General features: G+C 72.4%; 84 protein-coding genes, 3 tRNA genes, 4 pseudogenes and 1 riboswitch (1 of these 92 cut by a window edge). Of the genes and pseudogenes, 54 read left to right on the forward strand and 37 right to left on the reverse strand.

Annotated features, from left to right (window positions below):
* Positions 1-373 carry the 5' portion of a MarR family transcriptional regulator gene (locus P2424_RS14365; protein ID WP_276476139.1) on the reverse strand. It extends 164 nt beyond the left edge of the window, so the window shows 373 of its 537 coding nt (coding positions 1-373); the start codon lies at positions 371-373; its stop codon lies off the left edge, out of view.
* Positions 374-497: 124 nt separating this feature from the next.
* On the opposite strand from P2424_RS14365, the gene P2424_RS14370 reads away from it, so the two are divergent.
* Positions 498-1,832, forward strand: a complete 1,335-nt coding sequence (locus P2424_RS14370; RefSeq protein ID WP_276476140.1) for an MFS transporter — start codon at positions 498-500, stop codon at positions 1,830-1,832.
* 138 nt (positions 1,833-1,970) lie between these two features.
* Here the strand turns inward: P2424_RS14370 and P2424_RS14375 are convergent, their stop codons facing one another.
* On the reverse strand, positions 1,971-4,079 hold the full coding sequence (locus P2424_RS14375) for a SpoIIE family protein phosphatase (RefSeq protein WP_276476141.1): 2,109 nt from the start codon (positions 4,077-4,079) through the stop codon (positions 1,971-1,973).
* 129 nt (positions 4,080-4,208) lie between these two features.
* Positions 4,209-5,729 carry an NAD(P)/FAD-dependent oxidoreductase gene (locus tag P2424_RS14380; protein WP_276476142.1) on the reverse strand — a complete coding sequence of 507 codons (1,521 nt, stop codon included), beginning with the start codon at positions 5,727-5,729 and terminating at the stop codon, positions 4,209-4,211.
* A 341-nt stretch (positions 5,730-6,070) separates the two neighbouring features.
* Between P2424_RS14380 and P2424_RS14385 the strand changes: the two genes are divergently transcribed.
* Both P2424_RS14385 and P2424_RS14390 read left to right on the forward strand, forming a co-directional pair.
* Entirely contained in the window at positions 6,071-6,910 is an 840-nt protein-coding gene (locus P2424_RS14385) for a TetR/AcrR family transcriptional regulator (protein ID WP_276476143.1), read from the forward strand.
* 353 nt (positions 6,911-7,263) lie between these two features.
* Positions 7,264-8,808: pseudogene (locus tag P2424_RS14390) on the forward strand (sigma-70 family RNA polymerase sigma factor); the annotation flags it as partial.
* 89 nt (positions 8,809-8,897) lie between these two features.
* On the opposite strand, the gene P2424_RS14395 reads toward P2424_RS14390, so the two are convergent.
* Together P2424_RS14395 and P2424_RS14400 are read right to left on the reverse strand one after the other, a co-directional pair.
* Positions 8,898-12,755 (reverse strand): BTAD domain-containing putative transcriptional regulator, encoded by a 3,858-nt coding sequence (locus P2424_RS14395; protein ID WP_276476144.1) that lies wholly within the window; start codon positions 12,753-12,755, stop codon positions 8,898-8,900.
* A gap of 277 nt (positions 12,756-13,032) precedes the next feature.
* Positions 13,033-15,321 carry an asparagine synthase-related protein gene (locus P2424_RS14400; protein ID WP_276476145.1) on the reverse strand — a complete coding sequence of 763 codons (2,289 nt, stop codon included), beginning with the start codon at positions 15,319-15,321 and terminating at the stop codon, positions 13,033-13,035.
* Between the two features lie 1,329 nt (positions 15,322-16,650).
* Here P2424_RS14400 and P2424_RS14405 point away from each other — a divergent pair.
* The 7 genes from P2424_RS14405 (at position 16,651) to P2424_RS14435 (ending at position 25,688) form a co-directional block, all read left to right on the forward strand.
* Entirely contained in the window at positions 16,651-18,195 is a 1,545-nt protein-coding gene (locus tag P2424_RS14405) for a sporulation protein (protein ID WP_276476146.1), read from the forward strand.
* Between the two features lie 68 nt (positions 18,196-18,263).
* The gene (lhgO, locus tag P2424_RS14410; protein WP_276476147.1) at positions 18,264-19,511 is read left to right on the forward strand and encodes an L-2-hydroxyglutarate oxidase; all 1,248 of its coding nucleotides are present in this window, start codon (positions 18,264-18,266) and stop codon (positions 19,509-19,511) included.
* Between the two features lie 399 nt (positions 19,512-19,910).
* A complete protein-coding gene (trmB, locus tag P2424_RS14415; protein WP_276478972.1) occupies positions 19,911-20,645 on the forward strand; it encodes a tRNA (guanosine(46)-N7)-methyltransferase TrmB in 735 nt (244 codons plus the stop codon).
* An 892-nt stretch (positions 20,646-21,537) separates the two neighbouring features.
* Positions 21,538-22,764 carry a PrsW family intramembrane metalloprotease gene (locus P2424_RS14420; RefSeq protein WP_276476148.1) on the forward strand — a complete coding sequence of 409 codons (1,227 nt, stop codon included), beginning with the start codon at positions 21,538-21,540 and terminating at the stop codon, positions 22,762-22,764.
* 154 nt (positions 22,765-22,918) lie between these two features.
* Positions 22,919-23,356, forward strand: a complete 438-nt coding sequence (locus P2424_RS14425; protein ID WP_276476149.1) for a very short patch repair endonuclease — start codon at positions 22,919-22,921, stop codon at positions 23,354-23,356.
* A gap of 14 nt (positions 23,357-23,370) precedes the next feature.
* Positions 23,371-24,375, forward strand: coding sequence for a DNA cytosine methyltransferase (locus tag P2424_RS14430; RefSeq protein WP_276476150.1), 1,005 nt, complete (start codon positions 23,371-23,373; stop codon positions 24,373-24,375).
* Positions 24,372-25,688 (forward strand): DNA cytosine methyltransferase, encoded by a 1,317-nt coding sequence (locus P2424_RS14435; protein WP_276476151.1) that lies wholly within the window; start codon positions 24,372-24,374, stop codon positions 25,686-25,688. Before P2424_RS14430 ends, P2424_RS14435 begins: the two co-directional genes overlap by 4 nt.
* Here the strand turns inward: P2424_RS14435 and P2424_RS14440 are convergent.
* From P2424_RS14440 to P2424_RS14450, 3 genes are read right to left on the reverse strand one after another with little or no spacing between them, the layout of a single operon-like run.
* Positions 25,657-26,544 (reverse strand): DUF6339 family protein, encoded by an 888-nt coding sequence (locus P2424_RS14440; RefSeq protein ID WP_276476152.1) that lies wholly within the window; start codon positions 26,542-26,544, stop codon positions 25,657-25,659. The two genes, P2424_RS14435 and P2424_RS14440, sit on opposite strands and share 32 nt — an antisense overlap.
* Complete coding sequence (locus P2424_RS14445) at positions 26,541-27,533, reverse strand: hypothetical protein (protein ID WP_276476153.1); 993 nt, start codon at positions 27,531-27,533, stop codon at positions 26,541-26,543. Before P2424_RS14445 ends, P2424_RS14440 begins: the two co-directional genes overlap by 4 nt.
* Entirely contained in the window at positions 27,530-30,568 is a 3,039-nt protein-coding gene (locus P2424_RS14450; protein ID WP_346660084.1) for a sigma-70 family RNA polymerase sigma factor, read from the reverse strand. The genes P2424_RS14445 and P2424_RS14450 overlap by 4 nt, the downstream gene beginning before the upstream one ends.
* Before the next feature lie 707 nt (positions 30,569-31,275).
* Here P2424_RS14450 and P2424_RS14460 point away from each other — a divergent pair.
* From P2424_RS14460 to P2424_RS14480, 5 genes are all read left to right on the forward strand, one after another.
* On the forward strand, positions 31,276-32,892 hold the full coding sequence (locus P2424_RS14460; protein WP_276476154.1) for an NERD domain-containing protein/DEAD/DEAH box helicase: 1,617 nt from the start codon (positions 31,276-31,278) through the stop codon (positions 32,890-32,892).
* On the forward strand, positions 32,889-36,074 hold the full coding sequence (locus P2424_RS14465) for a helicase-related protein (RefSeq protein WP_276476155.1): 3,186 nt from the start codon (positions 32,889-32,891) through the stop codon (positions 36,072-36,074). Before P2424_RS14460 ends, P2424_RS14465 begins: the two co-directional genes overlap by 4 nt.
* 3 nt (positions 36,075-36,077) lie before the next feature.
* A complete protein-coding gene (locus P2424_RS14470) occupies positions 36,078-37,970 on the forward strand; it encodes a DUF1998 domain-containing protein (protein ID WP_276476156.1) in 1,893 nt (630 codons plus the stop codon).
* The gene (locus P2424_RS14475; RefSeq protein ID WP_276476157.1) at positions 37,967-39,070 is read left to right on the forward strand and encodes a DNA helicase; all 1,104 of its coding nucleotides are present in this window, start codon (positions 37,967-37,969) and stop codon (positions 39,068-39,070) included. Before P2424_RS14470 ends, P2424_RS14475 begins: the two co-directional genes overlap by 4 nt.
* Before the next feature lie 176 nt (positions 39,071-39,246).
* Positions 39,247-39,690, forward strand: coding sequence for a PPOX class F420-dependent oxidoreductase (locus P2424_RS14480; protein ID WP_276476158.1), 444 nt, complete (start codon positions 39,247-39,249; stop codon positions 39,688-39,690).
* A gap of 248 nt (positions 39,691-39,938) precedes the next feature.
* Here the strand turns inward: P2424_RS14480 and P2424_RS14485 are convergent, their stop codons facing one another.
* From P2424_RS14485 to P2424_RS30990, 5 genes are all read right to left on the reverse strand, one after another.
* On the reverse strand, positions 39,939-40,886 hold the full coding sequence (locus P2424_RS14485; RefSeq protein ID WP_276478974.1) for an aldo/keto reductase: 948 nt from the start codon (positions 40,884-40,886) through the stop codon (positions 39,939-39,941).
* Positions 40,887-41,077: 191 nt separating this feature from the next.
* Positions 41,078-42,328, reverse strand: coding sequence for a peptidoglycan DD-metalloendopeptidase family protein (locus P2424_RS14490; RefSeq protein ID WP_276476159.1), 1,251 nt, complete (start codon positions 42,326-42,328; stop codon positions 41,078-41,080).
* 11 nt (positions 42,329-42,339) lie between these two features.
* Positions 42,340-42,544, reverse strand: a riboswitch (cyclic di-AMP (ydaO/yuaA leader).
* A 187-nt stretch (positions 42,545-42,731) separates the two neighbouring features.
* The gene (locus tag P2424_RS14495; RefSeq protein WP_276476160.1) at positions 42,732-44,006 is read right to left on the reverse strand and encodes a PP2C family protein-serine/threonine phosphatase; all 1,275 of its coding nucleotides are present in this window, start codon (positions 44,004-44,006) and stop codon (positions 42,732-42,734) included.
* A 979-nt stretch (positions 44,007-44,985) separates the two neighbouring features.
* Entirely contained in the window at positions 44,986-45,804 is an 819-nt protein-coding gene (locus P2424_RS14500; protein ID WP_276476161.1) for a DUF4232 domain-containing protein, read from the reverse strand.
* Between the two features lie 323 nt (positions 45,805-46,127).
* On the reverse strand, positions 46,128-48,158 hold the full coding sequence (locus P2424_RS30990) for a protein kinase (RefSeq protein ID WP_346660085.1): 2,031 nt from the start codon (positions 48,156-48,158) through the stop codon (positions 46,128-46,130).
* A gap of 18 nt (positions 48,159-48,176) precedes the next feature.
* Between P2424_RS30990 and P2424_RS14510 the strand changes: the two genes are divergently transcribed.
* From P2424_RS14510 to P2424_RS14530, 5 genes are all read left to right on the forward strand, one after another.
* Positions 48,177-48,851: a sigma-70 family RNA polymerase sigma factor gene (locus P2424_RS14510; protein ID WP_276476162.1), complete on the forward strand. Its 675-nt coding sequence runs from the start codon at positions 48,177-48,179 to the stop codon at positions 48,849-48,851.
* A gap of 68 nt (positions 48,852-48,919) precedes the next feature.
* The gene (locus P2424_RS30995; RefSeq protein WP_346660086.1) at positions 48,920-49,318 is read left to right on the forward strand and encodes a sigma factor; all 399 of its coding nucleotides are present in this window, start codon (positions 48,920-48,922) and stop codon (positions 49,316-49,318) included.
* Entirely contained in the window at positions 49,270-49,539 is a 270-nt protein-coding gene (locus tag P2424_RS14520) for a hypothetical protein (protein WP_276476163.1), read from the forward strand. The genes P2424_RS30995 and P2424_RS14520 overlap by 49 nt, the downstream gene beginning before the upstream one ends.
* A gap of 264 nt (positions 49,540-49,803) precedes the next feature.
* Positions 49,804-50,484 (forward strand): TetR/AcrR family transcriptional regulator, encoded by a 681-nt coding sequence (locus P2424_RS14525; RefSeq protein WP_276476164.1) that lies wholly within the window; start codon positions 49,804-49,806, stop codon positions 50,482-50,484.
* Between the two features lie 118 nt (positions 50,485-50,602).
* Positions 50,603-51,688 (forward strand): NAD-dependent epimerase/dehydratase family protein, encoded by a 1,086-nt coding sequence (locus tag P2424_RS14530; RefSeq protein ID WP_276476165.1) that lies wholly within the window; start codon positions 50,603-50,605, stop codon positions 51,686-51,688.
* A gap of 142 nt (positions 51,689-51,830) precedes the next feature.
* Here P2424_RS14530 and P2424_RS14535 read toward each other — a convergent pair whose 3' ends face one another.
* Positions 51,831-52,952 (reverse strand): HAMP domain-containing sensor histidine kinase, encoded by a 1,122-nt coding sequence (locus tag P2424_RS14535; RefSeq protein ID WP_276476166.1) that lies wholly within the window; start codon positions 52,950-52,952, stop codon positions 51,831-51,833.
* A gap of 6 nt (positions 52,953-52,958) precedes the next feature.
* Positions 52,959-53,678 carry a response regulator transcription factor gene (locus P2424_RS14540; RefSeq protein ID WP_276476167.1) on the reverse strand — a complete coding sequence of 240 codons (720 nt, stop codon included), beginning with the start codon at positions 53,676-53,678 and terminating at the stop codon, positions 52,959-52,961.
* A gap of 125 nt (positions 53,679-53,803) precedes the next feature.
* On the opposite strand from P2424_RS14540, the gene P2424_RS14545 reads away from it, so the two are divergent.
* From P2424_RS14545 to P2424_RS14555, 3 genes are read left to right on the forward strand one after another with little or no spacing between them, the layout of a single operon-like run.
* A complete protein-coding gene (locus tag P2424_RS14545; protein ID WP_276476168.1) occupies positions 53,804-54,520 on the forward strand; it encodes a glycosyltransferase family 2 protein in 717 nt (238 codons plus the stop codon).
* The gene (locus P2424_RS14550; protein ID WP_276476169.1) at positions 54,517-55,290 is read left to right on the forward strand and encodes a DUF2064 domain-containing protein; all 774 of its coding nucleotides are present in this window, start codon (positions 54,517-54,519) and stop codon (positions 55,288-55,290) included. The genes P2424_RS14545 and P2424_RS14550 overlap by 4 nt, the downstream gene beginning before the upstream one ends.
* Positions 55,287-56,039 carry a class I SAM-dependent methyltransferase gene (locus P2424_RS14555; protein WP_346660087.1) on the forward strand — a complete coding sequence of 251 codons (753 nt, stop codon included), beginning with the start codon at positions 55,287-55,289 and terminating at the stop codon, positions 56,037-56,039. The genes P2424_RS14550 and P2424_RS14555 overlap by 4 nt, the downstream gene beginning before the upstream one ends.
* Here the strand turns inward: P2424_RS14555 and P2424_RS14560 are convergent.
* Positions 55,991-56,611, reverse strand: coding sequence for a hypothetical protein (locus P2424_RS14560; protein ID WP_346660088.1), 621 nt, complete (start codon positions 56,609-56,611; stop codon positions 55,991-55,993). The two genes, P2424_RS14555 and P2424_RS14560, sit on opposite strands and share 49 nt — an antisense overlap.
* Entirely contained in the window at positions 56,608-58,155 is a 1,548-nt protein-coding gene (locus P2424_RS14565) for a molybdopterin-dependent oxidoreductase (RefSeq protein WP_276476170.1), read from the reverse strand. The genes P2424_RS14560 and P2424_RS14565 overlap by 4 nt, the downstream gene beginning before the upstream one ends.
* 277 nt (positions 58,156-58,432) lie before the next feature.
* On the opposite strand from P2424_RS14565, the gene P2424_RS14570 reads away from it, so the two are divergent.
* Both P2424_RS14570 and P2424_RS14575 read left to right on the forward strand, forming a co-directional pair.
* Positions 58,433-59,815 carry a hypothetical protein gene (locus P2424_RS14570; RefSeq protein ID WP_276478976.1) on the forward strand — a complete coding sequence of 461 codons (1,383 nt, stop codon included), beginning with the start codon at positions 58,433-58,435 and terminating at the stop codon, positions 59,813-59,815.
* A gap of 100 nt (positions 59,816-59,915) precedes the next feature.
* Entirely contained in the window at positions 59,916-62,288 is a 2,373-nt protein-coding gene (locus P2424_RS14575) for an excinuclease ABC subunit UvrA (protein WP_276476171.1), read from the forward strand.
* Positions 62,289-62,368: 80 nt separating this feature from the next.
* Here P2424_RS14575 and P2424_RS14580 read toward each other — a convergent pair whose 3' ends face one another.
* Both P2424_RS14580 and P2424_RS14585 read right to left on the reverse strand, forming a co-directional pair.
* Positions 62,369-63,130, reverse strand: a complete 762-nt coding sequence (locus tag P2424_RS14580; protein WP_276476172.1) for an SDR family oxidoreductase — start codon at positions 63,128-63,130, stop codon at positions 62,369-62,371.
* Positions 63,127-63,678 carry a cupin domain-containing protein gene (locus P2424_RS14585; protein ID WP_276476173.1) on the reverse strand — a complete coding sequence of 184 codons (552 nt, stop codon included), beginning with the start codon at positions 63,676-63,678 and terminating at the stop codon, positions 63,127-63,129. The genes P2424_RS14580 and P2424_RS14585 overlap by 4 nt, the downstream gene beginning before the upstream one ends.
* Before the next feature lie 452 nt (positions 63,679-64,130).
* Here P2424_RS14585 and P2424_RS14590 point away from each other — a divergent pair, with 452 nt between their 5' ends.
* The 5 genes and pseudogenes from P2424_RS14590 to P2424_RS14610 all read left to right on the forward strand — a co-directional run bounded on the left by P2424_RS14590 (position 64,131) and on the right by P2424_RS14610 (position 69,073).
* Entirely contained in the window at positions 64,131-64,499 is a 369-nt protein-coding gene (locus P2424_RS14590; protein ID WP_276476174.1) for an anti-sigma factor antagonist, read from the forward strand.
* A gap of 269 nt (positions 64,500-64,768) precedes the next feature.
* Positions 64,769-65,752: a tripartite tricarboxylate transporter substrate binding protein gene (locus tag P2424_RS14595; protein ID WP_276476175.1), complete on the forward strand. Its 984-nt coding sequence runs from the start codon at positions 64,769-64,771 to the stop codon at positions 65,750-65,752.
* The gene (locus P2424_RS14600; protein WP_276476176.1) at positions 65,749-66,507 is read left to right on the forward strand and encodes a tripartite tricarboxylate transporter TctB family protein; all 759 of its coding nucleotides are present in this window, start codon (positions 65,749-65,751) and stop codon (positions 66,505-66,507) included. The genes P2424_RS14595 and P2424_RS14600 overlap by 4 nt, the downstream gene beginning before the upstream one ends.
* A 2-nt stretch (positions 66,508-66,509) precedes the next feature.
* Positions 66,510-67,982, forward strand: a pseudogene (locus P2424_RS14605) (tripartite tricarboxylate transporter permease); the annotation flags it as partial.
* Positions 67,983-68,380: 398 nt separating this feature from the next.
* Positions 68,381-69,073: a maleylpyruvate isomerase family mycothiol-dependent enzyme gene (locus tag P2424_RS14610; protein WP_276476177.1), complete on the forward strand. Its 693-nt coding sequence runs from the start codon at positions 68,381-68,383 to the stop codon at positions 69,071-69,073.
* A 91-nt stretch (positions 69,074-69,164) separates the two neighbouring features.
* Here the strand turns inward: P2424_RS14610 and P2424_RS14615 are convergent, their stop codons facing one another.
* Complete coding sequence (locus tag P2424_RS14615) at positions 69,165-70,367, reverse strand: VTT domain-containing protein (RefSeq protein ID WP_276476178.1); 1,203 nt, start codon at positions 70,365-70,367, stop codon at positions 69,165-69,167.
* Between the two features lie 371 nt (positions 70,368-70,738).
* Here P2424_RS14615 and P2424_RS14620 point away from each other — a divergent pair, with 371 nt between their 5' ends.
* The 3 genes from P2424_RS14620 (at position 70,739) to P2424_RS14630 (ending at position 73,878) form a co-directional block, all read left to right on the forward strand.
* A complete protein-coding gene (locus P2424_RS14620; protein ID WP_276476179.1) occupies positions 70,739-72,394 on the forward strand; it encodes a M28 family metallopeptidase in 1,656 nt (551 codons plus the stop codon).
* A 267-nt stretch (positions 72,395-72,661) separates the two neighbouring features.
* Positions 72,662-72,958, forward strand: coding sequence for a type II toxin-antitoxin system VapB family antitoxin (locus P2424_RS14625; protein WP_003999914.1), 297 nt, complete (start codon positions 72,662-72,664; stop codon positions 72,956-72,958).
* Positions 72,959-73,158: 200 nt separating this feature from the next.
* On the forward strand, positions 73,159-73,878 hold the full coding sequence (locus P2424_RS14630) for a LytR C-terminal domain-containing protein (RefSeq protein WP_276476180.1): 720 nt from the start codon (positions 73,159-73,161) through the stop codon (positions 73,876-73,878).
* Positions 73,879-73,965: 87 nt separating this feature from the next.
* On the opposite strand, the gene upp is transcribed toward P2424_RS14630, so the two are convergent.
* Positions 73,966-74,598 carry a uracil phosphoribosyltransferase gene (upp, locus tag P2424_RS14635; protein WP_276476181.1) on the reverse strand — a complete coding sequence of 211 codons (633 nt, stop codon included), beginning with the start codon at positions 74,596-74,598 and terminating at the stop codon, positions 73,966-73,968.
* An 837-nt stretch (positions 74,599-75,435) separates the two neighbouring features.
* Here upp and P2424_RS14640 point away from each other — a divergent pair.
* From P2424_RS14640 to P2424_RS14650, 3 genes are all read left to right on the forward strand, one after another.
* Positions 75,436-75,987 carry a hypothetical protein gene (locus P2424_RS14640; protein WP_276476182.1) on the forward strand — a complete coding sequence of 184 codons (552 nt, stop codon included), beginning with the start codon at positions 75,436-75,438 and terminating at the stop codon, positions 75,985-75,987.
* Positions 75,988-76,018: 31 nt separating this feature from the next.
* Positions 76,019-76,609 (forward strand): tRNA adenosine(34) deaminase TadA, encoded by a 591-nt coding sequence (tadA, locus tag P2424_RS14645; protein ID WP_276476183.1) that lies wholly within the window; start codon positions 76,019-76,021, stop codon positions 76,607-76,609.
* Positions 76,610-76,619: 10 nt separating this feature from the next.
* Positions 76,620-76,706: transfer RNA gene (locus P2424_RS14650), tRNA-Ser, on the forward strand.
* Positions 76,707-76,780: 74 nt separating this feature from the next.
* Here P2424_RS14650 and P2424_RS14655 read toward each other — a convergent pair.
* Positions 76,781-77,029: pseudogene (locus tag P2424_RS14655) on the reverse strand (tyrosine-type recombinase/integrase); the annotation flags it as partial.
* Between the two features lie 161 nt (positions 77,030-77,190).
* On the reverse strand, positions 77,191-77,952 hold the full coding sequence (locus tag P2424_RS14660) for a GntR family transcriptional regulator (RefSeq protein WP_276476184.1): 762 nt from the start codon (positions 77,950-77,952) through the stop codon (positions 77,191-77,193).
* Positions 77,953-78,769: 817 nt separating this feature from the next.
* On the opposite strand from P2424_RS14660, the gene P2424_RS14665 reads away from it, so the two are divergent.
* From P2424_RS14665 to P2424_RS14675, 3 genes are all read left to right on the forward strand, one after another.
* Positions 78,770-78,997 carry a hypothetical protein gene (locus P2424_RS14665; RefSeq protein WP_276476185.1) on the forward strand — a complete coding sequence of 76 codons (228 nt, stop codon included), beginning with the start codon at positions 78,770-78,772 and terminating at the stop codon, positions 78,995-78,997.
* The gene (locus P2424_RS14670) at positions 78,991-79,509 is read left to right on the forward strand and encodes a hypothetical protein (RefSeq protein ID WP_276476186.1); all 519 of its coding nucleotides are present in this window, start codon (positions 78,991-78,993) and stop codon (positions 79,507-79,509) included. The genes P2424_RS14665 and P2424_RS14670 overlap by 7 nt, the downstream gene beginning before the upstream one ends.
* 465 nt (positions 79,510-79,974) lie before the next feature.
* Entirely contained in the window at positions 79,975-80,973 is a 999-nt protein-coding gene (locus P2424_RS14675) for a winged helix-turn-helix domain-containing protein (protein ID WP_276476187.1), read from the forward strand.
* 144 nt (positions 80,974-81,117) lie between these two features.
* Here the strand turns inward: P2424_RS14675 and P2424_RS14680 are convergent, their stop codons facing one another.
* Together P2424_RS14680 and P2424_RS14685 are read right to left on the reverse strand one after the other, a co-directional pair.
* On the reverse strand, positions 81,118-82,392 hold the full coding sequence (locus P2424_RS14680; protein WP_276476188.1) for an FAD-dependent monooxygenase: 1,275 nt from the start codon (positions 82,390-82,392) through the stop codon (positions 81,118-81,120).
* Positions 82,389-83,789, reverse strand: a complete 1,401-nt coding sequence (locus tag P2424_RS14685; protein WP_276476189.1) for an MFS transporter — start codon at positions 83,787-83,789, stop codon at positions 82,389-82,391. The genes P2424_RS14680 and P2424_RS14685 overlap by 4 nt, the downstream gene beginning before the upstream one ends.
* A 214-nt stretch (positions 83,790-84,003) precedes the next feature.
* On the opposite strand from P2424_RS14685, the gene P2424_RS14690 reads away from it, so the two are divergent.
* Both P2424_RS14690 and putP read left to right on the forward strand, forming a co-directional pair.
* Complete coding sequence (locus tag P2424_RS14690) at positions 84,004-84,636, forward strand: TetR/AcrR family transcriptional regulator (RefSeq protein ID WP_276476190.1); 633 nt, start codon at positions 84,004-84,006, stop codon at positions 84,634-84,636.
* A 553-nt stretch (positions 84,637-85,189) separates the two neighbouring features.
* Complete coding sequence (putP, locus tag P2424_RS14695; RefSeq protein WP_276476191.1) at positions 85,190-86,974, forward strand: sodium/proline symporter PutP; 1,785 nt, start codon at positions 85,190-85,192, stop codon at positions 86,972-86,974.
* A gap of 98 nt (positions 86,975-87,072) precedes the next feature.
* Here putP and P2424_RS14700 read toward each other — a convergent pair whose 3' ends face one another.
* On the reverse strand, positions 87,073-88,467 hold the full coding sequence (locus P2424_RS14700; RefSeq protein ID WP_276476192.1) for an MFS transporter: 1,395 nt from the start codon (positions 88,465-88,467) through the stop codon (positions 87,073-87,075).
* Positions 88,468-88,748: 281 nt separating this feature from the next.
* On the opposite strand from P2424_RS14700, the gene P2424_RS14705 reads away from it, so the two are divergent.
* The 5 genes from P2424_RS14705 to P2424_RS14725 all read left to right on the forward strand — a co-directional run bounded on the left by P2424_RS14705 (position 88,749) and on the right by P2424_RS14725 (position 94,200).
* Positions 88,749-89,324 (forward strand): CGNR zinc finger domain-containing protein, encoded by a 576-nt coding sequence (locus P2424_RS14705; protein WP_276476193.1) that lies wholly within the window; start codon positions 88,749-88,751, stop codon positions 89,322-89,324.
* A gap of 961 nt (positions 89,325-90,285) precedes the next feature.
* Complete coding sequence (locus P2424_RS14710) at positions 90,286-91,233, forward strand: NADP-dependent oxidoreductase (protein ID WP_276476194.1); 948 nt, start codon at positions 90,286-90,288, stop codon at positions 91,231-91,233.
* A gap of 376 nt (positions 91,234-91,609) precedes the next feature.
* Entirely contained in the window at positions 91,610-91,825 is a 216-nt protein-coding gene (locus P2424_RS14715) for a hypothetical protein (RefSeq protein ID WP_276479184.1), read from the forward strand.
* 352 nt (positions 91,826-92,177) lie between these two features.
* Positions 92,178-93,023 (forward strand): RNA polymerase sigma factor SigF, encoded by an 846-nt coding sequence (locus tag P2424_RS14720; RefSeq protein ID WP_276476195.1) that lies wholly within the window; start codon positions 92,178-92,180, stop codon positions 93,021-93,023.
* Between the two features lie 199 nt (positions 93,024-93,222).
* Positions 93,223-94,200, forward strand: coding sequence for an RNA polymerase sigma factor SigF (locus P2424_RS14725; protein WP_276476196.1), 978 nt, complete (start codon positions 93,223-93,225; stop codon positions 94,198-94,200).
* A gap of 607 nt (positions 94,201-94,807) precedes the next feature.
* On the opposite strand, the gene P2424_RS14730 is transcribed toward P2424_RS14725, so the two are convergent.
* Complete coding sequence (locus tag P2424_RS14730) at positions 94,808-95,029, reverse strand: hypothetical protein (protein ID WP_276476197.1); 222 nt, start codon at positions 95,027-95,029, stop codon at positions 94,808-94,810.
* Between the two features lie 304 nt (positions 95,030-95,333).
* Here P2424_RS14730 and P2424_RS14735 point away from each other — a divergent pair, with 304 nt between their 5' ends.
* The 3 genes from P2424_RS14735 (at position 95,334) to P2424_RS14745 (ending at position 99,688) form a co-directional block, all read left to right on the forward strand.
* A complete protein-coding gene (locus tag P2424_RS14735) occupies positions 95,334-95,813 on the forward strand; it encodes a MarR family transcriptional regulator (protein ID WP_276476198.1) in 480 nt (159 codons plus the stop codon).
* A 185-nt stretch (positions 95,814-95,998) separates the two neighbouring features.
* The gene (locus P2424_RS14740; RefSeq protein WP_276478977.1) at positions 95,999-98,491 is read left to right on the forward strand and encodes an MFS transporter; all 2,493 of its coding nucleotides are present in this window, start codon (positions 95,999-96,001) and stop codon (positions 98,489-98,491) included.
* A gap of 288 nt (positions 98,492-98,779) precedes the next feature.
* Positions 98,780-99,688 (forward strand): YceI family protein, encoded by a 909-nt coding sequence (locus P2424_RS14745; RefSeq protein WP_276476199.1) that lies wholly within the window; start codon positions 98,780-98,782, stop codon positions 99,686-99,688.
* Positions 99,689-99,746: 58 nt separating this feature from the next.
* Here P2424_RS14745 and P2424_RS14750 read toward each other — a convergent pair whose 3' ends face one another.
* Positions 99,747-100,568: a TetR/AcrR family transcriptional regulator gene (locus P2424_RS14750; protein WP_276476200.1), complete on the reverse strand. Its 822-nt coding sequence runs from the start codon at positions 100,566-100,568 to the stop codon at positions 99,747-99,749.
* Positions 100,569-100,663: 95 nt separating this feature from the next.
* Positions 100,664-101,014, reverse strand: a pseudogene (locus P2424_RS14755) (winged helix-turn-helix domain-containing protein); the annotation flags it as partial.
* Positions 101,015-101,396: 382 nt separating this feature from the next.
* On the opposite strand from P2424_RS14755, the gene P2424_RS14760 reads away from it, so the two are divergent.
* The gene (locus P2424_RS14760; RefSeq protein WP_276476201.1) at positions 101,397-102,227 is read left to right on the forward strand and encodes a DUF1963 domain-containing protein; all 831 of its coding nucleotides are present in this window, start codon (positions 101,397-101,399) and stop codon (positions 102,225-102,227) included.
* 136 nt (positions 102,228-102,363) lie between these two features.
* Here P2424_RS14760 and P2424_RS14765 read toward each other — a convergent pair whose 3' ends face one another.
* On the reverse strand, positions 102,364-102,549 hold the full coding sequence (locus tag P2424_RS14765) for a hypothetical protein (protein WP_276476202.1): 186 nt from the start codon (positions 102,547-102,549) through the stop codon (positions 102,364-102,366).
* Between the two features lie 214 nt (positions 102,550-102,763).
* Between P2424_RS14765 and P2424_RS14770 the strand changes: the two genes are divergently transcribed.
* Both P2424_RS14770 and P2424_RS14775 read left to right on the forward strand, forming a co-directional pair.
* Entirely contained in the window at positions 102,764-103,018 is a 255-nt protein-coding gene (locus P2424_RS14770) for a type II toxin-antitoxin system Phd/YefM family antitoxin (protein WP_276476203.1), read from the forward strand.
* Positions 103,015-103,266, forward strand: a complete 252-nt coding sequence (locus tag P2424_RS14775) for a type II toxin-antitoxin system RelE/ParE family toxin (RefSeq protein ID WP_276476204.1) — start codon at positions 103,015-103,017, stop codon at positions 103,264-103,266. The genes P2424_RS14770 and P2424_RS14775 overlap by 4 nt, the downstream gene beginning before the upstream one ends.
* An 11-nt stretch (positions 103,267-103,277) precedes the next feature.
* Here the strand turns inward: P2424_RS14775 and P2424_RS14780 are convergent, their stop codons facing one another.
* The 3 genes from P2424_RS14780 to P2424_RS14790 form a co-directional block, all read right to left on the reverse strand.
* Positions 103,278-103,748, reverse strand: a complete 471-nt coding sequence (locus tag P2424_RS14780; protein ID WP_276476205.1) for a hypothetical protein — start codon at positions 103,746-103,748, stop codon at positions 103,278-103,280.
* Between the two features lie 218 nt (positions 103,749-103,966).
* Positions 103,967-104,039, reverse strand: a tRNA-Arg gene (locus P2424_RS14785).
* A gap of 285 nt (positions 104,040-104,324) precedes the next feature.
* A tRNA-Ser gene (locus P2424_RS14790) sits at positions 104,325-104,416 on the reverse strand.
* 418 nt (positions 104,417-104,834) lie between these two features.
* Here P2424_RS14790 and P2424_RS14795 point away from each other — a divergent pair.
* Complete coding sequence (locus P2424_RS14795; protein WP_276476206.1) at positions 104,835-105,356, forward strand: SSI family serine proteinase inhibitor; 522 nt, start codon at positions 104,835-104,837, stop codon at positions 105,354-105,356.
* A 631-nt stretch (positions 105,357-105,987) separates the two neighbouring features.
* Positions 105,988-110,694 (forward strand): PAS domain-containing protein, encoded by a 4,707-nt coding sequence (locus P2424_RS14800; RefSeq protein ID WP_276476207.1) that lies wholly within the window; start codon positions 105,988-105,990, stop codon positions 110,692-110,694.
* 131 nt (positions 110,695-110,825) lie between these two features.
* Here the strand turns inward: P2424_RS14800 and P2424_RS14805 are convergent, their stop codons facing one another.
* The 4 genes from P2424_RS14805 to P2424_RS14820 all read right to left on the reverse strand — a co-directional run bounded on the left by P2424_RS14805 (position 110,826) and on the right by P2424_RS14820 (position 115,230).
* Positions 110,826-112,484: a long-chain fatty acid--CoA ligase gene (locus P2424_RS14805; protein ID WP_276476208.1), complete on the reverse strand. Its 1,659-nt coding sequence runs from the start codon at positions 112,482-112,484 to the stop codon at positions 110,826-110,828.
* 331 nt (positions 112,485-112,815) lie between these two features.
* Entirely contained in the window at positions 112,816-113,394 is a 579-nt protein-coding gene (locus P2424_RS14810; protein WP_276476209.1) for a SigE family RNA polymerase sigma factor, read from the reverse strand.
* Between the two features lie 212 nt (positions 113,395-113,606).
* Positions 113,607-114,701 carry a glycoside hydrolase domain-containing protein gene (locus P2424_RS14815; protein WP_276476210.1) on the reverse strand — a complete coding sequence of 365 codons (1,095 nt, stop codon included), beginning with the start codon at positions 114,699-114,701 and terminating at the stop codon, positions 113,607-113,609.
* Between the two features lie 247 nt (positions 114,702-114,948).
* Positions 114,949-115,230, reverse strand: coding sequence for a hypothetical protein (locus tag P2424_RS14820; protein WP_019354473.1), 282 nt, complete (start codon positions 115,228-115,230; stop codon positions 114,949-114,951).
* Positions 115,231-115,343: the final 113 nt, after the last annotated feature.

A 115,343-nucleotide genomic window follows, 5' to 3' on the forward strand; every position in this document is an offset into this window, starting at 1 on the left:
TCTCCCGGCCGGTGTCGGTGAGGCCGATGATGACGCGGACCCGGTTGTCCGGGTCACGCTCTCGGGTGACGAGGTCCTGGGTGAGCATCCGGTCGATGCGGTGCGTCATCGCCGCCGGGGTGAGGCCGAGACGTCTGGCGATGGTGCCGGGCCAGAGCTGATACGGGCTGCCGGCCATGACGAGCTCCTTGAGGACCTCCCACTCCGGGCTGCTGAGACCGAGCGTCGCGAGCTGGCGGCCGTAGGCGACGCTCATCCTGCGGTCCAGCCTGCTCAGCGCGTTGACCACCTTCTCCACCTGGGGATCGAGCTCGCGGTACTCCCGCTGGTAGATGGCGATCTGCTCGTCGAGCGTCGGTTGTCGGTCCGGCATGTGCGCAGTATCGCACGGCAACTCATTCGCTCTAAACGCTTGCGCTGTGTATTCTTTAGGATCGAACTTTAGCTTCGAAGTCTTCGTAGCTGTACTCCTTGTCCCCCTCGACTCAGGTAGGTGAGTGTTGACCACGGCTGCGTCCTCGGCGTCCTCGGCGAAGGCCGCCGCGCTGCGGCGGATCCAGCTCGGAAACGCGCTGGCAGCTTTCGGAAACGGCTTCACGGTGCCGTTCCTCTTCGTCTATGTCGCGCGAGTGCGCGAGCTCGGCGACGGCACGGCGGGCGCGGTGCTCGCCGCGTTCGCCGCCGCCGCGCTGCTCGTGCTGCCGTTCACCGGGCGCGTCATCGACCGGAGCGGCCCCATGGTGATGGTCGTCGTCGGTGCCGTTTCGGCCGCGCTGGGCGCGCTGGGCTTCGGCCTGTCGACCGGTGCTGCTTCCGTGCTGGTGGCATCCGCCGTGATGGGCGCCGGGATCGCCGTGCTGCAGCCCGCGCTCGCGACGATGATCGTGCGGTGCTCGACGCCGGGGTCCCGTTCGCGAGCCTTCGCCACCCAGTTCTTCCTCAACAATCTCGGGCTCGGAGTCGGCGGCCTGCTGGGCGGGATGCTCGTCGACGAGCACGACCCGGCGAGCTTCACCCTGCTGTTCGTCATCGAGGCCTCGATGTTCCTGGTGCTGCTCGCGGTGCTGGTGACGGTGCGGATGAGCCGTCCGGCGGCCGCGACGGCCGAGGAAGTCGCCCAGGCAGCCGATGGAGCGCGGAGCTCCGGCTGGGGCGTACTGCTGCGGGACCGGTCGATGGTGCTGCTGTGTGTCCTGGGGTTCGTGATCTTCTTCGGGTGCTACGGGCAGTTCGAGTCGGGGCTGTCGGCGTACGCGGTGGAGGTCACCCGGATCTCGACGTCCACGCTGGGGATCGCGCTGGCTGCCAACACGGCGATGATCGTGCTGGCGCAGTTCGTCGTGCTGCGGCTGGTGGAGCGGCGGCGGCGCAGCCGGGTCGTGGCTCTGGTGGGACTGATCTGGACGGTCGCATGGTTGGCCGCGGGGGCTTCCGGGCTTGTGCACGGGGCGCAGGCCGTGGCCACCGCGCTGCTGATCGGCACCTATGCGCTGTTCGGGGTCGGCGAGACCATGCTGGCACCCACGGTGGCGCCGCTGGTCGCGGATCTGGCTCCGGCGCGCCTGGTGGGCCAGTACAACTCCGCTTTCGCGCTGGTGAAGCAGTTGGCGCTGGCCGTGGGCCCGGCCGTGGGCGGGGCGCTCGCCGCGGCGGGTGCCTGGTCGGCGTACATCGTGGTGCTGGTGCTGTGCTGCCTGGGCGTCGCCGGGCTGGCCCTGGTGCTGGGACGGCGGCTCACCGACCGCGAGGACCGGCCCGGTTCGGTCATCGTGGCGCGTGGAGAGTCCACCCGGCCGGTCGTCGAGGAGCAGCCTGTCGGGGCTGTCCACTGAGGTTCCGCGGGGCGAGCAGCTACCGGGTCCGGATCCGTCGGGACGGGGGCCCGGCGCGGCGAGAGCCGCCGGGCCCCCGGGTCAGACCTCCGGGCTCCGCCCGTCCGTCCGGGCGCAGGCCCCTGCCGCCGTATGCGCCTACGTGCCGGGCAGGGCGAACTCGCACCACACGGACTTGCCGCCGCCCGGGGTACGGCGGCTCCCCCACGCCGAGGCGATCGCCGCGATGATCGAGATGCCGCGCCCGGTCTCGTCGGCCGGTTCGGCGCGGCAGCGGCGCGGGAGGTGGTCGTCGCCGTCGGTGACCTCGATGATCAGGCGGCGGTCGGTACGGCGAAGCAGCAGCCGCATGGGCGGGGTGCCGTGCTGGAGTGAGTTGGCGACCAGTTCGCTGGCGGCCAGCACGCCCAGGTCGCGGAGTTCGGTGGGGAAGCGCCAGGATGCCAGGACGCCGGAGGCGAAGGCGCGGGCGCGAGGGGCCGCTTCGGTGCCGCCGAGCAGGTCGAGCGCCGCGTTGTGGAACAGTTCGGCGTCGGGGCCGGTCCGTGCGGGGTGCTGGAAGACGAGGAGAGCCACGTCGTCGTCGTGGTCCTCGGTGATGCCCAGGGCGCGCAGCAGCCGGTCGCAGACGATGTCGGGCGAGCCGGTGGCGCCTGCGAAGGCGTGTTCGAGCGCCGCCACGCCCTCGTCGATGTCGGCGTCCCGGCGTTCGATCAGGCCGTCGGTGTAGAGGACGGCGGTGGCGCCCTCCGGCAGCGGCAGACTGCCCGAGGTGTGCAACCAGCCGCCGGTGCCCAGCGGCGGGCCGGTGTGCTCGGTGGCCCGCAGGACGGTGCCGTCCGCGTCCCGCACCAGGATGGGCACGTGTCCGGCGGAGGCGTAGCTGAGGCAGCCCTCGTTGGGGTCGTGGACGGCGTAGACGCAGGTGGCGATCTGGGAGGCGTCGATCTCGGCGGCGAGCCCGTCGAGGAGTTGCAGAATCTCGTGCGGCGGCAGGTCGAGCCGCGCGTAGGCGCGGACCGCCGTGCGGAGCTGTCCCATGACGGCGGCGGCGCGTACTCCCCGGCCCATGACGTCGCCGATGACGAGCGCGGTGCGGCCGGCGCCGAGGGTGATGACGTCGTACCAGTCGCCCCCGACGGCGGCGTCGGTTCCGCCTGGCTGGTAGGTGGCGGCGACCCGCAGGTCGTCGGGCTGCTCCAACTCCTGGGGCAGCAGGCTGCGCTGGAGGGTGACGGCGGCCTCGCGCTGGCGGCGTTCGCTGGCGCGCAGCCGCTCCGCGGCCTCCACCTGGTCGGTGACGTCCGCGGCGAAGATGAGCACTCCGCTGTCGACCGAGGTGCTGATCGGGGTGCAGGTGAAGGTGTAGTAGCCGGGGCGCCGTCTGCCGCCGGGCACGCCTTGCTGCGGTGGGACGCGGCGGGATTTGACCGTACGTGGTCGACCGCTGCGCCGGACCTGGTCCATCAGCGGGAGCAGGCCGAGTTCCACCAGTTCGGGCAGGGCCTCGCGGGCCGCCGCACCGGTGGGGCGGGGTCCGAAGACACGGCTGTAGGCGTCGTTGACGAACGCGATGCGATGTTCGGGGCCGTGCACGACGGCGGCCAGCGCCGGGACCTCTCCGAGCAGGGCGCGGACCGGGAGCGCGTCGATGGCCCGTCTGCGCTGCCACCCTGCCTCGTCGGACTCCGTCCCGGGGCCTGCTTCGAGGTCCGCCACGGCTGGGCCGATGCCTGCTCCGGCGCCGGTTGGGGAAGCGGCTCCCCGCGTCGGGCGGGCTTCCCGCGTCGACGCGGCGTCCGGTCCCGGACCGGACGCGGGGCTCGACGCGGAGTCCGGTGCGGAGTCCGGTGCGGTCTCCCCGCCGGGGGCGGCGGGAGAGCCCCCGTCGGCCTCGGCGGGCGGGCGGCTGCGGGCCGCGGGGACGGTGGGGTTGTCGGAGTCGTCGTCGTGCGGGTGGGGTGCCCGGCCGGGCACCGGCCGGGCGGGCGTCGCCCGGCGGTCGGAGGTGGCGGGCGGGGCGGCGGGAGCGGCGGGCGGACCGGCGGGCGGTTCCCCGCCGGCCGCTTCCGTCTCCCCGCCCGCGGCGCCGCTGCCGTCGCTGCCGCGGCGGGTTGTCCCGTCGCCCTCGTCCGTGCCGCTTCCGGAGATCCCGGCCGACCGCGCTCGCGCCTTTATCGCGGCCTGTGCGGCTGCGGTGCGCCGCTGTGTGCCGGGCAGTCGGGCGCTCCAGCGCGTGAAGTTCACGTCGTCCGATTCCTTGTGTGGTTCGCGGTGTTCGCTCGGTCGCTCCGGACCGCTTCGGGGTCACGCTTCGCAGGCACGGGCCCACCCATGGTCACATGTCCAGTGTGGCCCACCGTGCCGGTGGAACCCTCAGTTCTCGTCGGGGCGCCGTACGGTGCCCGCCGCGGATTCGAACTCGGCACGGGGGTGCTCCAGCGAGCCGAGGGAGACGATCTCCCTCTTGAACAGGCCGGAGAGTACCCATTCCGCCAGCACCCGTGCCTTCCGGTTGAAGGTCGGCACCCGGCTGAGGTGGTAGGCGCGGTGCATGAACCAGGCAGGGTAGCCCTTGAGTTTCCGTCCGTACACGTGGGCGACGCCCTTGTGCAGCCCGAGGGAGGCGACGGATCCGGCGTAGGAGTGCCGGTAGGGGGTGGGTTCCCGTCCCTCGCTCACCGCGGCGAGGTTGTCGGCGAGGCAGCGCGCCTGCCGTACGGCGTGCTGCGCGTTGGGGGCGCACAGCGGAGGTTCCGCGCCGTCCGTCGGCTCCGTGTCGGCGGTGAGGTCGGGGACGGCCGCCGCGTCGCCGGCCGACCAGGCGTGCTCGGTTCCCTCGACGCGCAGGGTGGCCGCGCACTTGAGCTTGCCGCGCGCGGTGACCGGCAGTCCGGTGCGGGCCAGCAGAGGGTGGGGTTTGACACCGGCCGTCCACACCAGGGTGCGGGCGGGGTGGCGGGACCCGTCGCTGAGGACGGCGACCCTGTCCTCGCACGAGTCCAGACGAGTCTCCAGGCGCACGTCGATGTTGCGGGCACGCAGCTCGCGCAGCGCGTACCCGCCCATCTCGGCTCCGACCTCGGGCAGGATCCGGTCGCTGGCCTCCACCAGCAGGAAGCGCAGGTCGTCGGCGGAGATGTTGTGGTAGTAGCGGCAGGCGTAGCGGGCCATGTCCTCCAGTTCGGCCAGTGCTTCGACGCCCGCGTAGCCGCCGCCGACGAAGACGAAGGTGAGGGCGGCGTCCCGGAGGGCGGGGTCCCGGGTGGAGGAGGCGATGTCGAGCTGTTCGAGCACGTGGTTGCGGAGCCCGATGGCCTCCTCGACGGTCTTGAACCCGATGCCGTGCTCGGCCAGCCCCGGCACCGGGAGCGTCCGTGAGACGGATCCGGGTGCCAGCACGAGCTCGGTGTAGGGCAGTTCGAGGGTCCGCCGCTCGGGGTGTTCTCCCGGGGCCGCCGCTCGGGCGGCGTCCGCCTCCGCCGTGGCGAGTGTGCTGATGTGCGCGACGCGGCGTGCGGGGTCGATGGTGCGCGCCTCGCCGACGATGACCTGGCAGTCCGGCAGTACGCGGCGCAGGGGGACGACGACGTGCCGGGGGGAGATCGAACCGGCCGCTGCCTCGGGCAGGAACGGCTGGTACGTCATGTACGGGTCCGGGTCCAGGATCGTGATGACGACCCCGGCGGCGGACTCCAGTGACGAGGCGACCGGCGCGCCCGGGCTGCCCAGGGCGTCCGGCGCGTCCGGCGCGGCAGCCTCGTCCACGCCGGCGGCGCGCTTGAGGCGCTGCTTGAGTCTGCGCTGGAGGCGCAGAGCTGTGTACATGCCGACGTAGCCGCCGCCGACGACGAGGATGCGCGCGGGTTCCGCAGGTTCCTTCGTGGCCTTCGTCACCTGACCATGACGCACCCTCGGCCCCTCGTTTGTCCACAGGACACGTCAATCATGTGACCAGGGTGCGCCGGGCGTCCGTGGTACCGCTGATGTCGTAGTGAGGGCGGTCCGCGCAGGTCACGGCAGATATGAGGAGGGCGAGCAGGGGGTCGGGCCGCGGTACGACCGATACCGGGGTTCGGCTGTCGGAGGGCCGTGCCCGGACGCCCTCTTCTCTCTCGGGGTGGGCTCAACTATGTTCGTACCTCAATGGGTGCGGCCTCTGGACCAGTGCGCCGTATCCCGGCCCCGCGGACGCGGGGGTCTCCGGGGGGAGACATGGATTTACCGGGGGAACAACGATGCGCATTCAGGGTATTCACGGCTCTCGCGCGGGGGCGGCGCCGACCGCTGTCCCGACCGTCGCGGAGAGCCAGGCCACCGCACACGCCACCGCGACCGCGACCGCCAGGCGGACCGCTCCGCTGCGGGTGGACGCACAGCGGAATCTGGAGCATGTACTGCGCGCGGCGCGCGAGGTCTTCGGCGAGCTGGGCTACGGCGCGCCGATGGAGGACGTCGCACGCCGGGCACGGGTGGGGGTCGGGACGGTCTACCGCCGCTTCCCGAGCAAGGACGTGCTGGTCAGGCGGATTGCCGAGGAAGAGACAGCACGGTTGACCGAACAGGCGCGGGCCGCGCTGGGCCAGGAGGAGGAACCCTGGTCGGCGCTCTCCCGCTTCCTGCGCACTTCGGTCGCCTCCGGTGCCGGACGGCTGCTGCCGCCCCGGATACTCCGGGCCGAGGGCCGGCTCGAGAGCGCGCTGCGGGTGCCTCCGCAGCGCACGTCGGCGCCGGGCGAGTCCGCCGAGGCACCGGCCCGGGCCGAGGGCGGTCAGCCGGAGCTGCGGCTGGTGGAGCATGCTCCGGCCGCCGCGGCGTCCGCCGAGGGCGGACCTGGCGCGGCGTACGACGGGCTGGAGGACGATCCCGGGGCGATCGAGTTGTTGCAGGTCGTCGGGCAGTTGGTCGAGCGGGCGCGGGCGGCGGGCGAGCTGCGGCCGGACGTGACCGTCGGCGATGTGCTGCTGGTGATAGCGACCGCCGCGCCGTCGCTGCCCGACGCGGCGCAGCAGGCCGCTGCCTCGACCCGGCTGCTGGACATCCTGCTGGAGGGGCTGCGCTCCCGCGGCGGGCGCTGATCGGGCGCTGAGCAACCTGTCGTCCGGCGGCACCGCTCCCGTCGGTCGTCCCCTCGGGTCGCTCCCGCCGGATCGCTCCCGCCGGTCGCCGTCTGCCGCCCGGCGCTCCGCCCGGCTTCGTGGCCTGCCGCGGACGCCGGGCAGCGGGCGCCCGGCGCGCTGCCCGGGACTGCCACGCGAGCCGTGGACGCCTGACGCCCCGCCTCGGCGCTTGACGCCCCGCCTCGGCATGCGCAGAACCGTACGGAACAACCCGAACGAGTGGTTGGTCTGCTTGTCGGGTTCCGTCCCGCCGGGGCTGTGCCACTCTGACGCGATGGTCAGCACGCAGGGCGAGTACGGAAGTCGCGGCTATGGGTGGTGACAGGGAGCAGAAGCGCGGAGAGTCCGGCCCGGACTCCGCGCGGGGGCGGCCCGGCAAGGCCGCCGGACGCCAGGTGCCCGAGCAGCGGCGGCGGCCCGGCCGCTCGGAGGACCACGGGAGCCGCTGTGAGGCCGGCCGCCCTCCCCGCGGTACCGAGCGCGGGGTCCGCAGCGGGCGCGGCGGCCGCGGCGTCTCCGACGTGGAGTTGCTCGCCCGGATGCGGGAGGGCGACGACAGGGCGTACGAGGAGCTGTACCGGCGGCACGCCGAGTCGGTGCGCCGCTACGCCCGGACCTGCTGCCGGGACGCGGACACCGCGGAGGACCTCACGGGCGAGGTCTTCGCACGCACACTGCAGGCCGTGCGCGGCGGCAAGGGGCCCGAGGTGTCGGTCCGCGCCTATCTCCTCGCCTCCGTGCGGCGGGTGGCGGCGGACTGGGCACGGACCCGGCGCCGCGAGCGGCTGGTGGACGACTTCGCGGCATTCGCGCAGGCGGCAGCCGGCTCAGCGGGCGGCGAGGGTGAGACGCTGGCGCCCGGTGCCGAGGTGCGCGCGATGCGGGAGGCGGAGCAGAAGCTGATCGTCCGGGCGTTCCGGAGCCTGTCCGAGTACGACCGGATGCTGCTGTGGCACACCGCCGTCGAGGGCGTGCCGCCGCAGGAGGTGGCACCGCTGCTGGGCAAGTCCCGTGGGGCCACGGCGACGGCGGCCCACCGGGCGCGGGAGCACCTCAAGCAGGCGTATCTGCAGGCCCATGTGAGTCAGGCGCTGACGAGCGAGGGCGGTGAGTGCGCCCGGTACGCGGACCGGCTGGGCGCCTATGCGCGCGGTGGGCTGCGGATGCGGGCCGAGCGCGGACTGGCCCGGCACTTGGAGGAGTGCCCGGCGTGCCGTCAGGCGGCGTCGGAGGTCCGGGACCTGAACGAGCACATCAGGCTGCTGGTGCCGGTGGCCCTGGTGGGCTGGTTCGGAACGACCGGCGGCGCCCAGGCGTTCGGCGCGCTGCTCGGCACCGGTACCACGGCGGGCGGCGCAGCGGTCGGCGGAGCGGCGGCGGGCAGCGGCGCGGCAGCGACCAGCGGCGCGGCGGCAGGCAGCGGCGGTGCGAGCGGCACCGGCGGCGCGGCTTCCGAAGGGCTCGGCGCCCCGGCGAAGGCCGGTATCGGACTGGGAGTGGTGGCGGCGGCCGGTGCGGTGCTCGCGTACGCGCTGAGCGGCGGCGCCGACGAACCCGCGGGGAAGCCGGAGGCTCGGCGCCCCGCACCGACCGCCGCACCCGGCACGCCCGACGAGCCGCCGCGGCAGCCGGATCCGGCTCCGCAGCCCGGCCAGCCGGGACCCGCACCTGCCGCGCCCGATCCGGCGCCGCCCCCGAAGGAGGCGAAGGAGCCGCCCGCCGCGACGAGCCCGGCGCCGGCTGCGGCGGCCGAGCCCGGCGGGCAGCCGGAGCCGCCGCGCCGGACACCGCCCCCGGATCCCGGCCCGGCGCCGCCGCGCCCCGCCCCGCCCCGCCCGGCGCCACCGTCGGCGCCGCCCGGGCGCCACGTCGTCGAGATCACCCCGGACACCGTGACGCTCAGCTCCGGAACCGGGGACCGTACGGTGCGGCTGGTGGTGAAACGTCACCCCGCGACGGTGGGTGGCGCGGCTTCCGTCGAGCTGTCGGCGCCGAACTGGCCGCACAGCTCCTCCAACCGCTCGACGGCCCGGACACCGGTCAGCGGCGGGCGGCGGGCGGCTGTACCGCCGACCGGGGAGTAGCCGCGGACCGCGCGGTCGAGACGGAGTTCGGGAACACTCGCGGGCAGTTCCCCGCGCCGTCGGCGGGCCGCGTCGGCGAACTCGACCGCCGCCGCGTGCCGGCCCGCGAGGTGCAGGATGTAGCCGGCCGTCAGCAGGGCTTGGCCCACCAGATGTTCCGGGATGCCGACCTCCAGGCCGAGCCGCAGCGCAGTGGTGATCTTGCGAACGGCCATCCCCGGCGGTTCGACGCCCTCCGAGGCGGTGATCCGGGCATCCAGGATCCGCAGCATGACGTCGAACATCTCGGGCGGCGAACCGACCGTGGCGTGCTCCTCGGCCTGCCCGTGGAGCGCCCGGGCCGAGACGAGATCCCCGCCCTCGGCGGCGGCGACCGCGCGGAGGAAGACACCGAGCGTCAGCGCATCCCGGATGCCCAGGCGTTCGGCCTCCGCGACGGCGCGCTGTGCGAGCCGGTCGGCCTGCCCCGTGTCACCGCGCCGGAACCACACGTCGGCGATGCGGGCGAGCAGCAGCGGCACCTCGGTGAGGGCGCCGAGCTGCTCCGCGTATCGCAGGGCGTTCTCGAAGTCCGTCCTGGCGTCGTCGTAGCGCCCCTCCTGGAGGGCGGTCTCCGCGCGCAGTCCGCACAACTGACTCAGCAGCCAGCGGTCGCCGGTGCTCTCGGCGAGGGCTCCGATCTCGGGCAGGTCGTCGTGGGTGAGGGACAGCCCGCCGGGGCGGTCGATCCGCACGTGGGCGCGGAAGAGCAGTGCCACGGCCAGCCCCCACGGCTCGCTGTGGCGGCGGCAGTTGGCGACCGCGAGGTCCATCAGCGGGGCCACGGCCTTGTTGCCGTCGACGAGGTAGCCGGTGAAGGGCCAGAACATGCCGGGGAAGCGGGCGGCCGCAGGGCCCGGCTTTCTGAAGGTGGCGAGCAGTTCCTCGGCGACGGCGCGGTGGTGGGGGTCGGAGAGCAGCGTCTGGGTGTGGTGCTCGGACAGCAGGAAGTAGTCCAGCAGTTGCAGCTCCCGGCGGAGCATCTCCTCCTCCGGGCCGCGCTCCTCCGCGGCGGCGGGGAGCAGCGCCAGCACGGATTCGACCCAATGCGCGCCCTCGTCGCGGTAGTTGCGCAGCCACCAGAACCAGCCTGCGGCGCGGGCGAACGCAACGGCGGTCTCCCGGTCCCCGCGGCTGAGCGAGCGGCGCAGTGCGGCACGGATGTTGTCCAGGTCGGCCTCCACCCTGGGCAGCCAGGAGAGCTGTTCGGCGGAGCGGAGGCGGGGTTCGGCCGCCTCGGCGAAGCGGAGGAGCTGGGCCGTGTGCCGCGCCTCGGCCGCGCGGCGTTCGGCGGGATGCTCGGCGGCGCGCTCGCGGGCGTAGTCGTGGATCGTCTCCAGCATGCGGTAGCGCATACCGGTGCCGCACTGTTCGGGTGGCTGGTCGGCGACGAGGAGGGACTTGTCCACCAGGGCGGAGAGCAGGTCGAGTACCTCCTCCGGACAGATCCGCGGAGCAGCGGACCATCCGGTGTCCTCTTCCGGTACACGCGGGGCGGACGCCGGTACGCGCGGGGCGTCCTCGGCCGGCTCGACGCTGCACGCCGGCGGCTCGGCATCGCGCACCGGAGGTCCGGCCCCGTGCGAGGCGGGAGGAGCGCCTCCCGCCCCCGCCGGAGTCCGGCAGTCCGCAGCGGCCCCGGGGCGCCCCTCGGTGGCCCCGGGCGGCCCGTCGCCGGTCGCCGCTGCCGCTTGGGCGGGCCCGGATGCGCCGCCGTCGGCCGGCGGCGCCTCTGCCGCCGCCGCTGGTACGCCGTCCGCGGCCGGCGGCATACGCCCCGCGCAGACGTGTTCTGCGGCAGAGAGGGTGCAGCCGCCCGCGAAGACGGACAGCCGGCGTACGACGGCGCGCTCGCGCTCGTCCAGCAGGTCCCAGGACCAGTCGACCACCGCGCGAAGGGTCTGCTGCCGCGGCAGTACGGTGCGGCTTCCGTTGGTCAGCAGCCGGAAGCGGTCGTCGAGCCGGCCGGCGATCTGACGCGGGGTGAGCGACCGCAGCCGGGCCGCGGCGAGTTCGATCGCCAGCGGCAGCCCGTCGAGGCGTCGGCAGATCTCGGCAACCGCGTCCGGGTCCGCGCTCGGCCGGAAGCCCGGGCGGGCCGCGGCGGCGCGGTCGGCGAACAGCCGGTGGGCGGACGCCGGCGGCAGCGGCTCGACCGGACGTACCGTCTCGCCCTGCACGTCCAGGCGTTCGCGGCTGGTGCTCAGCACCGTCAGACCAGGGCAGTGGGCCAGCAGCGTCTCGGCGAGACCGGCGGCGGCGTGGACGACGTGCTCGCAGTTGTCGAGTACGACCAGCAGACGGCGCTGCTCCAGATGCTCGACCAGCAGGGCTGTCGGATCCTTCTCACCGGCCGGCGGTCGGGCGCTCTCGGTCGCTGCGCTGGACAGCGAGGTCACCCGGCGGCCGAGGGCGCTGAGTACGGCGCCGGGGACCGACGCGGGGTGGTCGAGCGAGGCGAGCTCCACCAGCCAGGCACCGTCGGGATATGTCGCCGGATCAGCGGCGGCCGCGGTCGCGGCGACCTGTTCGGCCAGCCGCGTCTTGCCCGCACCGCCCGGTCCGATCAGGGTGACGAGCCGGGCCGCGTCGAGGTCGGAGCGGATCGCGGCGATGTCGGCCCCGCGTCCCACGAAACTGGTCAGCCGGGACCGGAGATTGCCGGGCGGAGCCGTACCGGGAGCCGGAACCGAGCCGGGGGCCGGGGCCCGGCCGCGGGCCGCGGCCGGGCCGGTCCGTGGGCCGGTCCGTGGGCCGGTCCGCGGGCCGGCGGCCGGCTGCCGGGCGGAGTCCGGCCCCCTGCCGTCCCGCGCTGCCGCGACACCGTACGGAGCGTTCGGAGCCTCCGGAGGGGCAGCCCCCGAAGCCGGCCCCGGGCCCGTCCCCCGGGCACCCGGGGGACGCCGGATGCCCGGCCCGGGCGGCTCCTCGTCGGTACCGGCGGAGAGCAGTTCGAGGTGCAGCGCGCGCAGTTCGTGGCCCGGGTCGGCACCGAGGCGGGCGGCCATGTCCCGGCGTACGGACTCGTAGGCGGCCAGCGCCTCCGCCGGGCGGCCGCTCTCGTGCAGCGCCCGCAGGTAGAGCGTCTGCAACGGCTCGTCGAGCGGGCGTTCGGGGGCGAGTTCGCGCAGCTCGGGAAGGACCCGCTCGGCGCGGCCCAGGGCGAGGTCGGCCGTGAGGCGGCGCAGCAGCGCGGTGTGCCGCAGCGCCTCGGCGCGGGCTGCGGCGGAGGCCCCGTCCGGCAGGTCGGCCACGGCGGGGCCCCGCCACAGCGCGAGCCCCTCGCGGAGCACGGCGGCGGCCCGCTCGGGCTCGCCCGCCGCCAGGGCGCGCTCTCCTTCGGCGGCCAGCGCTTCGAAGCGCACCAGGTCGACGTCGTCCCGCTCCGGGTCGATCCGGAGCCGGTAGCCGCCCGGCAGCGACTCGACGGCGTCCTTGCCGAGGGACCGGCGCAGCCTGCTGACCAGTGCCTGCAGCGCGGCCGGAGCGTTCTCCGGCCGCGCTTCGGGCGACACGTCCGCCCACACCTCGTCGATCAGCGTGTCCTGGGAGGCGGGGGCGCGGTTGCCGGCGCGCAGTGCGAGAGCGGCGAGCAGCGCACGCAGTCGCTGCCCGCCCAGCGGAAGAGGCCGTCCGGCCTCGTCTCGCGCTTCGCTCGCCCCCAGGATCAGATACCGCACGGGCCCATTGTCCCTGTCGGGGCCGAACCGCCGGATGCATTTTCCGTGCGGAGCCCTGTTCCTTCGGCAGGACCGTCCGGGGCGGGTGTGCGGAGCGCCGAAGCGGACCGTGCGCCGATCGGAGCCGCTGCGGTCGGGGCCGCTGCGGTCGGGGCCGGTCGCTCACGGCAGTTGCCGGGCGGCCCCGCGGTCGCCGGGCGGCGCGTGGTCCCGCGGTGGGCGGGAGGCGGCACCCACCGGGTGGACGGGGGGCGAGCGCCGGTGGCCGGGAGGGGCGTCATGCTCCGGTGGGCGGGAGGATCCGTTCGTAGCGGCCGTCCGGGTGGACGCCCGCGGCGGCGGCGCGGTGGCGGGGCGCGGCCGAGCCCGTCCAGCAGGTGCCGCGCCGGGCCAGCAGCCGGCCCAGCCACAGCTCCATGGAGACCAGGTCGGCGACGCCTTCCACGGGCAACTGCTCGCCCCGCGCCACCCGCTGCACGGCCTGGCGTACGACCCGGGCCTCCACCAGTCCGGCCTCGGCCAGCAGCGGTGCCCGGAAGAGCTCCAGCAGGTGCTCGGCGGCCAGGCGTACCCCCGCGCGCAGGGCGGCGTGGTGCGTGCCGTGGGTGGGGGCGCCCCAGCCGGGCGGGAGTTCGTGCACGCCCGCGCCCGCGAGTGCGGCCCGCAGTATCGAACCGCGTGCCTCCGGGCGCACCCGGAGCGCTTCGGGAAGTTCCCGGGCCGCACGGACGACTTGGTTGTCGAAGAAGGGGGCGTGCAGTCGCTGGCCACGGATCTCCACCGCCTGTTCGAGGACCCGGTGGTCGGCGGCGGCGCGGGTGAGCGCGGCCCGGGCCCGCCGTTCGCCGGGGCGTTCGACGGAGGGGCGGGCCTGCGCCGCGCCCTCCAGCCGCAGTGACACCTCCGCCAGGGCCTCGCCGGTGAGCCAGCGCGCGGCCGGCCCGGGGCGGCACCAGGTGAGTGCGGCGACGGAGGCGTCCACGGCGCTCTCGCCGCCCTCGGGGTACGGCGCGAAGGCGGCGGCGGTGAAGGCGCTGTCGCGCAGCAGCGCCGCCGCCTCCGTCACCCCGTCGCGGTAGGAGGTGCGGGCCAGCCTGCGCGCCGCGCGGTAGATGGTGACGGGTACCAGCAGGGAGCGGCCCGCGGCCTGCCCGCCGCTCTGTCCCTCGGCGCGGGCCAGCGCGGCGACGGGCCGCACCAGATGGCGGCGGCGCCGGTCCAGCAGCAGGTCCGCCAGCCGCGCCGGGTGCGCGTCGACGACCTGGCGGGCGCCGGAGCCGAGGAAGTGGTCCGAGCTGCCGGCGGAGAGCCGGCCGCGGTGGCGTTCCGCGGTCACCAGCGAGGGGCCCGGCTCGTCGGTGAGGGGGCCGCCGGTCAAGTCCGCGTAGGGCAGCGCATCCTGGCCGCCGGTCACCACGACGTGCCGCAGCCGGGGGTTCTCCGCGATGCTGTGCGCCCGCTCCAGCTCGGCGAGGTGGCTGTCGGCGCCTGCGGAGTCGGTCGGGCCGGCGGTGCGGTCCGCCAGGGTGAGGTCGTTGAAGGTGACGGCCAGCAGCCGCTCTCCCGCTTCGGCCGCACCCGAGCCGAGGACGGTCCCGGGTGTGCCGGGCAGTCCGGCGGCGAGCAGGGCCAGGGTTCCGGAGGCGGGTCCTCCGGAGAGGTCGGCGCCGACTCCGGGGGCCGGGCCGCCGCGTGCCCGCTGCCGGTCGGCGGGGCCCATGCCGGGCACCGGGCCCGGATCGCGTGCGTCGGGGTCGTGTCCGGCGGCGTGGCGGGGTGCGGTGAGCCGGGCGCGTACGGCCTCCACGAGCGCGTCCCGCACGCCCGCGACCGCGGTCTCCGGGTCGACGGGCGGGGCGCCGACGACCAGCGAGCCGGAGGTCTCGTAGCCGGCGATCTCGCGACTGCCGCCGTCCCGGACGATCAGCGCGTGCCCCGGCGGGACTCTGCGTACGCCGCGGAAGGGCGTGCCGTCGCCGAGCGCCTCGGGCGCTTCCGGGCAGGCCAGTTGGACGGCCAGGTGGCCGAAGTCCAGTTCGGCTTCGATCAGGTCGGCGAGCGGGAGGGCGGCTGTCGCGTAGGCGGTCCCGCCGGCCCAGGGCGCGTGGAAGACGGGCCGGGCGCCTGCGAGGTCGGCGGCCACCGTGACGCGGCGGCCCACGGAGGCGACGGCGGTGTAGCTGCCGGGCCACGCGGTCAGGTGGCGGAAGGCTCCGCCGCGTGCGGCGATCAGTCCGGCCCGCAGTTCGTCGTCGTCGGCGCCGCAGCAGCCCAGTACCGCGAGCCGGTTGCCCGGCTCGGACTCGACGACGCGGATCTCGTCGGGCCGCCAGTCGCCGACGGCCCACAGCGGATCGGGGCCACCCCAGAGCACGTGGGCGCCGATGGGCCGGAGGGTGCCGTCCTGGCCGTCGGGTACGTGCGCGGTGTGCGGGGCCGGCCCGGCGGGACCGTACCCGTCGGGACCGGCGAAACCGTACCCGCCGCGGCCGTTGGCGGTGCGGACGGGGCCGCGGCGGCCGTCGGGGGTTGCCGTGGCGCTGCTCCACCCCACCAACCAACGCATCGCCGCCCTGCTTTCGCGTCGCTCCGCTGTGTGCCCCGGCGCGCGGGCGGCCTCGCCCCGCCGCGCGGGGCGCCCGGTGCGGATGCCCTGCGCCGGAGAAGCCGCTGTCGATGCGGCCGGGGCAGCCGCTGCTGTTGCGGCCATGGTGCCATGAGAGTGGCGCGCGGGCGGCGTGCGAGGGGCGCAGACCTCGGCGCATCCGGTCGCGGCTTCGCGCCGTGCGGCGTCCTCGGGTGCGCTCGGAACCTCCGGGCACCGGGCGGCATATACCTCCGGCGTGCCCGCCCGGCACCGCACACGCGACCGATGTCATTCGGCCAAATATGAACGGCTGCGGCAGTCCGGCGGAACCTTTCCTGACGCTCCGCCGCGCAACCCCGAACGGACGGCGTACCGGGGACACCAGGGGCGAGCCCGGGAGCCCCACGCGATCCGCACAGGACGTGCGCGCAGGGCGCACGGACCCGTCGCACACGCGGGGCACAGAATCGCTGGAGGGGGCACACGATCACCGGTGACTCCGGCCGGCCGCGTACCCGAACGGCGACCGCGGCGCGACCGGCACCCCGCACAGCGGCCGGCTCCGGCCGCCGCCGCCACCCGGCATCCGGCAGGTGCGTCGGGCCGCCGCGCGGCGCCACCGGGCGGCGGCCCGGCGCAGCCCGCGAGAGAGTCCGGCAGGGCGCGGCGCACCGCGCGGCACACCGCAGCGGGCCTCGGACAGCAGGGGCGCTTCGGTGGAAAGCCCATGTCCGGGCAGGTATGCCGGGACTGCCGCACAGGCTCACCGGGGACGTCGTGCGGGGCGACCGCTTCGCTGCTCCGCGCCACCGGTCCGGCCGGCTCCCGGTACCGGGACGCCGCCCGGGCGCCGTCCCGTTGCCGGGCCGGGAAGCGCGTCGCGCGCCTCCCGGCCCGGACCGCCGCCCGCGGGGAATGAGACGGCGGTGTCCCCCAGCCCACTGATCCCTTGTGCAGCGGGCCGACCCACGCGACTCCTATCGAACCCCTCCCCTTCCGTGCCGGGCAGGCGCATGCATGGGCGCACGGCCACACGCCAGGAGCACAGCATCGGGCGTCCCGCAAGACGGCCGTTCCCCGCACGGCGCGCATGATTCCAGCCGCTCCGCGCGGGGCAGTATCGGGATGGCACGTGACCCCTGCACGTACACGCGTACGGACACATATCTCGCCATCCGGCAGGACGCCTCTTAACGGTCGGGATCCGTCGAACTACGCTGTGTTCCCAATGCTTTCCGCGCCGCGCAGTCGCGGGAGGGGCCCCGCGTCTCAGCCGCGGGGCGGTCGTCGGTGTGGTCAGGGGTGCGCATGTCCAGGGAGTCACGCGGGCCGAATGAGAAGCTCGGCACCGTCCTCGCCCTCGCAGGGATCAGCAACGCCGGACTCGCCCGACGGGTCAACGACCTGGGGGCCCAGCGCGGCCTCACTCTTCGGTACGACAAGACGTCGGTGGCCCGCTGGGTGTCGAAGGGGATGGTGCCGCAAGGAGCGGCGCCCCACCTGATCGCCGCTGCCATCGGCAGCAAGCTCGGCCGTCCGGTGCCGCTGCACGAGATCGGCCTCGCGGACGCCGATCCGACGCCCGAGGTCGGGCTGGCCTTCCCCCGCGACGTCGGGGCCGCCGTCAAGTCGGCCACCGACCTCTACCGCCTCGACCTGGCGGGGCGGCGCGGCGGTGGCAGCATCTGGCAGTCCCTGGCGGGCTCGTTCGCCGTGAGCGCCTACGCGACTCCCGCGTCGCGCTGGCTCATAACCCCGGCGGACAGCTCGGTGGCACGCCACCTCGAACTCCTGGAGGGGGCGCCTCCGTCGGCCGACGGCACCGAAGCCGGCCCCGACGCGCCCGCCGAGAGCGGGGTACGGGAGGGGCAGGACGCACTCGAGGGGCAGGAGGGCCGCGAGGGTGGCGCCGAGGCGGACGAGGTCGGCACCCCGCTGCGGGTCGGCCACACCGACGTCGCCAAGCTGCGCGAGGCCGCGGACGAGGCGCGTCGCTGGGACTCGAAGTACGGAGGCGGGGACTGGCGTTCGTCGATGGTCCCGGAGTGTCTGCGGGTGGACGCCGCTCCGCTGCTGCTGGGCGCCTACACGGACGAGGTGGGCCGCTCGCTCTTCGGCGCGACGGCCGAACTGACCCGGCTCGCCGGATGGATGGCGTTCGACACCGGCCAGCAGGAGGCCGCGCAGCGCTACTACATCCAGGCCCTGCGACTGGCCCGCGCCGCCGCCGACGTTCCGCTGGGCGGCTACGTACTGGCCTCCATGTCGCTCCAGGCGACCTACCGGGGCTTCGCCGACGAGGGCGTCGACCTCGCGCAGGCCGCGCTGGAGCGCAACCGGGGGCTGGCGACGGCCCGGACGATGAGCTTCTTCCAGCTCGTCGAGGCGCGCGCGCACGCGAAGGCGAACGAGGCGCAGGCGTGCGCCGGAGCACTGGCCGCGGCCGAGAGCTGGCTGGAACGCTCCCGGGAGGGCGACCCCGACCCCTGCTGGCTCGACTTCTACTCCTACGACCGGCTCGCGGCCGACGCCGCCGAGTGCTACCGCGATCTGAAGGCGCCGCGCCAGGTGCGCCGCTTCACGGAGAAGGCGCTCTCCCAGCCGAAGGAGGAGTTCGTCCGCTCGCACGGACTGCGGCTGGTGGTCTCCGCCGTCGCCGAGCTGGAATCGGGCAATCTCGACGCGGCCTGCGCCGCCGGGGTCCGCGCCGTGGAGGTCGCGGGACGCATCTCCTCCGCGCGCACCACGGAGTACGTACGCGATCTGCTGCACCGGCTGGAGCCCTACGGGGACGAGCCCCGGGTCGCCGAGCTGCGCGAGCGGGCCCGGCCCCTGCTGGTGGCCCCGGCGTGAGCGGGCTCCGTACGATGCACGGCATGTGAGGCGGGGAGGCACCTGAGGCGGGGAAGCGGAGGCAGTTCATGATGGGGGGCGTGTCCTCGACGTCCGGAAGACTCGACTGCGACGTGCTGGTGATCGGCGCGGGCATCGTCGGCCTGTCCACCGCCTACGCGCTCACCCGCCGCTCGCCCGGCACCCGGGTCGTCGTCCTGGAGAAGGAGCCCGGTCCGGCCCGGCACCAGACCGGGCGGAACAGCGGTGTGATCCACAGCGGGATCTACTACCCGCCCGGCTCCCTCAAGGCGCGGTTCGCGCTCCAGGGCGCGGCGGAGATGGTGAAATTCTGCACGGAACACGACATTCCGCACCAGGTGACCGGCAAACTGATCGTCGCCACCGAGCAGCAGGAACTGCCCCGGCTGCACGCCCTCATCCAGCGCGGCAGACAGCACGGCATCCCGGTCCGGGAACTGGGCCCGGCCCAGATCGCGGAGCACGAGCCGCACGTCAGGGGCCTGGCGGCGATCCACGTCGGGACGACCGGCGTGGCCGACTTCGTCGCCGTCGCGGACCGGCTCGCCCGCTCGGCGCGGGACGCCGGCGCCGAGATCCGGTACGGCGCCGCCGGCGAGGTCGAGGTGATCGACCGCCGGCCGGGCCGCGGGGTCGCCGTCCGCACGGCGGACGGTGCCGTGGTGCGGGCGCGCGCCCTGGTCAACTGCGCCGGGTTGCACTGCGACGCCGTCGCCCGCCGCGCCGGGGACCACCCGCGGGCCCGCATTCTCCCCTTCCGCGGCGAATACGCGGAGCTCGCCCCCGAGCGGGAACACCTGGTCCGCGGGCTCGTCTACCCGGTACCCGACCCGGCCTTCCCCTTCCTGGGGGTGCACCTGACCCGCGGCGTGCACGGCGGCGTGCACCTGGGCCCGAACGCCGTGCCGGCCCTGGCCCGCGAGGGATACGCGTGGCGCGCCGTACGCCCCACCGAACTGGCCGGGCTCCTGACGCACCCCGGCACCTGGCAGATGGCACGCCGCCACTGGCGCTACGGAGCGGGGGAAGTGCACCGCTCGCTCTCCCGCCCGGCCTTCACCGCCGCCGTACGGCGCCTGCTGCCCGAGGTCGAGGCCGCCGACCTGCGACCGGCGCCGGCCGGGGTACGCGCCCAGGCCGTGCTGCGGGACGGCACGCTCGTCGACGACTTCCTCTTCGCGGAAGGCCCGCACACCGTCCACGTCCTCAACGCGCCCTCCCCGGCGGCGACCGCCTCGCTGCCCATCGGACGGGAGATCGCCCGGCGCGTGGCCGGGGCGCTGGCCGAGCGCTGAGGGACGCTTCGCCGCCGGCCTCCCCCGCCCCGTAAAATCGAGACCATCGTGTCCGAACGCAACAACTTCCCCCAGCGCGACGAACCCGCCCACGACGCCCCCGCGCCCGCGCCGCCGCCCGTGCCGAGGCCGCTGACCGGTGGCTCCGTACCCGATGGCTGCGTGCCCGAGGATTCCGTCTCCGGCGACTTCGGGTCCGGCGGCTCGGTGCCGGACGCCGGGTCCGCACGCGGCTCCGACGGCGCGCCCGGTCCCGACGGCGCGCGGCAGGGCCCCGACGGCCGGCCCGGCCCCGACCACGAGCAGAGGCAGGACGGCGAGCCCGGCCCCGGCACCGAGCAGGGCCCCCACCACGGCCACGGCGGAACCGGCCGTGGCGGCGAGCAGACTCCGCGGCCGATGGCCCGGATGTTCCCGCCCGGAGCGGGACCCTCGCCCGACCCCGCCGGGTCGCACCACGAGCGCCGCATCCGCAGCTTCCAGCCCCGCCGCAGCCGGGTGACCAAGGGCCAGCGCCTGGCGCTGGAGCGGCTGTGGCCACGCTGGGGCTTCGACGTGGACGGGCTGCGCGAACTCGACCTCGGCACGCTCTTCGGCGACCCCGACCTGCCCGTCGTACTGGAGATCGGCTTCGGGATGGGCGAGGCCACGGCCCGGATGGCGGCCGCCGACCCGGCCACCGGCGTCCTCGCCGTGGACGTCCACACCCCCGGCCAGGGCAACCTGCTGCGCCTCGCCGACGAGCAGGGCCTCACGAACGTACGGGTGGGCAACGGGGACGCCATCATCCTGCTCCGGGAAATGCTGCCGCCCGACTCGCTCTCCGGGCTGCGGCTCTACTTCCCGGACCCGTGGCCCAAGGCCCGCCACCACAAGCGGCGCCTGCTCCAGCCCGAGTTCCTCGACCTGGCAGCCCGCCCGCTGCGGCCGGGTGCGCTCGTGCACTGCGCGACCGACTGGGAGAACTACGCCGAACAGATGCTCGACGTGCTCAGCGCCCACCCCGCGTACGAGAACACCCAGCCCGACGGAGGGTTCGCGCCCCGCCCCGGGAACCGGCCGCTGACCCGCTTCGAAGGGCAGGGCCTGAACAAGGGCCACAAGGTGCGGGACCTGCTCTTCCGACGCCGCTGAGCCCCCTCCGGAACCGCTCGGTCCGTCGGCGGCGGTGGCCGACCGACGACTGTCGCCCGGCAGCGGTTGCGGCGGTGCCGCAGCGCGTGTCACCCACACTGGTTACTGTCGATGGGTGCATGACGAGGCAACCGGCGCTCCCAGCGCCCCGTCGAACCCGATGACGCCCCGGCCGCCCGGCGGCCCGCCGGCACCCGTTCCGCCCGCCCGCCCGGCTGCGCCGCAGAGCTCCCCGAGCCCCAACGGGCCCGAGGGCGGCTCCGGATCCGGGGGCTCGGCCGAGGAGCGCACACCGGAGCCGGAAGGCGGCGCTTCGGGGCCGCAGGACGTCGCGGATTCGCCGACCCGGGCCCTGCGCCCATCCCTGCCTCCGGCACCCCCTCCGGCCGCGCACCCCACGGGCCCGGCCGCCGAGCCGCCGCCCACCGGGCCCGTGCCCTTCGCCGAAGCACCCGTCGCCGGAGCCCCGGCAGCTCCGGCGCCCCCCGGCGAGGCTCCGGCGACGCCGTACAGACCGGAGCCGCAGGACGCGCCCGGAGAAGCGGCCCTCCCTCCCGCCTATGCCTCCGTCCAACCGCCGCACGGCCCGACGCCTCCGACCACGCCCGCCGCCGCCCCGCAGCCACCCGGTCCCGGGCCCGTGGTCGGCGGCCCGAACCCGGTCGGAGGCGTCCCGCAGGCCGGGCCGCACTATCCGGAGGTGGCCGCGCCGCAGAACCGGCCCCCGCACGGCACCCGCCCTCCCGGGCCGGCCGCCTCAGCCGGACCCGCCGCACCGTCCCCGACCGCCACGTCCGGCTGGGGAGCCCCGCCGTACGAGACCGGATACGGTGGGACGCCGAACAACGGGACGCCGCACAGCGGAACACCGCACAGCGGAACGCACCACGCCATGCCGACCCATCCGGTGCCGTCCTGGTGGCAGCGGAACCAGCGCACGCTGCGCGCCACCGCGGTGATCGTGCTCCTCGCCCTGTGCGGACTGATGATCCTGGCACTGGTACGCGAGCAGACCGGCACCCGAGGGCTGCTGGTCGGATTCGGGCTCGCGCTCTTCCCGGTACCACTGCTGCTGGCCGCGTTCCGCTGGCTGACCGCGCCACAGCCCGTCCCCTGGCGCACCCACCTGTTCGCCTTCGCCTGGGGCGCCTGCGCGGCGACGCTCGTGGCGATCCTCGCCAACGGCTTCGCCACCGACTGGCTCGCCTCGTCCGTGGTCGTCGACTCACCCGACCAGGCGGACACCCTCGGCGCCACCGTCATCGCACCCGTGGTCGAGGAGACGACCAAAGCGGGAGCCCTCCTGCTGATCTTCCTCTTCCGCCGCCGCCACCTCGACAGCGTCATCTCGGGCATCGCCGCCGCCGGCATCACCGCCGCCGGATTCGCCTTCACGGAGAACATCCTCTACCTCGGCACCGCCTACGGTAAGGACACGGTGCTGGACCCGGACGGCTTCGCGGGGTCGGTGACTGCCGGCACGTTCGTCATCCGCATCGTCTTCGCGCCCTTCGCCCATCCGCTCTTCACCTCGATGACGGGCATAGCCCTCGGCATGGTCGCCGCGCTCCCCCAGCGCCGACGCGTACTGCGCTGGACGCTGCCCCTGCTGGGCTGGTTCACCGGGGTGCTGCTGCACGCCATCTGGAACGGCTCGGCATCCTTCGCCAACTACACGTTCCTCGCCGTGTACGGCCTCTTCATGATCCCCGTCTTCGGAGCGCTGACCTGGCTGGCGATCTGGTCCCGCCTGCACGACCTGCGCCTGGTACGGGACACCCTGCCCGCCTACGCGGCCGCCGGATGGTTCAGCGAGCCGGAGCCCTGGTCGCTCTCCTCGATGCGCGCCCGCTCGATGGCCCGCGCCATGGCACGCCGCAGCCACGGTCCCGAGGCGGCCCGCACCGTCGCCGCCTACCAACAGGACGCCGGCGCCCTCGCGATCCTCCGCGCCCGCGCCGACAACGGCGCCACCGCCCCGGACTTCGCATCCCGCGAGCACGCCCTCCTCCAACGCCTCTGGACCAACCGCCCCCTGGCCGGCCCACCCACCACCAGCGCGGCCCTCGCCCTCAGCCGCCCCCCGACCCCCCGCTGGGCGGGGTACCCGATGCGCTGAACGGCAGGACACGATCGACTGTTCGGCCGATATAGCGTCCCGTTGGACCTGCAGGACCACGCGCCCTCGCCGATCCGGGACGAGTCGGAGCGGCGAGTCGGCATCGTCCTCCGTTCAAGACCAGCGACGGTTCGAGAAGGAGGACAATGGAGGAATGGATGCCGCATCTCCCTCCAGCGACGGCGTCTCGGCCAGGATGAGCCGGCAGGCAAGCCAGGACACAGGCGCCGAACGGGCGGTGCGCCGGCTCCTCCATGCAGCCGGCTACCGCTATCGGACCCATTTCCCGGTACCGGGCATGCGCAGGCGCAAGATCGACATCGCGTTCACCCGGGCGAAACTGGCAGTCCTCATCGACGGCTGCTTCTGGCACGGATGCCCGGAGCACGCCACCCGCCCCAAGGCCAACGCTGAATGGTGGCGCCGAAAACTGGCCCGCAATGTCGAGCGGGACCAGGAGACGAACGCACAGCTGAGGGCCGAGGGCTGGACGGTCATGCGCTTCTGGGAACACGAGTCGCCGGAAGCCGTCATGCGTCTGGTGGCCGGAGCGGTCGAACGGGAAAGGGAGTCCAGAAGGAATCCACGGTGACAGGGCGGGGGCCGATGAGCGAGCCGCGATTCATCGACGTGTGCGCGGGGGCGGGCGGGTTGTCTCTCGGGCTGGAAGCCGCCGGCTTCGAACCCGTACTGCTCCTGGACAACAAACCCGCGGCCTGCGGGACGCTGCGCACGAACCGCCCGGCATGGCACGTGCTGGAAACGGATCTGCTGGACTTCTCCCCTTCCCGGCATCCACAGATCTACGACGTCGATCTGCTCGCGGCGGGCCTGCCGCGCGTGAAGTCCAGCGCGACCGTGGCGCGGACCGACACCGGGGCCGAACTGCGCCTGCTGGAGGCGACCCTCTACCTGGCACATGCCGTGCGGCCCCGCGCTCTACTCATCGAGAACGTGCCGGAACTGGTCGACGCGGCGGACTTCGAGCGCATCCGCGACTTCATCCGTCGGGAGCTGGAGCATCTCGGCTACTGCTTCGAATGGTTCGTCCTGAACGCCGCCGACTTCGGAGTGCCGCAGATCCGCAGACAAGGGCTGCTGGTCGCGCTCCTGGAGGAGTACTTCGGGCGATTCCGTCCGCCGGAGCCGACAGTGCGCGAACATCTGTCGGTGGGCAGTGCGCTGCACCGCTCGATGGCCGCGGGCGGGTGGCGGGACGCCGATCGATGGGCCGCACAGGCGGCCGGCGTGGCCCCGACACTCGTGGGTGGCTCCGACCGTCGCGGGGGCGCGGACCTCGGGCCGACCGGAACGAAGAAGGCATGGGCCCGGATGGGCGTCGACGGGGGCACCGTGGCAGACAGCGTGCCCGGGCCCGACTTCCGCTGGGCCCCGGAGGCGGGACGACACGGAATGGTCAGGATCACCACGGAGCAGGCCGCTCTGCTGCAGGGCTTCCCGCCCGACTGGACGTTCAGCGGGAGGAAGACGGCCCGCTATCGCCAGATCGGGCACGCTTCCCCACCACCGGTGGGCGAGGCGCTGGGGGTGGCGATCGGAGCCGCACTGAACGCTTCCGGTTCCGTCGGCGGATACACTTCAACCCCATGACCAGCCCAGGCGCACAGGACCAGCATCTCGACGGAGTCCGTATCCTGGACCTCTTCGCGGGTCCCGGCGGGCTCGACGTGGCGGCACACTTCCTGGGCTTCAAGAGCGTGGGGATCGAGTGGGATCGGAACGCCTGCGAGACACGTTACGCGGCCGGCCTGCCGACGATCCACGCCGATGTGAGCGTCATGCGCGAGTCCCGGTTTCAGGAGATCCCCGCCTCGGTGGACGTTCTCGCCGGTGGGCCGCCCTGTCAGTCCTTCTCCGTGGCGGGCAACGGCGCCGGGCGGCGGGCGCTGGACACGGTGAAGGAGTTCATCCACCGCCTCGTGGAGGGGGAGGACGAATCCGAGATCGACAGGGACCTGCACTCCCTGGGCGATCCGCGTACCGCTTTGGTGCTGGAGCCGCTGCGCTGGCTCCTCAAGGCCATCGAGACGGACGGCCGTGATCCGTACAAGGTGATCGTTCTTGAGCAGGTCCCCGAGGTCCTGCCTCTCTGGGAGGTCTACGCGAAACTCCTGCGCGGCGGCGAGGGGAGGCTCAGGGGCGTCAAGTACGAGGCGGAGTGCTGGAAGCTGAAGACCGAACAGTTCGGTGTGCCGCAGACCCGGAAACGTGCCGTACTCGTCGCCCGGTTGCCCGGTGACGGAGCCATCCGACCGCCGAAGGCGACCCACCGACCTTTCGATGTGCTGCGCGGCAGACGCAACGCCGCGCAGCCGGACATGCTCCCCACCGATGCGGCTGTCTCGGGTGCCGAGAAGCGCTGGGTCTCCATGGGCGAAGCACTCGACAACGCGAGCCGGGTCGAGGGCTCGCCGGTGGACGTGTCGCGGCTCCGCACGGACGGCAGCATGAAGTTCTTCGTCGTCTCCAACTACGGCTCCGGAGGCGATCCCAAGAATCGCGGCCGCCGCTCCTCCGCCGAGCCCGCCTTCACGGTCACGGGGAAGATCTCCCGGAACAAGGTGTACAGGAGCCTCGCGGAGTACGAGGCCCAGAGGTCGGACCGTTTCACCATCCCCGAATCGGGGGTGCTCCAGACCTTCCCGCACAACTTCCCCTGGTCCGGGAACGACCGGGCTCAGCAGGTCGGCAATGCCGTGCCGCCGCGTCTGGGCATGCACGTGCTGGGTCGCGCATTGCGCGGAGCGGCGCCCTCGGACGAGGAGTTGGCAGCCGCCGGCACCTGGCCGAATGTGCCCCGGGCGACCACGGAAGAGCTGCGCAGGCTCGGGTGCGGCGATCGAAGCCAATGCCCGCCCGACTCACACAAGGTCATTCCTCCTCGTGGGGAGCCCTCCCCCTGACAGGCGCCTCCGCGAAGAGTTCCGCGAAGTGACCCACGAGGATCTCGACCGCCTCCGGCGGCGCGGACTGTTCCTCCGGCCCCTCCGGCAGACGATCCCTGGGCGACGGCAGGGCTGATTCGGCCCCACCGATCCAGTCGCGCAGCGGCTCTCCGTCGCGCTCCACGTCAGGAGCGAGGACGTCGTACATCAAGGTCGCGGCGGCGGCGTTGACCGCGGACGTCAACGCGTTCACCTCCCGCCCGGTGCGCACCGCCCCCCGTTCCATCAGTCCGACGAGGGCCAGTGCCGTGGGGCGGTGATCGATGACGTCGAGTCGGAGCGCCGAGTTGAGCATGTCCTGACTGCCGCATGCCGCGACCACGGGTCGATAGTCCGAGCCGTCCCGGAAGAGTTCGGCCACCCACCAGAGGCGGGCGAACGCCTGCTTGTAGTGCGGGCCGACGAACCTGTCGCGCGCCACACGCGCCCGGGAATCACTCCTGCTCGGATCCGACAGGTGTCGCCAGACGACATAGTCCGGGGCCACGCCGACGGCCAGGTACGTCCAGAACTCCTTGTCGGCGGCTTCCTTCCGGGTCATGCGCAGCGTCTCGTGGAGCCGCGGAGCCAACCATGCGTCCGCCGCCGTGGAACGCTCGTGCCGGAATCGGCTCAGCGCGTCGTCGATCAGATCCCGGACCCGGTGCAGCCGCCATCGCGCGTCGTCGCTCGGCATCGGCTCGGCGACCTTGTTCAACGCGATGGACGGGATGTCGTCCCGTCCTTCGAGCACTCCTGCGGTCAGGTGTTCTGCAGCCTGCACGTCGGGGAGCAGAGCGAGCTGCTCCGGCAGGTGCTCGGGTCGGGAAGTCACGCGGGAGCCTCCTGGTCGAGTCGTGCGATGTCGCGGACGCTGTCGGCCAACTCTTTCGGGACGTCGGCACGGCGGGCTGCCGCGTACTGAATACGCGGCTGCAGGTCCGTCCAACTCCCCTCGCCGATGCGGCGGCGATGCACTTCACGCAGCGCGTCCTCCTCGGACCGCCCGGGTAGGACGTCCGGGAGCATCTCTCTGAGTACCGCACCGCGCCAGTCGGCCGGGAAGAGCGGCGTCCCGTCGTCCTCGAGTTCCAGATCCCCGATCGCCGTGTGGAAGACCGCGACCCAGGCATCGGCACACACCTGGGCCATCAACAACTTTCCGAAGAGCTTCTCCGTCTTCGTGCCCTCGGCTTCCACGAGCCGTACAAGCCCCTCGAAGTCCGAGTTCAGACGGACGGCCGGAATCCGACCCGAGGTGTCGACGACCCATGGCGCGTCCCGGAAGTCGCGCAACCACTCGGCGCCCCGGGCGAAGCTCACCGTGGTGACGTCCAGTTCGCGGTCCCTGCGGGGGGCCTCGGCCGCCATGTCGATCAGCCACTCACGCTCGGTGGAGGCGATGATCCGGCCGGGCACCCCTCCGACCGTGGCGATCACATACACGACGAGCGACGCACGATCCATGTGGTCGTCCCGGTCGAGTTCGAGCTCCCCGGCCCAGTCCGCGCCGGCCGCCACGACCGGCTGCAGTCGGGCCACCGTACGCGCGTTCGTCGCCCCCTCGGTCAACACGGCGACGACCGAGATGTCGGACCAGAGGCCCCTTCTCTCGATCTCACGGGCAGGGACGGTCGCCCCCAGGGACAATCGTGCGGTCTGCCAGTCGGCACGTTCGGCCATGCCGAGCGCCACGACCTGATCGACAACCGAGTGTGCCTTGGAGTCCAGCTGCTCGCGGAAGTCCCCGGGGCCACGGAGCCGGACCGCCGTGACCCGTGCGGTCACCTCACCGGTCGGTCGAGGGTAGGGGTACGCTCTCACGCGATGATCTCCTTGTTCTCCTGGAGTTCGACAACGAGGCTGGTCAGCGCGGCCCGCGTGGATTGCGTGGACACATCGGTGACCCCCTTGAAGACGGCACGACGGGCGCCCGGCGAGAAGCGCAACACTCCGTCGACCACCTCACAGTTGCTGACGGCGACCACTTCGGCCCATTTGACGACCGGTCGGGGGCCGGATCGGACCTCCAGCTTGGCCACAGGGTTCATGTGCCAGGGTCCACCGATCGAGGGAACCCTCACCTCACCGGTGACCTGCCAGGCGCCGGAGGAGGAACACTCCGCCTGCAGCTCGTCCAGTTCCGGTGGCGCCGTCGCCCCCTTGACCTTGCCCGTTCGTCGGCCCTTGCCCGAGAGCTTCAGCCGGTTGCCGACCTTCTTCGTGCCGCGCGGCTTCTTCTCCTCCGGGATCGCCACCAGAGCGTGCACGGCCCGGTTCGTCTCGGTCGTCAGAGTGGCGACGCGCCGATGGGCCGAGGGCATGTAGCGCATCCTCAGCTCTTCCGTCTGGCCCCATTTGTTGTGCTCGGGAGGCTCCGAGGACCGCAGGAACTCCTCGGCCTCGTCCGCGAACGGCGCGTCGTCCCCCGCCGCGCGTCCGGCGAGCAGGACCGCCTGGAACGGGTTGGTGCCCATCGGGAGCCCGGGGACCGAACTCGTCCTCACCGTCATCCGGTTGCCGCGCATCGCCGTGACCTGATTGATCCTGCCGTCCGCGTCCGAAGCCTCCGTCACGAGGAGAACCGCCCGGTGCTCGCCCGCCGTGTCCGGGAGACCGTCCCGCGCGGGCAGCTTCAAGGGCACGGTCACGCAGGCCACCTGCCCCGCCTCCGTGAGGCGCTCCACCGTGCTGCCGCGCAAGAAGGCCTCGAGAGCACGCGAACGGGCGGGTTGATGGCGATGCGGATCGACCCGCTCCTCCGCGATGTGCTCCACGCCGTTGCGCAGCGTCCGCACCGAAGCCTCCAGCATGGGCTGCTGCTCGCCGCCCCCGGTCATCGCGGCCCAGAAGTTGCGCCCCAGCGCCCGAACCAGTCGCTGATGCATGCGCTCCAGGCTGTCCTCGTCGTCGCCGGCTTCGCCCTCCTGAAATCGACCGGCCTCCAGACTGGCCACATCGTGCGCTCCGACGATCAGGAAGGACGTGCCGGGAGCAGCATCCTCTCGCGTGAGGTGCAGGTCCGCGACCGTCTTCTCGTCGGCCCACCAGGAGCGGACGACCTCCGGGTTCTCCGCCTCGGAGTCCGGCATTCCCAGCCAGGCGGGTCCGGCGTACCGCCGGCCCGCGACCTCCCGCCACGGCAGATCGAGACGCCCGATCACCCGGCGTTCCGTCCGCCCCTCGTGCGGGTGGGAGAGCGTGGAGTTCATGAGGACGAGGCCCAGCCGGCTGGTGGCCCACAGCGTGGCCTTCCCGAGGCCGTAGGACCCGCCGGCCGACGTGTCCGACTTGCGGCTGTCCAGTTGCCGACGCACTACTGCGGAGAAGCGTCCGTCCTCGTAGTCGTCGCCGGTCAGTCCGTTGGCGTTGTAGTCGTCGACGCGCAGCAGTACCAGCCGATCCCGCTCGGCCATCTCGCGCAGACCGGCGCCGATGACGCGACCGACCTTCTGATCCTGCGCGGCGGCTGCTTCGAAGTGGGGGTGAAGATCCCCCCAGCGGATCGCCGAACGGAACCGGGCCAGCACTTCACCGGTGAGTTCATGCAGGGTGTAACGAACGCCCACCGGGTTGTCGTTCGACCTGACCCGCTCGTCGAGGCTGTTCTGCGTCGCCTCACGAGCCAACACCTCCAGATCGGCCTCGAAGGCGAAGGCGGCGGCGTTGCCGAACTCACGTCCTCCATCGTCGTGTTCTGGGCGGTGATACCAGAGAGCGGGAGTCTCCGTGTTCCCGCACTCCTGTTGTGCGCCCGCCGGGCTCTCTGCCTCCGCTTCGCTCATGCCCCCGAAGATCTGTCGCAGCGCCACCGCATGCTCTTCGCGGGGCTCGGAGCGATGCGCGAGCCATGCCTCGATCAGAGCACGCGTCACCCCCAGACGGCCCGCGAGTTCGACTTCGTCCATCCCATACAGCTGCATGCGCTCGGCCAACCACGTGCCGAAATCCGTCTCGTTCGAGGCCACCCGCTCTTCTCTCCTGTCGGACCCGTTCATTGCATTCGGCGTGTCGACATTCCTGTCGGAGCCGAGCCTGCCGACACGCCTTTCACTCCGTCGCCGCGGACGGCTGTGAGGTGCGGACCTCACGACGATCATTTCCCTGCCGCTACGGACGATCCTCACGTCGTGTCGCGGGGCACCGCCCTCCTGCGGCTGCTCGTACACGCAGGTGCGGAGCTGCTCCAGGGCACGCTTCTCCAACTGGCGGATCCGTTCACGCGTGAGTCCCAGTTTCCTGCCGATCTCGTCCAGCGTCCAGCTTTCCCCGTCGACGAATCCGTAGCGCAGCCGCATGATTTCGCGAGTTCTCTCCGGGAAGGCACATGCATCGAAGAGCTGGAACAGTTCTTCGCGAACGAATTCGTGCCGCAGAACCTGCTCCGGCCCCGGCACCCGACCGTGCTCGTCGACGACGAGATCCCCGAGCGCGACGTTTTCGCCCACCGGCTGATCCAACGACAGGACCGGCCGATGGAGCAGGGGAAGGTACCGCTTCACCTTCCCCGGATCCAGCTCGCACGCCAGGGCCAGATCGTCCACGTTGGGAATTTCGCCGCGCTCCAGGCGGGCCCGCTCCGCCTTGCGCAACCTGTTCAGATCTTCCCGGACGTGGACGGGGAATCGGATGAGGGATCCTTCGTTCGCGATCGCCCGGGATATCGCCTGCCGAATCCACCAGGTTGCATAGGTGGAGAATTTGTACCCTCTGGAGAGATCGAATCTCTCAAGGGCTCGGATCAGCCCGAGCGTTCCCCACTGTGCGAGGTCCTCGTGCATGGCGGCTCTCGCCGGATGTCCCGTGTCCCTCAGAGTCTTGTGCACGAGCCGCTGATTGTGGGCGACCATCGCGCTCATGGCCCGATACGCCTCGCTTTCCCGGGAGAGGGTTGCCATATATCTCTCGGGCAGCGGTTCCGAGATTCCTCTCTCCCCTCGGAACAGGAGACAGAGCCCGACCTCCTCCTCGGCCTTCAGCACCCGGTTCGGGCGGGCCACCCTCCGGTCGGCCTCGAGCAGAGCGCGAGCGGCGCGCCGAGCGCTGTCCGTGTCGTCACGGTGCGACGTCGCCCGCGAGGAGACGGGACCCGGGGGTTCCGGTTCCCTCCGGGGGGAGTGCGTCTCCGACCGCTCGGGCAGCTCACCGGGGCCCGCCCGCAGATCGACAGTCCTCGCACCGCCCGGCTCGAACTCCACCGGCTCCCGGTCGTCTTCATCGGCGACGGACGCCGCGGCCACGGCTTCGTACAGCGCCTGCGTCTGCCGGTCGCCGAGGCGGGCGCCCCTCATCACCTGGCTGACAGCGGTGTGCCGGTCGACTCCTTCGTCGGTGAATCGCCGTATGAGTCGTACCAGCAGGTCACGCCCAGCCTCGGTCATCGGCCCCGCGGCCGTGTCACCCGGATCCGTGACCATCGTTCTCCCGCCCCCGCGCTGCTACTCGGTCCCCCGGCAAGTCCATCATCGGTGAGCCGTGCCTGCCAGCACTTCCGGCCAGGAGCAGCCCACGCGAACGCCGGGTGTTTGTATTTTTGAGGGGCACATCGTGACCGTGGGGAGAGTGGATGCGCATCATTCCGAGCGAGATCTCGAGCCGGACCAGGAGCAAGGCCGAGCGCGATGTGTTCGCAGCGTTGCAGGCGATCCCTGACGATCAGAGCGTGGCACTGCACACGGTCCACCTCCCCAAGCACCACAGGAAGCGAGTGGGCGAGATCGACTTCGTGGTCATCACGCCCGACATCCTGCTCTTCATCGAGGTCAAGGGCGGACGAATCGTCCAGCATGACGGCAAGTGGTACTACGGACCGCCCGGTCGGGAGGACCGGAAGGAGGAGAGCCCCTGGGAACAGGCCAATGCAGGGATGCACGAGTTCGAGCGCGAGATGAGCGTGCTGGTCGGCAACCTGAGACGTCAAGGCGTACTCGGCGGCTATCTGGTCATCACGCCTGATGTGGACATTCCCCGTATGACGCACTTCGAGCCCGAGCAGTACCTGGGGAGTACCGCCTGGAACGGCGGGCGCGGCCTGGCCGGCGGAATCGAGCGTGCCACCGCCCACTGGCGTTCGGAGAACAAGTGGGCCGGCCCCATCTCCCCGGCGCTCCGGCGGAAGATGCTGGACGCCATTCGGCCCGACTTCGACCGGGTGCCGAACCTTCGGTCCCGGTTGACCGACCTCGACGCCACCTTCGAGCGTCTCACCGCCGAGCAGATGGAAAAGCTGGACGAGGTCGAGTCCAACAAGCGACTGATTCTCACCGGTGGCGCGGGGACGGGCAAGACGTTCCTCGCCGCGGAGGCGGCACGCCGCCGCGCCACGCACGGCAGCGTCCTGTTCACCTGTGTCGGCACCACCTTGGCGACCCATATGACGCGCGTACTCGCCGACGACGCGACAACCGTCCTGCCCTACCACCGGCTGGACGAGGTGAAGGGTCGTGTCTTCGACCAGTTGATCGTGGACGAGGCACAGGACCTGATGAACGTCGACTCCCTTCTCGGCACCCTGGATCCTCTGCTCTCGGGAGGCCTCTCCGAGGGACGCTGGCTCTTCATGCTGGACCAGAACAACCAGGTGCTGAACCTGGACGCCTACGATCCCGACACCTGGAAATGGCTGTCCGACCTCGGCTGCGTCGTGGGTCCTCTGCGGCGCAACTGCCGCAACACCCATCAGATCGTCGATCAGGTCCGCTCCTACACCGGTGCCGACCTGGGCGTCGCGTCGGCGGGCGAGGGCGAGAAGGTGCGCTTCCCCGCCGTGCAGGACGTCCGGGACGAGGCGGCCGCTCTCGACGCCTACATCGACGGCCTCGTGGCCGAAGGCGTCTCCCCGGAGGAGATCACGCTGCTGTCCGTCTCCGGCGACTGGGAGACCAGCTCCGCACGGCTCTCCGGACGTGCCTCCAGGATCCAGCGATTCACCGATGTCGTCGGGACAGACAACCGGAAGCGACGGCCCCTCTGGTCCTCGGTGTCGGACTTCAAGGGCCACGAGAACCACATCGTCTGTCTGATCGACCTCGAACCCGCCCACCTCGAAGGCCGACTCGACGCGATCTATGTCGCCTGGACCAGAGCGCGCTCACAACTGTGGATCGCCTGCCGGCCCGGTACCCGGGAGCTGCTGAAACAGCTGGGCATCGCGGTGCTGAGGCGGGAGGCACAGACCGCATGAGCGACCTGGGCGAGAAGGCCGAGCTCCTCTCCGATCACCGCGACGCGTTCGTGAGTTATCTGCGTGAGCAATTGGTGGGGCCCGCCGGCCGCGAGGACGAGATCCTGGTCGATCCCCCTGACCGCCGCTATCTGATGGGCACCCTCTATCCCCGCGGCGCCTCGCTGCAGGCGCACTCGCAGGCGGAGGGCGAGGAGGACTTTCACGAGGCCGCCGCCGGAAGCGAGGAGGAGGACACCTTCGCGGACGACCCGGTGGCCGAGGCGAACGCATGGTTGCCGTCGTCTCTCGGCTTCTCCTTCTTCACCGATGCCCATGAGATCGAAGTGAGGTGCGAGGCCTCGCGTTATCTCACTCACCGCGAGGGCGGGCGACGCAGTTGGCACAGGCAGCCGCGGCTCTTCTCGCACACGACCGTCGAGAAGGACGACCCGAGCCCGATGCACGTGCTGGAGGGGCACGGTCGGCTGCACGTCCGGTGGCGTCCCTATGCTGCGGGACATCTCGTGACGTGTGTACTGGCGAACGCCCACAACGAGGAGGAGAGCACCTACAAGGACCGCGATCTGATGCTCTTCCAGGCCGGGTTGACGGTCACGACGGTCGGCGGGGAGGTACTCGAGTATCCGAGTACCCGTCTCACCAGTCGTGACGAGGAGGAGCAGGAGCTCCGCGTCCAGTACCGGCACGTCGTGACCCGGGCCGTGGGGCACGGATGCGCCGTCGAGTGGGACGACGGGGACGACGATGTGCCCTCACCGGTCACCTCGGTCCGGGCCCAGGTCATGCCCCGGCAGGTGGTCGCGCACATCAAGCCGGACGGCCCCCGCGACCTCCCCGTGCTACGGCTCGCCCACCTCTCGCGAACGGATCGCTCGCCGGACGCTCTCCGAGCGGAGCTGCACTCGTTCGTCGAGGACTACCGCGGCTGGCTCGACGCCCAGCGCAGAGAGGCCGAATCCCTCAAACCGTGGGCCGCCGCCCCCGCCGCACGGATCCTCGACCGCATCGCGCGCGCGGTCGAACGCGTCTCGTCCGGGGTCGACGCCCTCACCGCGTCGACCCCGGCGGGAGCCCAGGCCCGTGAAGCCTTTCGCCTGGCAAACCGCGCGATGGCGCTCCAGATGCTGCACAGTCGTCCGGAACTGGCGGGCAGCCGACGGACCAGGAAGAGCGACCTCGTCGAGCTGACGGAACCGCCCGAGGACTACGCGTGGCATCCCTTCCAGCTCGCGTACTTCCTGCTCGTGGTCGAGGGCCTGATGAACCCGAACCACGAGGACCGGGAGACGGTCGATCTCATCTGGTTTCCGACCGGTGGCGGCAAGACGGAGGCGTATCTCCTCACCGCGTGCTTCGAGATCCTCTGGCGTCGGCTGCGGTTCGGTGCGGCAGGCGGCGGCACCGCCGTACTGAGTCGCTACACGCTGAGTCTGCTCACCACGCAGCAGTTCCAGCGGACGGCCACCGCCGTCTGCGCGCTGGAGTACATCAGGCTGGGATTCGACGGAGCGCTCCCGCACGACCTGGGAGAGGAGCCCATCTCCGTGGGGCTCTGGGTCGGTCAGCAGACGACGCCGAACCGGATCGCCGACGCACAGGACGAGCTCTCCGCACTGAAGCAGTTGAACTCTCCCGACGACCGCTTCCTGTTGGAGCGTTGCCCCTGGTGCGGAACGGAGATCGTGCCGGAACGCCGGGCAGTCGAGAAGGATTTCGGCATCGTGGCCGATGGCGTCACCACAGGCTTCTTCTGCACTCGCTCCACCTGTGTGTTCCACGAACGGCTGCCTGTGTCCGTCGTGGACGAGGAGATCTACCGCGAGCCGCCCACATTCGTGCTGGGCACGGTGGACAAGTTCGCCCGGCTGGCCTGGGAACCGGAGGCCGGATCCCTCTTCGGACGCAGAGACGGCAAGCGGCCGCCCTCACTCGTGATCCAGGACGAGCTGCACCTGCTGGCCGGCCCACTGGGGACGACCGTCGGACTGTACGAATCGGCGATTCTCGAACTGTGCACCCGCGACGGCTCCGCTCCCAAGGTCATCGCGTCGACGGCGACCATCCGCCGTTCGCATGACCAGGTCCGCGGCCTCTACGGACGTCCGACCCAGCTCTTCCCCCCGGCCGGCATCAAGGCCGGCGAGTCCTTCTTCGCCACACCCGACACGCACAGGCCGGGCAGACTGTACGTCGGTGTCATGGCGCAAGGCCACACTGCCTCGACATCGACGGTCCATGTGGGGGCAGCGGCCCTGCAGGCCCCGAAGGAGGTCGGCGACAGCGACACCACGCGCGACGCCTACTGGACCACGGTGGCCTACCACAACAGCCTCCGGGAGCTGGGGCGGACGGTCACGATCGCCCGCGACGACATCCCGGCCCGTCTCGATCACCTGACGAAGGACGACTCCCGACGACGCAAGCTGGACGACGACTCGGTGGTCGAGCTGACCAGCAACATCGCACGGGCCGAACAGCCTCGGCTCCTCGAGCGTCTCGGCAAGAGCTTCAAGGAACGCGGCAGCATCTCGTTCCTCGCCACGACCAACATGCTCTCCGTCGGCGTCGACGTCCCCCGACTCGGCCTCATGCTCATGAACGGCCAGCCCAAGACGACCTCGGAGTACATCCAGGCGACCAGTCGCGTCGGTCGTCGGCACGTCCCCGGACTGATCGTCACGCTCTTCCGCTCCACCAAACCGCGGGACAGATCTCACTACGAATCGTTCGGTGTGTACCACAGCTCCCTCTACCGGCACGTCGAACCGACCAGCATCACTCCGTGGTCCATGCCCTCGCGCAACCGGGCCCTGCACGCGGTGCTCACCATCCTCGTCCGGCACGGGATCAAGGGCCTCAATTCCGAGAACCGAGCCGGCGAGATCCTCGACCACCTGGACGAGGTCCACGCGATACGCGATCTGGTGGTGGACCATGTGCGCCGCGCCGATCCAGACGAGGTCGGTGCCGCGACCGAACAGCTGGACAGACTGATCGAGGAATGGCAGCAGCAGGCCGAGATCGCGCGCGGAGACGGAACACGTCTCTACTACCGGCCCCAGGGGCGGTCGTACGAAGCACTGCTCACCGACTTCGGCAAGCAGGACGGTCTGTGGGAGACGCCCCAGTCGATGCGCAACGTCGACCGTGAATGCCTTCTCGTCGTGAGAGGAATGTGACCGATGAAGGACGTCCGGCACAAAGTCCGCAGGTCACAGACCATCGTTCCGTTCGGTGTCGGCGGGATCATCGACCTGCGTGGTGAATCGTTCGTCGCCGAGGACACACTGGGGTGGGCAGCCTCGGCCGAAGCGGTGGAAGCACCCCGTCTCGTCGCCAAGCTGGGCGTTCACGGTCTCCGCGCGGCCCCGGCCGTACCGTCCGGCAAGGCTGCGCATACGACGCGCTCGGGGCCGTTGTACGTACGCTTTCCCAAGTGGTTGTTCTGCCCTCAGTGCAGGAACATGCTGCGGTGGCGTCCGGATTATGAGGTCCGGAACAGACAACCGACATGCCGGCAGTGCGCCGGAAAAGTGCAGTTGGCACCGATGCGTTTCATCCAGGTGTGCCGGGCCGGCCACATGGCCGACATCGACTGGCGCCGATGGGCCCATTCCCGGAGCGACGACCACGCTCAGCGCCAGTGCCAGGTCAGCCGCCTCCGATTCGTCGCGACTCCGGACTCGTCCGGTCTGGAGGCCCTGCGGGTGCGCTGCGCCGTCTGCCGGGCCAGTCGCAGTCTGGCGGGGCTCAGCCGGCAGAACATCCTCGGCAAGTCCGGGTTCAGGTGCCCCGGCACCCATCCGTGGGAGTCGGAGTCCGACGAGGCGGAAGCCTGTGAGGAAACACCGCAGGCCGTGCAACGCGGAGCCTCGAACGTCTACTTTCCGATCACGCACTCGGCGATCGACATTCCCGCGCCCTCGGGATTCTCCGTGGACGACGAGGCGGCCCAGGCCGTCATCAATGACAAGCACTGGACGATGCTCATGAGCGCCGACAACGGTCCCATGGCCCCCGCCTACCGCACCCTGATCGCCATCTCCTGCGGCGTCGACGAAGACTTCGTCGAATCGCTGGAGCGTCGCCATGCCGCCGAGACCGCCTCGGTGCCGTTCATGGGGGATGCCGACGACGACCTCAGCATCGCCGAGTGGGCCGCGTTCTCCGAACCCGAGTCCGCCGTCGACTCGGAGACGTTCTCGGTACGTCGGACCAGCCTCGAGGTGCATGACGGGGATCCGGTCTCGATGAGAGAGCTGGCTGCGCGGCTCTCGACAGTCGTCGTCGCCCATCGGATTCGCGAGGTCCGGGCGCTCGAAGGATTTTCCCGGTACGAACCGAGTTCCGTCGAGGGTGAGGCGGGCGAGGGCGGGCGAGTCGTATCCGTCAACACCCGTGCGCGGGCCCAGTGGCTGCCGGCTGTCGAGACCTACGGCGAAGGGATCTTCATCGCCGTCGACGAGGAACGGCTCAGGTCGTGGGAGCGCATTCCCTCGGTCCATGACCGAACACTGTCGATCGCGAGGAATCTCGAAGCGTCCTTCAAGGTTGACTGGCTCAGAGGGAAGACCGGGCCGGCTCTGCTGCCTCGCTTCGTCATGCTGCACACGCTGGCGCACCAGTTCATTCGTCAACTCTCCTATGACAGCGGCTACAACGCAGCTTCGCTCCGCGAGCGCGTCTACGCGAGAAGCCACACCCCGGGGAGCGGCCATCCTCCCCAGGCAGGGGTGTTCATCTACACGGCCGCCGGAGACACCGAAGGAACGCTGGGCGGACTCGTCCGTCAGGGACAGCCCCCGAACCTGGTCGAGACATTGATCCGGCTGCTCGAGTCTGCGCAATGGTGCTCCCAGGACCCGCTCTGCGCCGACTCCACCGGCAGGTCCCTGGCAAACCTCAACCGAGCCGCCTGCCATGCCTGCACGCTTCTCCCCGAGACGAGTTGTGAGATCGACAACTCTCTGTTGGACAGAACTCTCCTGATCGGTGACGGCACCGTCCCGGGCTTCTTCGGCGACGTCGTCCGTGCGGCGTTGGAGGAATCCGCTGAAGCCGTCGATCAGTCATGAGGGCGCCCTCTCTGCTCGACCTGGAAGCCGAACAGCGTCCGGTCATCGATCTGCCCTTCCGCGGCAGCCATGTCGTCACCGGGAATCCCGGCTCGGGCAAGACCGTTCTGGCCGTCCACCGGGCCTGGGCGCTGGCCACGATCGGGCGCGAGGTCACACTCCTCACCCGCTCCAATGTGTTGCATCAATATCTGGCCCAGCTGGCGCCCGACCTCACGGAGTCCGTCCGGGTCACCACCTCCTACCGGTGGATCCGGGACTTCTGGAACGAACGCTTCGGCTCGGACCCGCCGAAGACCGACGAAGAGGGATGGAACCACGCCTGGGTCGAGATGCAGCAGGCCTGCATCGTCCGAGGTGTCACATCAGCGGCGCACCTCGTCATCGACGAGGGCCAGGGGCTTCCTGTCGATTTCTACCGGTGGTGCCGCCTCCTCGGCGTCGAGTTCACTGTTTTCGCGGACGAGAACCAGCAGATCGGGGACGACCAGAGCACCGTCTCCGAGATCCACCGGGAAGTCGTGGCAAAGACTCCTCCTCTGGTCCTGCGTGAGAACCGCCGGAACAGTCGGGAGATCGCCATGCTGGCCTCCGAGTTCCAGGAGGGAGGAGGGGAGCGAATCCCGCTTCCGTCCAGGAGCGCGGGTCGCACACCGACGGTCCTCAGTGTCCCTTCTCTGGACTATCTCATCACGGGTATCTCTCAGTACTTCTCCGCACACCCTGAGCGCAGCATCGGGATCATCTGTCGGTCGAATCACCTGCAACGCGACATCCAGAGTCGGCTCACGAACGTCGGACTGGCCGCGCACACCCAGGCCTATGTACACGACGATCGGTATCGGAACACCATCGACTTCTCCAGCCGGCCCATCCGCATCCTGAACACGAACAGCATGAAAGGACTGGAGTTCGACAGCGTCTTCGTTCCCGATCTGGATGCGTACACGGAGGACCCGACTGGCGTGGCCGCGCGTCTTCGCTTCTTCGTGCTCTGCACCCGTGCCCGGGAGGACCTCCACCTCGCCCATCGCGGCTCCCGGGAGCCCGCGATCCTCTCCGACATCCCCGAATCCCTGTTGGTCCGACATGCCGGCTGACAGATAGCCTTCACCACCCGTACCGGACGCCCCCGCAGAATCAGCGACGCAGCCGGGCGGGACCTCCCGAACCGTCGCACGCGTCGCCGTGTACCGCACATCCCCGCGTACTCGAGCCGGGCCCGGAACGATATGACCACTGCCCGCTTCCACGCCGAGACTCCCGGAGAGAACCCGTGACCGACATCCTCGACACAGACGTCCGCCTTCTCCGACTCCTCTCCGAACACGACCGAGGCGTGCTCGTCACGTTGCGGCGGGACGGGCGCCCTCAGCTGTCCAACGTCAATCACACGTATGACCCCGACAAGCGGTTGCTGCGGGTCTCCATCACGGCGAACCGGGTCAAGGCCCGGAACCTGGCGCGGGATTCGCGGGCCAGTTATCACGTGACGAGCAGCGACGGGTGGGCGTGGACGGTGGTGGACGGGACGGCGGAGCTGACGCCCGTCGCACAGGATCCGCACGATGCGACCGTCGAGGAGTTGATCGAGGTGTACCGGGCGATCCGGGGCGAGCACCCGGACTGGGCGGAGTACCGGGACACCATGGTGGCCGACCGGCGACAGGTGGTGCGGCTTCCCGTGGAGCGGGTGTACGGCCAGCCGCAGCGGGGCTGAGCGGCTGCCGGTGCCGCGTTCCCGGTGCTCGGGCAGCTCTCGTACCACCGGTACACGAGGTGTCTCGGGTTCCCGTCGCCCGGGTGGACGGCGGGAACCCGAGCCCGGCTCGGCCGCGGCGCCGGCGCCGGGCAGCCGCACCACCGTGTCGCACCACCGGGCATCCGCAACGCACCGCCTGCCCGCCCGCTCGCCGTGTCACCGTTGCGGCCTGCCGCCGTGTCATCGTGCGGCCTGCCGACGAGGCGCTACGCGGACGCGTCCGTCAGCAGGCGGAGTTCGTCGTTGGTGAGCCGCAGGTCGGCGACGGCCAGCAGGGCGGGGAGCTGGTCGACCGCTCGGGCGCTGGCAATGGGGGCCGTGACGGTCGGCTGCGCGGCGAGCCAGGCGAGCGCGACAGTGGCCTCGGACGCCTGGTGCGCGGCGGCGACGGTGGTCAGTGCGGCGAGGACGCGCTGGCCCCGCTCGGTGGCGAGCAGCTGCGCTGCCTTGCCCGCGCGTGCTCCCTCGGGGACGGCCTCGCCGGGACGGTACTTGCCGGTGAGGAATCCGGAGGCCAACGCGTAGTACGGCAGGACGGCCAGCGACTCGCGTCGGGCGAGCTCTTCCAGTTCGCCCTCGTAGGTGTCGCGGGAGACGAGGTTGTAGTGCGGCTGGAGCGCCACATACCGGGCGGCGCCCTCCCGGTCGCTGAACGCGAGCGATGCGGCTAGACGGGCCGGCGAGATGTTGGAGGCGGCGATCTCGCGGACCTTGCCCTCCCTGACCAGGTCGTCGAGGGCCGAGACGATGTCGGAGACCTCGACGGATTCGTCGTCGAAGTGCGTGTAGTAGAGGTCGATGCGATCCGTCTGCAGGCGGCGCAGCGAATCCTCGCAGGCGGCTTTGATGGTGGCGGGGGCGAGTCCCATGTGGTCCGGGTGGCGGGCCACCTTGGTGGCGACGACGACGTTGTCGCGTACGGAGGGGCCACGTGCGGCGAGCCACTCACCGATGACGGTTTCCGACTCGCCGCCCCTGTTGCCCTCCACCCAGGCCGAGTAGCCGTCGGCCGTGTCGATGACGTTGCCGCCCGCGTCGGTGTAGGCGTCGAGCACCGCGAACGAGGTGGGGGTGTCCGCCGTCCACCCGAAGACGTTGCCGCCGAGCACCAGCGGTGAGACGGACAGTTGACCGATCTTCCTGTCGGCATTCATCTGCATGCCGCGACCGTAGCGCGGGGGCGGGCGGTCCCGCAGGCGCGCACACCGGGCGGCCCGGACGTCGCGCCCCGATGCCGGTCCGTGTCGGGGGCACGCGTGCGGTGCGGTCAGCTGTGACTCCCGTGTCCGTGCTCAGACCCCTGAGTCCCTTGTCCGTGCTCGGACCTTGACGTGCTTGTCGGCGCTCAGACCTTGACGCCCTTGTCGCGGAGCCACGGCAGCGGGTCCACCGGGTCGCCGCCGTGCGGGCGGACCTCGACGTGCAGGTGGGGGCCCGTGGAGTTGCCGGTGGAGCCGACCCGCCCGATCACATCGCCGGTGCCGACCTTGTCGCCGGCCGATCTGGTCATGGACGAGAGGTGGCAGAACCAGAGTTCGGTACCGTCCTCCAGCCGCAGCACGACGCGGTAGCCGTACGAACCGGCCCAGCCGGCCTCCTTGACCGTTCCGCTGTGGACGGCCTTGACGGGCGTGCCGTTGGGGGCGGCGAAGTCCTGTCCGGTGTGGTCGCTCTGCCACATGCCGCCCGCCTGGCCGAATCCGGCGCTGAGCTGGAAGGAGGCCAGCGGTGCCGTGTAGCTGCGGGCGAGTTCGGCGCGGCGGGCCGCTTCGGCCTTGCGCTTCCGCTCGGCTTCCGCCTTGCGCTCCTGCTCGGCGGCGGCCTCGCGCGCCCGCTCCTGCTTCGCCTCTTCGGCAGCGGCGGCCCGTTCCGCGGCCTCCGCCGCGGCCGCGCTCGCGGCCTGCCGGGCCGCCTTCTCGCGGGCTTCCTCGTCCGCCGCGGAGCGGTGGCGTTCGGCCTGTTCGAGGATGCGGGCCCGCAGGGCCTCGCCCGCGTCGGTGCGGCCCGCCGCCCTGTCTTCGTCGGAGAGCCCGGCCTGGGTGAGGGGAGCGGCTTGCGCGTCCCCGGCGCTGCCGGAGCCCGTCGCACCGTCGGCGTCCTCGGAGAGCAGGCCGCCGATGCCGGGCAGGTCCTCGGCGTCGGGCAGCCGGTCGGGGATGCTCCGGAGCGCGTCGGCGGCGGTGTCCACGTCGGGTACGGATATCGTGCCGGGGTCCCGGTCCTGGGCGGTCGCCATACCGCCGGCGCCGACGGCTGCGATCATGCCGACCCCCAGGACGGTGCCGCCCCGCGCCACGCCTCCGGCGCGCTGCTTGGCGACCCGGTGCCGGCCCCGTACCGGAATCGCGGAGTCCTCGGAAGGGTTCCAGTCCTCCCACGGCTCGTCACCGGCTTCACTCGCGTCCTTGTGCGGCGGCATGGGGCCGGGGCCCGGGCCGGCGGAGTCGCCGTATGTGGACGGTCCCGGGACGGGGCCGCGGGGCGCGGCCTGGCCGTAGGGCGCTGCCGGGCCTGCGTGGCCGGCCGGGTCGGTGGGTGGGGCGTACGCGTCCGTCTGGGACGCATGGCCGACGAAGCCCTGGGATCTGGAGGCCACGGGGGCGCTCTCCTTTCCTTCCTTCTCGCCTACCGGGTTAGCTGACGGGTTCGGAGCAGGAAGGTCTCCTACGGGCGTCCTCTCGCAAGGGCGTCCGATTCACCCCGTCCCCCTCGTCCGGCTGACGAGGAGGGGTGGTTCCCCGGTTCCCACGGTGCTGTGCGGCCGATCGGGTGCTGCTGTTGCACCGCGTGCGGGATTCGGCGACGGCGCACGGTGCCGTCTTCCGTGACGGCAGTGACGACCGTGCTGCGTTATCGGACGTTAATAGAACTGCGCCCGGGATTCCAAGCCGTTCCCCGTAATTGACGTGAGTCCCGCCTCGGTCTCCACCGGCCCCCTCCGTGCCTGCCCGGCCCGCGCGGCGTCCTGCGGTGGGGGCGCGCCGGCCGGCGCACCGGGCTCAGGCGTCGCGCGATGTGTCGCCCGGGGTGTCGCGGGCGACGGCGAGCAGGGCCATGTCGTCCGCTGACCGGCCACCGGTGTGGGCCGCGACATCGACGAGGACCGCCGCCAGCAGCTTCTCCGGATCGGCGAAGGAGGCGCGGGAGAGGCGCTCGGCCGGCTGGTAGAAGTCGCCCTCCGGGTTGCGGGCCTCGGACAGGCCGTCGGTGTAGAGGAGGAGCTGGGCGCCGGGCGGGAAGACGAACTCGTCCACCTGCTGAGGCGATACGGCCAGGTCCGTCATGCCGAGCGGGAGTGCGGGGATGGTGGGCTCCAGCAGGGCGGCCCGGCCGCGGTGCAGCAGCACCGGAGCGGGGTGGCCACGGTTGAGGACGCGCAGGACGACCTGCTCCTCTGCGGCTCTCTCCTCCGCGGCCGCGCTGCCTTGGCCACCACCCGCTGCACCCGGTGCGCGCGGCCCACCCGGTGCTTCCGGAGTGGTCGGGGACGCTCCGGGCGCGGGAGGATTCGGGGGCTGCGTGCTCGGGTCGACGACCTCGACCAGTACCGCCGTGCTGAAGTCCTCCAGCCGCGCCGCACCCTGGAGGCGATGGGCGTCCCGCTGGAGAGCCCGGTCGAGACGGGCCGCCACACCGGGGAGGGTCGCCTCCCGCTCCGCCGCTTCCCGGAACGCCCCGACCAGGAGGACGACGGCGGCCACCGCGTCGAGCCCTTTGCCCCGTACGTCGCCCAGCAGCAGTCTTACGCCGTACGGAGTCTCCTCCGCCGCGTAGAAGTCCCCGCCGATCCGGGCCTCGGCCTGCGCCGCGCGATACCGCGTCGCCACGCTCAAGGCACCCACGTGGGAGGGCGGTGTGGGCAGTACGGCGTACTGCACGGCCTCGGCGATGCTGCGCGCGGAGGCCAGTCTGCTGCCGCTGCGGAGCAGGACGTAGTTCACGCCGACGGCGAGGACGGAGACGGTCACGATGGTGATGGACCGGGCCTCGGCCTCCAGCACATTGCCGGAGTCGTGGAAGGCGGAGAACAGGATGGTCGCCCCGGAGGAGAAGATCCCGGTGAGTACGGTGCCGCGGAGGCCCAGGAAGGCCGCGGCGGCCAGCGGAGCGGCGGCGAACGGCGCCGAGACCGACACTTCCCGGGGCGTCGCGAAGTCCAGGACGACGCCCAACGCGCACAGCGCGGCGGGCAGCCATCGCGCCAAGCGCCACAGCCGACCCACATTGCCGCCGTACCCGTTCACCGGCTCTGTCCCGGCCGCCCTTTCCCGCACGCTTCCAATCTGACCCGGACGAGGGCTTCGGGCCAGTCAGGAGCGGGCGAAGGAGGCAGGAGCCGAGTGGCACACCGGAGCCGTTCGGCCCCGCGGCAGCCACGAGTGTCTCCGGTCCGCCTCCCGTACCACGGAAGGGACAGCACCGCCCGTCGAACGTCCGGCGAACAGCGGAGTCCGGACGCCGTCCCTCCACCCGCGTCGACGTTCCCGCGGGTCCCCGCGGGCCGGCACACCCGGATCAGGTCCCGTCCGATCCGGGCCAGGTCTCTGTCCGCTCGGGACCGGCCCCTGTCCGACGGGGTACGGCACACCCCGTCCCGGCCTGCGCACGTCGCGCCCCTTACATACGGAAGCGGTACCTCCGCGGGCTCCGGGGCCACCGTCCACGATGGGTATCGCAGCGGTGGAGATCAGCGCGGGCCGGTTCGTCGAATGCACGCACGTGCTGTGGCAGGACATCGTCCTGAACGCCGGGATGATCCTCAACATGGTGGGGATCATGCTCTGGACCGTCTGGGGGTTCAGGGAACGCAGACACGGGATACGCGGCGCGTTGCGCAAGGCCTACAAGAAATCGTCGGACGCCGGTGGCTGGAAGCCGCGTACTCGCTGGATCCTGGCCGGGGTGTCGGTGGCCGTGGCCGTCGGTCTGCTGATCCTCGGCGCGGCGCTCTCGTCCGCCGGCCGCGAGGAGGGGCATGCCGCCCTGACGATGGGCGGTGTCCTGGCGGGCCTGTTGGCTGCCGGTGGGACCCCTGCTCCGCCCGGTCCCCGGCGAACGGCCCGAGCGCTCGAAGGAGTGGGCCGACCCGGAGGACCTGGACGACCGCCTCTCGTCCTGACCTCGTGGCCGCTTCCGCCGCCCCGGGATGCGTATCCGGCCGGAAGCCCCGGCCGGCCGGATACCCGGCGTTCCGGCCAACAGGCAGGGCGAGGTGGCGCCCGGAGCGCGGCGGCACGGCCTGCGGGCGGGGCCTCAGCCGCCGGTGCCCGGGGCCAGCGGACCGATCTTGGGCACGGACGCCTTGCCGGTGTTGGTGACCGGGCCTCCGGACCAGTCCACCCGCAGGGAGCCCCGCTCGTCGGGCGGGGTGACCTTGGCCGCGCTCGGGGTGACCGTGGTGACGTTCGTCATCTTCGGATTGGTGTAGGAGAGCGGGGCCCAGGCGCTCTTGCCGGGCTTCAACTCGACGGTCCGGACCTTCCCGTCGGTGCGGTGCGGATCGAAGGAGACCTGCTCACCGGCGTCGTTGACGAAGGCGAGCCCGGGGTAGCCGCGCACGGTGCAGGTGTCGTCGGAGTGGTTGGTCAGCACCAGCGCGAAGTTCTCCTGCCCGGCTCCCGGGTGATTGTCGCCGAACGACGCCTTCAAGTCGCCCGTGCCGCACCGGGAACCGGAGGACGAGCCCGATCCGCTCCTGCTGTCGGACGAGTTCGCGGAGGACGAGCCCGACGCCTCGGAGTCCGACGCGGAGGAGCCCGAGCCGCTCTCGTCGCCGTGCTTGCCGCCGGTGTCCTCGCTGCCGTTCTTGCCGTCCCCGTTCCCGGAGTCGCCGGACTTGTCGCTTCCGGCCGGGGCGGCGTCGCCGCCGACCTTCTCCGGAGCCGGTTCGGGGTCCTTGCCGCAGCCGACCACCAGCGCGCCCGCCGCCAGCACCGCGGTCGCGGCGGCGGCGACGCGCGTCACCCGGCGCCGCCTGCGGTGGTTGGCGCGCGGTGCGCCGGGGGCCGGGACTTCGGCCTCGGACGGGGTCGTAGCGAGCTGCGCGGTTGTCGGGTCCTGGCGCTTCGTCATGGCTGCCGTCACTCCCTGGTCATGCTGTCGCGCGGTCGTTCGGCCTCCCCGCGGCCTCGTGTGCGTGCCGGTTCTCGTCTCCAGCGTGCCTCGGGGCTTTCGCGCCGTACACAGCATTCGATGGCCGATCACGCGGGAAAGTTCACGGCCGCCCGGGATTTTTTTCGCGTTCGGTCGCGAGGCAGGGTCTGGACCGGAACGCGCGCGCCGCATGGGGCCGAGAGGACGTACGGGATGAAACCGACGCCGGGCGGCCGACCGTCGCGCAGCAGCCGTCCGCCCCCTGCCCCTGCCCCTGCCCCTGCCTCTGCGGCACACCGGCCCTACGAGGCGTCGGCGCCGACCCGCAGACTGCCCAACACCTTGTCCGTCTTGTCCGAACAGCCCTCTTCGCAACGGATCTGCACATACACGGGGGATCCACCCTGCTTCGTCGACTTCAGGCCGATCTCCTCCAGCGAGTACCCGGAGGCGCAGGACGACCACGTACGGATGCGCCCGCTCCACCCTCCACCGCTGAAGGTCCGGCTCCCCGCGTAGTCGCACTCCGAGTGCTTGATTCCGGCCACCTTGTCGGGCAGTACCTCCGCGGCGCCGGCCGCGCTGCTCTCCCCGTCCCCGCCGTCCCCACCGTCAGCGCCGTCCGCGCTCTCGCCGCCCTTGCCCTCCGCGGCCCCGAGACCGACGAAGACTCCGCTGGTCTTCGAGGTGAGGTCCTGCCAGCCGTGCACGTCCTGCGCGACGAGCAGTCCGGGCGCGTGGTCGGCCGACAGCCCCAGCGAGGTCGGATTCCAGCCCGAGTCGGTGAACTCCCGCGCCCAGTCGCCCGGCACCCGCACGCTGATCCGCCCGCTGGTGTCGCGCACCTTCACGGTCGAGGGCGTCCGCTGGGGGTCCGGGGCCAGCGCCGTGGCGGCCACTCCCAGCCCGGCCAGCACGACGACGGCCGCCCCGAAGGCCAGCGCCCGCGTCCGGCGGCGCCGCGTGGGACGCGCGGACGCCGTGCCCTCCGGCGAGGGGCGGACCGCGGCGGGATCGGGCGCCGGGGAGTCTGGTGCGCCGGCCGCGGACGTCTCCGGCGCCGCTGCCTCGGAAGAGGAACCCGCCGGAGCGGAACCCCCGGCGGGCGGCCCTTCGGGCAGGGCGCCCTCCGGAGCGCGCCCTCGGGATGCGTGGGAGCGCCCGGCGGAAACGGACCCCCCGGCGTCCGACGCGGACGAACCGGACCCCGACGACGCGGGCCCGGCGCGGTCCGGCTCCGCAGGGGCGGGTTCCGCAGGGGCGGGTTCCGCACGGTCCGGCTCCGCCGTGGCGGGCCCGGCTCCGGCGGAGGGCGCCTCGGACGCGAGTGGACGGCCGACAGCCGCTCCCGACGTCCGGGAGGGCGGCTCAGCGGCCACAGTCGCCGGCTGAGCGGCCTCCGGGGACGCCGGACGCACCGTGGACGGCATACCGCTCGGGGACGCCCAGGACGGCGCGCCGGAGCCGTCCTGGCCTGCTGCCGCGTCCGGGGCGGCCTCCCCCGCGCCGGGCGAGGCCGGCTCGTCCTCGGCGTGCTCCAGCGTCTCCGCGATCCGGTCCAACTCCCGCGCCAGTGCCGCCGCGGTCGGCCAGCGCTGTTCCCGGTCGGGTTCCATCGCGCGGCCGACCGCGGCCCCCACAGCGGACGGCAGCCCGGGGCGCAGCTCGTCGAGCGGCATCACCCGGTCCGGCGTTCCGGGCGTGGCGCCCGAGACCAGGTGGTAGAGCACGGCCCCGAGGCTGTAGACGTCCGCGCGGGCGTCGATGCCCTCGAAGGGTTCGGCCTGTTCCGGCGCCATGTAGCCGACCGATCCGGCGACCACCGTCAGTCCCGACGCGTGGGCGAGGTTCTTGGCCAGGCCCAGATCGGCGACCAGCACCCGCTCCCGGCCCTGTACTCCTCCGCTGGTCAACAGGACATTGGATGGCTTGATATCGCGGTGCACCACCCCGGCCTCGTGGAGGGCCTCCGCGCCGCGTGCCGCCTCGGCGGTGAGCCGCACCGCCTCGGCCACCGGCAGCGGACCCAGCGTCATCCGGTCGGCGACGGTGCCCTGGTCCGCGTACTCCATGACGAAATAGGGGCGTTCGTCATCCAGCTCTCCCACGTCGAAGACCTGGACCACGCCACCCGAGGACGCCTTGCGCAGCAGTCGGGCCTCGGCCAGGAAACGGTCCCGGATATCCATTCTGTGCGCCCAGTTGTCGGCCATCACCTTGACGGCGACAGGTGCCTCCAGACGGTCGTCGTGTGCGAGCCACACGACCGCGAAGGCGCCGGAGCCGAGACGACGGTCGACCCGGTAGCGGCCGATCTGATCAGGTGAAGGCATGCCCCTTATGATGCCTGGATGTGCCCACCGTCCTCCCCCCACGCCGTGAACCAGCCATCCGGGCAGCCTGAGCCGACCGGCGCCGGAGCGACACCGGAGCCCCTCGACCCGTCGGAGCCCCTCGACCCGTCGGCGCCCGCCGACACCGAAGCCCTCGCGGCGCGCGCGGCGACCGGGGACGGCGCGGCCCTCGACGCACTGCTGCGCACCATCCGGCCCGACGTGGTCCGGCACTGCGGCCGGTTCCTCCTCTTCCGCGAGGACGCCGAGGAAGCCGCGCAGGACGTGCTGCTGCAGGTGTCCCGGCACATCGAGCGCTTCCAGGGCCGCAGCCGCTTCAGCACCTGGCTGCACACGATCGTGGCCAACTGTTCCCGCCAGAAGTACCGCGAACTCAAGCGCCGCGCCGTCGAGCAGCCGACGCTCCCGCACCAGACGAGCGCCCCGGAGCAGCGCCCGGACCCGCGGACGACGAGTGTGATCGCCGGCTCCCGGGTGGACCTCCTCGAGGCACTGGAGCGGCTGGAGCAGGAGAGCCCGCACCTGGTGGCTCCCCTGGTCTACCGCGACGTGTGCCAGATGGACTACGCCGAGATCGTCGACCGACTCGGCATCCCGCTGGGCACCGTCAAGTCCCGGCTGCACCACGCCCGCCGGCAGATCCGGCCGTGGCTCACCTCACAGGAGCTGTGACCTCCGCGCCGCGGTCGGAGGCCGCGGCGCGGAGCGGCCGCGACCGGCCGCGTGCTGCACTGGGCCGCGTGGTGGACACGACGCTGCAGTTCGAGGCGCACCGGGCGCGGCTCTTCGGGATCGCCTACCGGATGCTGGGCTCGGCGTCCGAGGCGGAGGACCTCGTGCAGGAGACGCATCTGCGCTGGGAACGCGCCGACCGGGACGCGGTGGCGACGCCGGGTGCCTGGCCGGCCGAGGTCGTCACCGATCTCAGCCTCAACGAACTGGCCTCCGCCCGGGTACGCCGCGAGCAGTACGTGGGCCAATGGCTGCCCGAGCCGGTGCTGACGACGGCCGACGGCACCGTCCACGGGGCGGCGGGACCGGCGGCGGCGCACCCGCGCGGCAGCGGTGGACAGGGCTGGTGGAGACGTTCGTGGCGGCCGCCCGTGAGGGGGATCTCCGGCGGCTGGAGCGGCTGCTGACCCGAGGGCGTGGTCTCGCGCGGACGGCGGCGGCCGCGACCGTTCTGGTGCCGTGCGAGGTGAACGGCGGGCCCGCGCTGCTCGCACTCGCGGACGGCGGACTGCCGGGTGTGGTCACGCTGGAGGTGGCCGAGGGCCGGATAGCCGCGCTGCGGATCTGTGTGGGCCCGGACAAGATCGCTTACGCGGCACGGCAGTTCGCGGCGTCCGCGCCGAGCTGACCGCCGCGCCGGTGCGGCTCGGGGCCCTTCGGTGGGGAGCGGCAGGCATGCGGGGCGGGGTTGTCACGTTCGGGGCCGCTGTCCGGTCTCCAGGGGGACGGCACATTCCCGAACCCGGAGGAACGAGTCCCATGACCCCTTCGCCGCACCCGACCGGGCCCGCGCCCGGCACCCCGCACACCGCGCGCGGCGAGACGGGGCTCCGGCTCGGCCGGGCCCCAGTAAGGTGGCCCGAGCGAGCTGTAAGGGAACTGGAGACCCGTTGTGACACCTGAACCGGGGGCCCGGCGGAGGACGGCCGGCCCGGGAGCCACCGCCTCACCCGGCACCGTACGGCCCGGGGGACGTACGGCGCGGGTGCGCGAGGCGGTGCTGCGCGCCGCCGGGGACGCCCTCGCGGAGCACGGTTTCGCCCATCTCGACCTCGCCGAGGTGGCCCGCCGCGCGGAGGTGGGCAAGACGACGGTCTACCGGCGCTGGGGGACGGTCACCGCGCTGCTGGCGGATCTGCTCGACGACATGGCCGAGCAGTCCGAACCCCGCATCGAGTCGGGCGCCCTCCTCGAGGATCTGACGGCCAACGCCGCACTGGTGCGCCGCACTCTGACGGACCGCCGGCAGGGCGCCCTGTTCAAGGCGGTCATCGCCGCGGCCACGTGCGACGCGCCCGCGGCCGAGGCTCTGCACCGGTTCTACGCGGCCCGGATCGGGGAGTGGGCGCCCTGCGTGCGGCAGGCGGCCGAGCGGGGAGAGGTACCGTCCGACACGGATGCCGAGCAGGTCATCCGCGCCGTCTCCGCACCGCTGTACTACCAACTGCTGACCACCGGCGCCCCCCTGGACCGGGCAGCCGCCGAACGGGCGGCGCTGGCGGCGTACGAGGCGGCCCGCGCGGGGGCGTTCCGCACCGTCCGCCGAGCCGAGGGCGCCCACCCCGCACGGTAGGACAATCCGCACGGATCGGGTGCTCATGAGGGGTGTCGGCGGAGATCGGGTTCTTACGGAGCGGTGACACGGTGCCGCGCACCGTTGCGCGGCGCCCGCACACCTCTAGCGTGGCTGTATGCGCGTTCTTGTCACCGGCGGTGCCGGATTCATCGGTTCCCACGTCGTGGAGGCCCTGACCGACGCGGGCCACGAGGCGGTCGTCCTGGACGCCCTGCTGCCGTCGGCGCACGGTGAGGGCGCCGCATCCCCCGCCACCGTGCCGGGGGCGCGGCAGCTGCGCGGCGACGTGCGCGACCGGGACGCCGTCGCCGAGGCGCTGCGCGGTGTGGACGCGGTGTGCCACCAGGCGGCGATGGTCGGGCTGGGCAAGGACTTCTCCGACGCCCCGGAGTACGTCAGTTGCAACGACTTCGGCACGGCGGTGCTGCTGACCGCGATGGAGCGGGCCGGGGTGCGGGCCCTGGTGCTGGCCGGTTCGATGGTCGTCTACGGGGAAGGGCGCTACACCTGCCCCCAGCACGGAGTCGTCCGGCCGGGGCCGCGTGCCGTGCCGGACCTGCGTGCCGGGCGGTTCGAGCCGCCGTGCCCCGACTGCGGCGCCGCGCTGCGCCCCGGGCTGGTCGGCGAGGACGCGCCGCTGGACCCGCGGAACACCTATGCGACCACCAAGCTCGCCCAGGAGCACCTGGCGGCGGCGTGGGCCCGCGCGGTCGACGGGGCCGCGGTCTCGCTGCGCTACCACAACGTCTACGGGCCCGGGATGCCCTGTGACACGCCGTACGCGGGAGTGGCCTCGTTCTTCCGCTCGGCGCTCGCCCGCGGGGTGGCCCCCACCGTCTACGAGGACGGGGCGCAGCGCCGGGACTTCGTCCACGTGCGGGACATCGCAGCCGCCAACGTCACCGCGCTGGAGGCGCTGCACACGCCGGGCGCGGGCCGGGCGCCGGGCTCCTTCGCCGCGTACAACACCGGCAGCGGGGACCCGCACACCATCGGCGAGACGGCCAGCGCGCTGGCCGAGTTCTACGGCGGGCCCGACCCGGTGGTGACGGGCGAGTTCCGGCTGGGCGACGTCCGGCACATCACGGCGTCCTCCGAACGGGCCGCGCGGGAACTGGGTTGGCGCGCGCAGATCGGTTTCGGGGAGGGCATGAAGGAGTTCGCGGTGTCCGACATGAGGGCGCCGTCGGGGCGGGCGTAGCGGACCGTTGCGCCACCGTCCCCGTTCCCGCGCCACCGGATGCAGCCGATTCGCCGGATGCAGCCGACTCGCCGGGTGCCGCCTGCTCCTCGGCGGCCCCTTCGCGGGCTGCCGATCCGCCGGAGGACCGCTCGGCGCGGGCTCAGCCCGGTCCGGCGGTCGGCAGGGTGAGTTCGAAGCAGCAGCCGCCGGTCACGTTGTGGACGGCCGCCGTGCCCCGGTGGGCCTCGACGATGCCGCGGACGATGGCCAGCCCCAGGCCGGCGCCCGGGGGCGTGCGGGCGTGGGTGCCGCGCCAGCCGGTGTCGAAGACGCGGGGCAGGTCCTCCTCGGGGATGCCGCCGCAGCCGTCCGTGACGGAGAGGACGACCTGCTCCTGGACGCTGCGGACATGCACCGCGACGGTGCCGTCGGCCGGAGTGCGCCGGATGGCGTTGACGAGCAGGTTCCCCAGCACTCTGGTCATCTCGCGCGGGTCCACCTCCACCGGCACGTCGGTCAGCGCGTCGCCCACCAGCCGGACCCCGCTCTGCCGGGCCAGCGGGTCGGCGCCCGCCAGCGCTTCCGCGACGAGTTCGGCGGAGGCCACCCGGTGGGTGGTCAGGGCGAGCGCGCCGGCGTGGATCCGGGAGAGTTCGAACAGGTCGCCGACCATGGAGTTGAGCCGTTCGACCTCGGTGCGGATCTGCCGCAGGCAGCGTCCGGTGTCCTCCACCATGCCGTCCTCCAGCGCCTCGGACATGGCACGCAGTCCGGCCAGCGGGGTGCGCAGATCGTGCGAGATCCAGGCGACCAGTTCCCGCCGGGAGCTCTCCAGTGCCCGCTCGCGGTCCCGGGAGGCGGCCAGTTTCTCGCTGGTGGCGGCCAGCTCCCGGGTCAGGGCCGCGAACTCGGCCGGGTCGTCCGCCTCGGCCGCGCCGGGTGCCGGGAAGCTGCCGCCGTCGCCGAAGGACCGCGCCGCGCGGGTGAGGGCGTGGCTGCGGGCCGCCACCCAGCGGCCCAGCAGCAGCGCGGTCGCCAGCGAGACGACGGCCGCCATGGCGACGACGGTGGTGATGACGAACAGGTCGTGCCGGGAGAGGAACATGGCCCAGGCGACGGCCAGCGTCCCGGAGAGCATGGCGGTCACGGCAACGGTGGAGACGACCGTCAGGGACACGGCGAGCGAGCGGTGCCGCAGGGCGCGCAGCGCCAGGGCGCCCAGCAGTCCGGCGGCTGCGGCTCCCAGGAAGGCGAACAGGGCGATGAGCAGCATGTCGTGCACGGTGGTTCAGTCCTCCTGCGCGTCGGCGCCCGGGTCGAACCGGTAGCCGACCCCCCACACGGTCCGGATCAGCCGGGGCTGCGCGGGATCGTCCTCGATCTTGGCGCGCAGTCGGCGTACGTGGACGGTGACCGTCGAGAGGTCGCCGAAGGCCCAGCCCCACACCTCGCGCATCAGCTCCTCGCGGGAGAACGCGCGGGCAGGGTGCCGCAGCAGGTGGGCCAGCAGGTCGAACTCGCGCACGGTGAGCGAGAGGTCGGTGCCGTCCCGGGCGGCGCGCCGGGCGAGGGGGTCGACGGCCAGTCCCGCGGCGCGCAGCACCGGGGCGGGCCGCGGCGCCTCTTCGGCGTGGCGGCTGCGGCGCAGCACGGACTCGACGCGCAGCACCAGCTCGCGGGGGCTGAACGGCTTGGTGACGTAGTCGTCGGCGCCGACCTCGAGGCCCAGCACCCGGTCGCCCTCGTCGCCGAGTGCCGTGAGCATGATGACGGGTACGGGTCCTCTGCCGCGCAGTTGGCGGCAGACCTCCAGCCCGTCCATGCCGGGCAGCATCAGGTCGAGCACGACCAGGTCCGGCCACCGGGCCGCGGCGCGTGCCAGCGCGTCGGGGCCGGTCTCCGCGCGGTCGACGGCGTATCCGGCGCGCTGGAGGTACCCGGTGACGACCTCGGCGACGGTGGGGTCGTCGTCGACGACCAGGACACGCCCGGCGGGTGGTGGCTGCATGGCCTCAGGGTCGCACCGGATTCCGGAGCGCGGGAGGCGGGTCGGCGGCGGTCGGGGCGATGTCCGTGTTTCGTAAGAACACGAAGTCTGGAATGTCGCGTTTGGCTCCGTAGGGTGTGCGGAGCGTGATCGAACCTCGTCCGAAGGAGGCCGTGCCCGTGCCCGGTGTCGATGTCGTACTCCCCTGCCTCGACGAGGAAGAGGCGCTGCCCTGGGTGCTGGAGCGGGTCCCCCCGGACTGGCGTGCGATCGTCGTCGACAACGGCTCCACGGACGACTCGGCGGCCACGGCACGCGGACTGGGCGCGACCGTCGTCTCCGAGTCCCGGCGCGGCTTCGGCGCCGCCTGCCACGCGGGGCTGACGGCCGCCGAGGCGGACATCGTCTGCTTCTGCGACTGCGACGCCTCGCTCGACCCCGCCCTCCTGGTGCCGTTCGTGGAGGCGGTGCGGGAGGGCCGCAGCGACCTCGTCCTGGGCCGCAGGCGCCCGCAGACGCGCGGTGCGTGGCCCGCGCACGCCCGCGCCGGCAACCTCGCGCTGTCCCGGATGCTGCACGCACGCACCGGCGTACGACTGCACGATCTGGGCCCGCTGCGCGCGGCCCGCCGCGAAGCGCTGCTGGCGCTCGGACTGACCGACCGGCGCAGCGGATACCCGCTCCAGATGGTCGTGCGGGCGGCGGACGCCGGGTGGCGCATCGAGGAGCGCGACGTGCCCTACCGCCCGCGCACCGGCAAGTCCAAGGTGACCGGCACCTGGCGGGGCACCTGGCACGCGGTACGCGACATGCGGGCGGTGCTCCAGGAACCGCCCGTCACCGAACAGGAGGCTTCCCGATGACGACGTCGCCCCGCCCCGCCGGGGGGCCCACCCCGGAGGAATCCGCCCCGGAAGGAACCGCCCCGGCGGGAGACACCACCCTGCTCGTCATCGCCAAGGAGCCGCTGCCCGGGCGGGCCAAGACGCGGCTGTGCCCGCCGTGCACCCCGCAGCAGGCGGCCCGGCTGGCGGCGGCCGCGCTGCACGACACTCTGGAGGCCGTGCGGGTCATGCCCGCCGCGCGCCGGGTGCTGGTGCTGTCCGGCCGGCCCGGCGAGTGGCTGCCTCCCGGCTTCGACGTCGTGCCGCAGTGCTCCGGCGGTCTGGACGAGCGGCTGGCCGCGGCGTTCGCCGCGGCGGGCACCGGCCCGGCGCTGCTCGTGGGCATGGACACCCCGCAGGTGACGCCCGCGCTGCTGGAGCCCGCGCTCGGTCCGGACGGTTGGCGGGAGTGCGACGCCTGGTTCGGGCCCGCGCTGGACGGCGGCTTCTGGGCGCTGGGACTGGCCCGCCCGGATCCCGCACTGCTGCGCGGGGTCCCGATGTCCACCGCGACGACCGGACAGGCGCAACTCGACCGGCTCACCCGGGAGGGGCTGCGGGTGCGCCGACTGCCCGCGCTGCGCGACGTGGACACCGCCGAGGACGCGGTGCGGGTCGCCGCCGAGACACCAGGCAGCCGGTTCGCGGCCGCCGTGGCAGCGGTACCGGAACTGCCGCCCCACCGCCCCGGCATCCCCACGGGCCGCTCCCCGCAGGACACCGCGCAGCACCGGACGGCCGCCCCATGACGGCCACCACGCGCGCCACGCCCCCGCACCAGGCAGCGTCCGCGGATCCGGCCCCGACGGGCACCGCTGCGGCGCCCGAGCAGCAGGACGCTCCGGGCACCCCGTGGGGCGCCGACCCGTACGCGGACGCGCTCCGCAGCGGCCGCGGCCCGCTCTTCCTGCGGCGCAGCGACGGCTGGCTGCTGCCGCTGGAGGTGGAGCGCTGGTGTGCGAGCGCGGATTCCGCCGACATGTCGGTGCTGCGCCGCTGCGAGGGCGCGGTGCTGGACGTGGGCTGCGGGCCGGGCAGGCTGGTGGCGGCCCTGTCCTCGCTCGGCCACCGGGTGCTGGGCATCGACGTGAGCCCGGAGGCCGTCGCCCGCACCGTCGGCCTCGGCGGTACCGCGCTGCACCGTTCGGTCTTCGAACCGCTGCCCGGGGAGGGCCGCTGGGGCAGCGTGCTGCTGATGGACGGCAACCTCGGTATCGGCGGCGACCCCGAGGCGCTGCTGGAGCGCTGCGCCCGGCTCCTGGCACCGGACGGGCTGCTGCTGGCCGAGACCTCGCCCCTGGACGTGGACGAGCGGGCCCAGGTGCGGATCGACGACGGGCGCGGCGTGCACCACCCGCACCCCGGCAGCGGCCGGCCGTTCCCCTGGGCCCGGCTGGGCACCGCGGCCCTGCTGCGGTACGCGGCGCCCGCCGGGTGGGCGACCGCGGGTCAGTGGGGTTCCGGCGGGCGCTCGTTCGTCGCGCTGCGGCGCCCCTGAGGGTCCGGCTGCCGGTCGCGGCGGCCGCGCAGGGTCCGCGCGGCCAGCCACACTCCGGAGACGGTGAACAGGCCGACGGTCAGCCACAGCCAGTGCAGCGCGTAGCCGTTGTTGCCCTCCGGCCGTCCGGTGAGTCCCGCGTACCGGTCGGCCGGCCCGGTGATCAGCGGGAACCAGACCAGTAGCAGCAGGAGGGAGAGCAGGGCCGGGATCCGCAGGTGGTTGACGTACCGTCCGGCGAGCCGGGGCACCCGGTCGGCCAGCGAGTACAGCGGCACCAGCACCAGATCGTGCAGCAGCGCCGCACCCACGAACCAGACCGCGACCCCGAGCCAGTCGTCCGCCAGGAAGCGCACGCCCGCGTATCCGGCGAGCACGAACGAGGCCAGCAGCAAGGCGATCTGGAACGGACTGCCCAGCAGTCGGCGCAGCCCGGCGGCTCCCGGCCCCCGGTCCGCTCCCGGCTTCCGCCGTCCGGCTCCGGCTCCCGGCTCCCCGGCGGCCTCCGCCTCCGCGCCCGTCCGGCCGTCCGCGCCGCCGCCCGCGGCGGCTTCCTCCGGGCCGCCGCTCATCGGTCCGCTCCGAACGCCAGCCGCCGGACCCACTTGGTGTTGTGCACCCCGGGCGCTGCCGGAACGATGACCCGCGCCGGGTAGCCGTGGTCGAGGGAGAGGTCCTCACCGCCCACCCGCAGCGCCAGCAGGGACCGCGGGTCGCGCACCTGGTTGTCCCGCAGCGCGGCGTGCCGGAAGGCACCGGAGCGCTGCAGGGAGGCGACGAACACCCCGGGCAGTCCGTCCCTGGGGTCGAAGCCGACCAACTCCGCCAGGTCGCGCAGCCGCACACCGCTCCAGTGCTGGTCGGAGGTCGACCAGCCCTCCACGCAGGCGATCGGCAACGCGGCGGAGTGCTGCGGCATGGCCAGCAGATCGGCCCGGGAGAGGCGCTGCGTGGGCCCGCCGGGACGCTCCAGGGTCAGCCGCCAGCCCGCTCCGGTCTCCGCGCCGGTGATGCCGACGGCGGCGGCCGTCTTGTTGATCTGGAAGGCGTTCGCGCCGCTCCCCGGTTCCGGCCCGCCGTGCGGCGCCAGCAGGGCGGTGCGGCGGGGCAGTCCGTCGAAGTTCTGGCCCACGGTCACCGCCAGCAGCAGCACGGAGCCGCCGCCCACCGCACCGAGCGCGCCGCGCCGCGTCAAGGTCGGCGCCGCCGGACGCGGTGCGACCAGCCCGGTGTCCAGGTCCGGCTCGCGTGCTCCCTCGTGGGCGCGCTCGGGCGCGCCGCCCGCGGCCCGCCCGCCGGGCCGGTCGTACTCCTCGGGGCCGTCCTGCTCCCCGCCCTCGTCGTACTCTCCCGCGGCGGCCGGCTCCTCGGCGCCGCCAGGCTCCCCCGCGGCGACCCGCTCCTCGGCGCCGGCCGTCTCGGACTCCCCGGTGCCGGCCCGCCCGGCGGCCGCTTCGTACCGGCGGGCCGCGCGCTCCTCCCGACCGGCCCGTCCGGTGCCGCCCGAGGCGAAGTCGCGCGGCGCCCCGTTGCGCAGCGCGTGCAGGGCCTTCGGCAGCCGCAGGACGACGTGCACCACGAAGGCGGAGATGAACACCCAGGCACCGTAGAAGTGCAGCGGGTAGAACGAGCCGGGGAACAGGTAGTCGAGCTGGACGTTCAGCAGCCCCGTGACGAACTCGAACAGGACACCCCCCACGAGCAGCAGCAGCGAGATCCGCTCCAGCGCGTGCGCCGCCGAACGCGCCGGCGGCAAGGTGAACAGCTTGGGGACGACCGACCAGAGCTTCGCCAGCAGCACCGGGACGAGCACCACACCGAGCGTGACGTGCAGTCCTTGGGTGAGCCGGTAGAGCCAGTACGGATCGGTCGGCCAGGCGAACAGGTAGAACCCCAGCAGTCCGCGGTCCGGTGTCCGGTCGTTGGGAGCGGCCAGGTCCGGGTTGTACGCCGCGTACGACAGCAGCCCGGTGACGAACAGCACGGTGATGCCGAGCAGCAGTACGACACCGAGCAGCGCCGTCAGCCAGGGGCCGCGCAGCGGACTGCGCCAGAAGCGGGGATCGGTGGGGAGCCGGGTGGACGGGGGTGACGGAAGGGTGCGGTGGTCGCCCATGCGGCGACCGTATGCGCCAGGACGGCCCCGCGGGGGCCGGGAACCCATGACGAAACGCTGACATCCTCCCCTGGTGGCCCCCGCACGGCCCCGCGCGGCCTAACGTGCCCGTGTGGCTGCCGAACCCTCCTCCACCCGCCCGGACCGCGCCGAAGCCGGATCCGCTCCCGACGCCCGGGACACGCCCACCGAGGCCCGGGCCCCCCGCCAGCGCGGAGCCGGCGCCGCTCCGCGCACCGCCTCCCGGTGGCGCGGCCCCGGCTCCTGGCCGCGCGGGCTGCGCCCCGACCTGGCCGTCGTGGCGGCGGCCGGGGTACTGGTGACCGCGGCCGTCGTCATCGGCGGCGCCATCGAGCGGGAACACGGCACCCTGCGGGTCCACTGGCCGCCCTACTACGCCCACCTCGAACCGCACGTGGGCCCGGGCACACCGGCGGCGCTGCTGGTGGCCGGGGCCGTGCTGGGCTATGGACCCGCGCTGGCCGCGCGGCTGCGGTGGCGGCGGCTGCTGCCCGCGGTCTGGCTCGCCTCCATGGCCTGGATCTGGTCGCTGGCCATGGTCGACGGCTGGCACCGGGGCGTGGAGAACCAACTGACCTCCGCCTACGAGTACCTCCAGGAGATCGACCGGTTCGCGGACGCCGGTGCCGCGCTGCGCACCTTCACCGACCACATCCTGCTGCACTCCCCGGACAACTGGGTGCCCCATGTCGCGGGCCACCCGCCCGCCGCGGTGCTCACCTTCGTCGGACTCGACCGGGTGGGGCTCGGCGGCGGGCCGTGGGCCTCCGCGTGGGTCATCACCGTCGGCGCGTCGGCGGCGGCCGCCGTCCTGGTGGCCCTGCGCGCGCTCACCGACGAGGAGCACGCCCGCAGCGCGGCACCGTTCCTCGTCCTGGCGCCCACCGCCGTGTGGGTGGGGGTCTCCGCGGACGGCTACTTCACCGCGGTGGCCGCCTGGGCACTGGCCCTCCTCGCCCTGGCCGCGCGGTCGGGTGCGGGCGCGGTCCGCGCGCCGCGCACCGTCGCGTTCGCCGCCGGGCTGCTGTTCGGGCTCACCTGCTACCTGTCGTACGGGCTGACCCTGTGCGCGCTGCTCGGCCTCACCGTGCTCGCGCTGGCCCGCACCCTGCGGCCGCTGCCGTGGGTACTGGCCGGGGTCGCCGTGGTGGCGGCCGCCTTCACCCTCGCGGGCTTCGACTGGTGGGAGGGCTACCGGCTGCTGACCGAGCGGTACTACCAAGGCGCCGCACGCATCCGGCCGTACAGCTATTGGGTGTGGGGCAACCTCGCCTGCGCCGTGACCGCCGCCGGACCCGCGGCCGTCGCCGGGGCGCGGCGTGCGCTGGTGTCCGCGGCACGGACCGGGCGGCAGGCCGCCGCACGGCTCCGGGCCCGTCGGCCGGGCGGCGAGCTCGCGGCGGCCGGCCCGGACAGCCGGGCACGGCTCGCGGCGGTGGTGGCCACCGCGGTGCTGACGATCGCCGTCGCCGACCTGTCCGGCATGAGCAAGGCCGAGACCGAGCGGATCTGGCTGCCCTTCCTCACCTGGCTGCTGCCCGCGGCGGCGCTGCTGCCGCCGCGGGGCGCGCGGTACTGGCTGGCGGCCCAGGCGGCGACCGCGCTTGCGGTCAACCACCTGCTGCTGACCGGCTGGTGAGCCGCCCCGGCTGTCACACCCGCCTTCTAGGCTGACCGGTCGAGCACTTCCGTTGCGCCGGCCGGCGCGAAACGCCGGCCGGGAACCCAGGAGGACCAGGATGCCGGCCCAGAACACGCCGCTGACACCCGCCGACGGCCACACCGTCATCGAAGTGCGCGGAGCACGCGAGAACAACCTCGCGAACGTCTCCCTCGACCTGCCCAAGCGCAGGCTGACGGTCTTCACCGGAGTCTCGGGCTCGGGAAAGTCCTCGCTCGTCTTCGGAACGATCGCGGCGGAGTCGCAGCGGCTGATCAACGAGACGTACACGGCGTTCGTCCAGTCGTTCATGCCGAGCCTGGGCCGCCCCGACGTGGACAGCCTGCGCAACCTGAGTGCGGCGATCGTCGTCGATCAGGAGCGGATGGGTGCCAACTCCCGCTCCACCGTGGGCACCGCGACCGACGCCTACACGATGCTGCGGATCCTCTTCAGCCGCCTGGGCACCCCGCACGTCGGCCCCGCGACCGCGTTCAGTTTCAACAGCACCGAGGGCATGTGCGCCGAGTGCGAGGGACTGGGCCGGACCACGACGATCGACATCGAGCAGATCGTCGATGCCGGGCTGTCCGTACGCGAGGGAGCGCTCACCGCACCGGGGTTCGCGGTGGACAGCTGGTTCTGGCAGGTGGTCGTCAACTGCGGATTCTTCGACCCGGACAAGAAGGTGCGCGACTTCACCCCGAAGGAGCGGGAAGCGCTGCTGTACCAGCCGATGACGAAGGTCAAGGTCGGCACCACCAACCTCACCTACGAGGGTGCGGTCACCCGCATCCGGCGCACCTACCTGTCCAAGGACCGGGAGGCGTTGCAGGGCCACATACGGGAGTTCGTCGACCGGGCCGTCGTCTACACCGACTGCCCGGCGTGCGGCGGCAGCCGGCTCAGCCGGGCGGCGCTCTCCTCCCGGATCGACGGGCTGAACATCGCCGACTGCGCCGCCATGCAGATCAGCGACCTCGCCCCGTTCGTCCGCGGGCTGACCGACACCGGGGATTCCGCGGAGTCCCCGGGCTCCCCGGGCTCCGGCGGGGGGCAGCACGCGTCGAGCGGAGGGCAGGCCCATGTGGCGCCGCTGCGCGACGCGCTCTGCCAGACACTCGACTCCCTGGTCGACATCGGGCTGGGCTATCTGAGTCTGGACCGCCCGGCGGGGACGCTCTCCGGCGGCGAGGCGCAGCGGGTCAAGATGGTGCGCCATCTCGGCTCCAGCCTCACCGACGTCACCTACGTCTTCGACGAGCCCACCATCGGCCTGCACCCGCACGACATCCAGCGCATGAACGAACTGCTGCTGCTCCTGCGCGACAAGGGCAACACCGTCCTGGTGGTCGAGCACAAGCCGGAGGTCGTCGCCATCGCCGACCACGTCGTCGACCTCGGGCCCGGCGCGGGCACCGAGGGCGGCCGGATCTGCTACGAGGGTGACGTATCCGGGCTGCGTGCCTCCGGTACGCTCACCGGCCGCCATCTCAACCACCGCGCCCGGCTGCGCGAGACGGTCCGGGAGCCCAAGGGCGCGGTCCGGATCACCGGAGCGGACCTGCACAACCTCAAGAACGTCGACGTGGACGTCCCGCTGGGCGTCCTCACCGTCGTCACGGGCGTGGCGGGGTCCGGGAAGAGCTCGCTGATCCACGGCTACCTGTCCGGGCGGGACGGTGTACGGGTGGCCGACCAGTCCCCCATCCGCGGCTCCCGCCGCAGCAATCCGGCCACCTACACCGGGCTGCTCGGCCCCATCCGCACGGCCTTCGCCAAGGCCAACGGCGTCAAGCCGGCGCTCTTCTCGGCCAACTCGGCGGGTGCCTGCCCGAACTGCAACGGCATCGGGCTCGTCTGGACCGACCTGGCGATGATGGCCGGCGTCTCCTCGGTGTGCGAGGCGTGCGAGGGCAAACGCTTCACCCCGGCGGTGCTGGAGTACACACTGCGCGGCAAGAACATCAGCGACGTGCTGGGCATGTCGGTGGCCGAGGCGGCCGCGTTCCTCCCCACCGGGCAGGCCGCGGCGATCCTGGGCCGCCTCGCGGACGTCGGTCTGAGCTACCTGCGGCTGGGGCAGCCGCTGAACACCCTCTCCGGCGGCGAGCGCCAGCGGCTGAAACTGGCCATCCACATGGCCGAGAAGGCCGCGACCTACGTCCTGGACGAGCCGACGACGGGGCTGCACATGGCCGATGTCGACCAACTGCTGGCGCTGCTGGACCGGCTGGTCGAGGACGGAAACTCGGTCGTCGTCATCGAGCATCATCTGGCGGTGATGGCCCACGCGGACTGGATCATCGACCTCGGACCGGGTGGTGGACACGACGGCGGGAAGGTGCTGTTCACCGGTCCGCCCGCCGAACTCGTCACCGGTGCGGACACGCTGACGGCACAGCATCTGCGCGGCTATGCGGGTGCGGCCGCCGGGCAGCCCGCCGGCTGAGCCGGGGGCGTCACCGGGCGCCGCGTCCTGGCGGGGTGGCGGCCAAAACCGCACGGGGACCCGGCCGCACGGGGGCGAGGTCACCACGAGGGCCGGGCCGACACCCCGCCGTCCAGCACGAGATCGTGCCCGTTGATCCAGCGGGCCCGCGGCGAGGCGAGGAAGACGCACGCATCCCCCACGTCCTCCGCGGTGCCCAGCCGCCCGTCCGGCGCCGCCGCGCGCCAGCGCCGCACGCCCTCGGGCCACTGCTCCTCGATCCCGTCCCGCGCCACCAGCCCGGGCGAGACGGTGTTCACCCGCACCCCGAGCGGCCCGTACTCCAGCGCCGCGGCCCGGGCGTGCGCGACGATCGCGGCCTTGGACGCGGCGTAGTGCGCATGCCCCGGCGCGGGCTGCGCCGCCTCGACGGAGGCGACGTGCGTGATACTGCCGCCGCCGCGCTCCGCCAGCAGCGGAGCCGCCGCCTGGGTGCAGCAGAAGACGCTGGAGAGGTTGGTGTCGACAACCGCGCGCCACTCCTGGACCGTCATCCCGGCCAGCTCCCGCACGGGTTGCACCCCCGCGTTGTTGACCAGCGCGCCGAGCCCCGCGGCGCGCCACCCGGCCGCCTCGGCGACCACGGCGCGGCAGCCCTCCTCCGTGGCCAGTTCACCGTGCACGGCCAGCGCTTCCCCGCCGTCCCGCTCGATCGCGGCGACGGTCGCGCGAGCGCCCGCCGGATCACCGCGGTAGTGCACCGCCACCGGCGCGCCCGCCGCCGCGAACCGCAGGGCGATGCCGCGCCCGATGCCGCCGGAGGCGCCCGTCACCAGCACCGTGCGCGACGCCGCCGCGCTCATCGGGCCAGCTCCCGGATCAGCCCCGCGTGCTCGGGGTACGCGCGGGCGAGCGCCTCCGCGTCGCCGTGCTCGTAGTCCGCGTCGGTGTAGCCGGGGGCCATCGTGCAGCCGAACAGCGTCCACGTACCCGCCCGGCCTCGCGGCTCGCCGGGCCCCGGTTCGCTTGGATTCGGCCCGCCCGGTTCCGGCCCGCCCGTGCCGTGCCGGGCGACCCGGGCGCCCATCCAGGTACCGGCGGGCACCGTGAGCTGCACCTGGTGTCCCGCACCCAGCACATCGGGCCCGAGCACCGGCGTCCTCGACGTGCCCTCGGGCCCGAGCAGCAGCAGTTCCAGCGGGGAGCCCAGATAGTGGTGCCACACCTCGTCGGAGGGCAGCCGGTGCAGCGCGCAGTAGTCGTCCGGCACGTCGGTCAGCAGCATCACGATCGCGGAGCCCTCCGGCCGGCCGTCGCCGCGTTCGGGTCCCGCCCACAGCCGCCGGAACCGGCCGCCCTCGCGTGGCAGCGGCTCCAGTCCGTAGTGCGCTGCCAGTGCCTCCGCTGTCACGCGTGCCTCGTCTCCCGCCTCGCGTCGCATTCCTCAGCCCTGCCCCGGCCGTGCGTGCGCCATGCGCCCTTCATGCGCCCCTCCCGGCTCCGCAGAACTCTGCTGTCACTCGGACGAGTGAGATCGAGGCACTGAGGGGTTCGGTGTCCGCACTCCCGCCTCAGCAGCCCCAGGACATGCTTAGAGTGCACCTGTTCGGCCCCGGGCCCGGACTCCCGGACCCCGGGTTCCCGGACCCCGGCCGGACGGCCCGACCGCCGAACGGCCGAACGGTCCGACCGCCGGACGCACAGCACGCGCACATGCGACCGGCGCCAGGCGCCGCGCCACCACCCCTCGCCCCTCGCTCCCCTCGCTCCCGTCGCCTCCCTTCGCCCCCCATGCCCCACCGCCGCAGCACCCACCCGATCCGCACAGCCCTCCGTACCGCCCGCAAGTGGAAGGGGTCTTCGATGGTCGCCGTCCCGCGCTCCGACACCCCGGGCTCCGCCCGGTTCCGGACCGTACGCGCGAGGGGCGAACTGGACATCGCGACACTGCCCGAGCTGGAGAGCGACCTGGTCCGGGCCCTCTCGGACACCGCGCCGCCCCGGGTCGTCCTGGACATGCGGGACGTGACGTTCCTGGACTGCTCGGTGCTCCGCGTCCTGCTGCGGGCCCGCTCGACCGCGCTCGCCCGGGAGGGCTGGCTGGTGCTGCTCTGCGGGCAGATGCCGGTCGGCAGACTGCTGCGGCGACTGGAGCTGGGCCGGTCCCTGCCCCGGTACCCCTCCGTCGACGCCCTCGACGCGGCCCTGCCTCCCGCCGAAGACCTGCACTGAGCCCTCCCGGCTCCCCGCTTCCGCCACGGCGGCGGGCCGGAAGAGCCACCGGGCGCGCCCGGCCGCGCGCACCTCCACGGCGCCACCGCACCCGCTCTCCCGTGCCCGGACGCCGTCGCGCGCCGACCGCTCCGGAAGCGGGACCACAACGACCACAACGTCCAATACTTTTCTTGCTGTACGAGGGCAGACACCGCCCCGCCGCCCGGGCAGCATGTGGGCCTTCCCCTCCCGTCCCCCCGGACTGCCTCGGAAAGGCGGTGTTCCGCGTGCGCTCGCGCGCCCTGCTCTCCCCTCTGGCCGCCGCGGCGGTCGTGCTGCTCGTCCCCCCGCTGATCACTTCCGGCAGCGGCGCCTCGGGCGGCACGAACATCCCCGGCCTGCGCTTCATGGTGCCCAACACCCCCGGCGGCGGCTACGACATCACCGCACGTACAGCGGCCAAGAACGCCGAGGACGCCGGCCTCAACCACAACATCGAGGTCTACAACCTGCCCGGCGCCGGCGGCACCGTCGGCCTCAGCCGGCTCGTCAACGAGCGCGGCAACGGCAAGCTGACGATGTCCATGGGCCTCGGCGTGGTCGGCGCCGTCCACACCAACGACGCGCCCTCCACCCTCGCCGACGCGACGCCGGTCGCCCGGCTCACGGAGGAGCCCGACATCGTGGTCGTCGCCAAGAACTCCAAGTACAAGACGTTCCGGCAGCTCCTGTCCGACTGGAAGAAACACCCGGGCGCCATGCCGGTCGGCGGCGGGTCCTCGCCGGGCGGTCCCGACCACCTGGCGCCGATGCTGATGGCCCGCGCCGCGGGGATCAGGACCAAGGAGGTCAACTACGTGCCGTTCGACGGCGGCGGCGAACTGCTGGCCTCCGTACTGGGCGGCAAAGTCGCCTTCGGCGTCTCCGGTCTGGGCGAGTACCGCGACCAGATCGAGTCCGGCGAGCTGCGCCTGCTCGCCGTCACCGGCCCGAAGCGGGCCGCGGGCTTCGACGCGCCCACCCTCAAGGAGTCCGGCATCGACGTGGAGTTCACCAACTGGCGCGGCATGATGGCCCCGCCCGGGCTCTCCGAGGCCCAGCGGGACAAACTCGTCCGCTTCCTGCGCGAGTTGCGGCGCTCCGAGCAGTGGCGCGACTCGCTGCGGACCAACGGCTGGGAAGATGCCTGGCTGCCCGGCGACAAGTACGGCCGCTTCCTCAAACGCGAGGACGAACGCGTGAACTCCGTCCTGAAGGAGCTGGGGCAGTGAGCAACGCGAGCGACACCCGATCCCCCCGCCTCCCGCGCGGCCCGCGGGCGTCCCGGCCGGACGGGCGGGCACGAACCGGCGCCGCGCGGCGCCGCGGCTACTCCGAACTCGGCCTGTGCGCACTGCTGCTGGCCGTCGGCGTCCTCGTACTGAGCGACGCGCTCACCATGGACACCGTCGCCTCGGCACGCGGCCCGGTCGGTCCCCGCACTGTCCCCCTCGTCGTCGGGACGGCGCTGCTGGTCGTCTCCGTCGTGCTCACCGTCGACGTCCTGCGCGGCGCCGCCGGAGACGGCACGGCCGGGGGCGGCACGACCGGGGGCGGTACGACGACGCCCCCGGAGCCCGGGGACGCGCAGACCCCGCGCCCGGAGCCGGGGAGCCAGACAGCCGCGGTACCGGAGCAGGGGAGTCCACGCACCGCGCAACCGGACGCGGCGGACGGGAAAGACGCGGCGGACGGGAAAGACGCAGCCGGGGCGGTCGACGCGGAGGCGGACGAGCCCGGCGACTGGCGTACCGTCGCGCTCCTCACGGGAGTCTTCCTCGCCTTCGCCGCACTGATCGAACCGCTCGGCTTCCCCCTCGCGGGCGCCCTGCTCTTCTGGGGCTCGGCCTTCACGCTGGGCAGCCGCCGCCATGCCCTCACCCGTGACCCGCTGATCGCCGCCGGGCTCTCCCTGCTCACCTACACGGTCTTCCACCTCCTCCTCGGCGTCCATCTGCCGGGCGGACCACTGATGGGAGTGATGTGACCATGGATTCCGTCAACTCCCTGATCGACGGCTTCGGCACCGCGCTGACCCCGCTCAACCTGCTGTGGGCCGCCGTGGGCGTGCTGCTGGGTACCGCCATCGGCGTCCTGCCGGGCATCGGTCCCGCGATGGCCGTCGCGCTGCTGCTGCCGGTCACCTACGGCCTCGACCCGACCGCCGCGTTCATCATGTTCGCCGGGATCTACTACGGCGGAATGTTCGGCGGCTCGACGACCTCCATCCTGCTCAACACCCCCGGGGAGAGCGCGGCGGTGATCGCCGCCATCGAAGGCAACCCGATGGCCAAGGCCGGACGCGGCTCCCAGGCCCTCGCCGCCGCGGCCGTCGGGCACTTCGCGGGCGGCATGATCGGCACCGTCCTGCTCGTCCTCCTCGCCCCGACCGTGGCGAGCCTTGCGGTGGACATCGGCGCCCCCGACTACTTCGCCATCATGGTGATGGCCTTCATCGCCGTCACCTCCGTCCTCGGCTCCTCCCGCGTCCGCGGCTTCGCCTCCCTGCTGATCGGCCTGACCCTGGGACTGGTCGGCCTGGACCAGATGACCGGCCAGCAGCGGCTGACCTTCGGCAGCCTGCAACTCTCGGACGGCATCGACGTCGTGATCGTCGCGGTCGGCCTCTTCGCCATCGGCGAGGCCCTGTGGGTCGCCGCGCACCTGCGGCGCGACCCCGGCACCTCCATCCCGGTGGGCCGCCCGTGGCTGGGCCGTGACGAACTGCGGCGCACCTGGAAGCCGTGGCTGCGCGGGCCGCTCATCGGCTTCCCCTTCGGGGCGATCCCGGCAGGCGGCGCGGAGATCCCCACATTCCTCTCCTACATCACCGAGAAGCGGCTCTCGAAGCATCGCAAGGAGTTCGGCAAGGGCGCCGTCGAGGGCGTCGCCGGACCCGAGTCGGCCGCCTCCGCCTCGGCGGCGGGCACACTCGTCTCGATGCTGACCCTCGGGCTGCCGACGACCGCCGTCGCGGCCGTGATGCTCGCCGCCTTCCAGCAGTACGGCATCCAGCCCGGCCCGCTGCTCTTCGAACGGGAACCCGAACTGGTGTGGGGGCTGATCGCCTCGCTCTTCATCGGGATGGCGATGCTGCTCGTCCTCAACCTGCCGCTGGCTCCCGTCTGGTCCAAGCTGCTGCGCGTCCCGCGCCCCTACCTGTACGCGGGGATCCTCTTCTTCGCGGCGGTCGGTGCCTACGCGGTCGGCGGCCAGGCTGTCGACGTCGTGATCCTCCTCGTCATCGGGCTCCTCGGAGTGCTGATGCGGCGCTACGGGCTGCCGGTGCTCCCCGCGATCATCGGCGTCATCCTGGGCCCCAACGCCGAGCAACAGTTGCGCAGAGCGCTCCAGATCAGCGACGGGGACGTCATCGGACTGGTCAACACCCCGTTCTCCGTCACCGTCTACGCGGTGATCGCGACCGTCCTGCTGTGGCCTCTGCTGAAGCGCCTGCTGCCCGCACGCGGCGGTCCCGCACCGTCCGCGGTCACGGGCGGGAAGCGCGCCGCGCGTGCGACCGGGACCGGCGAGAAGAACAAGACGGCCGAGAAAGGCGAGAAAGGCGAGGAACGCGAGGAGGTCGAGGAAGGCGAGGAAGGCGAGAAGGCGAGAAGGACCGGGCCGTGAGCGGAGACTGACCCCTCCGGCGGAGCAGCCTGCCGAGCCCCGCGTCCCGTCCCGGTCCCCCGTCCGGGACGGGACGCGGCTTGCGTACCGGCAGAGCGGACGCGGCTTCCGTACCCGCACAGCACTCGCCCCGGAGCGTCCCCGCCGCGCACAGCCTGCTTCCGGCCGCCGGAGCTGCCCGGCGTACCCGCTCGGGGCGATGTCAGTGGGCTGAGCTAGTTTCGCCGGTCATGGACTCGCATTCGCTGCTCCGCCATCTGCGCGACGAACTCGGCACGTTCCGCGGATACCTCGACCGGGATGTCGGCGCACCGGTCGAGCACTGCGGCGCGTGGACGCTGCACGATCTGGCCGAACATCCGGGCGGCTCGAATCTGTTCGCGGCGGCAGCCGTCACCGCACAGCGAGGTGACCACCCGGCCACTCCGGCCCCCCGCGATCCGTCGGAGCTGCCGCGATGGTTCGAGGAGACGTCCCGGACGCTGCCCACCGCCCTGGACACGGACCCGGCCGCCCCCGCCTGGACGTTCCATCCGCCGGGCACCGTCGGGTTCTGGCAGCGACGCCGCGCGCTCGAAACACTCGTACACCGGTGGGACGCGGAGAACGCGCTGGGCGCAGCCCGGCCGCTCGACCCCGAACTCGCCGGCGAAGGGGTGGCGGAGGTCTTCGACACCCTGGCGCCCAGACAGGTGGCACGGGGCCGGGCGCATCCGCCGCGGAGCGCCCTGCGCCTGACGGCCACGGACCTCGGAACGCCCTGGACGTACGGTCCCGGGGCTCCCGTCGCCACACTCGCGGGGCCCGCGGATCATCTCCTGCTCCTGCTGTGGGGCCGGATGTCCCACAGCAGCGCGGCAGTGACCTGGCACGGCGACCGCGAGACCGGCCTGGAGTTGCTCTCCGGCACCCTGACGCCCTGACGCCGACCTGCCGCGCCGGGCCGCGGGCTGCTCGGGGGCTCCGGGACCTCGGGAGGTCTTCGGACCGTCGGCGATCCGCCGGGCGCGTGTCTCAGCGGCGGGCGTGCCGACCGCGCCCGGTGCGGTTCTGGGGAGCGGACGGGTCCTCGGGTGGGGCGGGCGGGCCCTGCGGTGCTGCGCCGTCGTCGTACGGGTCGGGCGCACCGTGCGGGTTCTGCGCCCCCGCACCCGTGCCGTAGGGGTCCTGCGGGACCTGGGAGGCGCCAGGCGCCGCCCCACCGTACGGAGTGCCCTGCGGCGCACCGCCGGAGGCGCCGTACGGGACCTCGGGCGGAAGCGGACTGCCGCTGCCGTACGCACCGGGAGCACCAGGAGCACCAGGAGCACCAGGCGGCATCGTCCCGCCGGGTCCGTGGCCCGGCGCTGCCTGGCCGCCCTGGCCCTGGTACGCGCCGTGCCCCTGGTACGCGCCCTGTCCCTGCCCCTGTCCCTGGTACGGGTCCTGCCCCGGATAGGCACCCTGGCCCTGCTGCGGCCCCTGACCTGGACGGCCCTGCCCCGGTCCGCCGGGGGCGCCCGGGTGGTGTCCGGGAGCGCCGGGGGCGCCCGGGGCCGGAGGGTGGTCCTGCGCCTGGGCGGGTGAGCCCGGTGCCTCGTCCCCGGCGTCGGCGGCACCGCCCTTGCGGCGGCTGCGCAGGTACTCGATCACGATCGGGAGGACCGACAGCAGCACGATGCCGACGAGGAAGGACTCGATGTGCTCGTGCACCAGGTCGATCTGCCCCAGTGCCGCGCCCAGCAGGGTGACACCGGCGCCCCACAGGGTGCCGCCGATGATGTTGAAGAGAACGAAGGACCGGTACCGCATCCTGCTGACACCGGCGATGATCGGGGTGAACGTCCGCACGATCGGTACGAACCGGGCCAGCACCAGCGACTTCGGGCCGTGCTTCTCGAAGAACTCGTGCGCCTTCTCGACGTTCTCCTGCTTGAAGAACCGCGAGTCGGGCCGCTTGAAGAGCGTCGGCCCCACCTTCTTGCCGAACAGATATCCGGCCTGGTCGCCCAGCACCGCGGCGAGCACGATCAGCAGGCACATCAGCCACAGCGGCATGTGGAGCTGGTCGGTGACGATCAGGAGCCCCGTGGTGAACAGGAGCGAGTCGCCGGGCAGGAAGAAGCCGATGAGCAGGCCCGACTCCGCGAAGACGATCGCCAGGATCCCGACCGGGCCGAAGGTCTGGATCAGGAAGTCCGGATCCAGCCAGCTGGGTCCTAGTGCGAGGTTGGTCACGGAAGGCTCCTGATCAGGGGCGCGGGGCGGGGTGTCTCCCGGCCGGTGGGCCGGTGGGCGGCGCGGCGAAACGGCACACGGGCGGTATCGGACGCTACACGCTACCAACGCGGGCCCCCGCCCCCAGCGTTCCCGGCCGTGGGCCCCGGGGGCCCGGGGGCCCGCGCGGGAGCCGGAAGCCCGGACGGGAGCCGGGACGGACCGCGAACCCGGCGGACGACGCGACGGTACACGCACAGGCGTTCCCTCCGGGCCCGGCGGCCACTAGCTTCCCTCTCACCGAGTCCCCGCGTCCGGATCCCGGACGCGGGGGCATGGAGCACCAGAGAGCACCACACGCCGAACAGCCGTTCCCCGAAAGGACCACGACTGTGTCCGTACCGCTCCGCTCCCCCCGCTCCTCGCGCGCGCTGCGCCGGAGATCCGTGGCGGCACTGGCCGCGACCGCGCTGGCCACCCCGCTGCTGCTGATCTCGTCCCCCGCAGCCGCTGAGCAGTCCGCCGCCGACCGGAAGCCGCCCCGCCAGTCCGCGAAGCAGTCCGCGAAGAAGGGCGACAAGCTGGCCAGGAAACTGGTCCGGCGCACCAGCGGGCACGGTGCCCGCAAGCACCTGGCGGCTCTCAGCGCCATCGCCCATTTCAGCGACGGCAACCGCGGCGCCGGCTCCGCGGGCCACGACCGCTCCGCGCGGTACGCGGGCACCCTGCTCAAGGCGGCCGGCTACAAGGTCACCTACCAGAAGTTCGAGTTCACCTTCCGCGAGACCCTCGCCGAGAAGCTGTCCGTGCTCGGCCCGAACCAGCGCGACGTCCCGATCACGCTGATGACCTATACGAAGAGCACCCCCGAGGGCGGCATCGAGGCCCCGGTCGCGGTGGTGCCGGTCGACGCCGACGGCACCACGGGCTGCGAGGCCGCCGACTACGCACAGGGCGCGTTCGACGGCAGGATCGCGCTGATCAAGCGCGGCGGCTGCACCTTCGCGCAGAAGCAGGCGACCGCCGCCGACGCGGGCGCGGTCGGCGCGGTGGTCTACAACAACGAGGACGGCGCGCTCAACGGCACTCTCGGCAGCCCGGACGACGCCCGCATCCCCACGGGCGGCATCACCCTGGCCGACGGGGAGGCACTCGCCGAGCAGGCGGCCGACGGCGACGTCACCGTCAACCTGGAGGTGCGCGAGCACCAGGAGCAGCGCACCACCCAGAACGTCCTCGCGGAGACCCGCGGCGGCGACCCGGACAACACGGTGATGCTCGGCGCCCATCTCGACTCCGTCCCCGAGGGGCCCGGCATCAACGACAACGGCTCCGGTTCGGCGGGCGTCCTGGAGACCGCCCTCCAACTGGCCAGGGCCGACCACAAGGGCAAGCACGCGAACAAAGTCCGCTTCGCGCTGTGGAGCGCCGAGGAGCTGGGCCTGCTCGGCGCCGAGCACTATGTGTCGCAGCTGTCGGCCGCCGAGCGCGGGAAGATCTCGCTCTATCTGAACTTCGACATGATCGCGAGCCCCAACTACGGAATGTTCGCCTACGACGGCGACGACTCCGACGGCACGGGCGCGGGCCCCGGCCCGGAGGGCTCGGCGGTACTGGAGAAGGACCTGGTGGACTTCCTCGCCACCCGCGGGACGGAGACCCGCGGCACCGACTTCACCGGCCGCTCCGACTACGGTCCGTTCATCGAGGCGGGCATTCCCTCGGGGGGCACGTTCACCGGCGCCGAGGGGATCAAGACCGCCGAGCAGCAGAAGCTGTGGGGCGGCACGGCCGGAGAGGCCTACGACGGCTGCTACCACCAGGCGTGCGACACCCTGGGGAACATCGACCCCCGCGCCTTCGACCTGAACGTCAAGGCCATCGCCGACGCCGTCGGCCATTACGCGTGGGACACCAGTGCGCTGCCGCGCGGTACCGACCGCCCGGCAGCCCAGCGTCTGGCCGCCACGGAGTCGGCCGACGGCGCCGCGCCCGCGGCCGGGAAGCCGGCCACAGGCCCGTACAAGGGCGCCCGCCTGGTCCGCTGATCCAGCCTTCCGCGGCCCCCGCCGTCCGCGTGCGGCGCCGGACGCTCGGCGTCCGGCGCCCGTGCGGCCGCACCGCCGCGTTGTCCACAGGCTGTGGACAACGCGGCGGTGCGGCACTCCCGCCTCGCACCCGACGAATCCCCCGCGCACTTCTCCACCGTCCGCCCACGGTCTGCCCACTTTCTCTCCGCTTTACCGGCGAATCACCCGGATTGCACCACCGGCACCGGGCTGCGCCCGGTACCGGTAGCCCGGTAGGCTTTCCGTGTGATCTTCAAGCGAATCGGAAACGGGCGGCCTTACCCCGACCATGGCCGGGAGAGCACCCGCCAGTGGGCGGATGTGGCCCCGCGCCCGGTGCGCCTTGACCAGCTCGTCACCACCAAGGGCCAGCTCGACCTGGAGACGCTGCTCGCGGAGGATTCGACGTTCTACGGCGATCTGTTCGCCCACGTCGTGAAGTGGCAGGGTGATCTGTACCTGGAGGACGGACTGCACCGCGCGGTGCGCGCGGCACTCCAGCAGCGCCAGGTGCTGCACGCGCGCGTCCTCGAACTGGACTGACCACGGCTCCTCGCCCCGGTCGCCCACCACCGCCCCGCCTCGACCGCCCCTGCGCCGCGTTCGAACCCCGGCCGGTCACCCTCCCGACTCGGTGACCGGAGGCTCCCCGCGTTCCCCCGTTCAGGTACGCGTCGCGGGCGCGGCGAGAAGCCTTTGATCATCTAGTAGGCAGTACTGCATCCGGCCACTACCCTGCGCACATGAGCATGCTCACTCCCCCGGGCCTGGGCGGGAAGTACCGCATCAAGGGTGACCGCTACCCGCGGATGCGCAGACCGCGCAGGTGGGGGCGGATCGTCGCCGCTTCGCTCGCCTCGGTGCTGGCCGCGGCGGTACTGGGATGGGGCGCGCTCCAGGTCATCGGCATCTTCTCGGGCAGCGGCCCGGCCAAAGCGGCCGACCGCTCCGCCGAGCGGGCGAAGTGCGCCTCGGCCGCCCCCGCCGCGGAGGCCCGCACCAACGGCAGGAAGGCCGCGGAGGGCGAGCCGACGGGCAAGAAGGCCGCCGGAGGCGACGCCCTCCCCGAGCCGGGTGACATCACCGTGAACGTCCTCAACGCCACCTCGCGCAGCGGGCTGGCCAAGGACACGGCCGACGAGCTGAAGAAGCGCGGCTTCAAGATCGGCAGGATCGGCAACGCCTCGGCGGAGTTCGACGAGAAGATCAAGAAGGCCGCCTTCCTCGTCGGGGCCCCCGGCGCGTCGACCTCCGCCCGCATGCACGTCCTGGGCACTCAGCTCGCGCACACCGAGACCCGGTACGACGAGCGGGACGGCAAGGACGTGGACCTGATCCTCGGCAACGGCTTCGCACACCTGGCGAAGAAGAAGGCCGCCACCGCGGCCCTGGCCGAGCTGGCCGGCCCCGCGGCGGGCCCGGGAGAGCCCGGGAAGCCGGGAGCGTCGCCCTCGGCCTGCTGAGGCCCGCCTCGCGGTCCTGCCGTACCGCCACCGGCCCCGGCGGCCCTCGCGGGGCCGCGGGGCCGCGGGGCCGCGGGGCCCGATCGGTCAGACGGTGCCGTACATCCGGTCGCCGGCGTCACCCAGGCCCGGCACGATGAAGCCCTGCTCGTTGAGGCGCTCGTCGATCGAGGCCGTCACGACGGTCACCGGCGTTCCGGCCAGGTCCCGCTCCATGACGGCGACCCCCTCGGGCGCGGCCAGCAGACACAGCGCGGTCACGTCGTCGGCACCGCGCCGGATCAGCTCCTGGATCGCGGCGACGAGTGTGCCACCGGTGGCCAGCATCGGGTCGAGGACGTAGACCTGCCGTCCGGACAGGTCGTCGGGCATCCGGTTCGCGTAGGTGGACGCCTGGAGCGTCTCCTCGTCGCGGATCATCCCGAGGAAACCGACCTCGGCCGTCGGCAGCAGCCGGACCATGCCTTCCAGCATGCCGAGCCCGGCGCGGATGATCGGCACCACCAGCGGGCGGGGCCGGGACAGTTGCACGCCGGTGGTGTCGGTCACCGGCGTGGTGATCCCGACCTCCTCGACGCGCACGTCGCGAGTGGCCTCGTACGCCAGCAGCGTCACCAACTCGTCCGCGAGGCGGCGGAAGGTCGGTGAGTCGGTGCGCGCGTCGCGCAGGGTGGTGAGCTTGTGCGCGACCAAGGGGTGGTCGACGACGTGGGTCCGCATGCTTCGACAGTATCCGAGGCCCCGCGCGCCGGTCCCTCCGGTGCCCGGACAGGCGCACGGCTCTGATGAGACGGCGCCCGGCGCACCCGACCGGTGCGCGTCCGGACGCGCACGCTGGCCCGGCCGCGCGGGGACCGCACCGGCCCCGAGTCGGCACGCGCCGTGGCCGGATGCGCCGGGGCGCACTGGCATACGCCCGGCGGACCGGGGAAAGTGGCCCTACACCGGAGGTGCATATGTCAGAGCCACGTGAGCCCGGGCAACGAGCGCGCCGACGTCCGGGAAGGTCCACCCGACCCCACCCGGGATCGAGCGCCCGTACGGAACCCGACCGCCGCGGGGACCCTCGTACGCAACCGGAGTTCCGGACGGAGGGGGACCACGACGCGGACGCCGAGCGACTGCGCCGCCGCGCACGCTTCCTCCGCGAGCTGAACGAGGCGAAAGAGCTGCGCGAACGCGTCCATCCCCGCCGGTCGCGAGCAGTACGCCGACGCAGGCAGGCGCTGCGGATGCGTACCTTCCGCTGGTGAGGCCCGCCGCTGCCGGGACCCTGCGCGGGCGACGACCGGCCCGCGGCGAGGCGGCCGCCGACAGACCACCCCCATGCGGCACCCCGGCGCCCCGACCGCCCGCACCGCACTGAGTGGCGGGTTGTCACACTGCGTCGATGCAGGCGGGCGCCGGGTGAACGTTCGTGCAACAGTCGGGCAAACAGCTCGACGACGCACTGCCGAAGACCCTTCGCACAGCGCAGGTTTCTGCCACGATTCCGATGGGGCGGGGCACGGTCCTCGTCAGCACTCGGGCACATCTTGAATCAGTGGGAGAGTCACGGTGTATTTCGCCGCGCTGCTCGCGCGCACCGAAGACGGGTGGGAAGCGAGCGACACAGAGCTGGACGATGTGGAGACCCTGGCCGACCTGGCCGACCTGGCCCGCGAGGCCACGCCGGACGACGAGACGGTGCTGGTCTGCATCGAGCAGGACGGCATGTGGTTCGGCGTCGTCCGCGTGGACGGAGAGGACGATCCGCGAGTGTTCGTCTCGGACGCCGCGGCGGCGATGCGCAGCTCGTACGGCGAGATACTGCTGTCGGACGAGCTGCTCGGCCGCCAACCGGAGGACCCGTCGGCCCTCGACCAACTCGTGGACCTGGACGGCACGGAGGACGGAGAACCGGAAGGCAGCGAGGACGACGACGGGACGGCCGAACGCGCCGCGGCAACCGACGCGGAGACCGCCCCGGCGGGTCCGCTGGGCGACGCGGGCCTCCTCAGCGACCTCGGCATGGAGGAGAAGCTACTGCTCACGCTCTCCCCCGAGGACGCGCTGAGCGAGGTCGCCGACGCGCTCGGCTGCACGGATGTACTGGAGGCCGTCCGCTGAGCCGGAGCACACCAGGCGCCACACTGGCAGCATGACCCCCGCGACCCCCGCACACGGCGACCAACCGACCGCCGCGTCCCCCACCCCCGGCGACCCCGTACGCGATCCCTGGCGCGAACCCATGCGGCTGGCGCTCGCGGAAGCCGCACGGGCACCCGGCAACGGGGACGTGCCGGTCGGCGCCGTCGTGCTCGGACCGGACGGGACCGTGCTGGGCCGGGGACACAACGCCCGCGAGGCGGACGGTGACCCCACGGCCCACGCCGAACTGCTCGCCCTCCGCGCCGCCGCCCGCACCCGCGGCGGCGACTGGCGACTGACCGGCTGCACCCTCGTCGTCACCCTGGAGCCCTGCACGATGTGCGCCGGCGCAGCCGTGCTCTCCCGCGTCGACCGCGTCGTCTACGGCGCCCCCGACGCGAAGGGCGGCGCCGCGGGCTCCCTGTGGGACGCCCTGCGCGACCGCCGCCTCAACCACCGCCCCGAGGTCGTCAACGGCGTCCTGGCCACCGAGTGCGCCACCCTCCTCACCAGCTTCTTCCGCCCCACAGAACCGACGCCCCCCACGGCGCAGGGCACCACCCCGGATACCGATTTCGACCCCGGGCCCTCGGTGGGCTAGAGTTCCTCTCGGTAGCGTGTCCGAGCGGCCGAAGGAGCTCGCCTCGAAAGCGAGTGAGGGGGCAACTCCTCCGTGGGTTCAAATCCCACCGCTACCGCTGTGAGCAGGACGAATGAAGGGCCGGACCCCGCCGGGGTCCGGCCCTTCGTCATGTGGGTCTCAGTTCGGGTCTCAGTCGACCGGAACGAGGGCCCCAGCCGCGCCGTCGTCGCCCTCGTCCGGGAAGTCTTGTGGCCTCTCCCAGATCAGTCCGTCGACCTGTTCGGCGATGCTCGTACGCACCGTGTCGACCATGTGCTGATACCTCGCCGCCATCGAGGTCGAGGACCAGCCCATGAGGCCCATGACAGCTCGCTCGGGTACGCCGAGAATCAGCAGGACCGTGGCGGCAGTATGGCGAGCATCGTGCAGCCTGCCGTCTCAGGCCGCCCGTGGGGCAGGTCAAGATGTCACCAGAGATGCAGCAGACCCGCCATGCCAGGACGCGGCGGCTCACGGGCAACGCGACCGAAAGGGGCCCATGGCGCTCGGCACCACGCCTCGGACAGGCGTTGACCGCCCCGCCTTCTTCCGATGCCCCCTCAGTCTCCGGGGCTCATCTCCAGTTCGTAGACGATTTCCGCGCGAGCAGCGGGTACGACGATGTCGGCGGTCTCCACCGGTTGTCCGTCGTCGGCGTAGTACGTGCGCTCGATATGCGTGACGAGAGCTCCGCGCGGGATGCCGAGCATCTGCGCTTCCCGGGCTGACGCTTCGCCGGGTTCCGGCTGCTCGACGGCACGGCTCACGTCGATGCCGATCACAGCCATGCGCTCCACCACGCCACGCCCCGCGTGCGGGCCGCCCTCGGGCAGAACGATGATCGTGCCACCCGTGATGCTCAGCGGTTCCCAACTGGTCGAGAGCTGCACCGGCTTGCCCTCGGCCAGGAACTCGTAATCCGTACGGACGCAGAGGTCACCCTCAGCCAACCGGAGACGGGCTGCGATGCCGGATGGCGCCGGCACCTTGGCCTCGCTCTGGGCCTCCCAGGTGCCTGCCTTCCCGAGGTCGGCCATGTCCGCACGGAAGGGCGAGCCGTCACGCCGCGTGCGCCGGAGCGAGCGGACCATGCGCAGGCGCTCACGAGGCTCGGCGACGTAGGTACCTGAGCCTGCACGGCCTTCCAGGAGGCCCTGGGAGATGAGCAGTTCTTGCGCGCGACGAACAACAGCGTCGCCGACTCCGTACTCAGCGGCGAGGCGCGCCCGAGACGGCAGCCGCTCGCCCGGCGACCACTCACCGTCCGAGATGCGGCGCCGGAGCAGGTCAGCGATGTGGAGATAGGGCGGCTGCTCAGGCATGTGGAAAATCTAGCTCACCAGCTTTAATCTAGATATCTAGCTTCACTCATCGTGAGCCCTAGCTGGCAGAGGATCACCATGCCCCAACCAGAGGCCGTGGCCCACTCGATCGCATCAGCGATCACCGTGGCTGGGCTCACCCCACACATCAAACGCCAAACCGGTTCCATCCGTATCGAGGTGGTGGCCCCCGAAGCCATGCCGGCGAAGACGTGGAACGCGCTCTTAGCTGCGCTGGACAGAGGTGACCGCTTCGGGATGGAAGTCAGTGCTCAGGGCTCCGTTGCGTGGGCCGCCGTCCTCACCGGCGCGCCTCCGGACGAACCCGCTGTCACTCCTCTAGGAACCGGGCCTCTGGCGTAGGGAGCCGCATGTCATGACCCGATACCTCGTTCGAGCCCTGGAGCGGACAGCCCGCCGGCTCTTCCCTGCCACCGGGCGCCACCGGCCGGTTCCGCCTCCAAGGGCCAGTGGCCACCTCAATGCCTCTCCAAGGCTCCGCAGGCCACCGACGTCCCGGGAGGAGCAGCCGAGCGCACTCGTTCGCCCGTACTTCCTGGCCCATGAGGCACGTACGAAGGGGTGCCACATGCCTCGTCGAGCGCTCTTCATCTGTCCTCGCGCCGGCGCGGCGTATCCGGGCGGTGGCCAGGCGTGAGCTACCGATCCCCTGTTTGTCACGTCGGGCTGCACCAGGAATGCCGCCACCCCGACCACGCGCAGCAGCCGAAGGTGGCTGCGGGCGTCTTCTACGAACCCTGCGACTGCCCGTGCCACCGGCCACAGCAGAGCTCCCCACCGAAGGAGAGGGCAGGGGATGGCACGCAGTGAGCGACAGGTCGCCATCGAGGTCGTCGGTGGGTCGCTCCGCCGAGGAGACGTCATCCACGTAGGTGGTCAGTCGATGGCCGTGAGCGATATCCGCCATCTCACCGGCGGAGCGAAGCTCATCGCGTTCAGGACTGGCGACACCCTGACGATCACGCCCGGGACGACCCTGGTCGTTCTGCGCACCGTAGCGGGCTGGGAGGGCCCAGAATGTTGATCTACGACCGAACCAAGACCCCCATGCCCGCACCCGAACTCCGGCTTCTGCCATGGACCACGGACAGCGGGAAGCCCTGCTACCTCAACGGCAACGCTGACTCCACGATGGCCATGTACGCCGACGCGGTCGAAGAGAACCAGTTGGAGCACGCCCACGATGCCTTGACCCGTGCTGTGCACATCATCGACACGGCAGAGGACGAGGACACCGAGCAGACCAAGGCACTCAAGGTGGCCGCCGTCGCCTTGAGCAACTGCCTGCGCGTCGCCGACAGCAGGGGTGCGAGGCTGCCAGGCTACGAGCACGCAGAGATCTCGTGCGGCGCCCGAGGGCGCGACGATGACGACGGCAACGGCCCCCTTCTCCCCGCCGAATCCTTCGGCTGGGCTGCGTCGATGCCAGCCCTCTCCGTCTCAGTTTCCGTCTCATTCACCCCCGTCCGGGCTCATTCATCAGCGACCAGCACCAACCCAACAACGCCCCCGACCAGCCCCAGCGAACGCCCCTGAACGACCCCGTACAACCCTCTGAGCAGCCAGAACAGACCTCGAGGGCGAGTGAGGGGGCAACTCCTCCGTGGGTTCAAAGCCCACCGCTACCGCTCCTGAGCAGGACGAACGAGGGCCCCGACCGTCACCGGTCGGGGACCCTGGGAGCTGAAGCCGACGATCAATATCGCGGCGCTCACAAAGTATCCGCCGTCGATGAATATAAGGATCTCTGCTTCAGACTCATGACACCTCTCACACCGGACGAAAAGCTTGGCACGCCGCATCTTTTGTGGCGCGCCTCTCGCGCTACCCGCCCCTGCGGTTCCGCACCTCACAGATGGTCTTCGAGAGACGAGGGTGAGAGAGGCGAGACGAGGACCCGGGCGGGCTCGAAAGAAGGTGCTCGATTCCCCGGCAAGCGGGATGCTGATCGCGTCGCTCGGCGCGCCGGGCCCAGAGCCAAGCTTCATACGGAGGCGAAAGATGCTTGCCATCGAGGTCGGCCCGGCCGATGTGGCCCACACCCGCTACGCGATCTCGCCACTGGGTGAGGCGATGAACGCGCTGCGGGTCGCGGCGGGCAAGCAGCCTGCCGGACCGCTGCGGTCCTGGGCGCAGCGCGTCGCGCCACGGTACGAGCGGCTGCTCCGCGAGACACCCGAGGTCGTGGCACTGACGACGCTGCTCCGCCGAGGCGGCTACAACGCGGACTTCATCCAGCCGCCCCCTCCGGACCCCGGAGGGGACTTCGCCGTCGAACTCGCCGCGGTGCGCACGACCCCGCTGGGCCAGGTCCGTGCGGAGATCGCCCGCAACCTGGTCGGATTGCGTACGCCGCCGCGTCACGTCCGGCAGATCCTGGCCGCCCCGGACGTGCTCACCCGGCTCGCGGACGCGATCGAGGCGACCTGGCACGCGCTGGTCGAGCCCGACTGGCCGCGGCTGCGTGCGGTGCTGGAACGCGACCTGGTGCAACGCGCGGGGCATCTCGCCATGTTCGGCTGGGCAGCGGCGCTGTCCGACCTGGATCCGCGGGTGGGCTGGCGCTCCGAGGGGGCGCATGGCGTACTCGAGGTGCGCACGGGCTCCCGCAGCGGATGGGAGCGTCACCGGCCGGGCGGCAGGGGCCTGTTGCTGATGCCGACCGTTTTCGGCAGCCTCATCAGCTACGCCGAGCCGCCGTGGCCGTACGCCCTGGTGTATCCGGCGCGCGGTGTCGCGGACCTTCTCGGGCCGCCGCCCGTGCGGCACGGTGGCGCGGCGCTCGCACGGCTGGTCGGCCCGCACCGCGCGCAGGTGCTGCGAGCGCTCGCGGTGCCGGCGACGACCACGCAGCTGGCCGGGCAGCTGGGGCTCAGCATGGGGACAGTCGGCGGCCACCTCGCCGTGCTGCGCGATGCCGGTCTGGTCAGCCGGACCCGGACGGGCCGATCCGTGCGCTACGAGCGCACACCTTTGGGCGAGCGCCTGTCCGGTCCCTGACCGCGGGTTCCGGCGCAGCGACCTCGCTGGTGCTCGCCGAGGGCTCCGGCATCATCGGGTGTCCCCGGTGCTCTCGGTCCTGCGCCGCCGCTCCGTCCGCCTGTGGAGGGGGAGCGACGGCCACGGCGCTCTCTGCCGCGCGCCTCACGTCGAGGGCGAGAGCGGCCCGGGGGAGGGGAAGGCGGGCAGGGTGAGGGCCGAATGGGCCGGTCGGCCCTGTGCGGGGGGCATGGTGTCGAGGTTGCGCAGCATGTCGTTGCGCCGGGCCAGGGCCTGGGTGGTGGTCGGGAAGAGTACGGCGTCGCCCTCGCCGACCAGGTCCTGGTTGGCGGTCACGAACTCCCGGGTGCGCTGCTCGTAGGCGGCGAAGCCCGCGGCGTGGTCCCGGCCGGCCAGGGAGGCGGCGAGCATGTACGCGCCGACGAGCGCGAGGCTGGTGCCCTGTCCGGTGAGGAACGAGGGCGCGTACGCGGCGTCGCCCACCAGCGCGACTCTGCCGCTGGCCCAGCGGGGCAGACGGATCTGGCTGACCGCGTCGAAGAACAGGTCGTCCGCGTCGTGCAGCGCGGCGAGCATGCCCGGCACCTCCCAGCCCGCGTCGGCGAAGACCCGGCCCACCAGTTCGCGTTGGGCCCGCGGATTCCGGAACGCCTCGAACGGCGGTGCCGGGTGGGCGAAGTTCAGGAAGGCGTGCACCCCGTCGTCGCCGGTGGAGCCTTCCTCGGCGGAGCCGTCCCCGACCGCGTACAGGACCGCGGCCCGGCCCGGGGTGTTCCAGATCAGGGCCTCCCGGGAGAGCCCGAGGGTGTTGCGCATGGTGAACCCGGCGAAGCAGTAGCCGAGGTAGCGGTGGAACTGCTCCTCGGGGCCGAAGAGGAACTCGCGGGTGCGGGAGTGCAGTCCGTCGGCGCCGAAGACCAGGTCGAACGTGCGTGTGCCGCCCCCGCGGAAGGTGACGTCGACACCGTGTTCGGACTGGTCGAGGGTGTCGACGGAGTCGCCGAACAGGAATTCCACGTCGTCCCGGACCGCCGCATGGAGGGCGCCGACCAAGTCCCCGCGTGGCACCTCCAGATCGCGTCCCTCGACACCGCCGGTGACGGTGTGCGGGTGGATCGCCGCCACTTGGCCGCCGTCCCCGTCGAGGAAGGCCAACCGGCGCAGGTCGATGTGCGCGTCCCGCAGCCGCGGCAGGATTCCCATCCGCCGGACGACTTCGAGTGCGGTCCCGCGCACGTCGATCGGGTAGCCGCCGCCGCGCAGCACGCTCGCCTTCTCGACGACCGTGACCGCGAATCCGCAGCGGTTCAGCCAGAACGCGAGGGCGGGCCCCGCGATGCTCGCGCCGGATATCAGGGCGGTGCGCCGGGGTGCGGCGGTTGCCGAAGTGATACCGCTCGGCGCATCGATGCGGGTCATTCGGTGGCTCCCTTGCTCATGGTGCGGGCGACGAGGAGGGACAGCGCCGTGACGGCGCCGGCGAGGACGAAGCCGGTGACGAAGGCCGATTCGGCCGGGACATCCGACCCGGAGGGGGTTGCGGCGGTGAGGATCGCGCCGCAGACCTGCATCCCCACGGCGTAGCCGAGCACGCGGGTCACCAGGACCAGGCTGGTGGCGATGCCGGTGTCGCCGTGCTCGACGGAAGTGGCGGTGCTGGTCACCATCGCCGTGACGCAGAGGCCGCTGCCGAGCGCGATCGCCGTCTTGGCGACGACCAGATGCCAGATCTCGGTGTGCACGGCTGCCAGGGCGAGCAGCGAGCCGGCCATGAGGACGATCCCGGCGGTGACCACGGCACGCGAGCCCAGCCGCCGCGCCCCCATCCCGCCGAGCGGTCCGGCCACCGACGCGGCCACGGTGCCGGGGAGCAGGAAGAAGCCGATCTCGGTGGCGCCGGCCCCGAACCCGTATGCCTCGGTGGGCACATCGAAGAGCTGCGGGACGAGGTAGAGCGCCCCCGAGGTGCCCACGCAGATCATGAACGTCAGCACACACGACTTCCACACCGCGGGCCGCGCCAGCATGCGCAGGTCCACCAGGGGTGCGGCTGCTCGGCGCTCGACGGCGATCCATCCGGCCGCGAAGGCGACCAGCAGCACGACGAGCGCCCCCGATGCGAGGGGCTGCGAGCCGGCCTCGGGTGCCAGTTGGAGCACGAGCATGAGCGTGATCAGCGTCCCGCTCAGCAGGACCAGACCGGGCCAGTCGATGCCCGTTCCGTCCGAGGGGACCGGCGGATCCTGCGGCATCAGCCGGTTCACCAGCAGGGTCGCTCCGAGGACCGCGAGCGTCGGCAGTGCGAACATCCAGTGCCGGGAGAGCCCTTCCGCCACGGGCCCGGCCGACAGCGTCCCCGCCATCCCGCCCGCCACGAACAACCCGCTCACCACCCCGATGGCCACCTTCGACTCGCCCTCGGGGAGGTGCGCGCGCACCAGGATGAACGACAGCGGCAGCGCGCCCACCATCGCTCCTTGCAGCAGTTGACCGAGCAGCAGCACGGGCAGGTTCGGCGCCAGCGACGACACCAGGCCCCCGACGCCGACCACCGCCATCAGCCGGACCAGGACCCGTTTCCCGCCGTACCGGTCACCGAACTTGCCTGCGACCGGTGTGACGAGCGCGCCCGTGATGAGCAGCATGATGCCGAGTAACGCCCCCTCGGCGGGGCTCATGTCCAGCTCGCGTTGCAGGAGCGGAAGCGTCGGTGTCACCACCGACTCCAAAGCGCCGGAGGAGACTGCCAGCAGGCCGAGGGCTGCGACAGCGGGCCTGCCGATGCGGATCGGGGGAGGAGCCGTCGTTGCGGTCATGGGGGAGTTCCTTTCGTCGGTGCCGGAGACGTCGTCGGTGTCGGAGACGTCGTCGGTGCGGGGCGGAGCGTCGGTGCTCGGGCGGGGAAGCGGGGCGGTCGCGGGGCGTGTACTGATGCCGTCGTGCTGCCGGGCCCGGTGTGGGCTGCGGCTGTCCGCGCCGCGACCCGAGAACTACACTACACGGTGCAGTGTAGAACGCTAGGATGTGACCATGCCGACCACGAAGACACTGCGCGAGGGGTCAGCGCCCAAGCGGGCCGCGATCCTCTCGGCGGCCCGGGAACTGTTCCTCGCCGACGGCTTCGACCGGTCCAGCGTCGACGCGGTCGCCGCGCGGGCCGGGGTGTCCAAGCGGACGGTCTACGACTACTTCGGCGACAAGCAGACGCTGCTGCACGCGGTCGTCGACACCGTCGGCCAGGCTCTGATCACCACAGTCCGGCGCACTCTGGACGACACCCTCACGGACCGCACCGAGGCGGCCGACCTCGAGGACGCCCTGGTCGCGTTCTCGGTGCAGATCGCGACCGAGATGCTCGACTCGGCGGAGTACGCGACGCTGCTCCGGCTGGTCCGGACGGAGTCCGGCCACCTGCCGCACCGGGGCTACAACCCCATGGCCGACGCCCCCGACGAGGCGATCGGCGAGCGGTTCGCCGCCTTCGCGGACGCCGGCCTGCTGGACGTCCCCGACCCGCGGCTCGCGGCCGACCAGTTCCTCGCACTGACCTTCGGCGTCGCGCTGGACAGGCTCGGTTCCGCCAACGCGGCGGAGGACACCCGCGTCCGACCGCTCATCGTCGAGGGAGTGCGGACCTTTTTGCGGGCATATCGCACCAGGTAGTCCTACCGCACCGGAGGACGGAGAGCCGCGGACGGCGCGGAAGCAGAGCGCGCTGCCGAATCCGCCTTTCGCGATGCCTTCCGGTGTTCATTCGAGTTCGACGGCGTTTCCCCTGGTGCGTCCGGGGTCTTCGGTCCTCGCGTCACGGTGATGTTCACGGTTTCTCCATCGACGCTTGCCGATGTGCGGCGATGTTCAGTGCTGTCTGTCGTTGTTCATGCAAGTGCGTCGGTGTTTTCGGGACTCGTTCCACTCCGCCAATCCGCGCGGGACGCCGCTCAGAACGCCGTACGGAGGGCCGGATTCCGCGCGATTCATGCCGATAAGCCCGCGCGTGTTCCCCCTCGTCACCCGCTACTCGCCAGTTCCGGGAGCCCCCTGCTGAAGCGTGACGCCGCGCGCGCATCACGATCCGGAACCGATCAAGTCGTGCGGCGCCGGATTCTCTCGCCAGAAAGCGCTCCGCTTTCCTAAGCTCCAGCCTTCCGGCCCGAAAGTGTGACCGCGTACGCGGATGTGCCAAAGGGCGCTTCCGCAGCACAGGGAGTAATACATGATCGCCCTGACCGTCCCCGTCATGATCACCTTTGGCGTCTTCTTGATCGCGATGGTCATGGTCGGCGTGGTGACGCACGAAGAAACGACCACATTCGATGATTTCACCGTTGGCAGCCGTCGCCTCACCGCCCCGGTGGCGGCCCTGTCCGCCGGAGCCGCCGATATGTCCGGCTGGCTCTTTCTGGGCCTTCCGGGCGCTGTGTACATGGCCGGGATCGGAGCCACCTGGATCGCCGTCGGCCTGATCGTCGGCACGTATCTCAACTGGCGTTTCGTCGCGCCCCGTTTGCGGATCTACACCGAACGGGTCGGGGCTGTGACCCTGCCGTCCTACCTGGAGGAACGGTTCGAGGACGGGAGCAGGGTGATCCGGCTGCTGTCGGCCGTCGTCACCGTCGTGTTCTTCACCGTCTACGTCGCCAGCGGACTGGTCGCCTGCGGACTTCTGGCGGACGAAATATTCGGTGCGGGCTTCGAGTTGGGACTCACCGTCTTCGCCGTGGTGATCGTCATCTACACCATTCTCGGCGGATTCCGGGCCCTGAGCGTCAGCCACTCCATACAAGGAACGCTGATGTTCCTCACCGCGATCGCCCTCCCCGCGATCGCCCTGTGGCAACTCGGCGGCTTCGGCGCACTGCACGACCGGCTCACCGCCGCCACTCCGGCGCTGCTCGACCCGCTGGCCGAGGCGTCGTTCGCGGACAGGAAGTGGACATCGGGCCAATCCCTCGGGGCCGTCGCGACGATCTCGCTGCTCGCCTGGGGGCTTGGCTACTTCGGCCAGCCCCACATCCTGACCCGCTTCATGAGCATCCGCAGCACCCGGGACATACCGCTGGCCCGCCGACTGGGCGTCACGTGGGTGATCGTCGTCCTGACCGGCGCCTCGCTCGTCGGACTCGCCGGGATCGTCGCCCTCGACAAGCCGCTCGACAACCCGGAGACCGTCTTCATCGCGCTGTCCACCCAGCTGACCTCCCCCTGGCTCGCGGGAGTCCTGCTGGTGGCCGTGCTCGCCGCGATCAAGTCCACGGTGGACAGCCAACTCCTGGTCTCGGCCACGTCCCTCACCGAGGACCTCTACCGGGCGTTCTTCCGCCGGCGGGCCCAGGTCTCGGACACGATGCTGCTGCTGATCGGACGGCTGAGCGTGGTGGCCGTGGCACTGGTGGCCTATGTGATCGCATTGAGCGGCGGTGCCGTGCTCGACATCGTCGCCTACGCCTGGGCCGGATTCGGCGCGGCCTTCGGCCCGGTCATCCTCCTGTCGCTGTTCTGGCCCCGGATGACGGCGGCCGGTGCGAAGGCGGGCATGCTCACCGGAGCGCTGACAGTGCTGCTGTGGAAGCACATCGACCCGCTTCTCGGGCCGCTGCAGACCGGCATCTACGAGATGGTGCCCGGCGTGCTCGCCGCCACCGCGGCGGCCCTGTTCTTCGGCGCGTTCGTCGGACACCGCCCCGCCCTCGACTGGTCGAGTGTCGCCGAGGAGCCGCTCCGCACCGAATCGCGCAGCCCGGACCAAGGCCAGGTTCCGGGGCAGTCGCAGGGCCAGGAACAGCGGCAGGGCCCCAGCGCGTGGCAGACCCAGGGCGGGTGGCAGGACCAGGGCGGGTGGCAGGGCCAGGAACAGCGCCGGCAGCAAGGTTCCTCGTACCCGGCACCTCCCCGGCCGCCGTCGTATCCGACCTCGTACCCCTCGTCCTGGCCGGCACCTCCCGCGGACGGCGGCGGCACCTCGTACCCCGGGCCGCCCACCGACGGCTCCGGGAGGTGACCCGACCCCGGGGCCGCCGGCGCTGACGGACAGCCCGGGCGCGTACGCCGGCGCGCGCCCGGGCCGCCCCTCCGCCACCCCGGTGCGGCGCGGCCGGCTCAGGCGCGTTCCGTACCGAACGCCTCCGCCAGCGCGGTGGGCGTCAGGACGCGCAGGAAGGGGAGGACGACGACGGCGACCGAGGCGGCGAACACCAGGAACGCGACCCGCATGCCGCACCATTCGGCCAGGAGGCCCATCAGCCCGGCGCCGAGGGGCATGGCGCCCCAACTGAAGAGGCGGCTCACGGCGTTGTAGCGGCCGAGCATGCTGTCGGGTACCAGGTGCTGGCCGATCGTCCGGGAGTTGACCGTCCACAGCGTGCCCCCGGCGCCGCCGGCGAAGGCCGCGGCGGCGACGGCCCAGACGCTGGTGGTGAGTGCCGGTACGGCCATCATCACGAAGGTGCCGACCAGGTCGGCGAACATCACCCGGCGGCGGCCGAGGAGCCGGTTGGCCCGGGTGACGACGAGGGCGCCGACCAGTCCGCCGATCCCCAGCGCGCTCAGGATCGCGCCGTACTCCTGCGCAGTCACCCCCATGGCCTCGGTGGCGAACAGCGGCATCAGCGCCAGCCAGGCGCCCCAGCACGCGCACAGGACGGTCAGGATCAGTGCCATCGTGCGCAGCAGCACCTGCCGCCACAGGTAGCGCAGCCCGCCGGCGATCTGCCGGTTGACGCTCTCGGACCGGTCCGGCACCGGGGTCTCCCGGGCCGCGCGGAAGCGGCCGACGAGCAGGAGCGGCACGAACGAGGCGGCCAGATAGGACACCCAGGTCGACCCGAGGGCGACGCCCGTGCCCGCAGCGAGCAGCAGGCCCCCGACGAAGGGGCCGCAGAACTCGTTGCAGACCGTCTCCGCGCCGGCGATCCAGGCGTTCGCGCGCTCCCGCCCCCGCGGCGGGGTCAGGGCCGGGATCAGGGCGGAGGCGGCTGTCAGCGCGACCACCTCGGCCACTCCGAGCGCCGTACCGACGGCGCAGAGGGCGGGGACGGTGGCGCCGTCGGTCGCCGCGGCCCGGATCAGGATGCCGAGCGCGAGCAGCCGGAGGCCGTTCGCGCCCCACAGCAGACGGCGCCGGTCGACGCGGTCGACCAGTACGCCGACGTGCAGGGCCGCCAGCAGCCACGGCAGCGACAGGCTGAGGGAGACCGCCGCCACCTGGGCCGGGGAGCCGGACGCCCGGGTGGCGAGGAGCGGCAGCGCGATCTTGGTGACCCCGTCGGCGAGATTGGTGACCGCGGTGAAGACCAGCAGGACGACGGTGTTGCGTGTCCCGTACCGCGCGGCGGGGTCCGACACGGAGGGGAGATCCGCCGCGGACGGGAGATCGGGCGCGGACGGGAGATCGGGCGCGGACGGGACGACGGCGGGAGCGGCAGCGCGCGCCGCCTGCTCCGTCGCGGGTGCCGGTCCCGCGTCCGCCTCCTTCCACGCCCTCGCGCTCCCCATGGGCTCCGACGCACCCACTGCCGGTATCCGTCCACCGCTCATCGAGCCGTCCCCCTTCACACGTCGGAACCGGAGAAGCCGCCGAACCGGAGCAATCGCCGCCGGCCGCCGGCGTACAGCCGTCCGGAGACTCGTCGAGTCACCCCAGGCGGTAACCATCTAAAGGTGTTCACCAGTTAATGAGGGTCGGAGTCTGGCACAGCAGGGCACACATCCGCTACCGGTAAAACCGTTAGCCGGTTAGCCCGGGTAGGGTGGGGCCGTCCCAGAAGGAGGTGGCCATGCGTGAGGCCCCGGCTTCGGCCCGACTCATCGAAGCCTTCGCCAACACGGTCGACGTGGAGCTCGGCACCGACGAGCTGGACTCGGCGGGCGGACTCGCCGCCTGGCTCGCCGAGCGGGGGATGCTGGACCGCGAACACGGGATCGACACCGGGGAGCACGACCTCTGCCTACGGCTGCGCGCGGGCATCCGGGAGGAGCTGGGAGCCAACGTCGGGGACGGCGCCGACCCCGCGCTCCGCGCCGGAGCCGATGAAGCGCTGCGCGAGCTCCCCGTCCTGGTCGCCGTCGGACGCGGCACCGGCGCCGGCCCGCTGGCCCCCGCGCCGGACCTTCCGCCGGTCCGCAGAGCCCTGGCCGAGCTGGCGATCGCCTGGTGCGAGCTGACCCTCACAGGGGAGGCCGCACGGCTCAAACGCTGCTCCGAGCACACCTGCGCCTGGGTCTTCTGGGACGCCTCCAAGAACCGCAGCCGCCGCTGGTGCTCGATGCGCGTCTGCGGAAACCGGGCCAAGGCCCGGCGGCACAGCGCGAAGCAGGCCGAAGCCACCGGATCGACCACCCCGGCCACCTGAGCCCGCCCCGGAAGCCGATCAGGAGGAGGCCGGCCCTCTCCGAGCAGGAGTAGCCCTGCCCCAGCGGGAGTGGCCCTCCCCGAGCGCGAGTGGCCCTGCCCGACCAGGAGTGGCCGTACCCGCGCGGGAGCCCTCCCGGAGTCCCTGCCCGGAGGTGCTCCCCGGGCGGGAGAAGGTGCCGACTGCGCACCCAGGCACGGGAGCGCGGCTGCCCCGCGCGCCCCCGGCCCAGCCCGGCCCGGCCCAGCCCGGTCCAGCCCGGCCCGCCGGAGGGAGCAATTCGCGCATTGCCGGGATTGCCATTCGACAATTCACCGGAACAATAGTGGCGTTTTTCTTCGGGATGTGCTTGCGCGTTGCTGTATCGTCATCCCAACCTCCCTTTGAGAGGGGGTGAGGAGAAATGGCCGGTGCGGGCTGGAAGTCTGAACCGGCGAGGACGACATTGCAGCGTTTCGCTGATCTCGCACGAGCGATCGCCGGCCTCTTCCAGGCGGTGTACTACGCCGTCCGGACAGAGCAACTGTGGTAGTTCCCCTACGAGATGATGGGCCCACCCCCGGCCCGGGATGAGCCCATCGGAGGTCCTCGTCCGCGGCCCCGCTCTTCGTTCCGACAAAGGTGCGGGGTCCGCATCCTGCGGACCGTCAGCAATGACGCTGCTGGCTGCAGACTAGCATTGTTCCCGCCGTTTTTCCGGTACGGATTCGGTTCCGCCTCGCCCGGAATACCGCTGTCCGAGGAGAACCCGTCCATTCCCGGCCCCTCTGCGTCACCCACCATCACGTGCAGCCCCGAACGACTGCCGCTCGCCGCCGAAAAGCACTCTCCGCTGCCGCCTCGCCACTTCGTCCCCACCCTCATTCCCCGCCGGAACAGCCGGTGCTCTGCGGGGGGCTGTGTGCTGTCGTACGTTGAGAGAGGTCCGCTGGTCCCAGGGGGGAGCAGGGAGGCGCGGTGGATGCGTGCTGTCGGTGTACGGGAGCGGAACGGGCGGCCCGAGATCCTGCAGGCGAGGCAGCCCGAGCCCGGCGAGGGCGAGGTGCTGGTCCAGGTCGTGGCGGCGGGCCTGAACCCGCTGGACTGGAAGATCGCCGAGGGCATGCTGGAGAGCCTGGTCCCTTACGACTTCCCGCTCGTCATGGGCGCTGACTTCGCCGGGACCGTGGAGAGCTGCGGCCCTGAGGCGTACCGGTTCACCCCCGGTGAGCAGGTCTTCGGCCACGTGGTGAGCGAACCGGTGGGGGGCGGGACGTACGCGGAGTACGTGGTGGTCAACGAAGCGGGCAGCATCGCGCGCGCCCCCACCAGCATCCCGCTGACCGTCGCGGCGGGCGCGCCCACAGCGGGTATGACGGCACTCGGGATCATGGACTCCGCGGCGCTGCGCTCGTACGAGAGCGTGCTGATCATCGGAGCCGCGGGCGGCGTCGGAACCTTTCTCACCCAGCTCGCGTCGGCTCGTGACCTGCGCGTGGTGGCCGCCACACACGGCCACGACCAGGCCCGGATGGGCGCCTTCGGCGCGGTCTCGGCCATCGACGTCCGTACGACGGACCTGGCCGCGGCCGTCCGGGAGGAGTACCCCGAGGGCGTGGACGCGCTGGTCGACCTGGGATCGACATCGGCCGGGGAGTTCGCTCGGAACACGGCGCTGGTCCGGGACGGCGGTGTGGCCGTCTCCACTCTGGACGCGGCATCGCTGGACGCCCTGCACGGGCGCCGCATCGAAGGCATCAACTACCACCTCGCGGCCTCCGCCGAGCTGCTGGAACGGCTCGGCGAGGAGATCGACAGCGGGCCGCTGACCGTGCCGATCGAGGTCGAGGTACCACTCGACGAGGCGCCGGGGGCGGTGGCACGCAACCGGGCGGGCGGGGCCCGGGGAAAGACCGTTCTCCTCACCTGAGCCACTGCCCGGCCCCGCGCTGTCCTCGGTTCGCGGTTGCCGCCCCGCCCTACGGCTGCCCGCCCGGTTCCGGACCTTCGCCCTCCCGTGCCGCGCGGCTCCGCGCGGCACGGCTCCACCACGCCCTGCATCGCTGTACGCGCCCCTACAGCCCCTCACAGCCCCGATCCGGCACTCGCGTGCTTCCCGAGACCCCCTCACACGGCCTCGCACGCCCTCGCGCCGCCGGCCGAGGAAAGGAGGGGAGCGAAGAGGAGAGAAGGAGCGCGGGTACGGACGGGAAACGGGAGGCGGGAGGGGGCGGAATCTCCCGCATCTGCTGACGGCTCGCTGTTCCCGCTACACTCGCACCGCCACATCGGTGGACAGGGTGTCGATGATCGAACACCCGGGGGTCGGAACGCCCGCCCGGGGGAGGGACAGCGCGATGGCGCAGACGAAGAAGATCGCGGGCTATGTGCTTGTCGTCTTCGTGCTGTACACGATCATCACGTCCCCCGAACGCTCGGCCGACTTGGTCCAGATAGGTTTCGAAGGCATCTCCAGTGCCGCACAGGGCGTCGGCCGGTTCATGACGTCGCTGGTCAACTGAGCCCACGCTCCGTCCGTCGGCTCCCGCGCCCGGGAAGGACGCCGGGGCCCCGTCATGCCCCGCCGCGCCCTGCCGTTTTCCCTCGACTCATCCGTACCGCCGCCACGGCCTGAGTTCTCCTCGACGGTGCGACCGGCGCGCGCCCCGGCGCAACTGGCAGGCAACACGGAGTCATTTGGTGCTTGCACACGGTGCACATGTCTTGTGATGCTATGACCGCTTTTTGGCTGATGAAACGCGCCCACACCGACACCGCGGGTGACACGGCGGGGGCACACCGAGCAAGGGCAGCATGCGACGCGGTCCACGTGATCGACCAGGACAGATCTGCACCGTAAGGGGTGGTGGCTGAGTGGACGGGACCCGTACCCCCACCCAGACGCCCTCCGGCGACGCCGAGGCGCCCCCCTCCCCCGCCGAGGCGCAACGGGAAAGAGCCGCGCGGACCCGGGCGCTGACGCAGTCCCTCTTCGAGCAGCTCGCCCGGCACGAGCACGGCTCGGCGGAGCGCGAGCGGATCCGCGCCGCCCTCATCGAGGCCAATCTGCCCCTGGTGCGGTATGTCGCGGCGCGGTTCCGCAGCAGGAACGAGCCGATGGAGGACGTGGTCCAGGTCGGCACCATCGGTCTGATCAACGCGATCGACCGGTTCGACTCGGGCCGCGGGGTGCAGTTCCCGACCTTCGCGATGCCGACGATCGTCGGGGAGATCCGCCGCTACTTCCGGGACAACGTACGCACCGTGCACGTGCCGCGCCGGCTGCACGAGATGTGGGTCCAGGTCAGCGGCGCAACCGAGGATCTGACGACGCTGCACGGCCGGTCCCCGACCACGGCCGAGATCGCCGAGCGGTTGAAGATCGGCGAGGAGGAGGTGCTGGCCTGCATCGAGGCCGGCCGGGCCTACCGGGCCACCTCGCTGGAGGCCGCACAGGAGCGCGAGGACGGGATGCCGGGTCTGCTGGACCGGCTCGGCTACGAGGACCCCGAGTTGGACGGGGTCGAACACCGGGACCTCGTCCGCCATCTGCTCGTACAACTGCCCGAACGGGAGCAGCGGATCCTGTTGCTGCGGTACTACCGGAATCTGACGCAGTCCCAGATCAGCGCCGAGCTCGGGGTCTCCCAGATGCACGTGTCGCGGCTGCTCTCGCGCAGCTTCGCGCGGCTGCGCGCCGCAAATCGCATCGACGCGTAACCGGATCGAGCGACGTCAACTTCTGTCCCAGCGCTCTCAACTGTGCAGTTTTATCGACATGAGGCTACGTCGCGTTGCCTACTTGTGACATTCTGCAAGAGCTGCGTTTGCCGCAGTGGCGTGCCCGGTATGGAGGGGGAGGTGCTTCCCTCAGAGCCGAGGGCGCCGCAGCGACCGTCCGCGACCTCAAGGGGGTGGCATGTCCGTAGAACTGGGCAGCTCCAAGGTGCTCGCCGAGAACACGTCCCCGACCCCGGGGGCACCTCCCGGGCCCGCCGAGCCCGGCAGCCTGCCACCGATGCTCGACGAAGTGGCGCCGGACGACCTCGCGGCGGAGGCGCCGACGGAGCTCGCCGGGGCCGCGACGGCATTGCCCGGCAGCGACACGCTCGACACCCGCACCCTGTCCCGCTCCCTCTTCCTGCGCCTCGCCACGCTGGACAAGGCGGCGGCCGACTCCCCGGGGACGGCCAACACCGCGGAGCGGATGTATGTACGTGACACCCTCATCGAGCTGAACCTGCCGCTCGTCCGCTACGCCGCGGCCCGCTTCCGCAGCAGGAACGAGCCGATGGAGGACATCGTCCAGGTCGGCACCATCGGACTGATCAAGGCGATCGACCGCTTCGACTGCGAACGCGGCGTGGAGTTCCCCACGTTCGCGATGCCGACCGTCGTCGGGGAGATCAAGCGCTTCTTCCGCGACACCTCGTGGTCGGTGCGGGTGCCCAGGCGCCTCCAGGAGCTGCGGCTGGCACTGACGAAGGCGAGCGACGAGCTGTCCCAGACCCTGGACCGCTCCCCGACCGTGACCGAACTCGCGAGCTGCCTCGGCGTCTCCGAGGAGGACGTGGTCGACGGGCTGGCCGTCGGCAACGCCTACACCGCCTCCTCGCTGGACTCCCCGGCGCTGGAGGAGGACGGCGGCGAGGGCTCGCTCGCGGACCGGCTGGGCTATGAGGACAGCGCGCTGGAGGGCGTCGAGTACCGCGAGTCCCTCAAGCCGCTGCTGGCCAAACTCCCGCCGCGGGAGCGCCAGATCATCATGCTGCGCTTCTTCGCGAACATGACGCAGTCGCAGATCGGCGAGGAGGTCGGCATCTCCCAGATGCATGTCTCCCGGCTGCTGACCCGCACGCTCGCACAGTTGCGCGAAGGGCTGATCGCGGAGGACTGACCGGAACGGGGGCGGAGTGCCACGGGGGACACCGGCAGGGATATCGACCGGGACACCTGCGGAGACATCGACGGGAACACCGACGGAAGCATCGACCGTGACCTCGGCAGCAGGGCCGCGACGCACTTCTCGCGGCACACCTGCGGGGATGCCGGGGACGCGAGTCGCCGGGACACGGAAAGGGGTGCCGCCAGGGGCCGGGACAACGAGGAGCACCGCGGAAGGGACACCTGGAGCCGCCGACAGAAGCCGCACTTCTGACAGGGCGTCAGCATCACTGGCGCCATGCGGACCCAGGAGAGCACGCCACGAAGCCGTCGAGGCAGCCGGATAGCCGCCTCGGCGGCTCTCGTCCGTCTCGGGCCGCCGCCGACCGCCGGCTGCGGCGCGGACGGGGACGACGGCTGGTGGCGGCCCGCGCGTCGAGCCCGGACCGTCGGGCTGCCGGCCACCGTCGCCCCCCGCGAACGCGTCAGCCCGTCAGAACCCCTCACCCGAGCGGCATGTCACAGGGCGTCAGCCACTGTCCTGCCGGCAGCGTGTGGCCCCGTCAGGGCATCGCCCCGTCAGGGCCGTCAGCCCGTCAGTCAGTCAACTCGTCAGCCCGTCAGGAGAAGGCCAGCCAGGCGACACCGGCGAGTACGGCGAGCGCGACGACGACTCCGACGATCAGGCCGATCCGGGGACCCGCCGGGGCCGGTGCGGCCGCCTGCCTGCTACCGGGCCGGGGACTGCCCTCGTCGACGAAGGCGCGGAACATCTGCGTGCTGCCTGCCGGGTCGGGTCCCTGTCCGTCCGGACCCTGCGGCGCCTGCGGGTTGTGAGCCATGTCCCAGGACCCTAGCGAACCCTCCCCCGGATGGCACAGCCGCACGGGGGTGGACGCTGTGCACTCGCTCACACCTGAGTCGCCGACGGTGATCCCGCCCTCTCCTGTGCCCCTCTGTCCGCTCCCGATTGCGCAGCGTGCAGGACATCCGGCACCTGCGGCACCCCGGCCGACACCCCGCGCACGCACACCGGCAGCACACACACTCTTTGCCAAGCGTTTGCCTGGGTTGTCCGAAATCAATTTGCCTACAGCAACCAACCATCCGTATGGTTGCCTTAAGCAACAAGTACCTGAGGTGCAGATGGCCGAACGCAGTCAGTACGAGGAGCTGGCCCGGCAGATCAGCGCCATCGGCGCCGTCAAGCGAGAGATGGCGCGCGGCCTCCCCCCGGAGTGCCCACCCGCCTCGGCGGTCGTCCTGACCCTCCTGGACAAGCACGGGGAGATGCGCACCAGCAGACTGGCCGAGCTGATGGCTATCGACATGTCGGTCACCAGCAGACACGTCACCCACGTCGCCGACCGCGGCTGGATCGAGCGCCGCCCCGATCCGCAGGACGGCAGGTCCCGCCTGCTGCGGATCAGCGAGAGCGGTGAGCGCTTCCTCGCGGACCTCACCGCGCATCTCGTCGAGGCGTTCGCCGCCCACCTGCAGGACTGGAGCGACGAGGACGTCGCCCGGCTCAACACACTGCTCAGCCGGCTCCGTACCAGCTTCGGGGACTGCCGCGCCCGCGGCGGGACGCCCCACGAGACAACACCGACCGCACCACTGAGTTAGAAGGACGCCGAATGGCAACAACCCGATCCCAGCCGCCGGCCGGGGGGTCCCGCGACGCCGCGCCGGGAGCCGGCGGTGGGGCCCGGCACGCGGCGCATGCCGCGTCGTCCGGCCGCATCCAGACCGCCGGGGCCGAGTCGGCGGCGGCAGGAACCACCGCGACCACGGCAGAGCGCACGGCGCCGATGACGCACCGGCAGATCATGGAGGCGCTCTCCGGGCTGCTGCTCGGCATGTTCGTCGCCATCCTGTCGTCGACGATCGTCTCCACGGCGCTGCCGAGGATCATCTCCGATCTGAACGGCAGCCAGAGCTCCTACACCTGGGTCGTGACCGCGTCACTCCTGGCGATGACCGCGTCGACCCCGCTCTGGGGCAAGCTGGCCGACCTCACCAGCAAGAAGCTGTTGGTGCAGATAGCCCTGATCGTCTTCGTTCTGGCCTCGGCCGGAGCCGGCCTGTCGCAGAACCCGGGAACGCTGATCTCCTTCCGGGTCGCGCAGGGCATCGGCATGGGCGGGCTCTCGGCCCTCGCCCAGATCATCATGGCCGCGATGATCTCCCCCCGGGAGCGCGGCCGCTACAGCGGCTATCTCGGCGCCACCTTCGCGATCGCCACCGTCGGCGGCCCGCTGCTCGGCGGCGTGATCACCGACACGAGCTGGCTCGGCTGGCGCTGGTGCTTCTACGTCGGCGTCCCGTTCGCCGTCATCGCGCTGATCGTCCTGCAGAAGACCCTGCACCTGCCCGTCGTCAAGCGGCCGGGCGTCAAGGTGGACTGGGCGGGCGCGTTCTTCATCGCCGCCGCCGCCTGCACCCTGCTGCTGTGGGTCACCTTCGCCGGGGACAAGTACGACTGGCTGTCCTGGCAGACCTACACGATGGTCGGCGGATCGATCGTACTGGGCCTGATCTTCGTGCTCGTCGAGTCGAAGGCCAAGGAGCCCATCATCCCGCTGCGGCTGTTCCGCAACAGCACCATCACGCTGGCCGCGGTCGCCTCGCTCTTCGTCGGCATCGCCATGTTCGGCGCGACGGTCTTCCTCAGCCAGTACTTCCAGCTCGCCCGGGGGAAGTCCCCCACGATGGCCGGCGTCATGACGATCCCGATGATCGGCGGGCTGTTCGTCTCCACCACCGTCTCCGGGCAGATCATCACCCGGACGGGCAAGTGGAAGAAGTTCCTGATCTCCGGCGGCGTGCTGATGGCGGCGGGCATGGGTCTGCTGGGCACGCTGCGGTACGACACCGAGTACTGGCACATGGCGATCTTCATGGCGCTGCTCGGCCTCGGCGTCGGCATGATGATGCAGAACCTGGTGCTCGCCACCCAGAACCAGGTGGCGGCGAACGACCTCGGAGCCGCCAGCTCCACGGTCAACTTCTTCCGTTCCCTGGGCGGCGCGGTCGGCGTCTCGGCACTCGGCGCCGTGCTCTCCAACCGGATCACCCACTACATGGAGGACGGCTTCGCCAAGCTCGGCATCAAGCCGGGCGGCGGCGCCACCGGCGGTGGCGGCAGCGCCCTGCCGGACCTGGACGAACTGCCCCCGCCGGTCCGTACCGTCGTGGAGAGCTCCTACGGGCACGGCATCGGTGACATCTACCTGTACGCCGCGCCGGTCGCGCTGCTGGCGCTGGTGTGCGTGCTGTTCATCCGGGAGGTCCCGCTGCGGACCACGTCCGCGCACCAGGCGAGCGCGGACGAGGACACCCCCGCGGCGGCGGAACACCCCGCCGACGCGGTAGTGGATCGCGCCGGGGCACTCGAGGGAGCCGCGCCGCAGGACGCCGCGGCGGCCGCCCCCACCTGGGCGCCCTCGGGCGCCGCATCGCCGGGGGGCGACACTCAGCAGCTCAGGGAGTACGCGGCCATGGCCATAGCACAGTCCCCGGCACCGATGCCGACCAACGACTACGGCGTCTACGGCACCGTCCGCAACGCGGAGGGAATCGGCGTCGCCCGAGCGGCCGTCACCCTGATCTCGCTCAGCGGGCGCCAACTCGGCCGCTCCGTCGCCCACGCGGACGGCTCCTACGGGCTGGACGCACCCGGAGCCGGCTCCTACGTGCTGATCGCGGCCGCCGACGGCCACCAGCCGCAGGCCTCCACGGTCGTGGTCGGCGAGGAACCGCTCAGCCACGACCTGCTGCTCTCGGGCACCAGCGGCCTCGCGGGCCAGGTCCGCGGCCGGGCCGACGGCGCCCCCGTACAGGGCGCGATGGTCGTCGTCACGGACGTCCGCGGCGAGGTGCTCGCCACGGGGGTCACCGGCGAGACGGGCGAGTACCGGTTCGACGAACTGGTCACCGGCAGCTTCACGGTCGCCGTGAACGCACCCGGCCACCGGCCCACCGCGCTCCCGGTCGAGGTGCAGGGCCAGGGCACCACCCGGCTCGACGTCGACCTGGCCGCGGGTGCCCGGGTGACCGGCACCGTGCGCGCCGGGAGCGCGGGCAGGCCGCTGCCCGACGCGCGGGTCACGCTCGTCGACGCGGCGGGCAACGTCATCGCCACGTCCACCACCGGTGAGGACGGCGCCTACGCCTTCTCCGACCTGGACGCGGGCGACTACTCGGTCATTGCCGGCGGCTATCCGCCCCAGGCGAACGCCCTGCACGTGACCGGGCCCGGAGTGGACGCATACGACATCGAGTTGCACCACCCGGACGAATGACCCCCCGGTCCTGGCGGCGCGTGACACGAGCGGAGCACGCGCCGCCGGGTCCGGTTCGGGGAAGGGCCCCGGCGGCCCGGATCAGCGCACTGCGCGAGCGCGGGCAAGGGACGGCCCGCCGCCGGGACGCCGGGGCCCGTCATCCAGGAGGCCGTCGAGACTGTGCGGCCACCAGTCCATGAGGCCATGGTCCCTCGACGCCCGAGGGGCCATGGTGAACGACACCGGGGAACCGGCGTGTACGTCGCCGGGGCCCGCCGTCGCAGGTGAGAGAGAGCTGGGAGAAAGATGACAGGCGGGGCAGACGGAGCGGACCCCGGTGCGGCCGACGGCGTCACCGGCAACGGGGCCGACGGCCGAACCGGGGCCGGGGCCGCGAATGGCGGCCTACGAGCCCGGGTGCGCACCCGGGACGGATGGGCGGTGCAGCACGCGGTGCTGACCGTCACCGACATGACGGGTGCCCAGGTGCTGCGCGTCGAGGCCGACGAACAGGGCGTCGTGCACAGCGGGCAGCCGCTGCCGCAGGGCGCGTACACGGTCATCGCCACCGCCGTGGGCTACGCGCCGGCCGCCTCCACGGCGATGGTCACCGCCTCCGGGCGCGCGGACCTGGGGGCCCTGGTACTGGCCCGGCAGGGCGGTGCCGAGCTGCCCCCACCGGGCCCGTGGACCCTCGACCCGATGCACTCCACGGTGGCGGCGAGCGCGCAGCACCTGGGGATGACCAGCGTGCACGGCCGCTTCACCGAGTTCGGCGGCCGTATCGAGATCGCGCAGGACCCGGGGAAGTCGTCCGTGGAAGCCGTCATCAAAGCGGAGTCCATCAACACCGGCAACGCCATGCGCGACCAGCACCTGCGCTCGGGCGACTTCCTCGACATCGAGAACCACCCGGACATCACCTACCGGAGCACCGGCATCGACGCGGCCGGACCGGACCGGTGGACCGTGCACGGCCGTCTCGAGATGCACGGCGTCGTGCGCGAGGTGGACCTGGACCTCAGCTACCTGGGCAGCGGCCCCGACCCCTGGGGCGGTCGGCGCGCCGCCTTCCGCGCCACGGCCGAACTGCGGCGCTCGGACTTCGCGATGAACTACAACCAGGTCGTCGCCGCCGGAATCGCCGCCGTCGGAACCACGCTGAAGGTGGACCTGGACATCCAGGCGGTACAAGGGGAATCGCTGCCGTTCTGAGGCCGGTTGCCCGGTCCGGGGAGGCACCGAGGGTGGTCCTCCGGCTCTCGGCGCCCGCTCAGCGGTCCTCGGGAGCCGGAGGCTGGGGCGGAATCACGGGCGCGGCCCGGTCCTGCGGGGCCGGGCCGCGCCCGTGCCGTGCCATGGCCTCGATACCCGCGATCACGCAGTCCAGCGCGACACCGAAATCCCGCTGCTCCACCGGGCGTACGGCCTCTCCGCGTACGCCCGTGCCGCACTCCGCGTACTCGGGGCGCGCACCGACCGTGGAGCGCAGCGCATCGACGCAGTCCTGCGAGCTGACGCCCGCCTCGCTGCACCGGCGCTGCCAACTGGCATCCACGGCGGCGTGCCCGTAGACGAACGAGAACAGCGCCGCCAACGCCCCGTCCGCCTGCTGCTCGGGCAGCCCGGAGCGCAGCAGCACGCGCCGCACCCCCAGTTGGAAGGACATCGCGCTGGGACCGACGTTCAGGAAGCTGCCCAGCGTCCCGGACGCCCACGGGTGACAGTGCAGCAGACCGCGCAGCGCGAAGGCCGACTGCCGCAACTGCTCGCGCCAGTCCGCCCCCGCAGCGTCCGCGTCCGGCACCTCCAACTCTCCCTCGACGGCATCCAGCGCGAGTTCGAGCAGGTCGTCCTTGCGGTCCACGTACCAGTACACGGACATCGCGGTGACACCGAGATGGGCCGCCAGACGACGCATGGAGAACTTCGCCAGCCCCTCGGTGTCCAGCAGCCGTACGGCAGCCGCCGTGATCTTCTCCCGGTCCAGCCCCTCGGTCTGGCCGCTCCCGGTGGCTCTGCGGCGGCTCGCCGTCCGTTCCTCCAGCCACACGCTGGTCCTGCGCATCCGGCTCGTGCGGCTGCCGTCGCTCATGGCACGCGCTCCTTGGGGGCCGGCTCCGCGGGCCGGTCGGAAGACGGAACGGGGCGGCAACGGCCGAGATCAGCACGGACCGTCACCCCTCGATGTTAATCCGTATCCGACCCTTCATCCGCCTTCAGCGGCCGGAACGCCGGTATGACGGACTCGCCGGGTTTGAAGACATAGCCCGCACCGCGCCGCGTGTGGATCAGCCGCTCCCCGCCCGTGTCGATCTTCCGTCGCACATACGAGATGTAGATCTCGACCAGGTTGACCCGGCGGCTCACGTCGTAGTTCCACACCCGGTCGAGTATCTGCGCCTTGCTGAGCACTCTGCCGGGATTGCGCATCAAGAAGCGCAGCAACTCGAACTCCGTCGCGGTCAGCCGGATCCACCCCCCGCCCCGCCGCACCCTGCGGTTCTCCTCGTCCAGCGCCAGATCTCCGACCACGAGCATCCGCGGGGCCGTGTGCTCCCGCCGGGTTCCCTGCTCCGGCTGGGCACCGTGCGCCCGCGCGGCAGTCCGCTCCCGCGGGATCGCGTGCTGCCGCCGGACACCGGGTTTCCGCGGGCCACGTCCGGCCCTCGGTGGTGCCCCCTCGGAGCACCCGGCTCCCTCCGCCCGCGCCTGCTTCCTCGTCCCGTCCCGCTGCGGTGCCGGCACCGCACTCGCTCCACTCCGCGTCATGGGTTCACCCTCGGGCGCGGGAGTGAGAGGGAGCTTGCCGCCACATGGGAATTGCCTGAGAAACACTCGGGCCCGGCCCGGCCCGGCCCGGCCCAGCCGCCCGGCCGGGGCGGGAGGAGTGAGTGTCATACCCCGGCCCTACATTCCTCCTATGAGGCCCGAGATCCTGGAGAAGCTGGACCGGTTCCGTCGGGAGGCGCTCGCGCGCGAGGTGCCGCCCGCCGACGTGGAGCGGTGGCTGACGACCGCGCGTCCGTGCGCGACGCTGTCACCGCACGTGGACGGACCGGTCGTGGGCCGCTTCGGCGGTCCGCTGACGCTTCCCGTGGGCGCCCCCCGCCCGGAGGGCCTGGACGAGCTGCACCTCATCGCGTCCTTGGACCTTGCCGCGCTCCCCGCGGACGCGACGCGCCTCCCCCTGCCGCGCGAGGGCCGGCTCCTGCTGTGCGCTCATCCCGACGCGCTGGACGCCCACGGCACGGCGATACACCTCCCCGCGGACACCCCCGTGGAGGAACACCCCGTGGAGCGCGGCTCCAGCCCGACCGACCTGTTCGCCGAACTGGACGCGCAGTTGCTCCGCATGGGAGAGCTGCGGCTGCGCCACGACGTCTCCCTGCCGGACCACGACTCGCTCGTCGATCCCGCCGCACATCCACACGCCGGAGAACTGCGCGAGGCATGGCGCGAGGTGCGGGACACGGATCTGAACCTCACCAAGTGGTCGCAGATACAGCTCGACGGGTACGCCATGGACGAGTACGGCGAACTGGACCCGGTCCAGGCCGCGGCCCGCGCGGCGGCAGCGGACCACCCAGCGCATGTCGACGTCGCACGGCCGGAGGACTGGGTGCTCCTGGCCCAGTGGCACCCCGACATCGACGACTGGGAGAGCGCGGTGGTCCACTGGTCCCTCGCGAGACAGGACGTGGCAGCCCGTCGCTTCGACCGGACGGACGTCTCCATGTTCTTCGCCCCCTGACCGCCCCCTGACCGGCCGCCCGCCGCGCTTGCCGCATTCGTCTGCCATACGACTCCAGAGAGTCTTGCCCACCTGCCCGGCCGGGTCCGCAGTACCCGGCCGACGTTCAGCCGCACGCGCCGCGACGGTCCCGCACCTACAGCCGCCCTGCCGCGAACCGAGCGCGCCCCCAGGAAGGATCTGCCGGATGGATCGTCTCCGAGCCGGTCGCGGCAAGGACTCGCAGCGCCCCTGCCGACTCGGTGACCCGGCCGCTCGCCAGACCGGTGAAGCCGTGCTGGTGGCACAGCTCGCAGGCCGCCTCGGCTACCACCTGTCGCACAGCGCCCCTCTGCGGGAGGAACTGGAACCGTCGAAGGCGGCCGTGGCAGAAGCCGGACAGGATGCTCCACCGCACGTCCCGGCTCCCGCCCGTCCCGGCAGGGCAGGTGGCGCGCTGGACCCGGGCTTGGTGGCACCTGCGGCCACAAGCCCTGCCCCTGGAACCCGTGGTGACCGGTCTTGCCGGTGGCGGCGATAAGTGTACAGTTCCGTACATGAGTGAGACGTTGCCGATCACTGAGGCGAGGGCCCGGTTCGGTTCGCTGGTGCGCCGTGCTTCCCATGCCCGCGAGCGCATCACGATCACCGATCACGGTCAGCCCGCGGCTGTCCTGGTCAATCCGCAGGAGCTCGCCGATCTGGAGGACGCGCTCGCGCTGGCCGAGTACCGTGCCCGGCAGGCGGCCGGCCAGACGGCCCTGGTCCCGCATGACGAGGTACGCGCCCGGCTCGGTCTGGAGCGCGGTTGACCTACGCGATCGTCTGGGAAGAGGCGGCTCTCAACGCTGCCCCCCGCTTCCTCGAGGATGACGCCGAAGGGCTGCGCCGGCTGATGGATGCGGTGGATCTCCTCGCCCAGGAGCCGCGGCCGGATGGCACCGTCGAATACGGTTCGCCCGACCTGCGCCGCATGTACGTGGGCCGCTACCGGGTCGTGTACGAGATCACCGACAACACCGTCACCGTCGTCGTCATGCACCTGGGCCGGACCGGCTGACCCCCTCCACCTCAGTCCGCCGACGCCGGACCATACCGTTCCAGTGCCCGCGCCGGGGTCTGGGTCTGTGTCCCCTCGATCCACTGGGCGGTGGCCTCGGGGATCGGTGCCAGGCCGGCCATGAAGCGGGCGATCTCGATGTAGTGGGCGTGGGCGCCGTCTTCGGACAGTTCACGCAGCCGGTCGAGGACAGTGGCGTGCTGCTCCTGGTCGTTGCGGACGGCGTGGTGGAGGGCCAAAGCGAGCTCCAGCTTGACCTCTGCTTCCCTCACGCCTGCGACCTGTGCTTCGGTGCGCACGAGGTGGGCGCGGTCTTCGATGTCGGCGTCGGTGCGGCCGGCATCCCGGGCCAGGGAGCCGATGCGGACGGTGAGTTTGGTGGCGAGCATGTCCAGCGGGGCCGGCAACTGCTCGGCGAGGTCGATGTCCTCGGCCGCGGCCTGCGGGTCGGCGAAGGCCAGCAGCGAGACTTGGCGCCGCACCACGGGCATTGTCGACGTGGGCCACACCGGCCCCACCTGGTAGGGCGGCATCGTGCGCCTGGATGAGCAGCGTGACGCCATCGGACGGCTGAGCGACGCCTGAGCGAGGACAACGACCGGGAAGAGTCATGATCCGCTAGGTGGTTGCCGTCAAAACTGCCGTCAACAGGATACGCCAAGGGCCCTGTTCCATACTGAACAGGGCCCTTGATCTGCTGCGCGCTCGGCAGGATTCGAACCTGCAACCTTCTGATCCGTAGTCAGATGCTCTATCCGTTAAGCTACGAGCGCTTGCTGTCCGGCGGTGTTTCTTGCCGGTCGGCGTTGCGGGAACAACATTACATGACCTGCGGTCCCAGGCGAAATCCATTGTCCGCATCCCGGCTGACCTGCGAAAACGTACCCATGGGGGACTTCGGGTACGGGCCGGCCCCGGGTCGCCCCGGACGGGCCGGCAAGGGCTCCGAGGCGTGCAGGGACCGAGAGATTGCGGCCCGGAACGAGTGAAGCCCCGGACGGGCCGGGGCTTCGGTGATCTTGAGATCCGTATGCGAGCACGGACCCGTAGATCTCAAGCGGAGGCTGAGGGATTTGAACCCTCGATCAGGGGGTTACCCCGAAACCGCATTAGCAGTGCGGCGCCATAGACCAGACTAGGCGAAGCCTCCAGACACACTCCGAGCGCCCGCAGGGGCGACAAAGTGTGTGCTGATGATGGCACAACCCTGGGGGCTGTCTCCAATCGGCTCCCACCGTACTCGGTCCGCGGACCCCTGGGCAAAGCACTTCGGCGACTGCCGGGAAGGGGGAGGCACGGCTGATCCCCGCCGACGATCCCCCTCGCGTACTCCGGCCCCCGCCGCGCGGCTCCGGCCCTGCGGTGGGCCCGCCCGGGCCGGCGGTGCGCCCATCCGGGGCGCGTCCTGGGCTCGGACGGGGCCGGACGGGTCCGTCCGCGCAACGGCGGGCCGGAAGCGGCGTTGAACACGACGGGGGCGTACTCGCGGCGCCCCCCCGTCCCCTCGCCCTCGTGGAGATCCGCCCCGTCCGGCCGGTCGGGAGCGCTCCCGACCTCTGGAGCCAGCCATGCCGCGCCGCACCGACCCCGTACTCCTCCGCATCCGCCCTCTTCTCACCCTCACCGCGGTCACCTCGGCGACGGCCGGACTGCTCGCCCTCCTCGGGGCGCCCGAGGCGTCCGCTGCGGGTCGGGCAGCAGCCCCCGCGGCCGCTCCCGGCGAAGCCGCGGCAACCGTGCCTCCCACGGGACGGCGGCCGGCCGACAGACTGACCTTCACCGTGACCCGCAGCGGGCGGGCGGCGCGGGACGGGTCGTACACCCTGCGCTGCCACCCCGCGGGCGGCGAGCACCCCGCGCCGGGCCGGGCCTGCGCCGCGCTGGACCGGGCGGCCTCGGGGGGCAGGGACCCGTTCGCACCCGTGCCGGGGGACGCGGTCTGCGCGATGATCTATGGGGGCCCCGCGCGGGCCCGCGTGACGGGCACCTGGCACGGACGGAAGGTGGGCGCCCGGTTCAGCCGGACCAACGGCTGCGAGGTGGCGCGGTGGAACCGCCTCGTTCCGGCGCTGCCCCGCACCTCCTTCTGATCCTTCCCTGATCCCCTCCAGATCCCCTCCAGATCCCCTCCAGATCTCCTCCTTCCTTCTGTCCCCTTCCTCTCGCGCCCCGGTCTCCGCCTGCCGTTCCGACACCGTCCCGTCCGTCCTGTCCATCCCGCCGCCTCGGCACCTGCGGACGCAAAAGGGCCGGGCGCGGACAATCGCCCCTCCCACCCGGGAACCAAGCGGAACATTTGGCTCCGAACTGTCCACGAACCCGCGGGCACGCCCCGCCCGAGCCCCCGGACAGTGGCCACGACACAGCCGGGGGCAGCGGGCGGAAGTCACCCCTGGGCGGCGACCGGAAGTGGCCTTGACGGAGGCCCGGCAGCGCCCCTTGCCGGAGGATCCGGAAGGGTGGTCCGGCAGTGTTCGGCGTACTCACCTCCGTGCACCGCCTGTTGGGCACGGACCGCTCCGAGGGCGACCGTCCGGCCCCTCCGTACCAGGCGACCTCTCCCGCATCCGGCGCCGCGCCCGAAAGGGTGGCCCGTAGACTCCCCCTAGTGACACGCCCGGGGCGAACGGCAGACTGGCAGCCGTGACCTGACCGGACCAACTGGGAAGAAACGGGCGGAAGGTCACGTGCACCTGAGGTCAGCAGGAGGGAATTGTCGCCGTGAGCAGCAGGCCATCCCGAGGCGCTGCTCGCCTCGCCGCCATACTCGACGCACTGCCCGACGCGCTGCTCCTGGTGAACTGCAACGGCACGGTGGTGAACGCCAACGCCATCGCGCTGGAGACCCTGGAGACGCCCGGCACGGCGCTCGTCGGGCGCGGGCTGCTGGATCTGCTGCCCGAGTTCGACTCGAAGCGCATCCCGGGGTCGATGCGGCGCCCGGACGAGGCCGAACAGAGCCAGGGGCGGCAGAAGCCGACCCGGATGGTGGCGCGGCGTACCGACGGCAGTGAGTTCCCGGTCGAGGTGACCAGCGCGAACCTGGAGGACGGCCGGACGCCCTACGCCTCCGCGATCGAAGCCGCCTTCGCCGACAGTCCGGGCAGCGGGTACACCGGCGACGAACTGCTGATGCTCGTCGTACGCGATCTCACCGGCACCCTCGACACCGAGGCCGAACTGGCGCGCCAGCAGCGTCAGACGGAGATGATCCTGCGCGCCGCCTCGGAGGGCGTCGTGGGGGTGGATTCCGAGGGCCGGGTGGTGCTCGTCAACCCGTCGGCAGCGCAGATCCTCGGCTACCGCGCCAGCGACCTCGGCGGTCAGGAACTGCACCCCCTCGTGCACCACTCGCGGCCCGACGGCAGCCCGCTGCCGTTCGAGGAGACACCGTTGGCGGACAGCCTGCGCTCGGGGCGCAAGCACCGGGTGCGGGCCGGGCAGGTGCTGTGGGCCAAGGACGGGCGCGCGGTACCGGTCGACATGACGACGGCGCCGGTGCGGGACGGCGAGCAGTTGGTCGGCGCGGTGCTGACGTTCACCGACCGCCGCCCCTACGACGCGGTCGCCGGGCGGCAGGCGCAGTTGCGGGCCGTGCTCGAGGAGTCGCTGCGCGGACCGCTGGAGCAGCTCCGCCAGGAACTGTCGGGGCTGTCCTCCGACCCGGCGGCGCAGTTGTGGCCGGAGGCGAACCAGATCCTCCACCATCTGTCGGCGGGCTACGCCCGGATGACGACACTGGTCGACAACGTGCTCGGCTATCAGCGGCTGGATTCCGGCCAGGAGCGGCTGCGGACGGAGCCGGTGCCGATGGACGCGGTGGTCTCGGCGGGTGTCGAGGGTGCCACGGAACTGATCGGTCCGGGGCGCGCGCAGTTCGCCGTGCACGCCCCGCCGATCGAGGCCGAGGTCGACCCGGAACGGCTCGCGGTGGCACTGGCGCATCTGATCGCGGACGTGGCGGGGGTGGACGCGACGGGCCGCGCGCAGGCCGCGCCGCCGCCCGGCGCCGACCCGACGATCGTGGTCGCGGCGGCGCAGCGTGGCGAGGTGGTCCGCATCGAGGTGCGCGGCCCGTACAGCGGTGGCAGTCCGGTGCACGAGCCGCTGGTGCGCGGCATCGTCAGCCGGCACGGCGGTGTCCTGCAGACCCACGAGGTACCGGGTTCGGCGGGCGGCAGCGCGTACGTGCTGGAGGTCCCGGTCAAGGCGGTCGGCAACACGGCCAGGCAGTCCGGCAGCCGGGCCCGCAAGGGCGGTCCGGCCGACACGGACGGGTCCGGCACAGGCGACAGCCAGGGAGGCATGTCCGGTGCGGGCCGCGCGGCAGGCGGCGGTCACGCGGCGGGCGACGACTCGACCGGCGGCGGTGACCGCAGCCGCGCGCGTACGGGCAGCCACGCGCGGGGCGGCAGCCGTGCCCGCGAGGGCGCCTCGCAGGGCGGCGAGGCCGGCGCCTTCGGAGTGCCGAGCGTGCTGCCCGGGGCGGAGCACGGCGAGACGACGGTCATGCCCGTACCGGCGGCCCGGGCGCGGGGCGTCGTGGAGCAGGCTCCGGAGGGCGCCGCCCGAAGCGGTCCCCCGGCCTCCCTCCCGGCACCGGTCGAGCGCCCCGACGCGGAGGACCGGGGGCAGGGCGACGGGACGTCGGCGGCGGCGCTGGAGCCGGTGACGGATCCGCGGCAGGCGCGAACCGGGCTCGCCCCGGTGCCGGACCCGCGGCAGAGCATGGAACTCACCGGCGGGCCGGGCTCGTCCGTGCCCGGCGGGGATCCGAGCGACCCTCTCGGGGCCGGGCCGCCCGCGCTGGGCCCCGCGCCCTCCCCGGGGGGCGCCCGACCGGACGTCGGGCACGCGCAGCCCGACGCCGGAGGCACCTCCGGGGCCGGCTCCCTGGAGGGCTCGTCGGCGGTGCCCGGCCGTCCGGTCGCGCCGGTGCCCGGGCAGCGCCCGCACCAGGAGGACTCCCGCGCCGACGGCTCCGGCACGCCCCCCGAGATGCCCCGGCCCACCGGGCGGCGGCGCGGACGCCCGAGTCCGGCCGAGGAGCAGCTCGCGCAGGCGTCCTACGAGGGCGAGGCGGGCGCCCGCGCAGGATCCGGAGCGCTCGAACTCCCCGCGGGCGACCCGGGCGGGAGCACCTCCGCGCCGGTGACAGCGCAGGGGACCGGCCGGCGCGCCCGGCGTGCGCTGGGTGAGCGCACGGAGACCGCTCACGGCCCGCAAGGTGTCGCAGAAGCGCAGGCAGCGGCAGAGGCTGGGGGCGCGGTGCCCGAACTGCCGGGCCGGCCCGGCCCGCAGGACACGGGCGGCGTCGGAGCCGAGGAGGCCGTGGGCGGTCCGGACCCCTCACCGGCCGACGGCGGTCGCAGGGCACGGCGCATCGCGGCGGCCCGCGCGCGGGCGGAGGCGGCGGAGGCCGAGGCCCAGCAGGCTCCGCGCCATGCACCGTTCGCACTCCCTCCGGCCGCCTCGGAGGCCCCCGCATCCGCGGTCCAGGAGCCCGGTGCGGAGCCGGGGGCCGGTGCGGAGCCGGGGACCGGTGCGGACGATCCGGCGTACGCCCCATATCCGGCACCCCACGCGCCGGGCGGCGCCGGACCGGGCGCGCCACCACCGGCCGCACCGGGCATGTGGGCGGCTCCGGGAACCGGCGCACCGGGAGCAACAGGTCCGGGAGCAGCAGGCCCGGAGGCCGCGAGCCCGGAAGCCGCAGGCCGCGACGGAACCGTGCCCTCAGCAGGAACCGTGCCCCCAGCCGGAGGCATGCCCGCGGACGCCGGAATGTCCGCGGACGGAAGTGCGCCCTCCGACGGAACGCCGGACCCGGGCAGAGCAGCGGACATCCCGGACCCGCGTGAGGAGAGCGGTGAGCCGCGGCGCGGGGACTCGTCGGTGGTCGCCGCCAGCCCGATCCTGGGCGGCGGGGCGCTCCCGGAACAGCAGCAGGCGCGGGCGCAGCAGGCGCACGCGCCCTCTTCCCGGCCGGAGCAGGGACAGCCGGTCGAGGCGGGCTCCTACGAGACCGGTCCGGGCCCCCGCGTCAGAACGCTGGGGCAGGGGGTCCCATTCGCCGAGCGGATGGCCGAGCAGTCCGCGGCCCAGGCCCAGCAGTGGCCACCGGCGCAGCATTCGACGCCGTCGGCCATGTCGGCCATACCGTCCACCCCGTCGACCCCCGCACCGCCGGCCGGCTCCGGCCGCCGCCGGAAGCTGGCCACCCCGGAGGAACGCGCGCAGGGCAACGCCGCGCCCGGCCCCCAGGGCGGCGGTCCCACGGGGGCGCCGCAGGGTGGTGCCGGTCCGTCGACGGAACCCCCGCACGGGCCCCGTCCTGATGCGGCTCCCGGCCAGGGCCGGTCCTGGCCGGGGCAGGCACAGGCCCAGGGGCAGGGGCTGCCCGGTGCGGTGCCGGGTCCTATGCCGCTGCCGCAGCCCGAGGCGGGTCCGCCAGGAGCCGCCGGTGCCCCGGGCCCCGGTCGGCCGGGCCCGGGCCAGGTCCCAGGGCAGCCCCCGGGGCAGAGCCAGGGCGGGCAGGCGCAGGGCAGGCCCGGCGGCCCGCAGCAGTTCGCCGTCGGCGGCCCCGGCGGGCCGGCCGCGGAACTGGCGGAGGGGCCGGAACCGCTGGACGGCCCGGACAGCCCTGTCGAGGTGACGGACGGGCGGGGATTCGGCGTACCGCCGCACGCCCTGGACGACGAGCTGCCGCCCGAGCCGCTCGACAACCCGCGGCGGCTGCTGGTCTGGCCGGAGCCGGACGTCTCCACCCAGCAAGCGCTCTCGGACCGCGGATACCGCCCCGTGCTGGTGCACTCGCGCGAGGAGGTGGACGCACAGATCGCGGCCTACCCGGCCGCGCTGTTCGTCGACCCGCTGACCGGACCGATCACCAGAACGGCACTGCAGTCGCTGCGCACGGCGGCAGTCGCCGCCGAGGTGCCGGTCCTGGTGACGGCGGGGCTGGGCCAGGCAACCCGGGAGGCGGCCTACGGCGCCGATCCCGCGGTACTGCTGAAGGCGCTCGCGCCGCGCGACAGCGAGCAGCATCCGCCCCGGGTGCTGCTGGTGGAGGAGGAACAGGCGATCGCGGCGGCCTTCGCGGCGACCCTGGAGCGGCGCGGCATGCAGGTCGCGCACGCGCCGACGGACTCGGAAGCGGTGCAGGTCGCCGCCCAGGTCCGGCCGAACCTCGTGGTGATGGATCTGATGCAGGTACGGCGTCGACGGGCCGGCATCATCGACTGGCTCCGGGTGAACGGGATACTCAACCGCACTCCGTTCGTCGTCTACACCTCGGCCGGCCTGGACCCCGACGAGCTGCCGCGGCTGGCCTCGGGCGAGACGGTGCTGTTCCTGGCCGAGCGCTCGACCAGCGCGGAGGTGCAGGCGCGGATCGTCGACCTGCTGACGAAGATCGGCGCGAACTGACCCACCGGGATCGGCCCGCACCGAGCCACCGGGGGCGCCCGGAGTCCGGCCCCGATGTGTCCTGGCGGCGCCCCGGGCGCCCGGCGTCGGCGCGCCCTGGGCGGGCGCGCCGACGCGCGGCTGCTCCGCGCTCAGCGCAGCTTGGTCACCTTCAGCTCACCTGCGGCGTACTGGCGGCGCAGCACCTTCTTGTCGAACTTGCCCACACTGGTCTTGGGTACGGCGTCGAGCGTGACCCAGCGTTCGGGGAGCTGCCAGCGGGCGATGGTGGTGCCGAGGAAGGAGCACAGCTCCTCGTAGGGCAGCGGTTCGCGGCCCTCCCTGAAGACGACACCGGCCAGCGGGCGCTCGCCCCACTTCTCGTCGGTGACGGCGACGACGGCGGCCTCGGCGACCGCCTCGTGTGCCATCAGCGCGTTCTCCAGCTCGACGGACGAGATCCACTCGCCGCCGGACTTGATCACGTCCTTGGCGCGGTCGGTGAGCGTCAGATACCCGTCCGGGCTGATGACGCCGACATCGCCGGTACGCAACCAGCCGTCCGGGCTGAACTTCTCCTCGGGGCGCAGCGGAGGCTCGCCCACGCCGCCGAAGTAGGCGTCCGCGATCCAGGGGCCGCGTACTTCCAGCTCGCCGGGTGAGGAACCGTCCCAGGGGGCGAAGCCGCCGCCCGGAGCCGCCAGGCGGGCCTCCACTCCGGCGGGGAAGCGGCCCTGGGTGACCCGGTAGGGCCACTCCTCCTCGGGGGTGAGGCCGCCCGGCGGGTGGGCGAGGCTGCCCAGCGGGGACGTCTCGGTCATCCCCCAGGCATGGCAGACCCGGACGCCGTGCAGGTCCTCGAAGGCCCGCATCATGCTCCGCGGGCAGGCGGAGCCGCCGATGGTGACGGTCTTCAGGCTGGAGATGTCGCGCGGCGTGGCGGCGAGCTCGTCCAGCAGTCCCTGCCAGATGACGGGGACGGCTGCCGCGTGGGTGGGCTGTTCCGCGGCGATCATCTCGGCGATCGGCCCGGGCTGCAGGAAACGGTCGGGCATGAGCATGCTGACGCCGGTCATGAAGACCGCATGCGGCAGCCCCCAGGCGTTGACGTGGAACATCGGCACCACCGGGAGCGTGGTGTCGGCAGTGGTCAGCCCCATCGACTCGGCCATGTTGACCTGCATGGAGTGCAGGTAGACGGAGCGGTGCGAGTAGACGACGCCCTTGGGGTCACCGGTGGTGCCGGAGGTGTAGCACATGGCGGCTGCCGTGCGCTCGTCCAGCTCGGGCCAGTCGTAGTCGGTCGGACGCCCGGCGAGCAGTTCCTCGTAGTCGTGCACCTGGGGCACGCAGTCGGCCAGTACCGAGGTGTCGCCCGGGCCCACGACCACGATGTGCTCGACGGTCTCCAGCCGGGGCAGCAGCGGCGCCAGCAGCGGGAGCAGCGTTCCGTTGACCAGGATGACGCGGTCGGCCGCGTGGTTGACGATGAAGACGAGCTGCTCGGCGGGCAGCCGCAGGTTGAGCGTGTGCAGCACTCCGCCCATGGAGGGTATTGCGAAGTACGCCTCCACGTGCTGCGAGTTGTTCCACATGAGAGTCGCGACCCGGTCCTCCGGTCGCACCCCCAGTGCGTCCCGCAGGGCGTGGGCGAGCTGCGCGGCGCGCTCCCCGGTCGCCCGGAAGGTCGTGCGGTGCGGCTCGGCCTCGCCGGTCCACGTGGTGATCCGCGCGTCCCCGTGGACGGTCATTCCGTGGCGCAGGATGCGCGAGATGGTCAGCGGTACGTCGTCCTGCATCGTGCTCAGCACCGGGGCCTCCCCATGAGCGGTGGATACGCGGAACGGACGCATGCCGTGCGATGCACGCGCGTGCGCGCACGCGGGAAGCGGCTACGCACAGGTGTGGAATTACGCGCGGGTAATGCGTCGGTTTCGCGGAAGCCTGCCACCGACCGCTCGGTATGTCACGGGGTCCTGTGCGGATCCGTCGCCGATCTCGGATCGCGAACCCCCCGTCGGCCCCGGTTGCGGAACCGTCTCCCGGGTTCGTCCCCCTCCCCCGAACACCGCCCGGAAGCCCCTTCGGGATGCCCGGCGCGCCCCCCGGCCGGCGCTGCCGGCTCACCCTCGGACCCCCGGTTCAGGCCGCGACAGCCTCCTGGGCCGCGGACTCGGCCGCGGGTCCGGCCACAGGAGCGTCCGCGCGGACGTCCGCCGCGAGCTGCGCGTCCTCCCGCAGCTTGGCCAGGGCCCGTGAGACGGCGCTCTTGACCGTGCCGACGGAGACGCCGAGCACCTCGGCCGTCTGTATCTCGCTGAGGTCCTCGTAGTAGCGCAGCACCACCATGGCGCGCTGCCGGGCGGGCAGCTTGAGCACCGCTCGCCACATGGCGTCCCGTACGGCCTGCTGCTCGGCCGGATCGGGCGCGGGCAGCGGGTCGGGCTCCGGCAGCTCCTCGCAGGAGAACTCGTCCACCTTGCGGCGGCGCCACTGCGACGTGCGGGTGTTGACCAGCGCCCGGCGGACGTAGCCGTCCAGCGCGCGGTGGTCCTCTATCCGCTCCCAGGCCAGATAGGTCTTCGTCAGTGCCGTCTGGAGCAGGTCCTCGGCGTCACTGGGGTTGGCGGTCAGGGAGCGGGCGGTGCGCAGCAGCACCGGGCCGCGCGCTTGGACGTAGGAGGTGAACGTCAGTGGCTGTCCCCCGGAGCCTGGCTGCATCGCAAGGGACCGCGCGTGCTTCGCATTGAAGGTCCGGGGAGTCCGAACTGTCCCAGGCGTGGTCATGGCATCCACGCTAGGAGTCGGTCGGCCTCCCCGGATCGCCCGAAGGTCCCGATGCCGCGTCCGCCTCAGGGTGTAGTGGTGGTGCTTCCTACACCTCCTGAAGGTGGAGAGAATCCACCAGGCGGATCAGGGTGTGCCGGGAGCAGTCATCCGACGACCGCCACCGGGGCGTCCACGAGGTTCTGGTCGATGTGCACCGTGTGGCCGCCGTAGGTGCGCTTCACGTTGCCCGTGTGCTGGTGGATGCGGCGGTGCGGCTGCCACGCCTCCGGGTTGAGATTCCGCTCCCCGTCGGTCGACGGCTCGGTGCGCCAGCGGGCGAACCACACCGCCGACGGCAGCCCCCGGGCGCCCGCGGCGCGGGCCTTCTCCAGGTGCGCGACGCCGAAATCCGCGCTGCTGTAGAAGCCTGCGACGTATCCCTCGGCACGCACCGCGCTGTTCCACCCCTGGATGAAGCGCAGCGTGGTGTCGGCGCACTTCTGCTGCTTGTACCGGTACGCCTCCATGTCGAGGTAGACGGCGCTGTTCCTGCCCATCCCGAGCTTCTCCGCCTGGCGTACCGCGTCCAGCCCCTCCCGCTTGCCCTGCCCGTAGGGGTCCTTGTCGGACATCCGGAACCTGCGCTTGTTCTTGGCGATGACGCAGGGCGCCTGCGAGCCCACGTAGACCGGCATCAGCTTCCAGCCCTGCTGATCGACCGTCCGTACCCAGTCGGGGCTCAGATGCTTCTGCTTCGGGCACGCTCTGCCGCGGCCGCCGATGTAGACGCCGACGGCACCGAACGGCGAGGTGCCGTGCCAGGCCCGCATGGTGTCCGCCGAGGGGGCCTGGCAGGTGTCGAAGGCGTTGCCGCGGAAGATCTGCGCCCCGAACTCGCGGGGATCGCCCCGTACCAGGGAGGGCTGGTCACCCGCGTCGGCACCGGGTGACCCCGGGTCGGCCGGTGCGTCCGGCGCGGCCGGGTCGGTCAGCTCCCTGGAGTCGCCGGGCCCGCTTCCCGGGTCTCCCGGCTCGCGCGGTTCCCCTGGCACCCCCGGCTCCCCGGGGGTCGGCGCACCGCCACCGGGAGCGGGGTCGGACGGGGCGCCGTCCGGGGCGGGAGCGGCGGGGCGGTAGGCGGCGGAGTCGAGGGGAGTGGGTTCGGCACCGGAGGCGGGGACAGCGCCTCCGGTGAGCACAGTGGCGAGCGCGGCCGACAGCAGGGCGGCCCGTCGCATCATCTGATTTTTGGTCGCCATGGGCCGAGTGAACGAGCCGGAACCCGCGGAACCGGTCAGGCACGCCCGCCACGCCCCACGATTCAGCCATCTGCCGCGCGCACCCGCTGCGCGGCACGGCGCGGCACGGCGCGGAACGACACGGCACGGAGGGGTCAGGAAACGGCGGCGAGAACGACGACCGCGCGTCCGCGACAGCATCGCGAACGCGCGGCCCGAGCCCAGCCCCACGGACGACGGCCGATCAGAGCGACCGGCCGTCAGCCCGTCACCACATGTTGCTGAAGACGACGGTGGCTGTCTCGTTGTGCGTCTCGTTGACCTGATTCACGACGGCACCGTTGCCGTTGACGGTGGCGTTGTTGGCGTTGTTGGTGTTGTTCCCGTTGCCCACCGCGCCCTGCACCTGGGAGCTGGAGCTCGCGTTGGAGTTGGATCCGTCGTCCGCGAGGGAGCCGTTGTCCGCCTGGGCCACGCCGGACATGACGGCGAAGGCGAACGGAAGGGCGGCGGCGGCCGCGATGACGCGGGCGGTACGGATGCGTGCCATGTTCATTCCTCCAGGAACGGTAAGTTGCGCCACGAGGGACGCTGCACCGGAAGTGCGTTGCTGCCGTGAACAGTTGGCCCACTGTCCGCGGCTTCGCTTGCGACGTCGCGGGT

The organism is Streptomyces sp. WMMB303, assembly GCF_029351045.1.
In the GTDB taxonomy this organism is placed as follows: Bacteria; Actinomycetota; Actinomycetes; order Streptomycetales; family Streptomycetaceae; genus Streptomyces.

Excerpts from the sequence above, each read along its gene's own strand:
- P2424_RS14385 (WP_276476143.1), top strand. The coding sequence starts at position 6,071 with ATGCGCATTCAGGGTATTCACGGCTCTCGCGCGGGGGCGGCGCCGACC.
- P2424_RS14400 (WP_276476145.1), bottom strand. The coding sequence starts at position 15,321 with ATGCGTTGGTTGGTGGGGTGGAGCAGCGCCACGGCAACCCCCGACGGC.
- P2424_RS14405 (WP_276476146.1), top strand. The coding sequence starts at position 16,651 with ATGTCCAGGGAGTCACGCGGGCCGAATGAGAAGCTCGGCACCGTCCTC.
- lhgO (WP_276476147.1), top strand. The coding sequence starts at position 18,264 with ATGATGGGGGGCGTGTCCTCGACGTCCGGAAGACTCGACTGCGACGTG.
- trmB (WP_276478972.1), top strand. The coding sequence starts at position 19,911 with ATGGCCCGGATGTTCCCGCCCGGAGCGGGACCCTCGCCCGACCCCGCC.
- P2424_RS14420 (WP_276476148.1), top strand. The coding sequence starts at position 21,538 with ATGCCGACCCATCCGGTGCCGTCCTGGTGGCAGCGGAACCAGCGCACG.
- P2424_RS14425 (WP_276476149.1), top strand. The coding sequence starts at position 22,919 with ATGGATGCCGCATCTCCCTCCAGCGACGGCGTCTCGGCCAGGATGAGC.
- P2424_RS14430 (WP_276476150.1), top strand. The coding sequence starts at position 23,371 with ATGAGCGAGCCGCGATTCATCGACGTGTGCGCGGGGGCGGGCGGGTTG.
- P2424_RS14435 (WP_276476151.1), top strand. The coding sequence starts at position 24,372 with ATGACCAGCCCAGGCGCACAGGACCAGCATCTCGACGGAGTCCGTATC.
- P2424_RS14450 (WP_346660084.1), bottom strand. The coding sequence starts at position 30,568 with ATGAGCGCGATGGTCGCCCACAATCAGCGGCTCGTGCACAAGACTCTG.
- P2424_RS14460 (WP_276476154.1), top strand. The coding sequence starts at position 31,276 with ATGCGCATCATTCCGAGCGAGATCTCGAGCCGGACCAGGAGCAAGGCC.
- P2424_RS14465 (WP_276476155.1), top strand. The coding sequence starts at position 32,889 with ATGAGCGACCTGGGCGAGAAGGCCGAGCTCCTCTCCGATCACCGCGAC.
- P2424_RS14470 (WP_276476156.1), top strand. The coding sequence starts at position 36,078 with ATGAAGGACGTCCGGCACAAAGTCCGCAGGTCACAGACCATCGTTCCG.
- P2424_RS14475 (WP_276476157.1), top strand. The coding sequence starts at position 37,967 with ATGAGGGCGCCCTCTCTGCTCGACCTGGAAGCCGAACAGCGTCCGGTC.
- P2424_RS14485 (WP_276478974.1), bottom strand. The coding sequence starts at position 40,886 with ATGAATGCCGACAGGAAGATCGGTCAACTGTCCGTCTCACCGCTGGTG.
- P2424_RS14500 (WP_276476161.1), bottom strand. The coding sequence starts at position 45,804 with ATGACGAAGCGCCAGGACCCGACAACCGCGCAGCTCGCTACGACCCCG.
- P2424_RS30990 (WP_346660085.1), bottom strand. The coding sequence starts at position 48,158 with ATGCCTTCACCTGATCAGATCGGCCGCTACCGGGTCGACCGTCGTCTC.
- P2424_RS14510 (WP_276476162.1), top strand. The coding sequence starts at position 48,177 with ATGTGCCCACCGTCCTCCCCCCACGCCGTGAACCAGCCATCCGGGCAG.
- P2424_RS14530 (WP_276476165.1), top strand. The coding sequence starts at position 50,603 with ATGCGCGTTCTTGTCACCGGCGGTGCCGGATTCATCGGTTCCCACGTC.
- P2424_RS14540 (WP_276476167.1), bottom strand. The coding sequence starts at position 53,678 with ATGCAGCCACCACCCGCCGGGCGTGTCCTGGTCGTCGACGACGACCCC.
- P2424_RS14550 (WP_276476169.1), top strand. The coding sequence starts at position 54,517 with ATGACGACGTCGCCCCGCCCCGCCGGGGGGCCCACCCCGGAGGAATCC.
- P2424_RS14555 (WP_346660087.1), top strand. The coding sequence starts at position 55,287 with ATGACGGCCACCACGCGCGCCACGCCCCCGCACCAGGCAGCGTCCGCG.
- P2424_RS14560 (WP_346660088.1), bottom strand. The coding sequence starts at position 56,611 with ATGAGCGGCGGCCCGGAGGAAGCCGCCGCGGGCGGCGGCGCGGACGGC.
- P2424_RS14565 (WP_276476170.1), bottom strand. The coding sequence starts at position 58,155 with ATGGGCGACCACCGCACCCTTCCGTCACCCCCGTCCACCCGGCTCCCC.
- P2424_RS14575 (WP_276476171.1), top strand. The coding sequence starts at position 59,916 with ATGCCGGCCCAGAACACGCCGCTGACACCCGCCGACGGCCACACCGTC.
- P2424_RS14580 (WP_276476172.1), bottom strand. The coding sequence starts at position 63,130 with ATGAGCGCGGCGGCGTCGCGCACGGTGCTGGTGACGGGCGCCTCCGGC.
- P2424_RS14590 (WP_276476174.1), top strand. The coding sequence starts at position 64,131 with ATGGTCGCCGTCCCGCGCTCCGACACCCCGGGCTCCGCCCGGTTCCGG.
- P2424_RS14610 (WP_276476177.1), top strand. The coding sequence starts at position 68,381 with ATGGACTCGCATTCGCTGCTCCGCCATCTGCGCGACGAACTCGGCACG.
- P2424_RS14630 (WP_276476180.1), top strand. The coding sequence starts at position 73,159 with ATGAGCATGCTCACTCCCCCGGGCCTGGGCGGGAAGTACCGCATCAAG.
- upp (WP_276476181.1), bottom strand. The coding sequence starts at position 74,598 with ATGCGGACCCACGTCGTCGACCACCCCTTGGTCGCGCACAAGCTCACC.
- tadA (WP_276476183.1), top strand. The coding sequence starts at position 76,019 with ATGACCCCCGCGACCCCCGCACACGGCGACCAACCGACCGCCGCGTCC.
- P2424_RS14660 (WP_276476184.1), bottom strand. The coding sequence starts at position 77,952 with ATGCCTGAGCAGCCGCCCTATCTCCACATCGCTGACCTGCTCCGGCGC.
- P2424_RS14665 (WP_276476185.1), top strand. The coding sequence starts at position 78,770 with ATGGCACGCAGTGAGCGACAGGTCGCCATCGAGGTCGTCGGTGGGTCG.
- P2424_RS14670 (WP_276476186.1), top strand. The coding sequence starts at position 78,991 with ATGTTGATCTACGACCGAACCAAGACCCCCATGCCCGCACCCGAACTC.
- P2424_RS14675 (WP_276476187.1), top strand. The coding sequence starts at position 79,975 with ATGCTTGCCATCGAGGTCGGCCCGGCCGATGTGGCCCACACCCGCTAC.
- P2424_RS14680 (WP_276476188.1), bottom strand. The coding sequence starts at position 82,392 with ATGACCCGCATCGATGCGCCGAGCGGTATCACTTCGGCAACCGCCGCA.
- P2424_RS14685 (WP_276476189.1), bottom strand. The coding sequence starts at position 83,789 with ATGACCGCAACGACGGCTCCTCCCCCGATCCGCATCGGCAGGCCCGCT.
- P2424_RS14690 (WP_276476190.1), top strand. The coding sequence starts at position 84,004 with ATGCCGACCACGAAGACACTGCGCGAGGGGTCAGCGCCCAAGCGGGCC.
- putP (WP_276476191.1), top strand. The coding sequence starts at position 85,190 with ATGATCGCCCTGACCGTCCCCGTCATGATCACCTTTGGCGTCTTCTTG.
- P2424_RS14700 (WP_276476192.1), bottom strand. The coding sequence starts at position 88,467 with ATGGGGAGCGCGAGGGCGTGGAAGGAGGCGGACGCGGGACCGGCACCC.
- P2424_RS14705 (WP_276476193.1), top strand. The coding sequence starts at position 88,749 with ATGCGTGAGGCCCCGGCTTCGGCCCGACTCATCGAAGCCTTCGCCAAC.
- P2424_RS14710 (WP_276476194.1), top strand. The coding sequence starts at position 90,286 with ATGCGTGCTGTCGGTGTACGGGAGCGGAACGGGCGGCCCGAGATCCTG.
- P2424_RS14715 (WP_276479184.1), top strand. The coding sequence starts at position 91,610 with ATGATCGAACACCCGGGGGTCGGAACGCCCGCCCGGGGGAGGGACAGC.
- P2424_RS14725 (WP_276476196.1), top strand. The coding sequence starts at position 93,223 with ATGTCCGTAGAACTGGGCAGCTCCAAGGTGCTCGCCGAGAACACGTCC.
- P2424_RS14730 (WP_276476197.1), bottom strand. The coding sequence starts at position 95,029 with ATGGCTCACAACCCGCAGGCGCCGCAGGGTCCGGACGGACAGGGACCC.
- P2424_RS14735 (WP_276476198.1), top strand. The coding sequence starts at position 95,334 with ATGGCCGAACGCAGTCAGTACGAGGAGCTGGCCCGGCAGATCAGCGCC.
- P2424_RS14740 (WP_276478977.1), top strand. The coding sequence starts at position 95,999 with ATGACGCACCGGCAGATCATGGAGGCGCTCTCCGGGCTGCTGCTCGGC.
- P2424_RS14745 (WP_276476199.1), top strand. The coding sequence starts at position 98,780 with ATGACAGGCGGGGCAGACGGAGCGGACCCCGGTGCGGCCGACGGCGTC.
- P2424_RS14750 (WP_276476200.1), bottom strand. The coding sequence starts at position 100,568 with ATGAGCGACGGCAGCCGCACGAGCCGGATGCGCAGGACCAGCGTGTGG.
- P2424_RS14760 (WP_276476201.1), top strand. The coding sequence starts at position 101,397 with ATGAGGCCCGAGATCCTGGAGAAGCTGGACCGGTTCCGTCGGGAGGCG.
- P2424_RS14770 (WP_276476203.1), top strand. The coding sequence starts at position 102,764 with ATGAGTGAGACGTTGCCGATCACTGAGGCGAGGGCCCGGTTCGGTTCG.
- P2424_RS14795 (WP_276476206.1), top strand. The coding sequence starts at position 104,835 with ATGCCGCGCCGCACCGACCCCGTACTCCTCCGCATCCGCCCTCTTCTC.
- P2424_RS14810 (WP_276476209.1), bottom strand. The coding sequence starts at position 113,394 with ATGCAGCCAGGCTCCGGGGGACAGCCACTGACGTTCACCTCCTACGTC.
- P2424_RS14815 (WP_276476210.1), bottom strand. The coding sequence starts at position 114,701 with ATGGCGACCAAAAATCAGATGATGCGACGGGCCGCCCTGCTGTCGGCC.
- P2424_RS14820 (WP_019354473.1), bottom strand. The coding sequence starts at position 115,230 with ATGGCACGCATCCGTACCGCCCGCGTCATCGCGGCCGCCGCCGCCCTT.